Raw genomic sequence first — 115,343 nt, 5'->3', positions numbered from 1 at the left:
AGGAGTGGGCGCAAGTTTGCTTAAGGGATGCCCATACGCGCTGATTGCCTGTGCCGCATGATCATCGGTCATAATGAAGACGATATTTGGCCTTTTTGGCACCTCTTGTTTTTCGTCCTTTTTGCCTTCATTACAAGACATTAAAATGGCTGCGAAACACAGCGAGAAGATTAAATTTAAGCAACACTTCATGTATGTTTTCTTTTCTTTAAACGGTATTCTACTCTATACAATAACTCTCTTAATATTCCACTTTTGGAGCCAGACATGTGCGGGGCTCCAACATTAAATAAGAAAAAGTGCTACTAATATAAAATAGCGGTTGTTCAACGTATTTCAATTTTATATGGAGGCTTAGAAATTACTCTAATAAAGTAAAACTACCCTGCATCTCACAATCTGAAGTGCCGCCAACGAAGAATTCAAATTCTCCCGGCTCGGCAACATACTCGAGTTGGCTGTTATAGAATTTTAAATCTTCAGCAGTCACGGGAAAAACAATTGTCTCGGACTCTCCCGGCTGCAGCTCGATCTTTTCAAAAGCGATAAGTTGCTTTTTTGGAGGAGTGATACTTCTCACCTTGTCATGAATATACAATTGCACCACTTCCTGCCCGGCTCTGTCCCCAACATTGGTAACTGTAACACTAATATTTAAAGTTCCGCCGGGAGTTAAAGTTTCACTATTCGCTTTAATTTTTGAATACTGAAAAAGCGTATAGCTAAGACCATGGCCAAATGGCAATAACGGGGAATTTAGCACATCGAGATAATTTGTTTTAAATTTCTGAAACTCTTCTGTGGGCGCAGGTCTCCCTGTAATTCTTTCCCCGTAGTAAACAGGAATTTGCCCAACATTTCTGGGCCAGCTCATGGTAAGTTTTCCTGAAGGGTTCACATCTCCAAAGACCACATCGGCCACAGCATTGCCCGCTTCAACTCCCGGGTGCCATGCCTGTAGTATGCTAACCGGCATATCCATTTCTTCTGAAATATCCAACGGGCGTCCACTCATCAACAAGAGTACCACAGGCTTTCCGGTTCCCACCAGCTCTCTTATAAGTCGCTTCTGGCTCTCCGGAATTTGAATATTTGTACGGCTTGCGGCCTCCCCGCTCATTTCACTGGCTTCTCCAACAACAGCTACAACAACATCTGAAGCATTAGCGACCTCCAGGGCCTCTTCCAGTAATTGCTCAGGCGACTCTTCAGAAATTATGATCCTCGGCCCAAACACATTCACCTTTTTCGCAAACTCGGGATCATTACTGATATTTGCTCCCTTGGCGTAGGTGATTTCAGCATTAGGGGCGACATTCTTAAAACCTTCCAGCACCGGGATTGAAAGTTGCTGGTCTCCGGTGGGAGCCCAGGTACCGAGCATATTATTCTTATCGTTCGCCAGTGGACCAATAAGGGCAATTTTAGCATCCTTTGAGATCGGAAGATTATTGTCGTGCTTCTTTAGCAAAACGAAAGATTGAGTAGCTGCGTATCGGGCAAAATCCCTGTTTTCTTTTGTTAAAATATCTTTTTCGGGACGGCTGGGATCGGAATATTTGTAAGGGTCATCCAATAATCCCAGTTTATGTTTTGCCTCCAGGATACGACGGGCCGCAGTAGTGATCTCCTCTTCGGTTACCAGACCTTCTTCTACAGATTTTTTAAGAGTGGTGAGAAATCCTTCCCCAACCATATCCATATCAAGACCGGCTTTTAATGCCATGGCAGATACCTGCTGAAGGTCTCCCATTCCGTGCGCGATCATTTCATTAACTGAAGTATAATCTGATACCACAAATCCGTCGAATCCCCAACGCTCTCTTAGAAGATCTGTAAGAAGCCATTTATTTCCGGTTGCCGGTATTCCATCGATATCGTTGAAGGAGGTCATAACACTTCCTACTCCTGCATCTACAGCTGCCTTGTATGGAGGCAGGTACTCATTAAACATTTTGGTACGACTCATATCTACCCGGTTGTAATCCCTTCCTCCTTCGGGGGCACCGTACAGCGCAAGGTGCTTAACAGTAGCGATCATCGTATGCGGTTTAGAAAGATCATCCTGCTGGTATCCATTCACCATTGCTTTAGCGACCTGAGAGCCCAGGTATGCGTCTTCACCTGCTCCTTCGGCCACTCTTCCCCAGCGAGGATCACGGGAGATATCAACCATTGGTGAAAAATTCCAGTTTATTCCATCGGCCGTAGCTTCCTTGGCTGCAATCTGAGCAGTTTTTTCTATCAACTCCATATCCCAGCTGGAAGAAAGTCCAAGAGGAATAGGAAAAGTTGATTTATACCCATGGATCACATCAGAACCGATTAACAAAGGAATTCCTAATCTAGAATTTTTAACTGCTATTTCCTGTGCCTGTCTCACTCTCTCGGGACTGGAAACACCAAACACACCTCCCACATTCCCTGCTTTTATCTTGGCTTCCACATCTTCACTTACCACAGAACCGGTAGCAACTCCCCCGCCAGGGGTCAAAAGGTTAAGCTGCCCTATCTTTTCCTCTAGGGTCATTTCTTCAAGCAACTCTTCCACCTGCGGAATCCTTTCCTGTGCCTGAAGACATGAGAGTCCCATGAAAAGTAAGATCGTGACTGACAGATTGAATTTTTTCATCTTCTTATACTTTAAAATTGATAACTTCTTTCTCTATTTCACTTCCTGGATCTTAGTTCTTTCTGAGATCCCATTTTCATTAAATGCTTCAATACTGAAGTAGTAGGTCGTACCACGATCAAGATTGCGCATAAAATGCTCATTCTTATCATAAATCAACCAGGATTGATATAACTTATCTGGTGCGATTCCCCAGCGAATGTTGTAGCCCTGGGCTCCCTTTACCGGTTCCCATTCAAACGCCGCATCTCTGCGGTCTTCCTGTCGCTCTATAGTAAAGCCTTTAATCTTAGCAGGCTTCTTTCCTAATCCTTTACCGAACACCCTGATCTCTGATAATGCCAGGTTGTTTCCAGGTACTTCGATATTATTATAGCGCACATATTTTGCTTTCACCGGTTGATTGAGAGTAATATATGCATTTGGAGAATCTTCATAACTGTTGCTTCTATCTTCCACCGTTTTCCAGTTCTTCCCATCTTCAGAAATCTCCAGAGTGAATCTATGTCGTAAACCTTCAGTCCGGGTATATATTCCCGCATCCTGATCATGAAAATTCAGCTGAAAAGCATAAATATTTCCGGGAGCCAGCATCTCGATCTCCACCCATTGATTATCATCATTGACTTCGGCAACCCAAAATGATTTAGGACTTTCGTCGGTTAAAACTTCAGATATGATCTCACCTTTACCGTTCGTCTTTAAAGGCATTTCGGTAATGTCATAATCCCCGTCTGTAGATGTACTTTTCCTCACCTGCATCATGGACGAGGAAACAGTTGCCTTTCCTTTGAAAGACAGCAACATCCAGCCGGTATGCTGGCCTGCTTTTGTTGGATGCTCGGGGCCAAAAAGCGGATAATCTCCGTAGCTTGTATTGGTATACATCAATCCTTCCTCATCAAAATAGGTGGGAAACATGCAGAGTCGACGTTCCCAGTGAGAGTTGGAAGCCAGGGCCATGGTAGCGAAATGCCAGTATTGGCCATTGGTCTGTTTTACTGTAATGCCATGTCCTGCACCATTGGCAAATCCGCCCGGTTTAAAACTGTAGGGATTATTTTTCATGTACTTAAAAGGACCTAGCGGGGTTTCCCCAATGTAAGCAGCATCGGCATAAACATTGAACTGGGTTCCCGGTGCGGCATATTGCAAGTAGTATTTCCCGTCATGTTTGGTCATAGAAGCGCCTTCCATGTACCCTTCCTTTAAAGTGGGATGGTAATTATTCTCCCCAAAACGTTCCCACCCGTGCTCTTCTTCGACTAGGTTTATAAGTTCTTTTTCCACCCCGGTTTCAAGAAAACGATCGTCTTTATCCAGCATTTTCACCCTAAGCGGATGAACGTTCGAGGAACCCCAATACAAATAGGCTTTTCCTTCATCATCGATAAATAGTTCTGAATCCTGGATATTACTTGTAATGGAAGCAGTGGGTGACCATTTTCCGCTTTTTGGATCATCTGTGTAAAGTATACTCCCATAACCGGCTGGATCACCTGCAAAATAAACGAGTGAATCCTTATAGTTAAAAGCAGTTGGGGCATTAGAACCCTCGAAGAACCACTGTTTTGGCTTGATGAACTCCCAGTTTACAAGATCACGGGAATGCCAGTAACCAAAGGAACGGGTGACGAACATGTAGTATTCCCCGCGGAATTCGATCACGGCAGGATCTGCTCCCGAGCGATAGGAAATATTTTTACTTGAGTTATAGACCATGTAAGTGTAATCTATATCCAACGGGTTACAATAGGTTTCCGGCACCACTTCCTGGGAATGAAGAATGGCACTGAATATCAAAGCTGCTCCTGTAAGTATATTTTTTAAACTTTTCATTTTATTGCTTTGTTCAATTTTTCATGAGAAAACAACCATGGCAAGAGATAAGGTTCCGCAAGTGCCGAATCCCAGCTGTTGTGATTGTCTTCCGGATAAAGTGATAACTTGGCATTACCGCCATGGGTATTGATCTCTCTCGCCATGACCTTTGAGAATTCAGGAGGTACTATGTCGTCCTGTTCGCCGTGAAAGATCCAGATGGGAAATCCTACGGGATATTTTTCAACTATTGCGGGATCTGCACCACCGCAAATAGCAAAGGCTGCGGCGAACATTTCCGGTCGACGGTATATTAGCTCATAGGTGCCCATACCGCCCATAGATAAGCCCCCCACATAGATCCTGTCTTTGTCCACGAAATCTTCTCTAGAAATTGAATTCAGAAGGGCCATGACCAACTGTAGGGATGTTCTAGGCCCTTCCTCCTTCTTAAAACTAAATTCAAACGGTTTCTTTTCTCTGTCTACTTCCACCCGCGCCCAATAATCTTCTTTTGGAGCCTGCGGAAAAATGACAATTGCCGGAAACTTTTTTCTAATCTCTTCCTTCAGAAATAGTTCTCCTCCATGGGTCAATTGTGCAGAATTGTCATCACCTCTTTCCCCGGCGCCATGGAGGAACAGGACGAGAGAGTACTTTGTGCTTTGATCAAAATTTTTCGGATAGAGAATTCTGTAATTTAAAGTATCATTTTCCTCAATAAAAATTTCCCGCTTATATTCCTCCATGGATTGCGCGTCTACTGAAAAAGGAATGAGCAGCAGGGAATAAAGTAGCGCCAGAATAAGATAAACAAGCCTCATTTTCACCAGAACCATATTAATATTTAAACCCAAGTTTGTCCAATCCCGCTTTTACCTCGGGAGCTTGCATGAAAAGATCCCAGATAAGACCTGTTCGGTGATTTTCTATCATCACTATCATGGGCCCCTGGTCGATAGCCAGATATTGCTTCGCTACCCAGGGTTCTCCCTCCAGGCTATAAGCATCATAAAATCCTGCCGGGCCCCATAATAGTTCATTTTGGTCTTCGTAGAAATACCGGATAGCACGCATAGATTCTTCTGAAGTATAAGGCAATGAACTCACTGCAGCGGTAGGAGACACTACTCCCCTGTCATTATCGGGAGAATGCGCAGTATAGCCAATACCTCCATCTTCTCTGCGAGTATAACTGGCGGTGAGACCCCAGGATGCTTCACTATAGGTCTTATAATTCTTTGGATTTTCCTGGCAGTACTTATAATTAATAAGCGAATGATTTCGATTTACATCCCAATAATTTCCATACCTGTCCTCCAGATCTCTTGGATCAAGACCTAAATAGGAATAATGGGCCCAGAACAGCGGTCCGCCTTTGTCTCCCCTCGTGTTGTGCTTGAGGATCAATGGAAGGCCGTAGGATTCGCCATATGACCTAATGTTTCCGTCTCTTGCCCAACCTTCATGATAGACTTCCGGCTCTATGGAATGATCTGGCGAGGCTGCCGCCATTACATAGGTGATCAAACATTCGTTGTAACCCTGGATCATGAAATTCTTTTCCCATTGATAATCGGGAGACCAGTGCCAAAAAAGGCCGTTTTTGTTATTTGTATAGAAGTTCCACTCAATGCCTTTCCAGAGCCGGTCATATTTTTGAGCTACCGCTTGTTCTTCAGCTGTTCCTTCTTCAAGATATTCCCGAACTACAAGGAATCCCTGTGCCAAAAAAGAGGTTTCCACCAGGTCTCCACCATTATCCTTGGGACTAAATGCCTGAGTCTCTCCTGTTTCTCCATTAATCCAGTGAGGCCAGACTCCATGAAATCTGGTGGTGCTAGCAAGAAAATCTGCAATCTTTTCCAATCTTGCCACAGCTGAATCCCTCGGAATAAAATTTCTCTCCATTCCCACAACCAGACCCATTAGTCCGAAGCCGGTGCCCCCCGTAGTTACTACATGAGCATCATTTCTGGGATAATTACCATCTGGATGAAAACGTTCCCTTGCCATGCCGGAATTGGGTTCGGCGTAATCCCAAAAATATTTGAGGGTCTGCTTCTGTACGATATCCAACAATTTCTCATCGTTGAGATCTTGAGTTAATTCATAATTTGGTCCGAAATTTTCTGCAGTCTCTTCCGCATTTTTGCAACCACTGAAAGTGACAATGAAAAACAGCAAAAAAGGTCCGGTCAGATTTTTCATAAAAGGCAATTGATTTCTTTAATTAATAAGTAAACCCTAGTTTGTCCAGTCCTTCCAGCACTTCATTATTACTCATAAAAAGATCCCACAGCAGTCCTGTTCGATAATTTTCGATCATGCCAATTATTGGCCCCTGATCAATGGCAAGATAACCATCAGCAAACCAGTCTCTTTCTTCTGAAAAAGCATCATAGAAACCATAAGGTCCCCAAAGTTCATCCCCGAGTTCTTCATAGTAGTAGCGCAGGGCCTGCATGGATTCTTCGGGAGTATATGGAAAGGAAGAAAGAGCGGCGGTAGGAGCGATAACACCCAGATCATTTGTAGGACTGTGAGCTGCATATCCATCATAACTATCACTGGCGGTTAATCCCCATGCGCTAGCGCCATAACCTTCATAGTTCTTAGGGTTTGCAATTGCATAATTATAATGGATAAGAGCATGAGCCTCATTCTGCTCCCAGTAGTTGGCGTACTGATCCTCAAGTCCGTTAGGGTCAAGCCCTAAAAATGAATAATGTGCAAAGAACAAAGGTCCTCCATAAGAAGGTCCCAATGGCATTTGTATGTTGTAGTGGTTACGGTTGGTAACTATATTCCCATTGGAAGCCCAACCGGCATCATAAACCTCTTTTTCAATAGGGTACGTAGGTGACGAAGCGGCCAGCACGTAAACAATGAGAGCCTCGTTCCAGCCCGTGACGGGCAAGTTCATTTGAAAATTGTATGTAGGCGACCAATGCCAGTAAAGTACATCCTGTCCATTGGTATACCACGACCATTGTACGTCTTCCCATAAAGCAGTGATCCTGTCCCGGATAATCGTCTCTTCCTCCCCGTTTCCGGAAAAATATTGTCTGTTGATCAAAAGCCCCTGCATGAGTAGGGCCGTCTCCACAAGGTCCCCACCATCATCCATGGTACTAAAAGCTATAGTTTGAGCGGTCTCCCCATTATACCAGTGGGAAAACACCCCGTGATAAGTAGGCACTTTTTCTAAAAAACTTATAATCTTATCCAACCTTTCAATGGCCTGAGATCGGGTGATCCAACCCCGCTCTACTGCAGCGGGAAAAGAAGCAATGCCTAATCCTGAACCACCGGTAGTGACCAATCGCGGGCTCATTCCTCCATAAGCATCGTCCTGGGAACGCTCTCTAGCCAAACCGGAATTAGCTTCTGCAAAATCCCAGAAATATTTAAAGGTCTGTTCCTGTACCAGGTCCAGCAATTCATTATTTGTCAATTGAGGTGCCGGTTCCTCTCCGTTGCCGGGATCGGGAATGTAGGGCTCCTGGTATCCGGGACCTGAATCGTCTGAACAGGCCAGGACAAGAACAAGAAAGTTCACCACAGAAAAATTTTTCAATAGCCTCTTCATAGGGTAAAGATTTGTGAATTAGGGAAAAGAACAGTCCTCAAAAATGTCATTTTAGAGGACTGTTTTTAGTCTCTTTTTAGTCGGCCATATCGGCTTCTATTTCTTCTTCAGAAAGGGCGACTCCATAGAGACGCAGATCATCAATATGGCTCTGATCTGAAAGATGACCCCATTCTGTAAAACGTGGAGCACCGGACATAATAGACAAAAGATCAATACCTGTCCAACTAATACCGGAAATTGCAGATTCCTTTACAGGCTCACCATTAATATACACGATGGCTGTTGTTGGAGAAATTGTGAAGGCTAAATGTATCCATCCTGCATCATTAGGTACATCTGCAGCTGTTCCGCCATCAACCCAGACATCTGCGGTACCGGTACCTACATTTAATTTGAACCGCTGGGTTCCTGCAGCACCATTTTCCCTGAAAAATCTAAATCCTGACGTTCTATCATTTTGTATGTCAGGATATTCGGCTCTTTCCGTATCCGCTGGTCCCATAACCAGAATACCTGCTCTATCTGGAGTGGCATTTAATTTATACCACATAGTAGCACTAAAAGAATCGCCGGTTAAGCCGGTGGCAGGCGCAGTAAGATAAGCACCCTCAGCCCCTGCGTAAGCATTACTTCCTACTTTACCTTCTCCTGCAAAACCGGGAGAACCAACTACTGTTATATTTCGCCCGGATACCTGTTCTACGTAATTTCCCTCAAAAGGTAAATAAAGGGAAAGATCTTCGGAGGGTGGATTAACCATCATATTCACCTCCTCTGCGGTTAAGGCAGCATCAAAAATTCTTAATTCATCAATTAGACTTGTATCTGAGTGATGTCCCCAGCCATTAAAGTTCAATCCTGATCCAATGATGAGATCGTCAACTCCCGTCCAATCAATGGGCATATTACTTACTGGAGTTTCATTCACCAAACTACCATTAAAATAAATCGCTGTTCCGGTTGGAGAAACAGTGACGGTGATATGGGTCCATTCAGGATCTATACTTGAAATGTTACCTCCATTATTCCAGGCAGAGCCATTCCCAGTTCCTACGTTTAATTTAATGACCTGGGCTTCTGCACCAGCAGCTTCCCTGAACAACCTGAAGCCCTGATTGAGGTCATCATCATCGGTTGCAGTTAATATACCTGCTCTACCTACGCCTGGATCCAATTTATACCAAAAGGCCAGGGTGAATTCATTACCCAAATCTGCCAATGGAATGCTGAGGTAAGAATCTGTAGCTCCCATATAAGAACCTGTTCCCTCTTGAGCATCATCTGAGAATCCGGGATTACCAATTTGGGAAGGAGTTTGGAGTTCAATAAGCTCCATAAAATCCATATTGAACGGCATATAAAAGATTTCATTCTCAAAAATAGGTGAGTATGGAGGTTCTTTGCTGAAGTTTATTGTTTCTACCGTTTCATTTCCCTCTATATCTGTCGCCCGCACTGTAATAGTATGCTCCCCAATGGGAAGACCTTCATAAATCACCTCTTTTAGTGCGATTCGGTAATCGGGGAATTCCGTAAAAGAGGCAACTTCTTCTCCATTTACCAGAACAACAATTTCCTGAAGTTCTATGTCATCTTCCACCTCAAGATCTATAACAATTGTAGAGAATTCTACAGCTTCGCTAATAACTGTTCCTTCCTGAGGATATTTAATGTCCACTTCTGGCGCTCCCTGGTCTGGTCCCGGGTCGACTTCGGTTATAGGATCAATTCCTTCCCGCTCACAACCTGCCAGAAAAAAGAGACAGGTAAATATTCCTATGTAAATTCTGTTTAGCTTTTTCATGTTCTTAATCATTTAATAGTAGCAATGCATCATTCATTGCAGTGTTTCTATCAACTGCAGTTGCCTCAAGTGGCAACGCATCCACCTGAGCCTGAGGGTATGGTAAATATTCATCATCAGCAGTAAACGTTCTGCCGCCGTAGCTCAATTCAGAATAATCATCCACTCGAATCATGTCATAATACCGAATTCCCCATTCGAGAGCGAGTTCAGCGAACTTTTCCTCAAGCACCTGGTCAGTAGTAACTCCGCTTAAAGGCGGCATATTACCTCTTTCCCTTACAAGGTTTACAGCCTCGTCTGCACTCATTGCTGTACCACTTGCACCCCGGGTAAGAGCCTCGGCATAGATAAGAAGGATTTCAGCATATCTTATGGCAATTAGGTTTTTACCGGCACCGTAGTTGTTCCTTCCATCAGTTAATTGGATGGAGGGCAAATAATGTTTCCCGCTGGCAAAAAGGGCACGGGCATAGTCGTTAATTACATCCCCGGATGGAGTGACATTAGAAACAAAATCCGGTAGATCTGTATATCCGTCTGCCTCAAGTTCATCTATACCTCTGTCGGTAAAAAGCACGCTGGTTTCAAGTCTTACGGTTTCATCTCTGTCAAGCATAAATTCTATGAATTTTAAACTTGGTTCATAGAATCCCCATCCACCTGAAGCATTTTCTCTGGCCGGATCCCAATTCTGTGGCCCAAACGGAGCATATAGATGGTAAAATGCATCCCCGGCTTCCAATCCGTAATCGGAATATTGCATTTCCAACAGATTCTCATCACTTAGCTCTCCCGGCTTTTTAAATAGTTGGTAGAAGTTGGGGAAAAGAGAGAATTTTCCGGAGCTTATTATTGCCCCGGCAGCATCTGCAACTCCCTGGTAATTTTGCAGTTCCTGTTGAGCCAAAGCCTTTAGAGCATATGCTGTATATGCAGTCACACCTCCAGGTATATCTGTCCTTTGATTTGGTCGAAGGTCTGGCAGTAAAGGAATGGCCTCATCCATTTGATTTGAAATGAATTGCATCACCTCTTCTTTGGAAGAAACCCCCTGTGCGACTTCCTCTTCGGGTTGATTGGAGGTGATAATAAAGACATCCTCCCAGGTACGGGCAAGATTTAGATGAAACCAGGCTCTTAGAACCTTAATTTCAGCTATGTATTGTTCTCCTCTTGCAATGTCATCTCCCGTCGCAAATTCGAGATAATTCTCGATCTGCAGGATTGCGGTATTCATATTAATAATATCGTTGTAATGTACGTTCCACAAAGAGTTGTACATCCAGTAATCTTTGTCATAGTCAAAACGATCTGTGTCTGCAAAAGGCTGCTGGTCTCCCAGTCCTCCTGCGTTCACATCATCACCACGAACTCCAAGCAGGAGAGGTTCTTCCCAACCCCGTGTCGCGAATTCATAATACGCTCCTATAAGAGGAGTTATCATTTCTTCGGAATTGGTATAATCTATGTCACCCGTGTTGAGTTGACCTTCCCGAACATCAAGTTTATCATGACATGAGCTCAGGGTGAAGATCAAAGTAAGCACCAGGAGCTTTGATATAAGAAAAATTAATTTTTTCATCTGTTCTGTAATTAAAATTTGACATTTACACCTACAGTATATATAGCAGGAACCGGATAGGTCTGTCTATCTACACCGTCTGGAACTTCAGCAGTAAAACCGTTGTAATCAAAGAATTCAAAAGGTCTCTCTGCTGTCAGATAAATTCTTGTTGAAGAATAATCCCCCTGTTCTATAGTATAACCCAGCTGAATGTTCTGAATTCTGAAGAAATCTCCGTCTTCAACCCAAAAATCACTCAAACGTTGGTTCCACGCCTTACGTAAACCTGCAGAAGAAGGATATACATTACTGGTGCCTTCTCCATGCCATCTGTTTACGGCCAGGTCTGCATCAAAATTAGTATCCTGAGTAAAAATGATTTCTCCTCTTCTCCTATTCAGGATCTTGTTTCCTCCCTGACCATAAAAGCTAAGTGAGAAGTCAAATCCTTTATAGTTCATTGCAAGGTTACCTCCGTAAGTGTATTTTGGAAGGAAAGAACCTAGTACCACCCTGTCTTCCCCGGTGATCATATTATCTCCGTTTTGATCGCGGTAAATAATATCCCCCGGCTCCAGATTATTGGCCACTGCTATAGGATCGGCTTCTATTTGAGCCTGATTCTGGTAAATTCCTACTCTTTCGTAGCCGTAGAATGCAAACAGGGGACCTCCCTCCATAGTTCTCAATCTAAATTCTGCTGAACCGGCATCCAGGTATCCACTTTCACCGGGAATTTCAATGGCCTCATTTTCAAGAGTGGTAAAGTTTGCTCCAATAGAAAAGTTAAAATCTTCTCCTATGCGACCGGAATAATTGGAATTAAATTCGAATCCTTTGTTCCGGATTGTGCCAGAGTTTCTGTCTACACTGCGGTTAATAATCGGAATATAAACCGGCAAAATAGCATTCTCAGTATCTCTTATATAATAATCTGCCGTTACTGAAAGTCGGTTGTCCAGAACTTCGAAATCAATACCAAAGTTCATTTCTTCAATAACCTCCCAGGTGTTATTTGAAAAAACACTACTGGAGGTTATACCACTTCTTGGAACATCCCCAATAGCTGTGGTGATCACAGTTATAGTATTTGAACCTGTACTTGCTGCAACATTGTCATTACCCAATTTACCCCAGCTTGACCTGAACTTGAGGTAATCGACAACATCATTATCTCCAAAGAAGGATTCTTCCGATACTACCCAACCTAATCCAACCGAAGGGAAATAGCCCCATGGATCCAGTGTAAATTTAGAAGAACCATCTGCTCTTAAGGTACCGTATAGAAGGTAACGATCCTTATAATTATAAGATAACCTACCAAAATAGGATATTCCATAATATCTTCTTCCAATTTCATCTACATTATTATTGAAGGATTCTCTATCTGCAAATCGAAGGTAACGACTGGATTCCAGTTGTATTCCTGCAATATCCTGTCCTGTAGCTCTAAAATTATTAGACGCTTCATCTCTGTAAGATGTACCGGCCATTAAGGTAACATCGTGATCCCCGAAGGTATCACTATAGGTAAGAATGTTATCCCAGTATTGATTTGAAAAAGTATTATTAGCCCTTGTAATGGCAGATCTAACGTCAAAATTATTTCCAAGATTATAAGGAAGATTAACATATCGCTCCTCTAAAGCAGTGAAGTTGTGGCTGTAGGTGGTCTTAAGATCCAGTTTGTCTTCAATAATGTCATACTGAAAAAAGACTGTAGACAGTAATTTCCTTAATTTAATACGGTTCTCATTGAAGTCCATTACAGGAAATGGATTTTGAGGAGAGCGATAGCCAAGCAGCTGTGCATTAGCGTATGGAATTGGAGATGCCTCTGTATTTTGAGGGTCGAGAACAGGCAAAATTGGAACTGCAAAGTAAGCAGTAAACCAGGCAGCATTTTCAGGAGCGTACTTTGTTGCATTACTAAAGACAAAATTAGTTCCTGCCGTAAGCCTGTCTGTAATATCAATATCTACTTTAGATCTAACGTTAAATCGTTCATACTCATTTTTCATATCCAGGATTCCTTCCTGCTCAAAATAGTTCACTCCTACGGAATAAGCTGTATTCTCACCTCCCCCGGAAACACCTAAACTATGGCTTTGCATAAAACCATCTCTTAAGATCTCTTCGTACCAATCTGTGTTAACATCGGGAATATTAGGATTTATCCTGCTTCGTCCAAATCGTTGCATAGCATTTAATATAAACTGCACATCTGGAGTTGATCCCGATTCATACGCCAGAGTAGTGAATTGTTCGGCATTTGCCATCTTGACCACATTCTGTGCGCGCTGGATTCCTGTATAGCCGTCATATTCAAATTGAGGTTTTTGATCCTGTCTACCGGATTTTGTCTCAATAATTATAACCCCGTTGGCAGCTCTAACACCATAGATAGCAGATGAAGAAGCATCTTTTAAGATATTAATACTCTTAATATCTTTCGTGTTTAAAAAGTCGATGTTGTTATATAAGGTACCATCAACTACATAGAGCACATTGGTCGCATCGGTATACGTCCCAAGGCCCCGCACTCTAACATTAGGCGAATCTCCAGGAGAACCAACTGCAGTCACCTGTACACCGGGCACCTTACCTTGTAAGGATTGCATTACATTGGAGGTAGGTGTTTTCTCAATTTCCTCCGACTGAATGCTAACTATAGAACCGGTAAGATCTGATTTTTTCTGAGTACCATAACCAATTACCACAACCTCCTCAAGAGTTGCGGCATCCTGATCGAGAGTTATCAGGTAATTATCAGTATCGACTACGGGCAATTCCTTAGGAAGGAAACCTAAGAATGTAACGCGAAAGGTATCTCCTTCCACGACCCCTTCAAGGGTGAAATTTCCATCAAAATCGGTTACATCAAAAATGTTTTTACCGATTACCTTTACCTCTGCCCCGGGTAAAGGCAAATTCTCGGAATCAACAACAGTACCCGTAATTGTTTTAGGTTGCTGTGCATATCCCATTCCGAAGAACAGAAGTGACAGAGCTGTTAGTAGTAACTTGTGTTTCATAAGGTAAACCGTTTACAAAATTTATAATGAAAGTACTTCAGTCTTCAGAATTGACGAAAACGTTATAGTACATATTTACTACATCAGGAGAATATACCGACTTAAGGTACTGTTTTTAAATATATTGGCCCAAAAATGAAGTATAATTTATTCTGTTAAATTACACTATGATGTAGTAATGTTGTAGTGGTATTTTACACCCTAGGAAGAAAAATATGCCTTAGAAATTTGAAATAAGCCAGTTTGTAAGATTTTCAGCAGTGTCCACATCAAGCTTTTTCCTCAAGCGATATCGGTGCACTTCAACTCCTCTTACACTTATTCCCATTAAGGGGGCAATTTCCTTGGAAGAAAGGTTCATTTTAAGATAGGCACACAACTTTAGATCCTTATTTGTGAGTTGTGGATATTTCGCTAACAGATCCTTAAAGAAATCTTCATGGAGCTCATTAAAGTTTGTTTCAAAGATCTTCCATTCATCATCGTTCTTTACAGCACTATTGATCTTATTCATAATGTGCTTCATGCGGTATTGATTAGAAAATTTCTCCTTGTCCTTATTTAGCTCTCCCTGTATTTGCATGAGCACCTCATTTTTCTTTGCTGCCATTACGGTAGAATTAGCCAGTTCTTTCCTCTTGAGATTGATCTCACTTAAAAGTTGCTCTTTCTCAAGCTTGTTCATCTTTTCTTCATGCTCCCTTTCATACTGAAGTTGCAGTTGTTGCCGGTGCTTTTGGAGTTTCATCTTGTTGACAAAATATATAAGGACTACCAAAAGGACCAGCAAAAGGAGGTACAGCAGTTTCATTCTATCTTGCAAATACCAGGGAGGATCCACTACAAATTGGAAAGCATTTAACACTGAAGCGTTCTTTTGAGAACCTACAGCCGTTAATTTGAGTTCATATTCATCATACGGCAAATTTTGAAAATGTATCCTTCCATCGACCACTTTCCCTTTTACAGGTGAACTGTTATTACCTGAAAGTTCATAATTCAATTCCACAGCATCTGATACCGGAAGACCTGCCAATACAGTAACTTCCCTGGCCTCCTTACTGGATATATGAGGAACAGTATTAAGGTTATGATCTTCACTCGCATCATAAAATTTTTGCACTACAGGTTTACTCAGTTGTTCCTCATCGATGTGGTCCTTTAGTTTTTCCAAATTTATACTCGCAAAGCCGTCATGTAAGCTTATAAAATAGATCGAATCATTCACCTTAACCAACCGTTCATGATTCTTTACCAATCTGTTATTCAACATGCCGCCGGAGATAAAGATCTTCCTATCCTCAAAATCGGTAATCTCCAGCAAATCTTCTTCAGAATTGAGGAACCAGAAATATCCCTCCTCCCCGGTAAGGAGACGGCTGTTGTCATAGGCCTGCCATTCATTTAGCCTTTCAAGCTTTTCCTTAAATGGATTATACCTATACCATTTACCATTGCTCAAAACAGTTATTTGATTTCTAAACTTGAAGACCTCTGCGTTATAATCTCCTACAGGATTCCCTGAAGTTATCTTATTCACAAAAGTGGTGCTGTCACCTTCAGGCGAAAGACCTATTCTATAAATCCCTTCATAAGCATCTGTTGCCCACAATGTTTCAGAATTTTCGACCAGCATTTTCTTCACCGGAAAATTAACATTGTTAAGCCGTTCAACCTCGCCATTGGCCTCACTGTAAAGATCTATACCTGTATAATTTCCAATAAAGTAGTTCCCCCGATCGCGCTCTAATACCTGAAAACTACCAGTGCGTTCACTAATTGGAATAAAAGCATTATTTCTTACCTGGAAGGTACCGTTATTGTGATTCGCATACATTACCCCGTCGTATACCTGAAGATTCCAACAGTGTCCTTCTGCTCCTTCCAATAATTCCAACTTATTCCCATCCAGTTTAAACACGCCGGTGTTACTCGCGAGATATAATTTGTTGTCGTGGTATACCAGATCGTAAACGGAACCGAGCTCCCCACTTTCATCTGTAAAAAATTCCACCGGAGAATTTATATCCACAGCATCGATCCCGTTGTCTAATCCCAGCCAGATCTTTCCGTTCCTGTTCGCCATGGACAATACTGTATTGTTCTGCAAACCATCTCTACGGTTGTACGTTTGAACCTCCTCATCCTCTTGTTCATAGTAGATGATACCATTTTTAAGAGTACCTATTACAAGACCCTTAGAGCCAAGAGAAAGAACATGATTGAGTTCATATTGTTGTAGCTCTTTTTGAAGGTCAAGATTCTTTAATTCTTTTAGCCTCTCGCCGTCGTGAAGAAAGACTCCATCCTTTACACCAATTAGCAATTGACCCTCATGCATGATCAACTCCCTTACAACTTTTCCTTCCAGTAAGCTCTGGCCTGGCAGCGGAACAAGATCTCCCGATTCCTCTAAATAGAACAAACCTGAATTGCCAACACTTACCACCAGCCTGCCATTGAAGACCTCCATTTGATTTACATTGATTCTCTTTACCGGAGTAAGGCTATTCCCCTTGTATCGATAAATAGCCCCAAATGACCTGAAATAAACAGTATCGTTAAGAGCAATAATTTCCCAGAATTCTTCACTCTGCAGTTCATACTTTCCCAGTAATGGAATAAGTGATGTATAACACATATCCCCTTTATGGTCCTTTTGCCAGTATCCAAATTCCCTGTAAGAACCGATATATATCCTATCTCCATGAGGATAAACAGAGCGAATAATGGAACCGCTTTCAAGGGGAAACAACTCCCAACGTTGTCCATCAAAAGATAAAAGCCCCTGAGTGTTGGCGGCATAAATAATTCCTTCTTCATTAAGATCAATATCCCAGTTTTGGCTACCGCCCTTGTATTGAATGGAAGAAAAGTTCTGTATAGGCGGTGAAAGCTTCTGTGCTGTAGCGGAAAATATTGGTAATATTATGGCTATCAACATTTTGAGCTTAGAAATATTCATGTCTGGAAATGGTTTGAGCAGGTATTGAGCAAGTGATTTCTTCAGATAAAAGTAATATTTTTTGCTATTTTAAAGATACTTTTCAGCAAAAAGGAATCCTTCTTCACGAGAAGGTTGACCAAGAAGGTAGAATAGGAAAGCTTTAGGATTCTAAGTAGTGTAAATTAAACCTACTTTTTACGCTCAATCACGTAGTTCACCATGAGAACAAGAGAATCCTTATAAGGAGAATCAGGATATTCTTCAAGTAAGGAAAGAGCCTGCTGTTGAAAATCTTTCATTCTGCCAACGGCGTAATCAAGACCTCCGTTCGCTTTGACAAAATTGATCACTTCTTTTACGCGCTTAGTGTCCTTGTTGTGATTCTTCACAGAGTTAATGAGCCACGCTTTTTCTTTAGGCTCAATTTTATTCAGCACGTGGATGAGAGGAAGCGTCATTTTTTGCTCCTTGATATCTATTCCGGTAGGTTTGCCTATGCGCTCGTTGCCGTAATCGAAAAGATCGTCCTTAATTTGAAAAGCCATCCCAATCAATTCTCCGAAATGTCTCATTTTCTCAACTTCCGGAGATTCGGGAAGTACAGATGCTGCGCCCAGGCTACAACAGGCAGCTATAAGAGTAGCTGTCTTTTGCCGAATGATCTCGTAATAGATATCTTCGGTAATATCCAGACGACGCGCTTTTTCGATCTGGAGAAGTTCTCCTTCACTCATTTCTCTTACAGCAACCGAAATGATCTTTAGAAGATCAAAGTCATTATTATCTATGGAAAGTAAAAGTCCTTTAGAAAGCAGATAATCTCCCACCAAAACAGCGATCTTGTTCTTCCAGAGCGCATTGATGGAAAAGAAGCCTCTGCGCCGGTTAGAGTCATCTACCACGTCATCATGAACAAGAGTAGCGGTATGTATCAACTCTATTACCGAGGCGCCACGATAAGTACGTTCATTCACTTTCCCATCAGAGACCATCTTGGCCACCAGGAAAACGAACATGGGGCGCATTTGTTTCCCTTTGCGATTGACAATAAAGTGGGTAATACGGTTGAGAAGGGCCACTTTGGAAGACATGGATTCGGTGAACTTTTTTTCAAAAAGTTCCATCTCACTTTCGACCGGCAATTTAATTTTAGAGATCACCTTCATAAGGGCTGCTAAGATAGTTAAAAGATTATTTCTTAACTCCCTGAAATTTTGCCCTTTTTGAAGGGTCTAGACCGTAACTTCTTTAGATTTATTAGCGAGTTGCCCGCAGGCTGCATCTATGTCCTTACCACGGGAGCGGCGAACAGTACAGGTGATACCATTTCGCTCCAGTTCCCTAACATACATATTGGTCGTCTCCTCGGGCGCCTGCATGAAATGATCGTCGCCGATTGGATTGTATTCGATAAGATTCACTTTACAGGGCACATACTTGCTAAATCTCACCAGGGCATCCACATCTTTCTTAGAGTCATTGATCCCCTTCCAGACCACATATTCATAGGTGATCCGGCTTTTTGTCTTTGCATACCAATACTCCAGTGCATCTCTTAGATCATTAAGCGGAAAGGTTGCGTTAAAAGGCATAATTGATGTCCTCACCTCATCTATAGCTGAGTGTAGTGAAACCGCCAACTTGAATTTCACCTCCTCATCGGCCAGTCTTTTTATCATTTTTGGCACCCCAGAAGTTGAAACGGTAATTCGCTTTGGGGACATCCCAAGCCCTTCGGGAGAAGTGATCTTCTCAATAGCCTTTAGGACATTGTTGTAGTTCATGAGCGGTTCTCCCATCCCCATAAAGACAATGTTGGAAAGCGGCTTATCGAAATACAGTCTGCTCTCGTTATCTATCGCCACCACCTGATCATAGATCTCATCTGGGTTCAGGTTTCTCATTCGCTTTAGCTTTGCTGTAGCACAGAATTTACAATCCAGGCTGCAGCCTACCTGTGAAGAGACACATGCCGTGGTCCGACTGGCTGTAGGAATTAACACCGATTCCACGGTAAGATCATCATGCAGCTTAACTGCATTTTTGATGGTGCCATCGCTACTGCGCTGCATTTGGTCCACCCGTATGTGATTGATCACAAAATTTTCACTCAGCATTTGACGTGTCTCCTTTGAAATATTGGTCATATCTTCAAAAGAATGAGCTCCTTTTCCCCACAACCACTCATAAACCTGAGTTCCACGGAAGGATTTATCCCCCTGAGAAACAAAGAATTGCTGAAGCTGCTCCTTGGTCAAAGCCCGTATGTCTTTCTTATCATTTTTCACGCTGCAAAAGTACTAAAGTAAATGCGATTTTAAACACCTCTTAAAAATGTCATTTTTGAGGATCAATAAGTTAGCCAGTTTTAATTGAGGTTTATAAAATTAAAATTCAGGATCTTTTGACTTTTAAATCATACTGTGGTGATAAATAAAAGCAAAAAAGGATGCTGAAACAAGTTCAGCATGACGTAAAATATAAAAACCTCACCGTTCCGATAGCTATCGGGTTGTGAGGTTTTTAATTTAATTACTGCCTACTAATGACTGCGCACTGCCTCCTTAAAGTATAAGCATCGCGTCGCCGTAAGTGTAGAACTTATATTTCTCTTTTACTGCTTCAGCATAAGCTTTCTTCATGAAATCATGTCCTGCAAATGCCGACACCATCATTAATAAAGTTGACTTTGGAGTGTGGAAATTAGTGATCATACAATTAGCAATGCTAAAATCGTATGGAGGGAAAATGAACTTATTGGTCCATCCCTGGAATTCATTCAAAGTTTTATTTGAAGAAACCGAACTCTCCAATGAACGCATAACAGTTGTTCCCACAGCACAAACTCTGCGTTTCTCCTGAATTGCTTTGTTAATGGTCTCTACTGCCGGCTTTTCAATATAAGCTTCTTCACTGTCCATTTTATGCTTGGAAAGATCTTCCACCTCAACCGGGCTAAAAGTTCCTAACCCAACATGCAATGTCACTTCAGCAAAGTTCACTCCTTTTATCTCCAGCCTTTTTAGCAGGTGCTTAGAAAAGTGAAGACCTGCAGTGGGCGCAGCTACGGCACCTTCAGATTTTGCGTATATTGTTTGATAACGTTCCTTATCTTCAGGCTGCACCTCTCTCTTTATGTACTTTGGCAGCGGAGTTTCTCCGAGCTCTGTCAATTTATTACGAAATTCCTCGTAAGAACCATCGTAAAGAAAACGAAGGGTCCTTCCGCGGGAAGTGGTATTGTCAATTACTTCAGCTACAAGGCTTTCGTCTTCCCCGAAGTAAAGTTTATTTCCAATTCTAATTTTTCTGGCGGGATCTACCAGCACATCCCATAAACGGGTTTCAGCATTAAGTTCTCTCAACAAAAACACCTCAATTCGGGCACCTGTCTTTTCTTTATTTCCAAAAAGACGTGCAGGAAATACCTTAGTGTTGTTCAACACCATCACGTCTTCCGGTTCAAAATAATCGATAAGATCTTTAAAGTGCTTGTGCTCAATTGTTTGATCCTTCCTGTTCAAGACCATCAAACGGGCTTCATCCCTGTTCTCGGCAGGATATTCGGCCAAAAGTTCCGGCGGAAGGTCAAAATTGAAGTGCGATAATTTCATTCCCATATAAGATAGATTTTAAGAAGCTGCAAATATACAACCTCAGGATAGGGGTTGTCAAGTAAATACGCCTTTATTTAAGAAATGTCTTAATTCATGCGGTCACACGTCCATATCTATTGAAGATATTTTATTTATCCTCAACTTCTTCTGAAGAAATTTCGAGCTTGCTCAGGTCTTCCCAAAAACCCGGAAAGGATTTACTAACCACTCCCGCATCTCTTATCTTTATAGGTACTTTTAAAGCCAGCGGAGCGAATGCCAGTGCCATCCGGTGATCATGATATGTGTCTATGCTCACATTTGGTTTCATCTCTCTTGAAGCTGAAAGTTCCAAAGAATCCTTAGTGATCTCCACCTGTCCCCCGAGTTTCTCCAGCTCATTCTTCAATGCCTGAAGCCTGTCGGTTTCTTTGATCCTCAAGGTGTGCAGGCCGGTAAATTCTGCTGCTATTCCCAATCCAAAGCAGGTGACTGCAATGGTTTGAGCGAGATCGGGACTGTTAGAAAGGTCCAGTTGCAGTTTTTCCGGAAGTAATGTCTGCACTTTTTCCAGTTTTATCTCAGCATCCAAAAATGTGGTTTTCACGCCTAATTTTTTGTAGATGTCTACCACACTTCTATCGCCCTGCAGACTTTGGTCGCGATATGAACTCAGATAAATTTCTGCCGACTCACTCAGAGCCGCAAGGCTGTAGAAATAAGAAGCCGAACTCCAGTCAGATTCCACAGTTATTTCTTTTGCAGGCACAGAAGCTACAGGAGCAATTGAAATTTTGTTATTATTAAAGCTACCGCTTATCCCACACTCCTGAAGTAACTGAAGTGTCATTTCGATGTATGGCACTGATGTTACTTTTCCCTCGAGATGTATGTTCAAACCTTCAGGAAGGGAAGCCGCAATGAGCATCAAAGCCGATATATACTGGCTGCTGATGTTGGCCTTGACAGTGACTTCATTCTTCAAAAGCTTCTTTCCTTTTATTCTCAAGGGAGGAAAACCTTCATTTTTTTCATAAGAGATTTCTGCCCCTAATTCCCTGAGCGCATCTACAAGTATCGCTATAGGACGCTCCTGCATACGCTCACTTCCGGTTAGAACCACTTCCCGGCCTTCCTTGGATGCAAAATAAGCCGTTAAAAAACGCATGGCAGTACCTGCGTGGTGAATATCTATCACCTCTTCATTTGAGGCCAGGGCTTTTTGTAGCACCCCGGTATCATCACTGTTAGAAAGATTTTTAATCTTAATTTCGGGAAACTGTGCCTGCAGAATAAGCAGCCTGTTAGATTCACTTTTTGAACCCGTAACAGAGATCTTTCCGGAGAGTTTCCGGCTATTGGAAGTGAGTTGCAGGTGCATGGGCTATTCTCTTTTGAAGTTCTTACGCCTGCTGGTCATATACATGGCATACACCAAACTTATCGCCGCTTTGACCAGGAAGTATTCCACCCACTTTCCATTGGCAAATTCATCCTGATAAATGACTGCAAAATCTCCCGAAATGATCTGCCTGAAATGCGAAATGATCAAAGAAAGTCCAACGAATATCACAAAGAAAATTGTACCCAGTTGCAATACCTTGACCCAATAATCTGAATTTTTAAGATCTTCTAAAATGCGCATTTATTGTAATTTTTCATTGTTCTTATGACGATCCTTGTCGCGCTGAGTTTTTAGGTTCAGTTTCTTGTCAAAAGACTCCTGTAGATCTATTCCGGTTTGGTTTGCAAGACAAAGCACTACAAAGACTACATCGGCCAATTCTTCCCCAAGATCTTTAGCTTTATCGCTCTCTTTTTCACTCTGCTCGCCGTATCGGCGGGCAATGATCCTGGCTACTTCGCCCACCTCCTCGGTTAGCTGAGCCATATTGGTAAGTTCGTTAAAATACCTCACCCCGTGCTCCTTTATCCAGTCATCAACAGCTTTTTGAGAATCCTTTATGTTCATAGTTTAAAAAAATTAAACCCTTTCAGGGTTTGTAACCCTGAAAGGGTTATTCTATTCCTTATTTTTCGAGTCCAAAAGTATCGTTACAGGCCCATCATTCAATAACTCAACCTTCATGTCTGCACCAAATTCTCCCGTACCAACAGGTTTACCTATTTCTGCTTCCAGCTGCTTTACAAATTTTTCGTAAAGTGGAATTGCAACTTCAGGCTTTGCAGCCTTTATATAGCTAGGTCTGTTCCCTTTTTTGGTGCTGGCATGAAGTGTAAACTGACTTACAACTATAGCGTCTCCGTCAACATCCAGCAGGGAATCATTCATAATTCCATTACTGTCATTGAAGATCCGCATGTTTGCTATTTTTCGGCACAGCCAGATAATGTCTTCCTCATTATCGGCATCCTCGATGCCCAATAGAATCAACAATCCCCATCCAATTTCTGCCTTTTTAACACCTTCTATAGTCACTGAAGCTTTAGAAACCCTCTGTACTACTGCTCTCATTCCTGTTCGTAATTATCTATACGATATTGTTGATCGTCCTCTCCTTTGAGGATCTGCACATAACTTTTATAGCGGGACCAGGGAATTTCTCCGGCGTCGAGGGCCTCCTTCACGGCACATTTAGGTTCTTCCAGGTGCAGGCAGTTATAGAATTTACAATCTTGTTTCCTCGCAAAGAATTCAGGAAAATAATCTCCCAATTCCTCTTTTTCAATGTCTACAACCCCAAAACCTTTAATACCGGGCGTGTCGATGATCCTTGCTCCAAAGCTTAGGTCATACATTTCAGCAAATGTTGTGGTATGTTGGCCCTGCTTGTAGAGATCTGAGATTTCACGTGTCTTCAATTCCAGTCCCGGTTCTATGGCATTTATCAAAGTTGATTTTCCTGTACCGCTATGTCCGGAGATCATACTGGTCTTGTCATGCATAAGCTCCTTCACCTGCTCCACATTCTTCCCGTTCTTTGCTGAGATCCCTATACATTGATAACCGATTTGCCGGTACATAGCAGCCAGATATTTCACCTCGGCCAGCTCATCTTCATTATAAGTATCGATCTTGTTGAATAGCAGGATCACCTTGATATCATAAGCCTCTGCAGTTACCAGGAACCGATCTATAAAAACAGTGAAAGTTGGTGGATTGTTCAGCGTGACCAGTAAAAAGGCCTGATCTATATTCGCAGCAATTATGTGGGTTTGTTTCGACAGGTTGACCGACTTCCGGATAATGTAATTCTCCCGATCCTTTATTTCGGTAATTACTCCGTTCATCTCCTCGTCACTGCCTTCTTCCGCCTTAAATTCTACCCTATCCCCAACAGCCACAGGATTTGTACTCTTTATACCCTTGATCCTGAATTTTCCTTTGATACGGCATTGATAGAACCGCCCGTCATCGGCTTTTACGTGATACCAGCTTCCGGTAGATTTATAAACGGTTCCTGTCATGCTGCAAAAATGCGAAATTATTCGCTAATAACCTTTTTCTGATGGTTTATCGACTCCTGGTGAATGGCTTTGAAAATTCGCATAATGAATTCTTCGCTAAGACCGTTCTCCTGCCCTTCTGAGGTCATCTTGTCCAGGATCTCGCTCCAACGCTGATTTTGCAGAATAGCAACATTCTGTTCTTTTTTAGCCTTACCTATTTCATCTGAAATTTTCATTCTCCTTGAAAGCACGTCCAACAATTGAGTGTCGGCAATATCTATCATTGCTCTGAGATTTTTGAGTTTTGCCTGAAATTCCTCGCTTTCAGAAACCTCTTTCCTTATTCTAAGATCCTGCATGTACTGCACCAGGGTGGCCGGAGTGATCTGCTGGGCCGCGTCGCTCCAGGCATTGTCCGGGTCATAATGAGTTTCAACCATGAGTCCGTCATAATTGAGGTCCAGCGCTGTTTGACAAAGATCAAAGATCGAAGTGCGGTTACCTGCGATATGTGAAGGATCCAGGATCAATGGCAGATCAGGAAATTTGGTCTGTAGATCGATGGGGATCTGCCATTCAGGATTATTTCTGTACCTGGTTTTTTCATAGGTCGAAAAACCACGATGGATCACTCCCAAATTCTTAATATCATTGGTGTACAAACGCTCTACTGCCCCCAGCCATAAAGAAAGATCGGGATTTACGGGGTTTTTGACCAGCACAACTTTATCAGTACCCTTAAGAGCATCGGCGATCTCCTGGATAATAAATGGTGAAACTGTGGTACGGGCTCCAATCCAGAGGATATCGATGTCATGCTTCATCGCCAATTCCACATGATTGGGATTGGCAACCTCGGTGGTGGTCAACATTCCTGTTTCCTCTTTTGCTTTCTGAAGCCATTTCAAACCTAAAGCCCCTACTCCTTCAAAATTTCCGGGGCGGGTTCTGGGTTTCCATATTCCTGCCCGCAATACATTCACATCTGTATCCTTAAGTTGATGTGCGATCTTGAGAACCTGTTCTTCGGTTTCTGCACTACACGGTCCTGCGATCACAAGTGGATGTTCCAATCCAAAATTATCTAACCAGGTTCTTAGCTCTTTTTTATTTTCCATATTTTTAAATTATAATATTGCGGTGCTAAACCTTCAGGGAGACCGCCAATTACTTATTATTTTTTCGCTACCGAGGCAGAAGCAGGAACTGAGGCCAAAGCTTCTAAACCGTTTTGATAAGTTCCAAGGATCTTCAGCTCCTCGGTCATTACCTCCAGAATTTCCATCGCCCGGACAAATCTCTCAGGCTCATCAAAAATGACATCTATGAAAAAAGCGTATTTCCATGGCATTTCTATGACCGGAACGCTCTGTATCTTTGTCATATCAAGGTTAAAATCCCGAAGAATATTTAATGCACTCACCAGACTGCCATGGCGGCTTTCCATAACAAATTTAATGGAAGCTTTGTTGGGGGAGATCTGCCGGGTTCGATTTTCTTCAGTAGCCGAAAGTACAAGGAAGCGGGTAGTATTACTTTTTATAGTGTGAATGCCATTTGCCAGGATCTCCAGTCCAAAAAGCTCGGCTGCCGTTTGACTCGCTACAGCTGCGGAATGTTGAGAATTATTTTCTGAGATCCTTTTCGCTACCGAAGCTGTATCTGCATCTTCAACCAGCCTTATATGCGGATAATTGCTGAAGAATTCCTTACACTGCAGCAGGGCCATGGGATGAGAAAATACTTTTTTTATGTCCTCGATCTTTCTTCCCGGCACTGCCATAAGGTTCATCTGAATTGGGATATAATGCTCTCCAATGATCTTCAGGTTGTTCTCATCTATTAAGGCATAATTGGGAAGGATAGAGCCTGCAATTGAATTCTCAATGGCCATTACCGCCTTCTGTGACTGGCCTGTTGTGAGGCTCTTTACTACCTCTCCAAATGACATACATTCCTCTACAAGCACATCCAGGCCAAAATACTCCCTCGCTACCTGATGGTGAAATGATCCCTCGATTCCCTGAATTGCAATTTTTTCTTCCATATATATATATCAAAAAAAAATCCCGATGCTTACATCGGGATTTCAGTTATTATATAATTTTAATTATACGGCACTCCCGATCCTATCTCTGTTATAGAAATAAAAGTAATACCAGGCGTTCCAGATAAATAAAATTTTCATTGTCATTTCTGTGAATGGCTAATGTAGTACATATTTTCAGAAAACGATATTTTTTCCTGAAAAAATCACGAGAACGATTTCGCTAATTTGCCAAAGCAGAAGTTCGCCTTTTGAAAAAGTTGATTTACTTTTGGGAAAAAGCTGCTATGTCCATTCAGGTTAACAAGATCACCAAATTTTACGGGGAGCAAAAAGCGCTCGATGAAGTTTCCTTTACCATCCAAAAAGGGGAAATTGTAGGCTTCCTTGGGCCCAATGGAGCAGGTAAATCGACCCTAATGAAGATCCTCACGGGCTATTTACAGCCATCCTCGGGAGAAGCCAGCGTGAATGGTTTTCCTCTTTCTGAAGACATGCTTGAAGCTCAAAAAAGTACTGGTTATTTGCCCGAACACAACGCGCTTTATACAGATATGTATGTGAGGGAATATCTGGAATTCAATGCGCTCATTTATAAGGTGCCAAAAAAGCGAATTGAAGAGGTAATTCTTCAAACCGGACTTTCACCGGAAGCCAATAAGAAGATCGACCAGCTTTCCAAAGGCTACCGCCAAAGAGTGGGCATTGCAAATGCCCTTTTACACGATCCTGAAGTGCTTATCCTCGATGAACCTACCACCGGACTCGATCCTAATCAGTTGGTGGAAATAAGAGAGCTCATCAAAAACATTGGAAAAGAAAAGACCATATTGTTCTCTACGCACATCATGCGGGAGGTCGAAGCCCTGTGCGAGCGGGTGATCATCATCAACAAGGGACACATCGTGGCCGATAAGCGCCTGGAAGATCTGCGAGATGAGCAGGTACAGATCATTGAGGTGGAATTTGACTACCGGATCGAAGAAATCGCTTTGCAGCGCCTGCCAAATTTACTGAACATCAAAAACACCGGTGGCTTTGTTTACGAACTCAGCTTTGAGACCGAAAAGGACATGCGGCCCACGGTTTTCGACTTTGCCCATGACAACGGATTAAAAACCCTGCAGCTGAATAGAAAAAATAAGAATCTCGAAAGTTTATTTTCAGAATTGACGCTGAAGAAGTAGCCTTTTCAACCCTTTCAGGGTTCCAAACCCTGAAAGGGTTACTTGCAGAGTTAGCGCCGGAGGTGCGGAATATTTACAGATAATATTATTCCGGGGAATAAAGAGCGCCGGAGGTGCGAAATATTTAAAAGCAACCTTATTATAGCGGATTGTAAATAGGCGCCATCTAGGGAGTATAAAGTTGGGCTAAAGCCCTGCAGGAAAATTTTTATTAGCCTCCGGCTAAAGCCGGAGACTATTCATTCTTATTTTATCTATTTGCTGACGCAAATCTGTGATTTTCTTCATTATGAAACCTCGTTATTCTTCCTGTTGGCGCGGATCTGATTTTCTTCACGGTTTATAAACCCTCGTAATCCTTTCTGTTAGCGCGGCTGTGATCCGTGCCGATACATATCACATTTTACTCGAAGATCAACCTCCCCGAATAAAACACCTCCACCTCAACTACCGGCGGGCGGTTCACAGAGATCACATCTCCCGTACTTCGTATCTCGCCCTTCAAAACCTGCTGCGGATTCACGATGAGCTTATTTGTTCCGCGGTGTTGGATCTCTACTGTCCCGGCTTTTAGCTCCCTTGCTTCTACTCTGCCATCTCCATTTGCCATGAACAGGTTCAGATGATCTGTCTCTCCCTTCAAAAAAAAATTTGAGAAATCGTCTCCCGTCACCCGCACATGATCTGAAACCAAATGCAGATCAAAATCTCCTACCGTATAAACACCCTTAGCTCTTTCCTGGTTAAGACTTCGGAGCCAGATGTTCTTAAAATGCAATTCTCCCACACTTTTTATAACCCGGTTCCCGGCATTTTGAAGCCAGGTAAGATTGGGGGCGGTGACGTAGATGCTGGTAACATCATAATCCCTCACAAAGTTGCAGCCGTTGTCATTCCGCAGAATGAGTCTGCCATCAACTACTTCAGCAGAGATCTCGTTCATGAGGTTTTCTCCGGTTTTTACCACTACACGGTGCTCTGCACCCTGTTCAATAAAAAGCTCGATGTCTTCATAAACAATGAGTTCATCAAAGGCTTCAACTACAAATTCCTTTTCTATGATCCTTCCGGCGGTTTGGAAACAGTCGGGGGCATCTTCGGTGTTACAACCCATAAATATGAGCAGTCCCAAAAAGGGGGAAATCAGCAGGTATTTTTTCAGTAGCTGTTTCATAGGCGATAACCGATTGAAAATTCCACTGCTTCGGCATTGGCACCATGGGAGCGGACGGTTACCGACCCAAAAAGGTCATTCCAGATCTCTCTTTGCAGCCCCACCCGGTTGTAAATTCTATCAACATATTTATCGTAAGGATAATAAACATAATATCCCAGGTGCGTAATTAGCGAAAGTTTCCTGAACGTCAATTGATGCCCTGCAAAGATGCCCACCCTTTTCGAATCTTCATCTCCCGCCGACCCGTCTAGCGGAAAAGCGACCGAGTGAAAATAAATATACTCTTCCATCGCTCTGGAAAGGAACAATTCTGCTCCCGCCTGTAAGGTGCTTTTGTGGTTCAAAGACTTATCGGCGTAAGCTGAAAGTGTCAGGAAAGGATAAGATTCAGATCCTATGACGCCTGTGGTATTGACTCCGCTGCGCAAAACAAAGTTGTACCTAAGGGGTGCCGAAAATGGCATTTTTGGATCCTTAGGAATGAATTCTCTTTGAGATTCGTGATTGAAGTCGTAATTCAATCCGGCGCTCAAGGCGAGGGTGTTGGTGGAGCTGTTTGGAGATTTAAAATCGGCGTTAGAATAATGTATAAGGGAAAGCCCGGTCTGGAAGCCGAGGCCGCCAATGATATTCTCGAACTGCAGGTTTCCGGTGAAGATCGTGGAGCTTAAGATCCGGGAGCCGTAGGCGTTGTTACGGTAGTTATCATCCGGGTGATATGGTTTTGTCGTTACCGCAAGCCCCTGCCCTACTTTCAGCAAAAGGTGTCGCTTCAGAAAATAAAATCCGAGATGTGCATAGGCTCCAAAATTCTTTCCTAAATGCTCATTTTTGAGATCCTGGTAAGAGAGCGAAAATCCGACGTTTGGATAGTTATAACGCCGCTCCCAGGCTTGATCACCATAGGTCTTCCGGTTGAAATGCAGCAGCACTCCATAAGGATGCTCCGTGATCAAATGCGAGATGTTCGGGTTGTGCTCCCAAATGCTGCCGTAGAAATAATTCGCCTCAACAGAATAATGTTTCTCCTGCGAGAAAGCAATTTGGCTAAGGCAAATTAAAACGAGAAGCAGCAGTTTTCGCATGGGGGACCGGCGCCGGAATTATTTCTTTACCGGCGAACCGTTCAGGATAACTTCTGTGGTGATCTCGGCAGTTTTTTCCAGCATTTTTGCAACCGAACAATATTTCTCTAAAGAAAGATCTACTGCTCTTTTAGCTTTGTTTTCCGGAATTTCCCCGTCAATAGTGATCTTTAGGTGAATCCTGGTAAAAACATTGGGAACGGCACCATCAACTCTAAAACCTTCCACATCCATCTCCAGATTAGTCATCTCGAGTTGCTGTTTTTTTAGGATCATAACGATGTCAATTCCGCTACAGCCGGCGATTCCCATGAGCAGCAATTCCATTGGGCTGGCGCCCTGCGGATTCGGTTCACTCTTGTTATCGAGCTGCACCACATCGCCGCGCTCATTAGTAGTTTCAAAATGGTAATTATCGTTGAGCCTTTTTAGATGGATCTTCATGAGGGTAATTTTTCCGCTAATTTAATTAAATCTGTAAGAACTCCGCGCGCCGTCACTGCAGCTCCTGCCCCTGCTCCTTTGATCACCAGCGGCTGCTCGCCATAAGATTCGGTAAAGATCTCAAAGGAAGAGTCGGCGTTTTGCAGACTTCCCAGAGCTGAAGTTCTCTTTTCGGTCACCAGCTTTACGTCCAAAACTCCGGTTTGCAGGTCCAGCTCCCCCACATGCCGTATCACCTCGTCCTGCTTTAACTCTTTCTTGAATTTTAAAAAGAGTGGATCCAGATCAACTTTATTCTTCTGAAAGTTCTCTAAAGTCGACTGCCCGTTGAGATGCGGCGGCACCAGATCTTGGATCGTAATCTCTTCAAATTCCTTCTCTAAGCCCAGCTCCCGTCCCAGGATCAATAGTTTTCTCGCCACATCCTTTCCGGAAAGATCCACGCGCGGATCGGGTTCTGTGAAACCTTTATCCCCCGCTTCGGCAAGTACTTCAGAAAACTTCTTTTCTTCAGCACAATAGGTGTTGAAAATGTAGCTGAGGGAGCCAGAAAATACTCCTCTTACTTTTGTCACCCGTTCGTTGGAACGATGGAAATTCCGCAGCGTCTCCACTATCGGCAGTCCGGCGCCCACATTGGTTTCATAGAAGAAATATTTGCCATGCTCCAGCAGTTTTTTCCGTAGTTCAGTATAAAATTGAGAGGAACGGGTGTTCGCCACCTTATTGGCAGCAACAATGTGAAATCCGGACTCAATGAGGCTGAAATAATTATCCACGAATTCCTCGCTGGCCGTAGCATCTACAGCGATCAAATTCTCATAATCCTGCTGCTGCACATACTCAATAATATCCCCGAGCTTATATGGAAAGCCGAACTTTTCGAGATCTGCCTCCCATGAAGGCTGCTGATTCTCCTTCTGAAAAAAGGCGGTAGTAGAATTAGCAATCACAGGAAGGTTCAGCTCCACTCCTTCTCTTTGCCGCAGCTGTTCGCGTGCCTCCAGCAGTTGGTTTGTGAGCTTACTTCCAACGTTACCTGTTCCAAAGAGTACTATGTTTATCTTTTTCATTATTGTCTTTTTTGGAATTAAAAATGGGCGCTAAAATCTGAGCCAGCTGCTCATATTCGATGAGAAAAGCGTCATGTCCATGGATGGATTTGATCTCATAGTAGCTTACATTCTCTTTTACTTCGGAAAGCTCCCGGTATGTTTTTCTTATCTCCTCCGGAAGGAAAAACAAATCGGAATCAATTCCCACCAAGTGAATATTCCCGCTGATTTCCTTTGCTACAGCTGAAGTCTCTCCATTCCCTCCTGAAATATCAATGGTGGTGAGTAGGTGGTTCATCAACTTATAGGCAGCAAGTTCAAAGCGACCTTCCAGCTTCCGGCCGTGATAGGTCAACCAATTCGCCACCTCGAACTGAAAATTCAGCTCATTCCTTTTCCTGCGGAATTTAGCCGAAAAGGATGTCGGAGTACGGTAAAAAGTCATGGCATGCATTCGCGCATCATGAACGGGATCTGAAGAATTATTCAGGATCTGGTCTTGTACCTTGCACTGCCCCAGCACCCAATCGGTCGCCTTGAGATCGGCAGCGATGGGGATCAGGTTTTGGATCAGGTTTGGTTTTAGGACCGCAAGATGCCAGGCCAGGGCGCCGCCAATGGAGCCTCCAATAGCAGCAAACAGGCTGTCGATCTTTATTTCTTCCAGAACCTGCACAAAGATCTTTGCAACATCATCCAGGCTGAATTCTGTATAATTGTGCAACAGATGCTCCTGTTTACCACCGGCGCCATTGCCTGGAATATTTATAGCCAGAATTGTAAAACTGTTGGTGTCGATGCATTTTCCAGGTCCTATTAATTCCTTCCACCAGCCATCTTCTCCCGTAACATTGGCATTTCCGGTAAGGGCGTGATTTACGAGCACCACAGGTGCAGTGCCTGCTTCCCTTCCAAAAAAGCGATAAAACACATGGATTTTCTGAAGGCTTCCTGCAGAATTTTCAAAGTCGGGTAGTATAATTTCTTTTAACATAGATCGGGTTTTAGCCGGAACAGCAGAATAACTTCCCGCTGTTCCGGATCCAAATTAAGCTGATTTAATTGCATTTTTGACAGGTATTTTCGCCAGCGCCTGCTCGAGGTCAGATTTTAGGTCTTCCAAATCTTCCAGCCCTACAGAAAGCCTCACCAGATCTTTGGTCACGCCTGTTGACTCCTGCTGTTCATCACTTAGTTGCTGATGTGTGGTACTGGCCGGATGAATAATTAAAGACTTGGTATCTCCAATGTTGGCAAGCAGAGAAAAGAGTTTGGTCTCATCGACCAGGACCTTCGCTGCTTCATAACCACCTTTTACTCCAAAAGTCACTACGCCACTCTGACCTTTTGGAAGGTATTTCTGAGCCAGCTTGTAATAAGCGCTGCTTTCCAGCCCCGGATAATTCACCCAGCTCACCTCTTCCTTTTGCTGCAACCATTTGGCCAGCGCCAAAGCGTTTTCACTGTGTTTTTTGATCCTTATTTCCAGCGTCTCTAGCCCCTGCAGGATCTGGAAAGCATTAAAAGGGCTCAGGGCCGCACCAAGGTCGCGTAGACCTTCTATCCTCACTTTGGCGATAAAGGCAGCTTCTTTTAAAACGTCGTGATAAACGAGTCCGTGGTAACCGGGAGAAGGTTCGGTGAATTCCGGGAATTTGCCGTTGCTCCAGTCGAATTTTCCGGCGTCGATGATGACTCCGCCGAGGGAAGTTCCGTTGCCCCCGATGTATTTAGTAAGCGAGTGGATCACCAGGTCGGCCCCGTATTCGATCGGCTTGACCAGCGCCGGAGTAGCGACGGTATTATCAACTATGAAAGGAACTTTATGTTCTTTAGCCACTGCAGAGATCGCCTCCAGGTCCAGCACGTCAAGCTTTGGATTCCCGAGAGATTCAACAAAAACAGCCCGGGTATTTTCCTTTACAGCTTTAGAGAAGTTCTCAGCATCCTGCGGATCCACAAAAGTGGTGGTGATGCCCAGGCGCGGTAAGGTAACGCTGAGGAGATTGTAAGTTCCGCCGTAGAGGCTGCTGGAAGCGACAATGTGATCTCCGGATTTAAGCAGCGTAAGCAGCGTGGTGCTGATCGCCGCCGTTCCCGATGCTGTCACCACAGCGGCAATTCCGCCTTCCAGAGCTGCCAGTCGCTGCTCTAAAATGTCATTGGTGGGGTTGTTTAGCCTTGTGTAGATAAATCCGGGTTCTGCCAGCGAAAAAAGATTTGCTGCATGATCTGAATCTTTGAAGACGTAAGAAGTGGTTTGATAAATAGGAACTGCTCTTGTTCCTCCGTTTGCTGCTACGTCATGCCCTGCGTGGAGAGCCTTTGTCGAAAAATTGTTTGTTGTACTCATTTTTTAAAGGATTAAGGTTTAAGGAATAATGGTTAATGGTTATTGTTAATAGTTAATTGTTTTCGGTTGTCGGTTGTCGGTTCTCAGTTGTCGGGTTTTATTGTCATCTCGACAGAGCATTTTCTTTCGGAGAAAGGAGATGCGATGAGAGATCTCATGCGGTTTTGTACTTGTGCTTTTTCGTCGTTGTTTAGAGTTATTTTATTCGTTGTTCATGACCTCTCGACTCCGCTCGAGGTGACAAAAAAGCTGATTAATTGAATTGGTTCTAAAAGAAAAAATCCCTTTGACTCGCTTGCCAAAGGGATTTTTAGTAACTGAATATATAACTAACTTAGATCCTCATTTTTTGGCAATAGCGGGTTGGTGCGCACATCATGCACATCATACAACACATCATCATCATTGCTACTGCTCTGTAATTTTTCATTTCTACTTTTTGCCTTTCCGGCCTCTTGTTTTTATTAGGTGTCAAAAATGCTTTTTTTAACACCTCTCTTTTATCGGTTTTTCTGAAACAAAAAAGCCGCTGCGGTGGCAGCGGCTTTTTGCTATTTTATCTTTTCAGATTCATGCAATAGGACGCGCTGCGGAAAGTCTCCACATCATACACATCATATTACAAATTACCTGGTTCATTTCTCGATTTTGTATGAAGCAAAGTTAACGACAGAAAATTTTAAGGAACAAATAAAATTCAGATTAATTTCATTTTTTGAGTATTGGTAGGGTTTTACAACTAATCTTTGCGGATCAGCAAATTTGCTCGTCACGGATTGTAAATCCGCGCCATCGGTTGCTAATTGTTTATTGATCATTGTTAATTGCTAATTGAAGCTGCGCTAAGGATTGAGCGGTTGTTGGAGCTCTCCCGCAGCCGGCAGGATGAGGGAAGCGACCCGCGAAAGCCTGACGGGACGACCGGGAGGTCGTGCCGGAGCGCCCAAATTATTCTTAAAACTAAGATAAAGCAGCTCATTTAAAACTATTTTTATACATTTGCTGCTCATATAATTCAGGGAAAAATTTGACTGATTGCAACCCTTAAAAATGCTAAAGCAGTGACAACTTCTCTAGCGCTTCACGTCAAATATTTTCTGAAAATAACTTTTAAAAAAGACGAAGCATGCCATATTTATTTACTTCAGAAAGTGTTTCTGAAGGCCACCCCGACAAAGTTGCCGACCAAATTAGCGATACGCTGCTTGACAATTTCCTTGCCTTTGATCCCGAATCTAAAGTTGCCTGCGAAACGCTCGTGACCACAGGACAGGTCGTTCTTGCCGGCGAGGTGAAGAGCGATACTTATCTCGATGTGCAGACCATTGCGCGGGATGTGATCAATGATATTGGATATACTAAAGGTGCGTATAAGTTCAGCGGGGATTCCTGCGGCGTGATCTCTTTGATCCACGAACAATCCCAGGACATCAACCAGGGAGTTGACCGCGGAAACAAGGAAGAACAGGGTGCCGGCGACCAGGGAATGATGTTTGGCTATGCGACCAGGGAAACTGAGAACTACATGCCGCTGGCGCTGGACATTTCCCACAAAATTCTCATCGAGCTGGCGAAGCTGCGTCGGGAAAATAACGAGATCACTTACCTGCGACCAGATTCCAAGAGCCAGGTAACCATTGAATACAGCGATGACAACGTGCCGCAACGCATCGTTTCTATTGTTGTTTCTACGCAGCATGACGAATTTGATGAGGATGATCAAAAAATGCTCGACAAGATCAAAAAGGACATTATTGAGATCCTTATGCCACGGGTGATCGAACAACTTCCCGAATACGTCCAAAAACTGTTCAACGACAAAATCACCTACCACATCAACCCAACCGGAAAATTTGTTATTGGCGGACCTCACGGGGATACCGGACTTACGGGAAGAAAGATCATCGTAGATACTTACGGCGGAAAAGGTGCTCACGGCGGGGGTGCATTTTCAGGAAAAGATCCGAGTAAGGTGGATAGATCGGCTGCTTATGCGGCGCGGCATATCGCCAAAAACCTTGTAGCTGCCGGCGTGGCTGACGAGGTTCTGGTTCAGGTTTCTTACGCCATCGGAGTTGTGGAACCAACTTCTATCCTTGTGGAAACCTATGGTTCTAAAAAGGTTGATCTTTCTCACGGGGAGATTGCACAAAAGGTGCTTGAGATCTTTGACATGCGACCTTCGGCTATTGAATCACGATTAGGTCTTAGAAATCCTATCTACCGCGAGACTTCGGCTTACGGTCACTTCGGAAAAGAACCACGTACAGAACGAAAAGTTTTTAAAAGTCCCTACAATGGCGAAAAAACTGTGGAAGTAGAGCTGTTCACCTGGGAAAAACTGAACTACGTAAATGAGGTGAAAAAAGCCTTTGGGTTGAATTAGTAGTGACTATTAAATTATTCGAATAGAAATAAGAAAACCCGGAGCAAACGCTTCGGGTTTCGTTTTTAAGAGGTTTCAAAAATAACATTTTTGAAACCTTATTTTTTTGATCATCAGGAAGATTTTGTCCTCCGGATGTTATAATTAGGATTTCTACTTAAGCACATGATGAGCTAAAAGCTTCTGAACCTCATACACATTAACAGATTTATTGAACTTTCTACTCACACTGGGTTGCTGTTCTGAAGAGATCCATATCTTCAGTTCGGCATCCAGATCAAAAGTACCTGCGGTCTCCACACTAAATCGCGAAATACTCTTGTAGCCAATGGAAAGGTATTGAGTCTTGCTACCGGTTAAGCCTTGCTTATCCACCAGGATCAGTCTCTTATTGGTGAAGATAAAGGTGTCTCTAAAGATCTTAAAGCCGGCTTCAATAGTTTCAGATTCGAATAGCAACTGCCCGTAATCGCTCTGCAATTTTTGATTATCAACTGCCCCGGCATTGCCCATTAATGATGAAAATATTCCCATAAAATAAATTTTATCCGGTAATTTAATACATTTAACTGAAATCCTCTGCTGCTCAACAGCAGGTTGCTTTGAGAAAGCTTTAACAGGCTGCCGTTTCTTTAATCCCTATTTTTAGAAAAACCTGAAATTATGGCCTTCTTCGGAAAAGTTAGAAACACCATCAATCTCCTCAAGAACATCGATCTCGATCAATTGGCAAAGATCAATAAGCAAATCAACCTCTCTGAAGCCATGCAAACCCTGGGACAGCTGGATGAAAATCAGCTTAAGGGGCTCATGAAAATGCTGAAGACAAAACGCCGGAAAGGGCAGGCCGATCTTCCGCCTATTGATGGAGATTTTTACAACCTCGATTTGAAACTTACCGAAGAGCAGCGCGAATTACAGCTGAAGGTGCGGAATTTCATGGAAGATGAAATACGGCCACTGGTGAATGATCACTGGAACAGGGCGAAATTTCCGTTCGAGATCATAGAAAAATTCAAGAAGCTAAATATTACCGGAGTGCCGTATGAAGGCTACGGCTGCCCTAATTTACCCTTTTTAATGGAAGGCATCATTGCCCAGGAAATTGCCCGGGTTGACGTTTCCATCTCCACCTTTTTTGGGGTTCACAGCGGGCTTGCCATGGGTTCTATCTATCTCTGCGGAAGCGAGGAGCAAAAGCAGGAATGGTTGCCAAAAATGCAAAAACTGGAAGTCATTGGTGCCTTTGGTCTAACCGAACCCAATGTAGGAAGCGGTGTGGCCGGCGGACTAGAAACTACCTGCAAGTTTGATGGTGAAAACTGGATACTCAACGGACAAAAAAAATGGATTGGAAATGCCACTTTTGCCGATGTCATCGTAATCTGGGCCCGGGATGAAGATTCCAATCAGGTGAAGGGATTCCTGGTAAGAAAAGATAACCCCGGATTCACCGCCGAAAAGATGGAGGATAAAATGGCACTGCGAATCGTGCAGAATGCACTTATCACCCTTACCGACTGCAGAATTCCCGAGAGCGACCGACTTCAAAAAGCAGAATCGTTTAAGGACACTGCAAAAGTACTGAGAATGACCCGTGCCGGAGTAGCCTGGCAAGCGGTGGGCTGTGCAAGAGGGGCCTATGAGAGCGCGCTAAAATACACTAAGAAGAGAGAGCAGTTTGGGAGGCCAATCGCCTCTTATCAATTGATTCAGAATCACCTGGTGGAAATGATCGCCAACCTGACCTCCATGCAAACGCTGTGTTTTAGACTTTCAGAATTACAGGACCAGGACCTGCTAAAAGATGAGCACGCCTCCCTGGCGAAAGTTTATACAAGCATGAGAATGCGGGATGTGGTAAGCCGCGCCCGTGAGGTCATGGGTGGAAATGGAATTCTGCTGGAATACGACGTGGCCCGCTTTGTCGCCGATGCCGAGGCGATTTACAGCTATGAAGGAACCAAAGAGATCAACTCTCTCATCGTGGGAAGAGCGATCACGGGATACAGTGCATTTGTGAGTTAGTTCGGAGTCGAGAGTTCGGAGTCGAGAGAGTTCAGAGTTCGGAGTTGAGAGTTCGGAGTGTAAAATTTGGATTTTGGAATTTGGAATTTGGAATATAAATAGAATGAAAATATCTTCTACTAACTATCAACTACAGACTAAAGACTAAAAAATGTCCTTTCTAATCGTAAGTTCCCAAAGAGATCCCAAAGATTGGGTAGAGGCCTTAAAAGCTGAAGCGCCCGATCTTGACCTGGAAGTGTATCCCGAAGTTAAAGATCCGGCAAAAGTGGAATTCGTACTCTCGTGGAAACATCCGCATGGGATCTATAAAGACTACCCAAACCTGAAGGTTATTGCTTCCATGGGTGCAGGAATAGATCATATCATCGAGGATCCCGATATTCCGGAGCATATAAAGATCACCCGAGTTATCGACGAGCAGCTCACCAAAGACATGAGTGTGTTTGTGCTCTCCCTCATTCTGGACCACCTTAGAAATCTTTCTTTTCATTACTGCAGTAAGGAATGGAATCCTAAGAAGTACCTGAGACCTGAAGATGTTCAGGTAGGGATCATGGGCATGGGCATTCTCGGCGTTGGAGTAGCCGAAACTCTCATCAGGAACCACTTTAACGTCACCGGCTGGTCCCGCACTAAAAAGGAAATTCTGGGAGTCACCACTTTTCATGGGAATGAACAGCTTCAGGAATTCCTGGAGGATAGTCGGGTGCTGGTGAATTTACTACCACTGACCTCCGAAACAAAAAACATCCTGAATAAAGACCTTTTTCAGAAGTTACCTGAAGGAGCCTATGTGATCAACGTTGCCCGCGGACCTCATCTCGTAGAGGAGGGTTTGGTGGAGATGATCGAAAAAGGGCATTTATCGGGTGCGGCTCTCGATGTGTTCAGGAAAGAACCATTACCTGAGGATCATCCTTTTTGGAGCAACGACAAAATAAAAATCACACCGCATATCGCCAGTGTAACACTTCCGAAAACCGTAGTTCCACAGATCCTGGACAACTACCACAGAATGAAAGAGGGGAAAGAGTTGGAGAACGTGGTTTCGAGAGAGAAGGAGTATTAATAGTAGACAGTGGTCGGTGGGCAGTGTTCAGAATTTTAGAAATTGAACTTTAAGAAGTACGAAGTTGACACAACTAATAACCCTGAACTGAAGTCATCTCGAGGATCCGCCCATCGGGCGGCAGGAAGTGTAGAGGTGACATGGAACCTGGAACCCGCAACAGATATGTGACAAAGGAAAACCACGAACTATAAACGATAAACTAAAACCATGACCGATCTAAAAAACATAGTAGTAGCCGTAGATTTTAACGATGCCGTTGGGGATCTTTTAGGATACGCCGAGGGGCTGGCAGAAAAATTTGGGGCTAAAGTCTGGGTGCTGCACGTAGCAGAACCCGATCCCGATTTTGTAGGTTATGAAGCCGGACCGCAGTACATAAGAGACTTCAAGGCCGAAGAATTTCGTGAAGAACATCGCAACCTGCAAATGTATTGTGACACCTTCTTAAGTGATAGCATTGAAAAGGAAGCTCTGTTGATACAGGGTTCAACTGTAGAAGCTGTACTAAAAGAAGCTCAAAAGCTCGAATCGGATCTGTTGATAGTGGGAACCCATAAGCACAGTTTCTTACATAACCTCCTGCAGGAAAGCGTTTCTCTGGAATTGCTGAAAAAAGCAGATATTCCAATGCTTACTATTCCTATAGATGAATAGACTTTTATCTGACCACTTTTAATTAAGATTTATAGAGGTATAAAAAAACCCCGAAGAACTCCGATGATTTTTGATCTTGTTGCAAGCCAATCCCCGGAGAAGCCTCAAATTTGAACATTAAAAGATGATCCCGCAGGCTCAAAAAATCAAAAAACCCCGTGCTTTACGGGGTTTTGGAATAACTAAGAATTAAACGATTATCGGCTAGGCATCTACATCAAGAGCACGGTCTATTCTTGCAATAAGATCGTTCCAGTGATAGACGGTAAGTTTATCATTCGTGCGGGATCTTCGCGATCTCAGATCTTTTTTAAGCTGTTCGATCTCACCACGCATCAGAGCAATAATATCACTTTGTGTTATATCATTGTTGCCTTCGCCCGCCAACTGCTGTACATATCCTGTCGCAGCATCGACATATGCACGCTGAATATTTCTTCTATAAGCATCCACTTCAGTACCTCGATAAAGTTCACTGAAAATTCCTCTTCGCAGGTCGTTCATCATTTCTACAGGAGCGTAAGCTTCATTGCCGTTCAGCTGTTCATTGGTGAACATACGTTGTAAACGATCCTCGTTCAGCAAATTGTCAAGCGATCTTCCCTGCAAACTCTGAATTCTCTCTAGAGTTCCCGAAGATTCTATTCTTCCAAGTAGATCTTCGTTCAGCAGCCAGTGCGGCGTGGTGAAAGCATGTTCATTTAAAAAGGCAATTGCAGCTTCTTGTTTTTCTTTAGGCACGTGCGTATACACAGTTCCTTCCTGGTCTGCTGTTTTACGGGTTTCATAGATCCCGCCAACATTTGCCACCACGTGGTTAATGTAGCCTCTCCACATGCCGTTAAGTTCACGGTAAACCTCCTCGAGGTCATCATAATCCTGATTGTCTTTTTGAGTCCACTTCACAAGATTTGGCACTACCCTTTTCAGGTTTGCGAGTCCATATTCGCTGGCCTTGATCTGGTCTGCCCCAAGGCTCTCTCTTTGAGACTGCGGATCAATTCCGCCGTAACCGCTTCCGAATTCATAAACAGGATCACCGGCTTTTTCAAGGATCCAATCGCTAAGGATCTGCTTTTCTTCCTGGGTGGTAGCTTCGGGAATATATCGGTATCCCCAGTTGATCGCGTAAAGGTCGTAAGGTCCCATCATCCTGATGTAACGCACTCCTTCATCTCCCGGCTGTGCCACATAATTTACCCGGGCGTAATCCATAATAGATGGTGTCAAACCATATTTCTGGGTGAATTCCTTGGAACGTAACGAATCTGTAGGATAGGCTGAACTTGCCTTCATATTGTGCGGCAATCCAAGTGCATGCCCTACCTCGTGAGCAATTACCATTCGCATCATTTCCCCAATCTCTTCTTCGGGAGTATTTAATGTGCGGGCAGATTCCAGCTGGGCGCCCGCCTCGATCATGTAGCGATTTCTATACGAACGCAGGTGGTTGTGATACCATACAATGTCACTTTCAATGATCTCCCCTGTACGCGGATCGGTCACAGAAGGCCCCATGGCATTACGGGTGGTGCTGGCTACATAACGAACGACAGAGTAGCGCACATCCTCGGGACTAAATTCGGGATCTTCCTCTTTTGTTGGAGGATCTTTGGCAATAACTGCATTTTTAAAACCTGCAGCTTCAAAAGCTACATTCCAGTCTTCAATACCCTGCTTGAAATAAGGTCTCCATTTTTCTGGAGTAGCCGGGTCAAGATACCATACGATTGGTTTCACCGGCTCCACCAGTTCACCTCTTTTATATGCCTCAATATCTTTTGGTACCAGCTTCCAGCGATTGATAATTGAATAATCATCTGCCTTTAGCTCTGCCGAGTTATAATCATATTTACGGGTAGTGAACCAGCCCACACGATGATCGGCCAGGCGTGGCTGCATTTTATCTTCCGGAAGCAGGATCATAGACTGGTTCATAAGCATAGAAATAGTTCCTGCCTGCTCTCTTTCGGGTGGTTCTTCAGCTTCATAGGTCATCACATGCTTCACCTCAATATTTTTTGGATATGCATGAGCTGATTCAATGTAAGAACGACTTTTGTCCAGTCGCTTCACCTTGTATCGTTTTCTGAGCGAAGCCGAAACTCCGTTGATCGCATCCACCTCTTCCTCAAAAAGATCTCCGGCTTCAATTACTGCGGAAGTCTTATCGTCGTTGAAAGCAACGATCTTTGAACTGAAGAGGATAGGAAAGAAATTATTTGCCCGTACCGACTGGTAAATAGGAGAACCTTCTTCACTTTCGTTCTCAAAGCTTATCACCTTCATGTCGATGTAATTGCCACGGCGGGTCCAGCGCACTACCTGTTCATTCACTTTTGAACCGGCATTGACATAGCCGCCGCCATAGCTGGCAGGCACACCTGCAATACGACTTACCAGCAGCATGTCTTTCTCCAACAGCTCAAGCGGAATTTCAAAGTAAAGCTTATCCCCAACAAAGTGGGTGTTGAAAAGGCCTTCATCGCTCTTGGCTTCAGCGGTAATGACTTCGGAATATGGTTTAATGTCGCCCTTTGTTTTTTGCGCCGGGGCCTTGGCGGAATCTTTCTTTGCATCGGACGCTGCCTTGGGGGTTTGACAACCAAACCCTACGGCCAGCAACAGCCCGTACATCGGTAACTTTTTTATCATGGGTAAATGGAATTTTTAAGTTTCCCAAGATAACTAATGAAGTTAGAAGTACGAAATTAGAATTTAGGACTATTCTGAACCCAGATTGTAATTTTTGAATTTTCTCATAGGTGTCAATAATATACCCGGATAATTATTAATCGATAATTGATCATTGATTATTGATCATTGATCATTGATCTAATAAAGTCTATAGAAGAATTTGAGTCCGGCGGAAGGTTGGAGAAATCCTGAACCAATTATATCCAGGTCACCCGACACAGCCTCTGTCCTTTCCTTTTTTGCAGTATTCTTATCCATGAGCATGAGCATAACCCCTGCCTCGAGTGCAACGCCAAATTGAGGAGTAAGATTAAAATCCCTCCCAAGCCGTGGAACCAGCAACAGGTTCATCCTTTTTTCCCACTCTCCTTCGCTGCTCATATAGGTAAGGCCCGATTTGACATACCAGGGACGTAGATCTGTTTGCCCGGAGCTTCCGCCGAAATGATAGTAATAATCTCCTGATACAGTAAAATTTTGATTCTTGTAACCCGGACTGGTTCCAAGCGCAATTCCATACTGGTTTTGATCTATCTGCATTCTCAGCCCGATATTTACCATTTCGGGGGTGCCGAATCCACCGGTGATATTAAGCTCTGCCTGCGCCAGCAGGGGATTAACAGAGAGAAAGAAGATCAGGCAAAAAGCAAGGAGTCCAAAAATGTTGTTTTTCATAATTAAAATAGTTGCCGGAACAATTGGATTTATCCATTCCCATCAGGTTATAAATGTCGTATCGCACAACAGCAAAACCTCTACAATTTATATTAAAATTATTAAACCTCGTTATTGGTAAATTGATCAAAAGCTCACAGGAGGAGCAATTAAGTGGCCAGGGAGTGGTAAAGATTCTTTAGAAAAAAGCTGAATTCTTGCTGACAATTTTTCTCAGTCACGGAGTTACGAGGTTCAGCCTTTATACTTTTATAGAGTGATCCTTTTATTCCTTTGATCTCAAAACCAGAGATTTTAAGAGGTGCCAAAAATGTCATTTTTGAATAGCTTTTCCTTTATGTCTTCTGAAGCTTTCATACCACCAAAACACCCCGAAATCCCCTGGCTGCATAATAGGATTCTGCTCCATTATGGTAGATAAAGACTCGCCCAAAGCGATGATCTCCAAAAATAGCACCTCCCAGCTCTCTTACTTCCACGGGTGTTTTTAACCAACTGGAGGTTTTAGCATCAAAGGTGCCGAGCTGCTGTAATTTCCTGTACTGCTCTTCGGTGAGCAATTCAATTCCCATATTAGCAGCAAGCTCCCCAGCGCTGTGCTTGGGAGGGAATTTCTTCCTGGAGGCGAGGGCTTCAGCATCATAACAGACACTGCACCGTCCTTTCGGACTTTCAGCAGAACAATCATAGAAAATTATGGCTCCCGTCTTTTCTTCCACTCCCACCACATCTGGCTCTCCGCCTGTCCTTTCCATCTCGTGAAGCGACCACATCCCAGCAGGATTGGATCTTAATCTGGATTCCACTATATCCCATTTTAGTCGCTCATGCCGACTTACATTTTGATTAAAACGGGACTTTAAAACTGTAAGCAGTTCCTCCTGCTGTGCGGCTGAAAGCTTCTTATTTTCTGCCATTTCACAAGTCTTTTTTATTATGGGTTATATTAAAGGTAGTTAAAAATGGCATTTTAGAAAATTAGTTTTTCTACCTCCTGTCCCACAATTCCTTACCCAGGTAGAGTCGGTTAGTAAGCAGCTCTTCATGGATCTTGTCAACATTCTCGCCATTCAAAAAGATCAAATAGCCATTTTTAGATTTAGGGAACATGACCGCCAGGGTACGCACCCCGGGATCGCCACCAGTGTGAAGCAGGGCGTATTCATCTCCGGAAAAGCCGGTAAGGATCTCCCAACCTAATCCAAAATAGTCGTTCTCCTTTAGCTTCACCTGCCGGCTCTGCATTTCCTGAAATAGATCATCTGATAGTTCAGCACCGTTGATGACGAAGCTCAAAAATCTTCCGTAGTCTTCAACAGTGGTCAGCAGGTTTGCGGCTGCACTGGCCCGGTAATATTTTTTGATTGGGATCAAATTCCCCTCTTCGTCAAAATTCTGTGCATACCTGCTTTCATCCATAGCTTCATCCCACCAAAATCGGGTGTCGGTCATTCCTGCAGGAGAAAACACATGTTCATCAGCCAGTTGTTCGATGCTTTTGTCAAACTTACTTTCCATGGCCTTTTTGAGGTATTCAAAGCCTTCACCCGAATATTGATATTTACTTCCGGGGTCGAATTCGAATGCCAGCTTTTCATTTTCAATTAAATATCTCCAGTTAGGAAACCCGGTTTGGTGGGTTAGTACAAGTCTCGGCGTCAAAAGTTTATGCCGCTCATCCTTTCGTACATCGGGATCTGTCCAGTATAAATGCAGGGGTTCATCCAGGTCCATCAAACCTTTATCGATCAACCTAAGAGCAGTAACGGCCACAACAGGTTTGGTGAGTGATGCCACTTTAAAGATTGTGTTATAAGGCGCCGACTTTGTTTTATCCAAAGTTCCGTAGACCTCAACTTTAGTGAGTTCCCCGTTTTCAATGATCCCAAGGCCCAATGCAGGAACCTTGTTTTCCTTTAAAAGCTGCTCAATTTGCATTCTTGCACCTGTAGAAGCGGGTTCTCCATGGTCGTAGCTCAGGACCTCGGCAAGCCTCCAGATTCCGTCCTTTAGCCTCCATACGTGTGTAAATTTTGCAGTCCCTGTCTGCACCTCCGCTTTCCCTCTTTCCCGCAGGTAAAAGTGATGTACGCCCTTCTGAATTGCAGCATATAACTTTCCGTTCTCGTACATCGGAAAAACTTCCAGGCTGTTCGCATCTACTTTTCGTATAGGTTTTACCGCTGCACCTGAACATAAATTTTTCCTCGTGTTCTGCAAAAATGTTTTCCTGTCCTGGTAACCTCCCTGATCGTGATAAAATTCGAGGTCATCTGTAATATTATTTTCCAGATATTCCAAATCACAGAGATTGAAAGTCCGCTCAAAAAAGATACTATCCCGCTCTTTTAAGGTGCGGAATAATTCTGAAGCTTCATCCACTTGTGAGTAGCTGTTAAAGATTCCGGCTGCAACAAATAGCAGGCTGAAAAGAAATCGGTATTTCATAAGAATTGATTTTTAGCAAAGGTGAAAAGTTTCAGCCTTTAAAGCTGAAGATCCTCCCGCCAATTACCCGCCAATCTGCCGCCAGCAAGGGTTTAGCTTAAATGATATTGAAGTTGATCTTAATACGCAGCCTTTGCTTTTTATCGATTTCTGCTGCGTTGATAAGAATAATGAAGACGTTTGAAAGCACCAGTACGATCATCATGATCAGGGTAGAATCGTTACTCCATCCAAAGGAGCTCTTCATGAAATTGAACAGCATAAAAATGATGAAGGCAGAGATACTCCAGAAGATCTGCAGGGAAACAATCTGTCTTGTCAACGGATTAAATTCCTTTGCGAAGAACATAATGATCAGCGGCAAGATGATGTTAGCCGGTGGGAATATCGTAACCGGCAAAGAAGAAAAGTTAATGATCTTAACCATCCCGAAGTTAAGCTGCCCTGGAGCTTCAGTTCTTTCGATCAACTCCTCCTCTTTCACCTGCAGCGAGGCAGACAGCATTTTGAGAGTCTGGCCCTTTGGATCTGTACCCGATTCTATCCGCTGAATTGTCCTTACTGAAACTCCCGATCTTTCTGAAAGCTCCTGCTGGGTAAGGTGCTGTTGTTCTCTAATGGATTTAAGCCTGGACATTATTATATGGGCACAAATATTCTGAAGGACAAGATATATATTTTTTCGAGGACGTGGGGATGGCAGCTTAGACCCAAGGCGCTAAAAGTTCTGTCTCCAAAATTTTCGGATACAAATTCACTGAACTTTTGCCCTACCCTTCCCGCTTCACAGCACGTCCATCCTGTCTTTTAGCTTTTTTGAAAGATCCTTTTCATTTTGAAAGGTCATTGCGGGATCTTCACAGATGCTCAATGCCTGCCGCCCCAGCCATTGTTCGTAAGGCTCAGTCTTAATTGTTGCAAAAGGCATCCACTCCTCTTTTTGTTGCTCCATAAATTCCCCGCATAGCACATACTGAAAATTCTTACCGGAAGTGATCTGATAACCTGCTCTCACCTTCCGGAATTCTAGTGGTTTGCTCAGCTGGCTTGCGTGAAAGTCGGTGGCTGCAAAATCGAGCAACAAGGTTGTTATGGAATCGGGTATGGAATTTCGCACCTCGGTAGAAATTTCTGTTTCTAAATTTTCAGCGACTTTCTCCGGTTTATTCGCTTTAGATTCACAGCTCATAAAAGCTATTGTACAAGCTATCACCGCAAAAATTTGCAGCAGCTTCACCCGATTACAAGATCCCCTGGTTTTCATATTTCTTTCAGCTGCATGTTTAGAATGAGCTGCTTCTAAAGGTAGTTTAAATGGAAATACGAATTATAAAGATGAATTCATAAGTACGAGGTTAGAAGTTTTCTAATTTCGGAATCTGAATTATTAAAAGATGATCCAAAAAAGCGATTTTTAGCAGGTCCTGTTTTAGAGAAAATTCTGTTCAGGAAAGAATTTGTCCTCTTTCCAATGCATGGGATTTGTCTGTATGTAATTTGATATTCTTTCGTATGATTTCTGATTCCTGATAATATGGTCGTAAAAAAGAGGTTGCCAGGCGAATTTAATATCGAGTCGATTCACATGTTTTGTTACGGCCGATTTGTATGAACCAACAATGGATGAAATGGTATTTTTCCCCTGATTTTGGAAACGCTTTTGACCTGTTGTTTTTTCAGTTATCGGTAGATGTAGGTCCAAGGCATGCCTTGGACCTACATCATCAACATTTATTTTATCTGTTGTCCACGGCGGTTTATTATCCAACAGAATAATGATCCCATGGATATGATTAGGCATTACCACAAATTCCCCCAGTTCCACATTTTTCGCATGATTCGGTATTTCGTGCCACAACACATCCGCAACAAGACCCGTTCCTGATAAATTCATCTTAGCATCCTGAATTTTCCCAAAAAAATTTTCCCTGTTCTTGGAACATATAGTAATAAAATATGCAGCATCCCAGCCGTAATCCCAATGCTGCAGACGTATTGATCCATTCCTGAATTTATTCTGAAATTTTGCTGACATTCCTTAAATTTTCTATTTACAAGCCACAGGTGTTTCTAAATTTAGTCAAAAATGCTGTTGTGAATCTGAATTTACAACTACGTTTCAGTACAGAGGTTTTAAAATTTGCTTTTTGAAAATTTTAAAAAGAGGATTTATTAATTCAATACCTCTCCAGGATTTCAGCGATCTTCCTCCGGTACTTTTCAGTATTCAAAAGGTTGTTGTGTCCTAAACCTTTTAAGGTGATCAAAGTATCTTCGGGTTTGAAATGTTTCTTTAGTTTGAGGGAAGAACCGTAATACACGATTTCATCCTCATCCCCGTGCAAAATGATTACGGGAACATCGGCTGCAGCTATGTATTTTCCGGTTTCAAATTTGTACCTAATGAGAAACTGAGGAAAAAGACTGAACGGAAACAGCTTTTTTGCCAGGTCGGGCAGGGAATATGGCGGTGCCTGCAGGATAAGGAGTTTCGGGTGGTTCTCTACAGCCAATCTGGCTGCCATTCCCGAACCTATCGAATGCCCCAGCACAATGATGTCATCTTCGGGATATTCTTCCTTTAGTTTATCATAGAGCGTCTGCATATCTTCATGCAGCTGCGCTTCACTTTCTATAGCTCCCCCACTTTTTCCGTAGCCGCGGTAATCGGGAATAAAGACATCGTAATTATTAGCTGTAAAAGTTTCGGCTACAGAACCCCAGCCTTCCAGAGAACCCGCGTTTCCGTGCAGGTAAAATATGAGGCCTTTAGGATCTTCAGTTGTAAATAACAGGGCATGCAGCTTTGTTCCGTCCTGCATTTCCACATATCGCTCTTCATAATCTTCGTAATGTTCAAAGATAAAATCCTCTGCCAGCCTCTGCGGAAAAAAGATCATTTTCTCCTGAAAGAAGTACAGCAAAGCGCTGATAAGTAAATAAAGAACCAGAAGAACTGCGAAAAAAGTGAACAATTTTGATTTCATTTTGAGCAAAAGCCTGAATCAAAAGATACAGAATTTTACGGGAGAAATCTTTCCCACGGCTAAGCCAAATAACTATTGTTAATTGATCAATGAGTATTGCTAACAGTAGAATGCAGCATCTGAAGTTTCCAGCCGTCTCCCGTTTGAATTGCAGTTGCACTTTCTATCCAGTTGATCTCCCTTACAATCTCCTCCCCTTCCCTGAATACGGCTTTATTATGGTAGGCCATCCATGCCATTCTACCTTCGATTTTGATCTCGATAAAGTCGAAATAATTTAGACGTTTTACGGCCGAATTCCTTTCTCCGGATCTTTTAACATAATTCCTCATCATGTTCATATCCCACACCTCGCCGGTTTCCAAAAGCAGAAAATCATTGGTTAGGTAAGTATCCAGCGCCTGCGGCTCAAAATCTGAAAATATCTCCTGAAAGGTATTTTCAATAAGTTGCTTGAGCTGGTCGTAATCTGACTCAGCTGAAGTCTGTGCGGAGGCAACGGTGGTTATCAGGATGACTGCGAACAGGAATAGGTTTTTCATTGTAAGTGGAGTTTAAAGGTGTCAAAAATGACATTTTGAAGTCAGTCTTTAATAGTACTATATCAGAAATTGCGACCTAAGGATTAAAGAGAATCTGAATAATAATACTTAAGAAAATAATAATTTCTATAATAACCAATCGGAATCTTAGTCCAACAGCAATAGCTCCCAGAAATCGTTTTACACTGGGATGAAAACAAGAAGTCAGCTCCACATTCACTTTATGTCGCGGTCCCAGCTCCAATCCCGAAGAGAAAGGAATGTGCATGAAAACTCCGCTCTCATTGATAGCCTTATTGGATGCAAATACTTAAAGGATCCACTTGAACCTCCTAATCCTAATTTCCGCATATGGTGTCACATAATCATTTGGAATTTTAGAACGGCCTTTCCCGCCAGAGAGAAAAGGCATTGGCAGTTAATCTATCTCCGGTTCCTTAGCTCCTGATAAGCCTCTATCCATATTTGAGAGAATATATGCGGCATTAATGCTTTTCATCCTGGATCTTCCCTTCCTCTTCGGCAGTTCCCGGTTTAAGAAACCGCAGTGCATTATTATAGAAGATGTCCTGTTTTTGTGCTAAACTTAAAAATGGAGCCTGCTGTATAGCTTCCACGGCTGCACCAATTTTTTCGGGCCATACCATTTGATCTGAACCAAACATTATCCTCTTTTCAAGTCCGGCCTTGACCAATGCCTCCAAATGTTCATAAAAAGCTGCACGGGGAATAACCCAGGTAATTGTCGAGACATCTACATAGAGCTGTGGATACTGGTACATCATGGCGATCATTTCTTCAGTATAGGGATATCCTGCATTTTCTACGAACATTCTTAGATCGGGATATTTCTTCAGCACATCTTCCAGCAACAAAGGATTCCCGGCAGCCGATCTAAAATGATCTGTGTATGGTCCAATCCCGGCTGTATGAATAAGTACAGGGATGTCATAATCTACTGCCATTTTAAAGAAAGGATCCAATGCGGCGTCATTTGGTGCAACCCCTGTTAATTGAACCCCGATCTCCCCCATTCCTTTAAAAAGACCCCGTTCGTATTTTTTCTCAAGTTCGACGAGCAGGGAGTCTTTGGGCTGCAGGATAAAAGGAGAAGCAATAAAACGTTCTGAGGCGGATCTTTTCCATTCCTGCACAGCCTGCCAGTCTATACCACTTAAAAATGCCCGGGTAATATTATATTGATCCATTGCCGCTAAGGTTCTTTCCATAAGCTCCTTAGGATCCACTACTGCCCCACCATCACCTTGACAAGGCTCCGGCCGACATAACGAGGGGCTTCCCTCGGGAATTTCGTGGGGCAACCCGGTGTGCATATGCATATCGATAATAGGTCCAGTATATCTTGTAGAATCCTGAGGTGTAGAGTTCTGAGCAAAAATCCATTCCCCACCTATAAGATAGATCAATAGACCTATAAGGAGGTAAACCTTGCTTTTCATAGCCTGAAATTTACGTAGACAACGAACTACAAAGTTATTGAAATTCAGTCAATTACAAAAACACATCAGTTAAGACTGACTGGGAAAAAAAGCTTTAAAAGAAGGTGAGAAATACCTTTTTTGGAAGTAAAGATTTCAGAGATCAAAAGTGATGTATCCGACTTTAGCGATGTTGATCAACAAGGATTATATTTCCATCGGGATCGGTGAGCATAAGACTACCGGGACCCGAAGAATTCTCATCTGCTTCCGAGAGCAGGGGTATGTTATTAATCTTTAAATGCTTTTGAATTTCCCGCACATCATCAAAATCTGGCAGATTTTGGGCATTTTCATCCCATCCCGGATTGAAAGTAAGGATGTTACCCTGAAACATTCCCTGAAAAAGGCCAACCAGTCCATTTCCATTTTTCATGATGAGATAGTTCTTTTCTGTGCTTCCGGCAAAAACCTCAAAGCCAAGAGACTCGTAAAATTCCCTGGAAACCTGGAGGTCTTTCACGTTTAGGCTGATGGAAAATGCTCCTAATTTCATAATTGACCGGGTTTTAAAACATAATAGTTTGAAAGGTAGTCAAAAAAGTCATTTTTGGGCAATTATATTTTCGCCTGTTCCTATGGCTCGGGGCGATTTAAAATCAATGCAATCCCGGCAACTGAACACTTCTGAAGAGAATACCAAATTAAATTGATTTCCACCAAAGTGGCATCTAAGCTAGTACAGCTAATAATAACTTACCGGGATCCTTAGTCCAACAGCAATGGCTCCCAGAAATTGTTTTACACTGGGATGAAAATAAGAAGTCAGCTCCACATTTACTTTATGTCGCGGCCCCAGCTCCAATCCCAAAGAGAAAGGAATGTGCATGAAAACTCCGCTCTCATTAATGTTGGTATTGGATGTAAATACTTCAAAGGATCCAATTGAACCGTCTAATCCTATTTCTGCATATGGTGCCACATAATCATTTGGAATTCTAAAACGGCCTTTTCCACCAAAAAGGAAGGCATTGGCAGTTGATTTGTCTCCCGGTTCCTGTGATCCCGACAAGTCTCCCTCCATTTTTGCGAGAATATATCCGGCATAAGGCTTTACATCGATCCACTCATTTATATTGCGAACATATTCTCCCTGCGCATAAAGTCCAAGCCCGAAATAACCTAGCTCATCATAAGGCACACTCATTCCTAAACCTATGGAGATGTCAATCTCCTCGGTATAATATTGCGCCTGAGCTTGGGTCAATGTAAAAAAAGCAAGTATAATTAAAAGTGTTCTCTTCACGATGTTGAAACTGTCCTTGTTCAGCAACTCGACCACTTTTTGGATGCAGAAGGGGGTAGCGGAGTTATAGTTCGAAAATATGAATTTTTCTTTTAACTATTAGATTGATTTAAAAGGTTTGGGGATAAAGGTTTTCGTACCCGCGTAAAGAATAATCTTGGGGTGCATTCTAATAAGATTTTGAGACATTCAGAAAAATCGGGTTCCTTCAGCAGCAATGGTAAAAGCCTCAAAAAATCCCTATATTTAGCGCTCTTAAAGTTTTAACATCAAGTGAAATTTATGATCTATAGAAAACTATTGGCATTAGTACTTCTAATGTCCACTTCTGTCTTGTTTGCGCAGGAAAAAGAAGAAAAAGACAAAAAATGGGATGTGAATGATCCCTATACCGATGACTGGAACATCAAGGAGGTCACCCTCAACACCGATGAAGGCACCTGGATGAACCTGGACGTGAGCCCCGATGGAAAGCAGATCGTTTTTGACCTTTTAGGGGATATATACCTCATGCCTATCAGCGGCGGGAAAGCTACCGCGCTTACTAGTGGTATGGCCTATGACGTGCAGCCGCGTTTTAGTCCCGACGGAAAAAGGATCTCCTTCACCAGCGACGCCGGAGGCGGAGATAACATCTGGATCATGGATGTTGACGGCAGTGATGCAGAACAGCTTACAAAAGAGAACTTCAGGCTGCTCAACAATGCGGTTTGGATGCCCGATGGTAACGCACTTGTTGCCCGTAAGCACTTCACCTCCGGCCGTTCCCTTGGTGCCGGCGAAATGTGGATGTACCACATAGGTGCAGGCGATGCGGGAATTCAGCTGGTGGAAAAGAAGAACGAGCAACAGGATATCAACGAGCCAACAATTTCGCCCGATGGTCGTTACCTGTACTACAGCCAGGATGTGTATCCGGGAGGGGCATTTCAGTATAACAAGGATCCTAACAGCCAAATCTACGTGATCAATCGTTACGATTTTGAGACCGGCGAGATCGATCGCGTCACCGGCGGACCCGGTGGTGCAGCCAGACCACAGGTATCACCTGATGGAAAGAAGCTGGCTTTCGTGAAGCGGGTGCGCACGAGTTCTGTTCTTTATATCCATGACCTGGAAACAGGGGAAGAATGGCCCGTAAATGATGAGCTGAGCAAGGATCAACAGGAAGCCTGGGCGATCTTTGGAGTCTATCCCGGCTTTGGCTGGATGCCTCATAGCCAGGAGCTTGTTTTCTGGAGCCAGGGAAAGATCAAGAGAGCTAACATTGAGAATGCGAAGGTTTCTGAAATTCCGTTCGAGGTGAATAATACTATCAAGATCGCCGAAACGCATCAGGTGAAGCACAAGGTGTTTTCAGAGGAATTTAATCCGAAGGTGATTCGTCACGCGGTAACTTCGCCTGACGGAAAAACCCTGGTCTTCAATGCCGTAGGTTACCTGTGGAAGAAAAGCCTGCCAAATGGAACTCCGGAAAGGATCACCAATGCTGAAGAATTTGAATTCGAACCCAGCTTCTCGCCCGATGGGAAGAGCATAGTATATGTAACCTGGAGCGACGACAATATGGGCGCTGTGAGAACTATTGGCCTTAACGGAAGGAATTCCAAAAAATTAACTGCCGAAAAAGGCATTTTCAGGAACCCTTCTTTTTCCAGCGATGGCCGCATGATCGTCTTCAACAAGGAAGGCGGAAACTCTGACCTGGGAAGGACCTTTACCAAGAATCCAGGGATCTACCTGATGAGCGCTTCCGGAGAGAATGTAAGGCAGATCAATGATGAAGGAGAATTTGCGATGTTCAATGCCAATGATGACCGTATTCTGTTCCAAACGGGAGGATATTTGTTCGGAAATCTTACAAAGAGCCTGAAGAGTGTCGACCTCAACGGTAAGGATGAGCGCATCCACATGGAATCCAAGTACGGTGGTCGTCTCGTGCCAAGCCCCGACAATAAATGGGTAGCTTTCAGTAATCTGCATAAAGCCTATGTAGCTCCGCTAGTAATGACCGGCAAGGCTGTGGAAATTGCGCCCGGTAGTAAGACCGTTCCTGTGAGTCAGCTGGCGAAAGACGCGGGGATCAACCTGCACTGGTCTAACGACAGCAAGAATGTGCACTGGACCTTAGGAGACGAATATTTCACCAATAAAATCACCGAGCGTTTTACCTTTTTAGAGAACTCAGTAGATTCCATTCCGCCAATCACCGAGCAGGGAACGAAGATTGGCTTAAAACTGAAGACCGATGTGCCTTCAGGACAAATCGCTTTCACCAACGCCCGTATCATCACCATGAACGGGGACGAAGTGATCGAAAACGGTAGTATCGTAGTTGAAGGTAACAAGATCGTGCAGATAGGGAATGCTTCCGAAGTAAATGTGCCGAAAAATGCAAAGATTTACAACGTTCAGGGTAAGACCATCATGCCGGGAATGGTAGATGCGCACGCTCATATTGGAGCTTTTCGATATGGATTAACGCCGCAGCAGCACTGGCCAGCCTTTGCGAACCTCGCCTACGGAGTTACCACTGCACATGATCCTTCTGCGCTAAGTGAGACCGTCTTTGGAATGGCCGAACTCATTAAGAGTGGAGAAATGGTGGGACCACGCCTCTACTCCACCGGGATCATCCTTTATGGAGCTGAAGGAGATTTTAAGGCGGAGATCAACAGCCTTGAAGACGCAAAATCTGCACTTAGAAGAACAAAGGCTTTTGGAGCGACTTCAGTAAAAAGTTATAATCAGCCGCGCCGCGAGCAACGTCAGCAGGTGATGCAGGCTGCCAAGGAACTCGACATGAACGTGGTTCCTGAAGGGGGAAGTACTTTCTTCCACAACATGAACATGATCATAGACGGGCATACCGGAATCGAGCATAACATTCCAATTGCACCTGTTTACAAGGATGTCAAGACGCTTTGGGGCAATAGTAATACCGGCTACACGCCAACCCTTATCGTAAACTACGGCGGGATCAATGGGGAATATTATTTCTACGACAAACACAATGTATGGGAGAATGAAAAACTTTTGGAATTCACTCCGCGGTCAGTTGTTGATTCCCGATCAAGACACCGTACAAAACTGCCTGATGAAGAATACGAGCATGGGCCAATCTTAGTTTCAGAAACCGCGAAGGAACTATCGGATGTCGGAGTAAAAGTGAACATGGGAGCCCACGGACAATTACAAGGACTGGGAGCTCACTGGGAGCTATGGCTGATCCAGATGGGAGGCATGAGCAACATGGAAGCCCTAAAAACAGCAACCATCAACGCTGCCGAATATATTGGTCTAGGTGACGAAATAGGTTCTCTGGAAGAAGGAAAACTGGCCGATCTTATAGTTCTTGAGGAGAATCCGCTGGAGGACATTCAAAATACAGACTCCGTTATCTACACCATGGTGAACGGAAGACTTTATGATGCTAATACAATGAACGAAATTGGAAACGAGCCGAAAGAGAGGCTTGATTTCTACTGGGAAAACAACCGCTATAATCCTTCTTTTGGATGGCATGAGGAAGGACATGCGCATGGATGTATGGCGCATTAGTCGGTAGTCGATAGTCCGTAGTTGATAGACGGCAGAAATTGAAAGCCGGGATCCTTAGGGTTCCGGCTTTTTATTTGGGCTAAAGCCCCATAAAATATATAATATTTCAGTCCCCTGAAGGTAGGGGCAATTCATTTTTGAAACATGAATTACCTCCGAAGGCAGGGAAATTCATTTCTAAAACATGAATTGCCTCCGGCTTCAGCCGGAGATTTAAAAAAAAATCAACAAAAAGGGCTTTAGCCCAAACTTTCCCATTCCCTAACCTGACCTATAAAGATGTAACTTTGGACCCAATTTTGAAACCGGCATTTTACATAGACCGGATCTTGAACATTAAACTTTAAACCTTGAACAATTGTTGCAAACAATTACTCATTACTTCCTCCACTTCCTTTTCATAGGTGCTATTGCTTACTGGTATGACAGGAACAACTGGAAGAAATACTGGTTGATCCTGCTGGCGACAATGTTTGTGGACCTGGATCATTTGCTGGCGACTCCAATTTTTAGCCCGGGGCGCTGCAGCATTGGATTTCATGTGCTGCATTCGGAATATGTGATTCCGCTGTACTTTTTGGGTGCTGTTTTTATAAAGCACAAGATCATCCGCCTCATCATGATCGGTCTGGCTTTTCACATGATAACAGATTTTATCGATTGTTTGTGGATGTATAGCGATTGTGACGGCTGCAGTTCGAAAGAAATTTTCAGCGGAATTTAAAACCGTCAAAGCGCCGGGAGAAGTGTCAGTTAATTAGTTCCAAAAATGGCATTGTAGCGGCTGCTTATTTTGAAGAGAATAACAAAGTATCAAAATAACAGCTTTCTTCAGTGGACCGGTAATACGACGGTAAAAACTGTACCCTTGGGTGTGGAACTGAGCTTTAGCTTTCCGTCATGGGCTTTGATTATATCATAGCTCAGGCTTAAGCCTAATCCCGTTCCCTGTCCAGCAGGCTTGGTAGTGAAAAACGGCTGAAAAATCTGATCTTTGATTGAATCAGGAATGCCCGGGCCGTTGTCGGTAACTTTTATTTCAACAGAATTCTCTCGGTGTTTTGTCGTAACCATAACCCTCGGATTTTCAACTCCGTGAACAGCCTGGAAGGCGTTATTTATAAGGTTAAGGAACACCCTCCCAATATCCTGCGGCACGACTTTTATTGTGGGTAAATTAGGGTCCAGGTCCATGGAAAAATCTGCAGTAAAGGATTTATCTTTAGCTCTTAATCCATGGTAGCTAAGGCGCAAGTATTCATCGGCTAAAGCATTAACATCTGTAGCGACTTTTTCTCCGGAACTATTGCGGCTGTGTTCAAGCATTCCTTTTACAATAGCATCTGCCCTTTTCCCGTGATGGGCAATTTTAGTTTCATTAGCCTTTAAATCTCTAAGGATTTCGAGTACTACAGCCTCGTCTCTGGCATCGCTGCTCTTTTGTAATTCAGCTGAAATTTCCCCTATTAATTCAGAATTAAGATCGGAAAAGTTATTAACGAAGTTCAACGGATTCTGTATTTCATGGGCTATCCCGGCCGTAAGTTGCCCCAGGGAGGCGAGCTTTTCCTGCTGCACGACTTGTTCCTGTGCGGCTTTTAAATTTTCATGGGCTTTCCCCAGGTTTTTATAAGCAAGCTCAATTTCCTTAGCATGTTCCAGCTCTTTCCCCCGGGCAGCTTCTCGTTCTCTTCGCATAAGTCGTTTTCTCTGGAATCGATTAAAGGCAACAATTCCTAAAATGAACAACATCAAATAAAAGGAATACGCCCACCATGTTTTCCACCAGGGTGGCAGGATTGTGATTCCCATTGTGGCGCCTTCCATGTTCCAGACTCCAAAACTGTTGGCTCCCCGCACCTTGAAAGTGTAATCTCCTGGTGGAACATTGATGTAGGGAGATGTTTCCCCATCACGAATGTCATTACGCCATGCCCTGTCATAGCCTTCGAGCATAAACTGTAATTGAATGGATGAAGGATCATAGAAATCAAATAAGGTAACCGATAGCGCAAATAGATTCTGGTCGTGTGGCAATTCTATCGCTGCTGTTTGCCAGACCGGTTTCTCAAATAATTCATAAGCTGCAGATGGATTCTGATTGCCGAGCATCTGGAAGTCGGTTATCCGAATATCCGGAAGCCTGACATTCCTTTCTTGCAAAATCTGATTGGGGTAAAAAGCATGATACCCCCCTTTCCGGCTGAAAAACAGTTCCCCGTCGTCAGTAACAAATCCGCTGTTGAAATGATCAAAAGCATTTCGTACACCGCTGTTTGCATTATAAACTGACATTGTTTCGGAAACCGGATCAAACTTAATAATGGTATGCTGGTCACTTAACCAGAGTTTTCCATCGCCTGATTTTTTCAGAGATAAAAGATTGTTTGAAGGTAATAGACTATTATAGGAAGTAAAGGATTTTATTGTTCCGGTGGCAGGATCTAATTTTTGAAAACCGTTCAACCAATCAGTAAACCAAATGTTGCCATCATTGTTGTCAGTCAGATTCATTACCAGACCACGTTGTTTGCTGCCGGTGAAAAACCGCTCTATCTGTCCTGTCTTTGGGCTAATTCGATCTAAATATAATGGTTGGAGGAGGTCCCCATTTGGAGAACCTCCTCCAACCCAAATATTGCCCTTTTTATCTTCGTAAATGGATCCCACGTTGTTTCCACTTAGGCTATTTGGATCGTTGGGATCGTGGATGTAGTTCACGACTTCATCTGTGCTCGGATCATATTGAAAAAGACCATATTCCCAACTCCCAAACCAGAAATGGCCGGAGATGGAATGTAAAAAGGGTGCCCAAAGAGTTTGTAAAATATCATCTGGAATTCCCGGGGGTTTAAACACCTGGAAAACGGAAGTTTGCGGATTTCCCCGAAATTGGCCAAAGTCAGTTCCAGCCCAAATATATCCCTCCCTATCCAAGGTTAAGCCCAGTATTCGTGTAACCGGTTGTTGAGCATTGATGATGGTAATTATTGTTCTCGCCCCGGTATTGCGATCAATGCGTTCGATAAAAGCTCCCCGGGCTATCCAAATATGGCCCTCTTTATCTTTTAATATCCCACTGGAAGGTAATCTCAATTCATTCTCATCCATAGGAATTTCGGAAAAGGGAAAAAGGTTGTCAGACTTCTTGATTTTAAAAACTGTCCTACCCTCTCCACCGGTTGTGATCCAAAGTGTGCCGTCATTTGTTTGATATGTACTCCAAAGGAAGTCGGTGTCAAGTTCCCCTGTGCTGCTGTTTGTTGTAAAGTGCCCCACAGTTCCCGAAACCGGATCAAATAAATTTAGTCCGCCGGGAAAAGCGGTTATCCAGATCCTGCCTTCATCGTCCTCAAAAATTGAGGATATGTGAGTCCAGGTATCAGAGTCAACCGGAGTGGTTCCCGGTTGCCAGGGACCTGATAACTTAGCGGGGTTTGAAGGATCATGAGTTAGCCTTTTAAAGGAACCCTTGTCCCTGTTCATTAAGTGTAAGCCGTCACCAACAGTGCCAACCCAGAAGTTGCCCCGGCTGTCTTCCAGAATTGATCTGACTTTGTTATTTATAAGGCTAGTCGAATCTTTAGGGTCATGCAGGTACCGTGTAAAAGTTCCGTCTTCAGGATTAAATTTGTTTAATCCGCCTTCCCTGGATTCGGTATCCCAGGGAAAGCCTGTGCCAACCCAGAGGGTACCCGATTTATCGACATAAAGTGTCCTTACCCTATTGTGAGAGAGTGAATTTGGATCTTCGGGATCATGCCGCAAATGTTTGAACGTCCCGGTTTTAGGGTTATATCTTTCAAGCCCCGTTTCTCCTCCAATCCAGATAAACCCCTCGCGGTCCTCTACAACCGTACTGAATATACTACCGCTCAAAGATTCCGGGTCTTTTGGATCATGCTGGAATCTTGTAAAGACTCCACTTTCAATATCAAAAGAAGTCAAAGTTCCGGCCTGCCAGTGTGTTAGCCATAGTAAGCCACTGGAATCAAGAAAGACAGACTCGACATAATCCGCTGAGAGCGAATTGGGATTATTAATGTCGCTTCTATACGTAACAAAATTCTGTCCATCGTAGCGTAAAAGCCCTCCCTGTGTGGCAAACCAGAGAAAACCTGTATTATCCTGCACCATTCCCTGTACGCTGTTCACAAAAGGGTCCCCCGGCAGTTTAAAAACTTCAAACCGGGGGTTGAAGTCCAGCGAATCTTCGGCATCTATTTGCTGTGCAAAAAGTTGCATTTGTATGCACATCAAAAATGTAAAAGTCCTTACTAGTATTTTCATAATTCGCCGTTTGAAAGTGGTAATAGAACCCTAAGTATTGATCCTGTTCCCTCTGTTGTTTGCACCTTCAACTCCTCATGTACCTTCATAATTTCACACGTCAGGCTGATTTCTAATTCTTTTTTCTGAGCTGTTGATTTCGTGATAAAGAAGCTCCGGAAGATGCTATCCTCTGGTAAATATGGTTGGAACTTCGTGTCTTCTTGGGACCCGATCCATCTCAATTTCCTTTTATCAATTTCTGAATGCGCTGGATTAACAGTGACCAAAGGTCCTGACTTCTCCTTAACAGGTTTGGTTGGCTGAAGGGAATTGGACAGATCTCCCCAAATTGTAAATGGCGGTGGAGGAGTTCGAATCTCGGGAGGTAACTCGCTTTTACCCGACAAATCCTTGCCTCTTCTGCTAAATGATGCATAAGGAAGCAACGAAAATCCTATTTCAAAGACTGAAATTTTCATTGGCAGCAATTAATGAGAAAGACTAAAGGCCGGAGGAACTTCCTTAAAGATAATTCAATAAGTTGTAAATCAATAATTTAAGTTGCGCATGAACTTTTTTACTAATAGAAGAGCCAAATAGGATTTAGCCAATTGTCATGAGAGGACCGGGCACCAACGACAGGCTCGTATTCCTGAATTCGGCGCAGGAGAATAGCCGGTATAACTAATTACTAACTAACTACCAGAAAATCCATTTTAACTTCAACTGTTTTTCATTTCAAAAATGAATTCTCTTATATTTACCACGCGGGGAAATTTCCCCATTCCAAATTAACAGCCAAAATATTCACGGAACATGCATGTAGCCATTGCGGGAAACATAGGGGCGGGAAAAACGACCCTTACCAAATTACTAGCGAAACATTTTAACTGGGAACCACAATTTGAAGATGTACTCGAAAATCCATACCTCGAGGATTTCTACAACAAAATGGAACGCTGGTCATTTAACCTGCAGATCTATTTTTTAAACAGCCGCTTCCGTCAGATCCTGGACATCCGTGAAAGCGGAAAAGCTATTATCCAGGATCGCACTATTTACGAAGATGCTCACATTTTTGCACCTAACCTGCACGCGATGGGTCTTATGACAAACCGTGATTACGAAAACTACAAATCTCTTTTTGACCTGATGGAAAGCGTCGTGAAAGGTCCGGATCTCTTGATCTACCTGCGCAGCAGCATTCCAAACCTGGTCTCACAGATCCACAAACGCGGAAGGGACTACGAGAATTCTATTTCCATAGATTACCTTAGTCGACTTAACGAACGCTATGAAGCCTGGGTGCACAACTACAACAAAGGAAACCTGCTCATCATTGATGTGGACAACATCAACTTCGTTGATAATCCAGAGGATCTTGGGAACATTATCACCAGGGTGGATGGGGAGTTGAATGGACTTTTTAAATAAGTCTTTAGACGGTATACGGTAGTTTTGTTTGTAGTTGAGAGTTCGGAGTTCGGAGAAAGTTTTAAGATTCTTTGAATTAAGTGACAAAACCCTTTTTTATTGCAGGTTTCAGGTTGCACGTTTATCCTCTATTTTAAAAGGTCTTTGCGAAGGAGGGTTTTTAACCCGAATGAAGCAATCTCCTTCTCGGGAGCTATATTCTTACTTTTACTTCGAATTCAAATTCTGCTCCACCATAGTGAGATTGCTTTGCTCCTAAAAGTCGCTCGCAAAAACGGGTGCGACAACTTGCTCCCAAAAAGACATCTCCAGAGAGAGAAATAAAAAACTCCGGAGGGCCGAAACATCAATAGCCAGGGGTTTTAGCCCCGGGATTTATAAAGCAGGAACAAGAGCTCTGTAGGGCGACACAACGAGGACAAGGAAAAGCATAAACAACGAGATTGCCTGGACCGGTCTGCTCCCCTGCCTGCGGGCAGACAGGATAGGAATGACCGCTGTGAACTTCCCACAACACCTCTGCTAATTGAACATGGATCATTCATGAAAAACATGCTTGACTTTTGCAGTCAAGTGGTTTAACTTAGTAAGAAAAACTGAGCTATTCCTCTAAAGGTCAATGCTATGGAATCCCAAAAACTCAAAAGACCGAACCACAGAGGTTCTCCTCCACTATTCAAAAACCCCATTTTAGAGCGGCTTACACATACCCATATCTCTCTGCCACTGATCATCTTCTTCTCTATTGCTGCAGTACTCATCTACTACGGGATCTTTGAAAAAGGTTTTGAGGTTCCCGAAATGATCCTGTTGTTCCTTGGCGGACTCTTCTTTTTTACCCTCGTAGAATACCTGATGCATCGCTACCTCTACCACATCCCTGCCACTACCGAAAGGCGTAAGAAGATATCCTATACCATGCACGGGGTACATCACGATCACCCCAAGGACAAAACCCGGCTGGCCATGCCCCCGGTGCTGAGTTTGCTTATTGCGACTATTTTATTTATTCTTTATCGAGCTGTTCTGGGGGATCTTGTCTTCGGATTTCTCGCAGGATTTCTTGTTGGCTATGCGGGATATCTGGCTATTCATTACTCAGTACATGTCTTTAGAGTGCCAAACAACATCCTGAAGGTGCTTTGGCATCATCACGCCATTCATCACTACCGCGAGGATGATCGTGCCTTTGGGGTCTCTTCTCCTTTTTGGGACCATGTCTTTGGAACAATGCCGAGGAAGGCACCGGCTGAAAAGAAGGACGGCAGTCTTTAGACGGGAAACGGTAGATTTGTTCTAAGTTGAGAGTACAGGGTCAGGAGAATATTTTTTTGATTGAAGAGCCAAGAATCAAGAAACAAGACTTTTTTGAGGTGCAGATTCGAGCCTTTATTGTACCGTCTTTGCAAAGGAGCTTTTTAGCGACTGATACCTTCCGGCAGGCAGGCAATCTCCTGCTTCAGGAATTCTGTTCTGGCTTTGAGGTAGATGAATGATTATGCTTTTCAATGACGAGATTGCTGTGGTCGTCTCCCGGCTCCCTCGCAAAGATGTGCAACCCCCATCTGAAACTTCAAATTATAAATAGCAACACCTGGCAACCTGCAACAACCTTAAACCTTAATCCTTAAACCTTACCACTTAAATAAATCCATTCTCCCTTGCATGCTCTTCAGCTTGTTGGGAGGTTTCAACAAGGAGGACGGGAACGGTCTTAAAATTGTCGACTATGCTCCTCACTCTTTGCATTTGTCGGCGATGTTTTACGCTGCGTAGATAGATGGCAATGATGCGATCTGGATACTGGGCAGCGATCTCGGTGTAGATCGCGGGATCATGCTCTCCGCTATCGCCAATCAGGATGAAATTGAGGTGGGGATAAGTTTTTAGGATATTAATGATCTCTTTCTGCTTATGTGGCTTTTCAGGCTTTAGAGTTTTGTCAAAAGGGGTTCTAAAATGCCGTAGCAAAATTGGTCCTTTTGGAAAGTCATTGACCTGCAGGAACAGCTTAAGGTATTCATATAGATTCCACGGACTATTGCTCAAATAAATGATCGGGTTTTGTTCATTTCCTTTTTTTCCGGCGTGGAGATCACGGTAAAATTGTGGTGAACCTTCCAGGGAAATACGATTATGAGCGTTCTTAAAAAGGGAATTTTTGATGAGCCTCCATTTCAGAAAAGAAGTTACCCCGGTATGTAAGATCGTGTCGTCAATATCTGATATCACTCCGTAGCTGGCTTTAAGAGGCGGAATAAGCAATTCGGCTTCAAATTCATTCCCGTTTGAAATAATGCTGTTAGGCACTTCGTTTACAAAAGAGACTTTCAGCTTCACCCAGCCTCCATCATCAGCAAAATCTTTCAGGTTTAATGAAATTGTTTTGTCAAACAGGAAGTAGCCGTTCCTGTTCGTTTTCTCAGTTAGAACAGTACCATTTGGCAGTTCCAGCGCGATCACTGCATGGGCGATCTCATAACTATCAAACTGCTTATACGTGTTGGCAAGAGTTCTGAAAAATGACTGGTCCTCATGCATCTTCAGCTTATCATCATCAATAGCACGACCCAGCAGGTAAAGGTGACTGCCAGTGCCATAACTGCGGTAGGTTGCAAGTTTTACTTCAGGCTTGGCAGTAAGATGAGTCTTCAGCCGGGAAAAGAGCTTCATAAAAAGGGGTTTAAAAATGACATTTTTGACACCTCTTTCAAGTTACATCTAAAAATAAAAATCCCCTGCTGCTGCAGAGGATTTTAAAAAACTTTTAGGAAATTTCTTTCAGAATTACTCCTTTTGAGATACTGCTTCAGAAGTTTTCTTTGCATCGACAGCCTCCAATTCAGAAACTGTTTCAGCTATTTTTTCAGCAGCAACTAAAGCCTCGGTTTTATCAGCTGAAAGCTCAACCTCTGCTTCTGCCTTAGTTTCTTCCTGAAGAATAGTCACCTCATCAACCTCGGGAGTGTTGGCAACAGCCATATCCTGCCCAAGGATCGGAGCGATAACAAGTCCGATCAAACAGGTAAGCTTGATAAGAATATTCATCGAAGGCCCTGAAGTATCTTTAAATGGATCTCCAACAGTATCCCCGGTCACGGCAGCCTTATGGGCATCAGAACCTTTATAGGTCATCTCGCCGTTGATCATCACCCCGGCTTCAAAAGATTTTTTGGCATTATCCCAGGCACCACCGGCATTGTTCTGGAAGATCGCCCAAAGCACACCACTCACGGTCACCCCGGCCATATAACCTCCAAGCATCTCGGCTATAAGGCGGTTCTCATAACCAATAGCCATTGGCAGAAGCACGATAAGGATAGGGAAACCAATAGTAAGTAATCCCGGTAGAAGCATTTCGCGAAGGGCAGCTTTAGTCGAGATCTCCACACATTTGTCGTACTGCGGCTTTCCGGTTCCTTCCATGATTCCCGGAATTTCGCGGAACTGTCTACGCACCTCGTTCACCATTTCCATAGCTGCTTTTCCTACAGATTGCATTGCAAGGGCCGAGAAGACCACAGGGATCATTCCCCCAATGAAAAGCATCGCCAGTACAGGAGCTTTAAAGATGTTGATCCCGTCAATTCCTGTAAAGGTCACATAGGCTGCAAAAAGTGCCAGAGAAGTAAGCGCCGCAGATGCGATCGCAAAACCTTTACCTGTAGCGGCAGTAGTGTTTCCTACTGAATCAAGGATATCTGTTCTTTCCCTTACTTCGGAAGGCAGTTCGCTCATCTCAGCGATTCCACCTGCGTTATCGGCAATTGGACCAAATGCATCAATAGCCAGCTGCATTGCAGTGGTTGCCATCATAGCCGAAGCCGCGATCGCAACTCCGTAAAAACCTGCAAAAGCATAGGAAGCCCAGATCGCGAATGCGAAAAGAAGCACAGAATAGAAAGTAGAAAGCATTCCGGTAGCAAGACCGGCGATGATGTTTGTTCCGGCACCGGTGCTGGAATTTTGAACGATAGAAAGTACCGGCTTTTTACCAAGACCGGTATAGTATTCTGTAACAGCAGAGATCACTCCTCCCACTACAAGACCAACCAAGGTCGCGTAGAATACACGAAGGGAAGAAACAACCTGCACTCCTTCTCCAAAGAAGACCATTTTCATGCTGGAAGGTAACATCCAGGTCACAAGAAAATAGGAAGAGATCGCCACAAGAATAATTGAAACCCAGTTTCCTTTATTCAAAGCTGACTGAACTTCTGCTTCCTTAGCAGAATTACTGCTAATCTTCACCAACATAGTACCAATAATAGAGAAGATAATTCCGAAGCCGGCGATCGCCATTGGCAGAAGGATAGGGCCAATTCCGCTAAAGCCTTCTCCGATTATGTTTCCGCCCATGTCATTGATCACATAGTTCCCAAGGACCATGGCCGCAAGCACAGTAGCGACATAACTTCCAAAGAGGTCGGCACCCATCCCGGCAACGTCCCCTACGTTATCACCTACGTTATCGGCAATAGTAGCCGGGTTACGCGGATCATCTTCAGGAATACCGGCTTCCACTTTTCCAACAAGGTCGGCACCAACATCGGCAGCTTTAGTATAGATACCACCACCCACACGGGCGAAAAGCGCAATAGATTCAGCCCCAAGAGAGAAGCCTGCGAGAGTCTCCAGCACAATGGTCATTTGATGAACATTGGTCCATTCCCCGCCCATAAAAACGTGGAAGAATATGATAAAGAAAGTAGTCAAACCAAGTACGGCAAGACCTGCAACTCCAAGCCCCATTACAGTTCCACCTCCAAAAGACACTTTTAGTGCCTGCGGCAGACTTGTTCTGGCTGCCTGCGTTGTACGAACATTGGATTGGGTTGCAATACGCATCCCGATGTTGCCCGCAAAAGCCGAGAAGATAGCTCCGAATATAAAAGCTACAACGATAAGTATATGTGTGGTGGGAACGATAAAGGAGATCCCCGCCAGTAATATGCTGGCCACAATGACAAAAATGGTAAGGATCTTATACTCGGCATTGAGAAAGGCCAGAGCTCCTTCATAAATATGAGAGGAAATATCTTTCATTTTTCCATCTCCTGCATCCTGCTTTAAAACCCAGGAACGTTTTACCCACATAAAGATGAGTCCGATGATCGCCAAAACTACCGGCAACCAGATCATGTATTCTTCCATAATTTTTTGTTAAAATTAATTAGCGGCGCTAAAGTTAGCAAAAGAGGGGAAATTATAGCTTACCAAAAATGATGTTTATCAGTATCTACCTATAATTATTCTGGAATCCTCAGTCATAGCGCTACATGAACCGTCAAAAATGCATTTTTCGGAAGGAATTAATCCGAAAACCTTTTTTCTAATACCTTTTTGAGAGCTTACAAAGTTTACCGGGCTAACCAATTCTCTGCCAAACAGAAAGGGCAGCTGTTTTCCAACAGCTGCCCTTTTTCTTAAAAATTATCTGGATCTTACAGGATCGAGAAATTCCCTTTTTCACCATTACTGTCCTTATATCTTTGGATACAATCTTCAATAATAGTATTCGCTTCCTGCAGGTCGCCCCAACCTTCTACATCTACCTTCTTTTGTTCGAGGTCTTTATAAACCTGGAAGAAGTGCTCGATCTCCTTGATTAGGTGACCATTCACATCGCTCAGGTCATTAAGCCTGTTCCAGATAGGATCGGAAACCGGTACACAGATCACCTTTTCATCAGGTCCTTTCTCATCGGCCATGTGGAATACACCAATAGGCTTCACTTCCATCACACAACCGGGAAATGTTGGCTCGGTCACCAGCACCAGCACATCAAGGGGATCTCCGTCAAGAGCAAGGGTTTCAGGAATGAATCCGTAATCGGCAGGATACATCATGGAAGAAAAGATCATCCTGTCATAGCGGACTTTCTTAAGATCAAAGTCGTACTCATACTTATTACGGCTCCCTTTCGGGATCTCGATAAGAACGTCAAATGTTTTACTCATTATAATATTATGTTTTAATACTCTTTTTTGCTTAGGGGCGGCAAATATACTACTTCATTCGGTTTTAGGAAGAAACATTATTTTAAGAAGTTGCTCCGCTCAAAAAGTTTAGGTTTTTATTTAGAAAAATGAATTAGAAATTCTAAAAGGTCCTTTTAGTTCGCCACGAATACAATGTAATTTTCGCCCTCTCCCGGCACTCCTAAAAAAGTCCCGGCTCCTGGTTCTTGAGCGAAGCGGTCTTGTCAAAAGATACGCATGAACAATCGTTAAGTTGCTCTATCATCTAATTAAAAAAGCCTCCCAGAAAGGAGGCTCAAAAATGTCATTTTTGGAAGGTCTTATTTAGTCCTTATACATTACTTTCTTCACTGCTTTGATCACGTCATTGTGATTTGGCAACCACTCTTCCAGAAGTACCGGAGAGTACGGCGCCGGGGTATCGGCAGTGTTGATCTTTACAATAGGTGCATCGAGATAATCGAAAGCCTGGGACTGCACCTGGTAAGTGATCTCTGTTGCGACATTCCCAAATGGCCATGCTTCTTCAACAATAACCAACCTGTTGGTCTTCTTCACAGATTCAAGGATCGCCTCGTGGTCCATAGGACGAATAGTGCGAAGGTCGATGATCTCACAGGAAATTCCTTCTTTCTCTAATTCTTCAGCAGCCTTATAACAGATCTTGATGATCTTTCCGAAGGAAACAATAGTTACATCGCTACCTTCTCTCTTGATATCAGCTTTTCCAATAGGAAGTACATATTCTTCTTCAGGCACTTCTCCTTTATCCCCGTACATCTGCTCAGATTCCATGAAGATCACAGGATCGTCATCACGAATGGCGGCTTTTAAAAGACCTTTTGCGTCGTAAGGATTTGAAGGCACTATAACTTTTAGTCCGGGAGTGTTCGCGTACCAGCTTTCAAAAGCCTGCGAGTGGGTTGCGCCCAACTGACCTGCTGAAGCTGTTGGCCCGCGGAATACGATAGGAACGTTGAACTGCCCACCGCTCATTTGGCGCATTTTGGCAGCATTGTTTATGATCTGATCAATTCCCACCAGGGAAAAGTTGAAGGTCATGAATTCTATAATAGGGCGATTTCCGTTCATCGCGCTTCCAACGCCTATTCCGGAAAAACCTAATTCGGAGATCGGGGTGTCGATCACGCGATCTGGACCAAATTCGTCCAGCATCCCTTTTGATGCTTTATAAGCTCCATTATATTCAGCAACTTCTTCTCCCATGAGGTACACAGACTCATCTCTGCGCATCTCTTCACTCATGGCCTCTGCAATTGCTTCCCTGAACTGGATTGTCTTCATTACACGTATTTGATTAAAATTTTTCGAAACACAAAAATAGTAATTCAAATAAGGATTACCGACTACTTCAGGACAAAAATTTCTTATGCACGCACAGTATTTTTCCTCACTTTTTCCTTATCTTCGTAAACCATTTATAAACTTATTTTAAAAATTTCTGAGATATATGAAAATATTAGTGTGTATTAGTCACGTACCTGATACAACCTCCAAGATCAATTTTTCTGAAGGCGATACCAAATTCGACACCGCCGGGGTGCAGTTCGTGATCAATCCAAATGACGAATTTGGTCTTACCAGGGCCATGTGGTTCAAGGAAAAACAGGGCGCAACAGTAGATATCATAAATGTAGGCGGCGCCGAGACCGAACCTACTCTGAGAAAAGCACTGGCCATAGGCGCAGATACTGCAATTAGAGTAGATGCAAAACCTACAGACGGAATATATGTTGCGAAACAGATCGCAAAAGTTGCACAGGATGGCGGTTATGATCTTATCATCGCCGGCCGTGAATCTATTGACTACAATGGTGGAATGGTGCCTGGAATGGTTGCCGGACTAATAGGAGCTAATTTCATCAATACCTGCATAGGATTAGAAGTAGAAGGTGATAAGGCTACCGCAGTTCGCGAGATAGACGGAGGTAAGGAAACTTTAAAAGCCAGTCTTCCTCTAGTGGTTGGAGCTCAAAAAGGAATTGTACAGGAAAGTGACCTTCGTATTCCCAATATGCGCGGGATCATGCAGGCACGTAAAAAGCCGCTAAATGTAGTAGAACCTGTTGAAGCCGGAGCACATTCTGAAGCCGTGAAGTTCGAAAAGCCTCAACCTAAAGGAGATATCAAACTTATAGATCCCGATAATCTGGACGAGCTGGTGAATTTACTTCACAACGAAGCGAAGGTAATCTAGTTCAAGGTTTAAAGTTTAAGGTTCAAGGTTCCACTTTGGAAATTGGAAGTTGGAATTTGAAATTTAACCGAAGGTTTAATATTCAATAGTCAATATAAAATATTCAATAGATAAGATATGTCAGTTTTAGTATATACAGAATCAGAAGATGGAAAATTTAAGAAGACGGCCCTCGAGGTGGCTTCTTATGCAAAAGGAGTGGCCGACATGCTGGGGACAGATGTCACTGCCGTTTCTTTTAACGCACAAGGCGCCGGCGATCTCGGAACCTACGGGGTGAGCAAGTTGCTAAAGGTGAATGACAGTAAGCTCGAAAAGTTCAACGCAAAGGCCTACGCCGATGCCATCAAGCAGGCTGCTGAAAAAGAAGGTTCAAAAGTGATCATCCTTAGCCAAAGCGCCAACTCAAAATATTTAGCACCCTTACTTGCCGTGCAACTGGAAGCAGGTTATGCTTCAAACGTGGTGGCTCTTCCTGAAGGAACAGAGCCGCTTGAAGTAAAAAGGACTGCCTTTACCAATAAAGCATTCAGCTTCACAAAACTTTCTACAGATGTTAAGATCATTGGTCTTTCTAAGAACGCATTCGGATTAAAGGAAAGTTCTGCAGAAACAAGTGAAGAAGATTTCTCTCCTACTCTTTCTGAAGGAGATTTTTCTGTTGATGTAGTTTCAGTAGATAAAGCAGCCGATAAGGTGACCATTGCCGATGCTGAGATCGTAGTAAGTGGTGGCCGCGGAATGAAGGGACCCGAGAACTGGGGAATGCTTGAAGATCTTGCAGAAACCCTGGGAGCAGCAACAGCCTGTTCAAAGCCGGTTAGCGACATGGGATGGAGACCGCACAGCGAACACGTGGGACAAACCGGTAAACCGGTTGCTGCCAATCTTTATATCGCAGTAGGTATTTCGGGAGCTATTCAGCATCTTGCAGGAGTAAGCGCATCAAAAACAAAGGTGGTGATCAATAATGATCCCGAAGCTCCTTTCTTTAAGGCAGCCGACTACGGAGTGGTAGGAGATGCCTTTGAAATAGTACCAAAGCTCACCGAAAAATTAAAGGAATTTAAGGCTAATAACTCATAATTTTTTTAACTTGCGTGCCGTTAAAAGGGCTGTCTGAATTTGGTATTTTGCCCATTTAGACAGCTTTTTTTGTATTTTTGAAGTATGAGTTTAGTGCGCCTTAACATCAAGGGAATTTCTTACAGCCAAACACAGAACGGGGCATATGCTTTAATCCTGAGCGAGGTAGAAGGAGAACGCAAACTCCCTATTGTCATTGGAGCCTTTGAAGCCCAGTCTATTGCCATAGCTCTTGAAAAAGAGATAAAACCTCCCAGACCTCTCACCCACGACCTCTTTAAGAATTTTGCCGATCGCTTTGAGATCGTTGTAAAGCAGGTGATCATCCATAAATTGGTGGACGGGGTTTTCTATTCCAGTCTTATATGTGAGCGGGATAAGATCGAGGAGATCATAGACGCCAGGACCAGCGATGCCATTGCGCTCGCTTTAAGATTCCAGGCACCAATTTTTACTTATAAGAATATCCTGGACAAAGCCGGTATTTATCTCAAAGGTGATGCTGCCAAAGAAGCTGAAGAAGAGAAAGAAAAAGAAGACATTATTGTCGATGAATTGTTCTCCAAAGAAGTAGAAATTAAATCTGACCAACCCGACTATAAAAAGCTTTCCTTAAACGAACTTAATAACATGTTAGATCAGGCCGTAAAAAATGAAGATTACGAAAAAGCGGCCCGCCTGCGAGATGAGATCTCAAAGCGAAAATAATTCCCCCCTGGTATGAATAAAATCTGGTGCTGCCTGTTCCTGATCTTCTTCGGAATATCCCCCCTTTTTGCCCAATCCATTTCTAAAACCTGGGATTTTGAAGCCGTAGAAGGCAACTCTCAAAATACCCTTTTTGAGATCTCTCCCGGAAATGATTACCTCAAACTAGACAACGGCGACTTTGAACTCGCCCTCACCAATGAGGAAATACCTGGCGCTTCCGGGAATTACGTATATCAAAACGAGGTGCTGGTGTTGTTTTTCGATACACCCGGAGACAGTATTCAGAACTTTAGGGTCAACACCCTTACAGATTCGACTCTTGTACTAAGTGCAAGAGACGTCACTTACTCCTTACGGGAAGTGCCTCAAACCATAGAAGAAGTACTGCCGGTAGAAACAGCCAAGACCGTCGTCCCCAATCAAGGCTTCACTTTTACAAGTTTCTGGAGAGGAGCACTGGGAATGACCTCTCTAATTATGCTCGCTTTTGTTTTTAGCAGCAATCGCAGGGCGATCAACTGGAAAACGATAATAGTAGGACTATCAGCACAACTGTTGCTGGCTATAGGGGTCCTAAAAGTGGAAATAATTCAGGATATTTTTGAATTCGTAGGTGGTATCTTCGTCCTCATCCTCGACTTTACAGCGGCCGGTAGTGAGTTCCTGCTTGGAGGCCTAATGAACGTGGAGAGCTATGGGTTCATCTTCCTCTTTCAGGTTTTACCTACGATTATCTTCTTCTCGGCACTTACCTCTGTACTGTTCTATCTGGGAGTGATCTAGGTAATTGTAAAGGGAATGGCTTGGGTACTCACAAAACTAATGGGCATTTCGGGACCTGAGAGTTTAAGTGTGGCCGGAAACATCTTTTTAGGTCAGACAGAAGCGCCGCTTATGATCAAGGCATACCTTGAGAGAATGACCAGATCGGAGATCCTGCTGGTGATGATTGGCGGGATGGCGACCGTGGCAGGAGGAGTTCTCGCTGCCTACATTGGCTTTTTAGGTGGAGACGATCCTGCCTTGAGACTGGAATTCGCAAAGCACCTTTTAGCCGCCTCTGTAATGGCAGCGCCCGGAGCAATTGTAGTTTCGAAGATCCTTTATCCGCAGCAACAGGAGTTTGACAAGAACGTCGAAGTTTCTTCGGAAAAGATAGGGTCCAATCTACTTGATGCCATTGCCAATGGTACTACAGAAGGTCTTAAACTTGCAGCCAATGTTGCTGCCATGCTACTGGTGTTCATCGCTTTTATTGCCCTTATCAATTACGTGTTGGGTTGGTTTGGGGATCTGACCACCCTTAATGCTGTGATGGCTGAAAATACTCCATACGCAAGACTTTCTCTGGAATCGTTACTCGGGCTGATTTTTGCTCCATTAATGTGGCTGATAGGAGTAGCTACCGAAGATATGATGCTTATGGGGCAGCTGCTTGGGATCAAACTTGCAGCCAGCGAATTTGTAGGGTACATTCAGTTAGCCGAACTTAAGAATCCGGTGAACGCGCTAAGTCTTACCTATGAAAAATCGATCATTATGGCTACCTATATGCTTTGTGGATTTGCAAATTTTGCTTCCATAGGAATCCAGATCGGCGGCATTGGTTCCCTTGCTCCGGGACAGCGTAAGAACCTGTCGGAATTTGGAATGAAAGCCCTTATAGGTGGTACTATAGCTTCCCTGCTTTCGGCTACAATTGCCGGGATGATCATTGGTTAATAAGTACTTTAAAACTCCTTTTCTCAATTAACTTTTTAATTCCGGGTAGTTTCCTATTTTAGCTGAAATTGATCCGGAATTTGTCATTTTTGACCTGACCTGCAAGGGTTTAAAAACCTTGTAGGTCTGAAGCAGTTATTTCTAGACCTACTATTTTTAAAAAAATCCTTGTAGGTCTGAAGGAACATCTAGTCGGAAAGATTATATTATAAGACCTACCAGGTTAAAAATAAACCTTGCAGGTCTTTTTAAACTAATACTATGAAGCAGTACCACGACCTTATAAAACATGTTCTGGAGAACGGAAACGAAAAAGGAGATCGCACGGGAACAGGCACCAAAAGTGTCTTTGGATATCAAATGAGGTTCGACCTAAGCGAAGGCTTCCCAATGGTCACCACGAAAAAGCTCCACCTCAAATCAATAGTTTACGAACTGTTGTGGTTCCTCAATGGGGACACCAATGTTAAGTATCTTCAAGAGAATGGGGTGCGCATCTGGAACGAGTGGGCAGATGAGAACGGAGATCTGGGTCCGGTTTACGGTCATCAATGGCGCAACTGGAACAGCGAAGATATTGACCAGATCAAAGAAGTGGTGGATACCTTAAAGAAAAATCCCAACAGTCGCCGAATGCTGGTGACTGCGTGGAATCCTTCTGTACTACCAGATACTTCAAGATCTTTTTCAGAAAATGTGGCTAATGGCAAAGCAGCGCTTCCGCCCTGCCACGCATTCTTTCAGTTCTATGTAGCCGACGGAAAACTGTCCTGTCAACTTTACCAGCGCAGCGCCGACATCTTCCTTGGAGTACCCTTCAATATTGCCTCCTATGCCCTTCTCACTATGATGATCGCACAGGTATGTGGTTATGAAGCAGGTGACTTTATTCACACTTTTGGAGATGCACATATATACAACAACCATTTAGAGCAGGTAAACCTGCAACTGTCGCGGGACTTTAGACCATTACCAACCATGAAGCTAAACCCCGAAGTGAAAAATATTTTTGATTTTAAGTTTGAAGATTTTAAATTGGAAAATTATGATCCGCATCCTGCCATAAAAGGCCAGGTAGCGGTTTAATTTTTAAATTTTTTAGCAGTATGAAAAAGTTCTTAGTTATTACATGTTTTTTCTTTGGAGGAATAGCAGTTTCCCAGGCACAGCAAACCTCTCCGGTTTGGCCCGGTTGTGAAGACGCCGAAGATAAATCTGAATGTTTTAACGAAAAACTGAATGCCCACGTTAGGGAACATTATGAGTACCCTATGAAAGACAACGAGTACATTCGCGGACAGGTGAAGGTATCTTTTGATGTCAACGAAAAGGGTGAAGTTGTGGTGAAATCGGTTGAAGGATCAGAGCCACTGGTGAATGAAGCAGCACGCGAAATGCTGGAAAAGATCCCTGATATGAAGCCGGGAACCCTCAACGGAGAACCGGACTCCAGAAACTTTACGACCACCTACCGTTTTTAATTTTTAAAAACCCCAGATCATGAAAAAACTACTGTTAGTGCTTTTCCTTTTTTCCGCAGGTACAATCTTTGCGCAGGAGGGAGTGAAAGTTTCCAAAAATACACTTACAACCAAAGAGACGCCGCCAATATGGCCCGGTTGTGAATCTGCTCAAAACTCTAAAGCCTGTTTTAAGGAGAAGCTTACCGGGCATCTCAAGGCGAATTACAAATTCCCTAAGGATGCAAGTGGAAACTACATTAGAGGAAAAGCAGTAGTTTCTTTTGTGATAAACAAAGAAGGAAAGCCGGTGGTAACTGATGTTGAGGGACCAAAAAAGGAATTAAATGAGGAGGCTAAAAGAATAATTCTTGCCATTCCCCAGATGACTCCGGGTCAATTGGCGGGCAAACCTACAGAGGTGAGCTATAAAGTGCCTTTCACCTTTTAGATCATTGATGTTGAAAAATTACATCTGTTTCCTGTTCCTGATTCTTTTTACTTCGGAAGCTTTTCCTCAGCAGGAAGAGGAATCTGCAGCTTTTGTTCCTTTAATACAGGCTGAGGAGCCTCCCTATAATTCCGGTTGTTCCGAAAGATCTGCTGCTTGTACTGCAGCTATTATCGAAAAATATTTGCTGCAGCACATACCAGGAGTTGGTCCTTTGGCAGCCGCCGGAATTGAGAAGATTGAAATGCCGGTGAGGGTTATTATTGATACTTCAGGCAAAGTAAGCTGGACCTCTGTAAAGGGAATTCCCGAAGAAGCTGCAAAACTATTATCCGATCGTTTAAGGGACATGCCTCCATTTTTTCCGGGCGAACACGAGGGCAAAAAAGCAAATATAATTGTTGATCTTAAAATGCCACTTTACCTGTCCAATTCTCAAAAATCATTTTCCGAGGTGATCTTATCTGAAAATGCAGAGCAGAAACCCGTCTGGAAAACTTGCCGAAAGACTAAAGAAAGGGACATTTGCAGCACTACTTCCATAAATGACTGGATGAATAGGAATGTAAGAACTTCAGCTCGTAAAGAACCGGGAAGCTATTCCCTTACTGCGGCCTTTGTGGTGGGAGTAGATGGAAAGGTAGGACAAATAGTAGTGTACGGGGGCGGAGATCAATTCGCCGGGGAAGTAATAAAGCAACTTCAAAAAATGCCGGCCTTTGAACCGGGTGCAGAAGATGGGGAGCCTGTTGCAGTAAGTTTTTTACTCCCAATGTCCTTCAGCCGTTTCTAAGGGATTGTTAGTATTCCTTTAACTAAAAGAAGGCTTTTAAATTTTAAATTTGAAGGAAACCTGCGGGTTTCCTTTTTTTATGGTTTCAAAAAAGGGAAATGAGCAGCTAATTTTTCCTTATGAACAACACCAAACCTCCGGAATTCAAAACACAGTTCGCCGAAGATGTATTCAAGGGCCTTACCTCCTACCCCAAGAAGATAAGCTCAAAATATTTTTACGACGATAAGGGAGATGAACTCTTTCAGCAAATAATGAATTTGCCGGAATATTATCTTACCGGGAAGGAATATCATATCCTAATGCGAAACAGGGAGGAAATTGGTGATGCCTTTGCTTCTTTTGAAGGTTTTGACCTTATAGAACTGGGCGCCGGTGATGGGAAAAAGACAAAAGTGCTGCTAAGGCATTTTGAGCAAAAGAATTACGACTACAAATACCTGCCTGTTGATATTAGTAAAAATGTGCTGGACCAGCTTAGTGACAGCCTGGAACAGGAAATTCCTGCAGTTGACGTCGAACCGCAACAGGGAACATATGCTGAAGTTCTTGCGCGACTCTCGGACTATCGTGACCGAAAAAAAGTGATTCTGTTCCTGGGATCCAACATTGGCAATCTCTCCCAGGAGGAAGCCGTGATCTTCCTTAAAAAGATCTCTTCAGCAATGCACGAAAGCGATCTCTTCTTTATGGGAGTTGATCAAAAAAAGGAACCCCGGGTAATCCTAAATGCATATAATGACAGGGAAGGAGTTACCGAGGCATTTAATAAGAACCTACTAATTCGCATGAATCGTGAACTTAGTGCCAATTTTGATCCTGAAAGTTTTCTCCACTGGCCTCTCTACAATCCTGAAACCGGCATAGCAAAAAGCTATCTGGTTAGTACTAAAGAACAAACAGTACAGATCAATGCGCTCGACCTTGAGGTACATTTTCAAAAGTGGGAGACAATACATACCGAAGTATCCCAAAAATATGATGACACTTCAATAGCGTGGCTGGCAAAAGAAGCAGGCCTGGAGATCGCCGGCAGCTGGGCAGATAAGGAAAACTGCTTCAAAAATTACCTTTTTAAAAGAATAACATCATGAAAGCGATCTGGAACAACACCATCATAGCCGAAAGCGACCAGACAGTAGAGGTCGAGAACAATCAATACTTTCCTCCCGACTCTATTAGATCTGAATTCTTTCAGCTAAGCGATAAGCACACCGTTTGCCCGTGGAAAGGAAAAGCTTCCTATTTTCACCTGCAGGTGGGAGAGGAAAGAAATCCTGATGCAGCCTGGTTCTACCCACATCCAAAACCCGAAGCCTCAAAGATTAAAAATTATGTCGCCTTTTGGAACGGAGTCAAAGTAGAAAAATAAATTTGTGGGTTCAGAAAAAAGAACTAAGTTTACACATATCAAAAGGATAAACAGGTGATTTTCAACAACAACAATAATAATTTCAATACCAATCTGAACCAACTCAGGTTGCGGAAAGCTATTATTGTGTAAAGAGATCCCTTAAACAATATTTAAAGCCTTTCCGTTCCCGGAAAGGCTTTTTTTTTAGCACCTATGAAAAAACTACAAGTAAATAATATCAATAATAATAGTCCACCACCGGGAGGAGAGGATCTCTGTGCCTATTGGCCTGCTCCTTTCCGGGGCAGGCTTTTTTATTTAAAAAATAATCTAAAACAAGAAATATGAAAACTACAGTACAACAATTATCGCATAAACTTCAAACAGAAGAAGCCGTTCATTTTGTAAAAACGGAATTTGAAAAACACCTGAAAGAACAACTTTCCCTGGTAAAAGTCTCGGCCCCGAGTGTGGTGCTCCACGGCACAGGCATCAACGACGACCTCAACGGCATAGAAAGACCGGTAGGATTCCCCATAAAGTACATGCAGGAGCAAAGAGCCGAAGTGGTGCAATCCCTTGCCAAATGGAAACGTCTAAGACTGAAGGAATACGAATTGGAACCCGGCACCGGCATTGTGACCGACATGAAAGCTCTTCGTCCCGATGAAGACCTGGGGCCCCTACATTCTATCTCGGTGGACCAGTGGGACTGGGAAAAGGTAATGACTCCTCAGGATCGGCATCTTGATTTTCTCAAGGAACAGGTAACCCGCATCTACAGCTCCCTTCTAGCTACCGAAGCCGCTGTGGCCGTGCAATATCCTCTTCTCACCCAAAGCTTGCCGGCAGAGATCACCTTTATTCATGCCGAAGATCTCCAGAAACAATATCCCGACCTGAGCTCCAAACAAAGAGAAGACAAAGCAGTAAAAGAATTTGGTGCTGTTTTTTTGATGGGAATTGGAGGTGCAATGGAAGGCGGAGAGCTTCACGATGGCCGTGCCCCCGATTATGATGACTGGAGCACTCCTACCTCGGCTACGACCAAAGGTCTCAACGGTGATATTCTTGTTTGGCACCCCGTGTTGGAACAGGCATTTGAATTGTCATCTATGGGAATAAGAGTGGATAAGGAGACCCTCGAACTTCAGCTACAGATCCGAAAAGCAGAGGACCGACGAAAACTGTTTTACCACAGTCAGCTGCTGCAGGGAAGTCTGCCACAAACCATTGGCGGCGGAATTGGGCAATCCAGGATGTGCATGTTCCTACTGAAGAAGCGGCATATTGGAGAAGTACAGGTGAGCGTGTGGCCGGAAGAGATGAGGCTGGAATTAAAAACTGAAGGTGTGCTTTTGCTCTAGAGACTTGAAGAACTCACAGGTTTTGAAAACCTGTGAGTTCTAATTTATCGTCGATTTGTAAAAATTAATAGACAAAAAGACCTTTCAAAAAATGACATTTTTGGCACCTTTTATTTTAGGTGTTTAAGTAGTTGATCCAGGTCTTCTTCGGTGTTAAAGTAGTGAAAACTGACTCTTATCCCCTCTCCCCTCATGGAGCAAATGATCTTGTTGCTACGCAATTTATTGAACAGCTTTTCATCGCCCTCGATATTAAAGATGGAAGAATGCAGCTTCCGGTTTACTACTGCAGGCTCTAAAAGGCCTTTTTCGGCAAGCTTTTCTTTAGCAACAGCCGCTAGTTCTGCAATACGTTTTTCGATCCCTTCCATTCCGATCTGGTTAATAAGGTCTATGGCGTATTTCAGACTTCCGAAGTTAAGGGTATCAAGGTGCCCGGGTTCAAACTTGCCGATAAAACTGCCTTTATGCGGCTTGTTCTTTCCCTGAAGTTCCTTCAGCTCCAGGTCGGCCGGGGCGATCTTCTCTCTCATGTGCTCTTTAAAAAGGAAGAAGCCATTTCCATAGCCGGCATTGAGCCATTTATAAGTACTTACTCCCAACACATCTAAAGCTGAATTTTCAAAGCTGAATTTTTCAGTCCCGCAATACTGCGTTCCATCGGCAAACAGGAGCAGGTTTGGATTTTCCTTTTTTAGGGACTTCAGGAAGTGAGGATCTATTTTAATGCCGTTGATGTATTGCACCAGGCTGAAGGCAAATATATCGGGCTTTTCGCGTGCAACGGCTTCAGCTATATTCTGTTCCAGGTTTTCATCTATTTCAGCATAGCAGACCTTGAAATTTCGGGATTCCACAGCCCAATTTAAGGAGGGGTAATCCTTCCGCAGTAAAAGAACTTTTTGGTCCTTTTCAATACCTTCCATGAGCAGATTGATTCCGTAGGAAAAATTTGGAGTCAGCGCCACCAGATTGGGAGCACAGTCAAAGAGCTGTCCCACAGCTTGTCTTACCTTCAGAAACAACTTATCCCCTTTTTCCCGGAACATACTCGCACCTATCAAAAAATCCAGGTCGTGGTCCTGCCGGAATTCAAGAACAGATTCGGGCAAGAGACCCGATGCAGCAGTGTCAAGATAGGTGTATTGCTCTAAAAGGGGAAACTGCTTCTTAAAATTCTTCATAGACCTGGTGAATTCCGTAGTAAAATCAATAAATTTGGATATATCTCTAAATTACATTTAAAAATGGGCGTGGAAAAACAAAGTTCTTCAAAAATTGACCCCGAGCAGCGCATGCTCATCGAAAGAGCTCAAATGCGGGCGAGGCAAAAAAGAAGATTATATCAGCATTTCATCGTTTTCCTGCTGGGATCGGTGGTTTTGATCCTGTTGAACGTCATTTTCGAAATTGGCCACGACATCAATCCTTTCGGGATCGACTGGTTTGTATGGGCTATCATCTTCTGGGCTTTACTCTTGCTCATCCATGTCTTCAACGTCTATGTGACGAACAAGTTTTTTGGAAAAGACTGGGAAAATGAACAAATAGACCGTTTGGTAGCCAAGCAGCAGAAAAAAATAGCAGAACTACAGAAAAAAGTGGACAAAGAATATCCCCTGCCAGAAAAAGGAGAGCCGTATATTCCGCCCACTACCCATAAACCTATAGATCCAGATGCTCCAATAAATTCTTAGTCATGGGAAAAGTCACTTTGATCGCTGCTGCCGGAGAGAATAATGAATTGGGAAAAGACAAAGACCTGGTTTGGCATTTGCCCGATGATTTCAAGAGATTTAAAAAACTCACTACGGGTCATTACATCATCATGGGTCGCAAGACCTTTGAAACATTTCCTCAACTCCTTCCCAACCGCACCCACGTTGTCATTACCAGAAAGGAAGATTATCACCCTGAAGGCACAATAGTGGTAAACTCTCTGGATAAAGCCCTGGAAGCTGCAAAGGAAGACCCTCAACCTTTTGTCATTGGTGGTGGCGAGATCTACAAGCTTGCTCTTGAAAAAGCCGATGCCATTGAATTGACCCGTGTTCACGGCACTTTTGACGCCGACACTTATTTCCCCCATTTTGAGGAGAAGAACTGGAAACTGGTGGAAAAAGAAGAGCATCCCGCAGATGAGCGGCATAAATACTCCTTTACGTACCTCACCTACGAACGTGCCGAGTGATCAACAGGTCATACAGGAACTGGCCGGCAGCCACGGCTTTGAAGTAGACAAGATCACTTCGCTGGCAGGAGGCAGTATTAACCAGGTTTATCTTTTTGATACTGCTGAAGGAAAGAAGGTGGTGAAGATCAATTCCGCGGAAAGATTTCCCGGGATGTTCGCTGCCGAAAAGCAGGGACTCGAAACCCTGAAGCAAGCCAAAGCATTTGATGTACCTCAAGTTCTTGGAATAGGGGAAATTGGGGAAAAGGCTTACCTGCTCCTGGAGCATAAAAAAGAAGGGGCTCAAAAAAGCCATTTTTGGAAGGTCTTTGGGGAGCAACTTTCCCGGCTTCACAAAACAGCAGCAAACAAGTTCGGATTTTCGGATCCCAACTATATTGGGAGCCTGCCACAATACAACGGTCGCTGCACAGAGGCTGCGGAATTTTATGTGAGTCAGCGGTTGGAGCCGCAGGTGAAGATGGCTTCAGACAGAGGTTTTTTGCTGGGAGAACTTTCAGGATTTTATAAAAATATTTCAGAAGAAATCCCACAGGAAGCTCCTGCCCTGCTCCACGGAGATCTTTGGAGCGGCAATTACATGACCAATGAAGTAGGGCTGCCCTGTCTCATCGATCCTGCGGTTTGCTATGGCCCTAGAGAAATGGATCTGGCAATGATGAAACTTTTTGGCGGCTTTCCTTCAGAAGTATTTGAGGTCTATGATGAGAATTTTCCGCTTCAGGAAGGTTGGGAACAAAGGATCCCTTTTTGGCAGCTGTACTACCTCCTGGTTCACCTCAACATTTTTGGCAGCAGTTATCTTCCGCAGGTAAAAGGGATAATCCGTCGCTTTTCATAATCTTAACAGGCTAAAAGCTTCTTTTAGCAGTTCTTTAGAGCACATGCTGTGCTAATTCCTTTATATTTAGTTGAATAACAAAAAAAGATATATGAGCACAGAGAATTTAAATAAAGAGGAATCCTGGGAAAAGCTAAGGGAACTGGTAGACGATATAAAAGTAGCCATGATGGTCACGGGGCTGGAGAAAAAGCCGATCAACGCCATTCCTATGAGCACGAAAAAGGTCGATGATAATGGAGATGTCTGGTTCCTGAGCATGGGAAACAGTGAACACAATCAAAATCTCGCTGCAAATCCCGATGTTCATTTGCTTTACAGTGATCCCGATGATATGGAGTTCATGAGCCTCTATGGGAGAGCAGAGATCACAAAGAACAGGTCTGTACTTGAAGATCTGTACAATCCCCGAACCGATAACTGGTTTGACGGGCCCGATGATCCAAACTTAACTGCTATAAAAGTCACTCCTGCAGAAGCTTATTACTGGGATACCAAGGCTAATAAATACGTCACCCTCCTTAAAATGGGAGTTGGCGCCGTTACAGGAGAGAATCAGGATATTGGTGAAAAAGGAAAATTAAACCTTTAGACCCAACAGCATATTTTGAATCCCTGTAGCCCGGGCTACAGGGATTTTTTAATTTTATTAATTTTGCAGACTAATAACCATTATTATGAAGGCATATATATTTCCGGGACAGGGAGCCCAGTTCAAAGGAATGGGACAGGATCTCTATGACAGATCCCCTCTTGCAAAAGAACTTTTTGAAAAAGCCAATGACATCCTCGGTTTTTCCATTACAAAAATAATGTTTGAAGGCACCGATGAGGACCTTAAACGTACAAAGGTCACACAGCCTGCAGTTTTTCTACATTCTGTGATCCTTTCCAAGGTTTTAGGAGATTCCTTTAAGCCTGATATGGTGGCGGGACATTCTTTGGGAGAATTCTCGGCCCTTGTTGCCAACGGAGTTCTAAACTTTGAGGATGCCCTGAAGCTGGTTTCCAAAAGAGCCATGGCAATGCAGCACGCCTGCGAACTAGAGGAATCTACAATGGCGGCAGTTTTAGGAATGGAAGATCATTTGGTAGAAGCTGTTTGTGCCGATATTAAAGGAACTGTAGTTGCAGCCAATTACAACTGCCCGGGGCAGCTGGTAATTTCGGGAGATGTCCTGGCGGTAGAAAAAGCCTGTGAAGAGCTGAAGGAAAGAGGTGCCAAGAGAGCTATGGTACTTCCTGTAGGCGGAGCATTTCACTCTCCTCTCATGGAGCCGGCAAGGGAAGAACTTGCAGCTGCTATAAAAGAAACAGAATTCCACCAACCAACCTGTCCTATCTACCAGAACGTTTCAACCTTTGCAGTAACTGATCCCGATGAGATAAGAAAAAATCTTATTTTTCAATTGACAGCACCGGTAAAATGGACGCAGAGTGTACAGAACATGATCAAAGACGGTGCGACCGAATTCGTAGAAGTTGGCCCGGGAAAAGTTTTACAGGGACTGGTCAAGAAGATAGATCGAAGTGCGCAGGTGAGTTCGGCGGAGATATAAAATTCAAAGTTCAAGGTTTAAGGTTTAAGGTTTAAGGTTCAAAATTTCAGCCTTGCATTTTGCATGTGGCCAGTTGCGGGGTGCGGGTAATGTGATAAAAAAGATCCATATACTATCCACTATTCCTTCCTTTGGGAAATATTGAAAAAGATAAAATAAAAGACCCGGGGGCGATCCCGGGTCTTTTATTTACTTCTTGTAAGACATTCTCATGATCAGGTAAAAAATGACTTCATACATTCTTACTGCTTACTGACCACTGAATACTGCTTACTAATCCTTATAGACTTTCCCTTCTTTCATTACAAACTGCACATCCTCCAGGGTCTTAACGTTCCTGGTGGGATCTTCTTTAACTGCAATAATATCGGCGAAGAAACCTGGAGCGACCTGCCCCATCTCTTTCTCCATTTTAAAGATTTGTGCAGGTACGATGGTAGCTGATTGTATGGCTTCTAAAGCCGGCATCCCTGCTTCAACCATGTAACCAAATTCTTTGGCATTCTTACCGTGTTCAAATACCCCGGCATCTGTTCCAAAGGCGATCTTAACTCCTTTTTTATAAGCTCTTCCGAAGGTATTTTGTATCTGCGGACCAATTTGTTTGGCTTTTGGAACTACCAGTTCCGGGTAATAGTTCTCGATCTCAGCTTTTTCAGCAACCTCTTTTCCGGCAGTGATAGTAGGAACGAGATAGGTGCCGTATTGCTTCATAAGCTCCATAGTCTCTTCACTCATAAGGGTCCCGTGCTCAATAGTGGTCACTCCTCCCTTTACCGCCCGCTGCATACCTTCATCTCCATGCGCATGGGCTGCAACATGGAAGTCGTAATCTTTGGCAATATCAACTATAGCTTTTATCTCCTCTACAGTGAACTGCGGATTAGAACTGCTTTTAGCTACACTTAAAACTCCGCCCGTAGCAGTGATCTTGATAAGGTCGGCTCCATTCTTGTATCGTTGTCTTACAGCCTTTCGTGCATCTTCAACACTGTTCACAACGCCTTCTGCGGGTCCCGGATCTCCTGCCAGTGCCCTGTTCATTCCATTTGAAGGATCGGCGTGACCTCCTGTAGTGGCAAGGGATTTACCCGAGGTAAAGATCCTTGGCCCTTTGACTTTTCCTTTGTTAATGGCATTCCGCAGGGAAATATTCACTCCCGTACCTCCCAGGTCTCTAACGCTGGTGAATCCTGCCATCAAAGTAGTTTCAGCAAACCCTACAGAATTGAAAGCATCATCTGCCGGATCATTGGTAAAACGCTCAAGATATTTAGAAGGATTCGTTTCACTCTCCAGGTGTACATGCATATCTGTCAGGCCCGGAAGCAGGAACATATGCTTCAGGTCAATTAAACTGTCGGAGGGATTAGCGGGTTGCACAAATCCATCTCTAATCTCTTTAATCTTGTCTCCGGAAACAATTATGGTCTTCTCATTGAGGATCTTTCCGGTTTTAGTATCCAGAAGCTTTCCGCTGTGGATGTAGGTGTCCTGTGCAGCAGCTACAAAGGTGAACAGTAGGCTACAGGCAAAAATGAAATATTTCATAAGGTGCTATTGATTAAAAAATTCTTTAATAGAACCGGTAATATAGGAAATTTGCTCTTCATCCAATTCCGTATGCATAGGAAGGGAAATGACCTCCTTTACCAATTCATTGGTGACAGGGAAATCTGCTTCCTTATAGCGCTCATCTTTATATGCTTTTTGACTGTGGAGGGGAATTGGATAATAGATCCCGAACGGAATACCTTTTTCTGAAAGGTATTTTGCCAAAGCATCGCGCTTTCCATCGCCAATTTTAATGGTGTACTGGTGATAAACATGAGTATCATCTTTACTTTCGGTATAAGGAACAGTAACTCCTTCCACATCCTTGAGTGCTTCAGAATATTTCCTGGCCGCATCCTGCCTCGCTTCATTATAAGTATCCAGGTGTGGAAGTTTGGCCCGAAGTACCGCTGCCTGTAAACTATCCAATCTTGAATTCACGCCCACTACATCATGATGATAGCGTTCATACATCCCGTGATTCACAATTCCTCTTATAGTATGTGCAAGATCATCATCATTAGTAAAAATTGCACCGCCATCCCCATAGCAACCTAAATTCTTAGAAGGGAAAAAAGATGTGGATGCCGCATGACCTATTGCCCCTGCTTTCTTTGTAGTACCGTCCTTAAAATGATAATTTGAACCTATGGCCTGGGCATTATCTTCTATAACATAGAGATCATGCTCTTCGGCGATCTCCATTATGGCATCCATGTTTGCAGTTTGCCCAAACAGGTGTACAGGAACAATAGCTTTTGTCTTTGGAGTTATAGCTCTCTTGATAGCCTCGGGATCAATGTTGAAGGTATCGGGTTCGACGTCTACCAGGACGGGCGTAAGCTGCAACAGAGCGATCACTTCTACGGTGGCCGCAAAAGTAAAGTCGGCCGTGATTACTTCGTCTCCCGGTTTTAGCCCCAGCCCCATCATGGCAATTTGAAGGGCATCTGTACCGTTGGCACAAGGGATTACATGTTTTACGTCAAGATAACTTTCCAGCTCTTTCTGGAACTGCTGCACTTCGGGTCCATTAATAAAGGCAGTGGTACTAAGTACTTCTGAAAAAGAGGAATTTACAGTATCTTTTATTTTTTCGTATTGACCCTTAAGGTCAACCATTTGGATTTTTTTCATCATATAACGTTAGGGTTACGAAAATACGAAGAAAGCCAATTTTGCCAATGGGTTTTTATTAATTTAGCACCCAAATTACCAGCCTTGCATTTTCTCTATAACCTTGCCATAAGAACTGCTGAAAACTTACTTCCTCTCGCGGGCAGGTACAGTGAAAAGCTCCGGGTCTTTAACCAGGGCAGAAATGGTCTTTTTGAGCAGCTTGCTTCTAAAATTGCAGTGACAGACAAGACCATCTGGTTTCATGCAGCCTCTCTTGGAGAATATGAGCAGGCGGTACCGGTAATTAGGGAAGTAAGGAAAATTTTTCCTGCCCATAAGATCGTGCTCAGCTTTTTCTCGCCCTCGGGGTACGAAGTAAAAAAGAACTCTTCCCTGGCCGATGTGGTGACTTACCTGCCACTGGACACGGCAGAGAACGCGGCTAAATTTCTCGACCTGGTACATCCTGAATGGACGCTGTTCGTAAAGTATGAATTCTGGCCTAATTTCCTGAATGAATTAAAAAAGAGAAAAATGCGCAGCCTCCTTATTTCGGGGGCGTTTAGAGAAGATCAGGTCTTCTTTAAGCCTTACGGGAAATGGATGAGAAAGTATCTGCAAGCTTTTGAATTCTTTTTTCTTCAGAACGGGAAATCCAAAGAACTGCTACATCAAATCGGTTTTGAGAACTCTGCTGTCAGTGGAGATACCAGGTTTGACAGAGTAAGCGCCCAGCTGGAGCATGATAATAAACTGGATTTTATAGAGGAATTTCTCGAAGACAAACTCTGCATTGTAGCGGGAAGTACCTGGCCCGAAGATGAAGCGCTCCTGGTTGATTTCATAAATAATATTGAGGCAGAGGTGCGTTTCATTATAGCCCCTCACGCCATAAAAACAGAAAAGATCCAGCACTTGCAGGAGAAACTGGAGGTAGACAATGTGCTATATTCTGAAAAAGATAAAACCGGGAAAAATGATCCTAAAGTATTCATTATTGACACAGTTGGACTGCTTACCAGGATCTATAGCTATGCAGACATTGCTTATGTAGGTGGGGCCGCCGGGGATACGGGCCTTCATAATATATTGGAACCGGCAGCTTTTGGGGTTCCCATCATTATTGGTAAAAACTATTCCAGGTTCCCGGAGGCAGAAGAACTAAAAAATGCCGGAGGATTGGTTTCGGTGCAGAACAAAGCGGAGGCCGGAGACATACTTTCCCGGCTGGTAGCTAATGAACATGAACGAAAAAATATGGGATTGACCTCGGCAACTTACATTCAGAAAAACAAAGGGGCAACCCAAATGATTTCAGAATATCTCTTAAAAAACCGATAAAATAAAAGCTACATCACAGGGCGGAGCAGGACTTTATTGAAACACTGCTTTGCATATATAAAAAATAGTTTAAATTTGTTTCAACTAATTAAACATACTAACATGAAAAGATTATTTTTAGGATTACTTGTTGCTGCATTTACTCTATCTATCTACTCTTGTAGAGAAACTACCGAGGAAAATGTAGAAGCTGAAATGGAAGAAGTAGAAACTGATTTTGAAGAGGCTGGAGAAGACATTGAGTCTGGTCTTGAAGAAACTGGAGATGAAATAGAGCAGGCTGGAGAACAGACTGAAGAGGAAATTGAAGAAGAAATGAACGAAACTGACGATATGCAGTAGTTCTTTCTTTTTTAAAAGAATCTAAAGCCATAAGTTCTCACTTATGGCTTTTTAACTTTAAAATAGGATGTTATGAAAAAAGTAATTTTAAGTTTATTCGTTATTGGTATCACTTTCACCACCTATTCCTGCAGGGAAAGTACTGAGGAAAAAACAGAGGAAGCTGTGGAGGCCATAGGTGAAGATATTGAAGACAATACCCGCCGCGCCGCCGATAAGGCAAAAAAAGGCGCTGAGAACCTGGAACGCGAGATCGATGAGGAAATTCACGAGACCGACGATCAAATACATCATGAAGAAATGGAGCATCAATAGACCTTTTGTTCCTGCGATCTTTCAAAGCCGTTCCTTTTCGAACGGCTTTTTTACTAAATTAAAATAGAATATATTAGAGTTAATAGAATCAAACCAGGTAATGCGACTTACTCTGTTTCTCTTCTTAGCTCTAATTATGATGTCTTCCTGTATGGGTTCCAAAAAAGCAATTCCTGGTTCCGCCTTTGAAGTGATAGGACATAGAGGATATGTATCCCACTATCCCGAAAACAGTCTTGAAGGTTTCATAAATGCTGTTTCTCTTGGAGTAAATGCTTTGGAAATGGACCTGGTAATCTCTGCCGACAAAAAGGTGGTGGTTTCCCATGAACCTTATATGGCAGCTGCTACGGTGTTGACACCGGAGAGGAAAAAGATCAGCAAGTCTGCAGAGAAAAGTTACAACATTTATAACATGCCATATGACAGCATTAAGCAATACAAGATCGGACTACTAAAGGCTCAAAGATTTAGGGATCAAAAGAAGATAGAGACCTTCAAGCCACTTCTAAGTGAGGTTTTGGAACAGGTAGAGGCCCACCGTTTGGATCAAAACCTTCCCCCAATAGAATATTTTCTGGAAATAAAGTCCAGGCCGCGGGATTACGGTATTTTCCAACCTTCCCCCCGGGAATTTGCAGAACTTGTAATGGAAATTATAGAGAAATATGAAATGCAGGAAAAGGTGGTGGTGCAATCTTTTGATGCAGATTTCCTGAACGCTTTTCATAAACAGTATCCGGGAATAAGAACTTCGCTGCTCATTTATCGTACTCCCTGGAAGGAAAAACTTGAGCAACTCCAATTCCGGCCAGATCTTATAGGTCCATATTATAAACAGTTGAAAAGAATTGAGCAGGTGGAAGAACTACATGCACAGGGATTTAAAGTTATTCCCTGGACTGTCAACAGCAAGAGAAAGATTAGGAAAATGATGAAATTGGGAGTGGATGGAATAATTTCAGATTATCCCGCAAGGCTATTAAAGCTGAGCCAACCAGAGACCAACTAATGCTCTGCGGTCTTCTCCAGAATCTCTTCAATTTTTGCCACCAGATCTTCCATTTCAAATGGCTTGGCAATAAAATCATTTGCCCCTGCTTCCCTGCACTTTTTTCCAGCATCGTGTAAAGCCGACATCATGAGAACAGGAGTTTCTTTAGTTTCCGGATTCTTCCTAAGATCGGCACAAACATCTGTTCCATTGACTCCGGAAATAAGCATATCGAGCATTACCAGATCAATATCTTTTTCTACGATCAGCTTTTGGGTCTCCTCGGGCTTAGGAGTAACCGTCACCTCGTATTCATAAAATTCAAGAAGGGTCTTGAGCATTTCTCCGATTCCGGAGTCGTCGTCAACTACTAGGATTTTCTTTTTACTCATTCTGTTGTAGGTATGTTATTTCTGACTTATGGCAGCCTTACTTGATTCGGGGTCACCCATTAAATGACCTGTTCTTTTTTGTCACATAAATAATGTTAATGCAGAAGGGCTAAAATAAACTATTCAAAAAGCTATTTTCTAAAAGAAATCTCAAAATTCCGGCACTGCCTTAAGAAAAATGAAGTACTAAAAGTTAGGAGGTATATTTTAAGACTATGTAGACAGCCAGCACAACACTAAACAGGAGCAATAGCGTACGCCAGATCTTGTAAGACTGATTTAACATGTGAAGAATTTTTTCTAAGAGTAAAATAAGCGATAATGTGCAGAAGAGCTATAGGGGAAATCCCCCATTTCATACCTCCCCAAAAAATCTTGTAGAAGTTTAAAAGTTAAAACCCTCTAGTTCCATAAGATAAAGAGGGCTTCTGTACGCGGAGCTGGACTTTTGTATTTACAGCTGGTAGAGAGATAATGAAATGTTAGAGCAAAAGAAAGAAGGTAGTTTTAACCATTATAGGTCACAGCCTACGGAAATATCATTTGCTATCGCTATCACGTTTTTCCTACCAGGAAAATTGCGTCCCGAAATTGACTTAGAAAAGCTTTTTTCAACTGAGTTTCATAATACACTTTAGTAGTTGATAAGTAAGCAGCTTAAAAGAATCCGTTGAAAATGATATATTTGTCGATAAAGAGCGCAAAAGTTTGAAGTTCTCCTCCCACATTTGGACTACAAAAATTCAGGGGAGGCATAGAAACTTTCGTCAAATAGAGGGGGCAAAGCAATTTTATCCTGCTATATGGAATCGTACAGAAAAATTAATTTATACGTTTCCAAAGATGTAAGAATATATGAAAAAGAAAAAAATAAATTTAGAAAGTGAGCAGCTTTTTAAAACACTTGTTCAAGAAGGTTCAGACCTTATAGCAGTATTAGATGAGGAAGGGACTTATCTATACGTCGCCCCAACAAGTACGAAAGTTTTAGGAATAAGTCCGGAAAAATTTATTGGAAAAAATGCCTTTGATTTTATTCATCCAGAGGATGCTGATAGAGTTAGAACCGCCATGCAGAACCTTGGCGATTTCTCCAGTTTGAAAATAGAACCTTTTCGCTTTCAAAATCATAAAAATGAATATCGGTGGATTGAAACCGTTTTTACCAATATGCTCAATAATCCTGCTGTAAATGGAATTGTAGCCAATTCACGGGACATTACCAGTACAGTTGAAAAGGATCAGAAAAGTAAGCTACTGCAAAGTGTGGTAACCAATACCAACGATGCCGTTATTATTACAGAGGCCGATCCTATGGATGAACCCGGCCCAAAAATTATTTATGTAAACCAGGCTTTTTCCACATTGACCGGCTATACAGCCGACGAAGTGATTGGAAAATCACCCCGAATCTTACAAGGACCTAATTCTGATCATAGAGCTTTGGCCGAATTGGGTAATAAACTTCGAAATGGAGAAAGTGCTGAGATCACAACGATTAATTACAAAAAGAGTGGTGAGGAGTTCTGGATTAATTTTAGTGTGACACCGGTTTTTGACGATAAAAATTTGTGTACTCATTTTATTGCCATAGAACGGGATGTAACTGAACAAAAAAACAGAGAATTAGAAACCAAACTTTTGACAGAGCTCAGCGCCGATTTTAATCTGGAAAATGATTATGAAAAAGCCGTAAGAGAAATGTGCAAATCCATAGGTCTGTACGGAAAATTTGATTGGGTAGAGCTTTGGACTAAAAATTTGGAAGAAACTAAAATGCAACTCACGAGTTATTATATATCAGATGGTAACATCAAGAGTTTGTACAAAGAGAATAACATAAAATTTTTTCAGAAAGGGATAGGATTAATTGGCCAGGTTTGGCAAAAAGAGAAACAACTACATTTGAAAAATGTCCTGGAATCTTCAGTCTTCATTAGAAAGGACATGGTTAGTAGTATAAATTTAAATTCGGTCTATGGCATACCATTGATATTCAATCAAAAAGTTTTAGGCGTTTTAGCCATTGGCACTAAAAAGGAAGCAAAATATTTAAAGAAATATCATCAACTATTTAAACGATTGGAAGAATTTCTTGGCTCAGAGATCCAACGCAAATTGGTGGAAAGTGATCTTAGTCATTTGTTGAATTCCATACCAGATATAGTAGGTATAGGTGATTTTCAAGGAAATATCCTAGAGATAAATTCGACCGCCTGCGAGCTTCTGGGTTATACCGAAGAGGAAATAGTTCACCACAATTTTAAGAAATTCTGTCATCCTGGAGACCTGGATAAGGTTTCTCGAAAGTTTAAGCTGTTAAAAACAGGTCATACCACTTTAGCTTTTGAAATACGGGTTGTTACTAAAGGCGGTGAAATTATATGGTTAAGCTGGTACTGTCAAGCAAATCTTAATGATGGTCTCATCTATTCCACAGCAAAGAACATAACCGAAGAAAAGAAACTAAGAGAATTAAACCGTCAAGCGAGACAACTTGCCAAAATTGGAAGTTGGGAAGTAGATATGCTCAAGCAAACTGTGTACTGGTCGGAAGAGGTTCATAAAATGCACGAAACTGATCCTAAAACCTTTTCACCCAGTTTGGAGACGGGTATTAACTTTTATAGAGAAGATTTCCGGGAAATGGTTTGGGAGGGTATAGAACGATTAATACAGACCGGCGAACCTTCAGATTTTGAGGCGGTAATAGTTACTGCTAAAAAGAAAGAAGTTTGGGTTAGGGGAATTGGGAATGCTGAATTTGTGGATGGTAAATGTGTGCGTTTGTATGGAAGTTTTCAAGATATTCAGGATCACAAGGAATTTGAACTCAGACTCCAATCAATAGGCAATGATCTACCAGGGGTCATTTTTCAGTACTGTATTAATCCAAATGGCACAGCCAATTTCAAATCGGTCTCAAAAGGAGCAAAACAAATACTAGGTTTTACTGCTAATGAAATTGAAAGAAATAGTCATTTAATTTGGGATCAGATACGAGCGGGGGGCGATCTTAAAATCTTACACAATAGTATAGAGGAATCAATTAAAACTAATTCCAAATGGTCAGCTCAATGGAGATATCTAATGCCTAATGGCGAAATGAAAATTCACTTAGGTTATGGTTCACCAACTTGTTTTACAGATGGCACGGTAATATTTAATTCAGTTTTACTGGACATTACTGAAAAGGTGAAAAACGAAGAACTTTTGGAGCAAGTCTCAAAAATGGCAAAATTTGGTAGTTGGGAAGTAAATTTTACTGAAAATTCTGTACACTTATCATCAATAACAAGAAGTATTTTAGAAGCTCAATCCACTTCAGTCATTCCTGATCTTGAAAGTTTTATAAATCTTTTTCGGGCAGATTTCAGAGAGATGGTTGGCTCCAGATTACAGAAGTGTATCCAAACAGGGAAATCTGCAGATTTCGAAGCGGCTATAGTTTCTCTTGAAAATAATGAGAAATGGGTTCATGTGACAGCTAATTCCGATATGCTCGATGACCACAGCTCAAGAATTTATGGAAGTATTCAGGATATCACCGTCCAAAAAAAGTATGAAATACAATTAGAAGAACTTAATCGCAAACTTCGGAAACATGCTGTTGAATTAGAGCGATCTAACCAGGAATTGGAACAATTTGCTTTTGTAGCTTCACATGATTTGCAGGAGCCTTTAAGAATGATTTCCGGTTTTATGAATCAACTAAAGCGTAAATACGAAAAACAGCTTGACGAGAAAGCCCATCAGTATATTTATTTTGCCACCGATGGGGCTACAAGAATGAAGCAAATTATAATGGACTTATTAGAGTACTCAAGAGCAGGAAGACCAACTGAAGCCATAGAGCAAGTAGATTTGAACGAGTTAGTTTCCGAGTATAAGCTGCTGAGAAGAAAAATAATATCCAAAAAAGCTGCTGTAATCTCTGCAAAAGATTTGCCGACCATTCCAACTTATAAAGCCGTTATAACCCAGGTGCTTCATTCTCTCTTAGATAATGCTTTAAAATATTCAAAGGAAGGGATTGCTCCAAATATTGAAATAAAAGTAAAGGAAAATCCAAGTAATTGGGAGTTTTCAATAAAAGACAATGGAATAGGAATTGATCCGGAATTCTTTAATAAAATATTTATTATTTTCCAAAGGCTGCATACCAGAGATAAATATGAAGGTACGGGAATCGGACTTTCTGTTGCAAAAAGACATGTAGAATCTCTAGGAGGTGAAATTTGGGTTGAGTCAGCAGTAGGTGTGGGTACAACCTTTTTCTTTACTATTACCAAACAACTTAGTACTTTATGATATGAATTCAAAACCTGTTCACATCCTCCTAGTAGAAGACAATGACGGAGATATATTACTAACACTTGACGCTTTTGAAGAAAGTAAAATAAAGACTAAAATAAGCGTAGCAAAAGATGGTAAGGAGGCTCTCGATTTTTTGTTGAAGGGAGAGGCTTCTTCTAATGCTAAAAGACCCGATCTTATCTTATTAGACATTAATATACCCATATATAACGGTCACGAAGTGCTCAAAAGAGTGAAAACTCATCCGGAATTGAAAAAAATTCCTGTGATCATGTTGACTACCTCATCAAATGAGAAGGATATTGATATGGCTTATGCCAATCATGTTAACAGCTATGTGAAAAAGCCGCTCAATATGGATGATTTTATAGAAGCTATTTTAAAGATTGAAGCATTTTGGCTTCAGTTAACAATTTTGGGTTAAAAGTTATGGTCAAAGAATCCAGGGTGCAAGATGAAATGTCAATTTTAGTTGTTGAAGATAATTTGGGGGACTTTATTTTAATTGAAGATTACCTGATTGAGATTTATAATACAGTATCTATTACCCAATATAGTGAATTCCAGTTGGTCTGTGATTATTTTAATCGTGAAGATTGTAATTGTGATATAATTTTACTCGACTTGCATTTGCCCGATATGAGCGGGTTGGAATTGGTAAAAAGTATAATCAATAAATGTCCAAAAACTCCAATTATAATTCTAACTGGATACACAGATCTCCCCCTTGCAAAACAGAGCTTAGAAATGGGTATTTACGACTTCCTGGTCAAGGATGAAATTAATTCAACACTTTTGTATAAAAGTATTGAGTTTGCCATAAGTCGAAGCAATTATGTTAGTCACATTGAAAGGCAGAACGAAAATCTTAAGAGTATTGCCTGGAAACAATCTCATTTAGTAAGGGCGCCATTAGCAAACATCCTTGGTATTATAAATATGATCGAGAATGAGGAGAAAGAATGCCAGAATTTATCATTTTGGTTAGAGCATTTAAAAATTGCTTCCAATGAAATGGATGAGATTATCCATAATATTGTTAAAGAAGCTGAAGATTTAATATCCGAAAAATAGAGATGATTTCACAGGTACTCATTATTGATGATGACAAAATTTCCCGATTGATTACGAGAAAACTAATTCATAGTATTGACGCTGACTTAAATATTCATGAATGCCCGGGAGGCCTGGATGGAGTAAATATGCTTGAAAAATTACGCCATACCCCTAAAAATATTATTGTTCTTCTGGATATTAATATGCCAGATTTAAATGGGTGGGAATTTTTAGAACAAATGCTAATTAAAGATTTAAATTTTAAAAACTTAAAGCTTTTTATTGTCACATCCTCTATCTATGAAAGTGATAGATTAAAGGCAGAGCAAAATTTATTGGTAGAAAAGCTTTACCATAAACCATTATCAAGAAATGATTTAAGGGAAATTTTAAATGTGGAGAAATAATATCTCCATTATTTGAACCACCAGCAAAATAATATTGACTTCATTGCAGGAATATAGTCCCATTTTCCTATTTCTACTTTTCCGTTTATTGAAATTATGAGTTCGTTTTCTTTCTGACGAAAAATGAAAACGCAGCGCTCGTTTTCATGCTCGGTTCTTGTTATCCAGGGTTGATCACTGAGTATAGCATAATTATCCAGCTTTTTGCTAGGCTGTTTCAGTTTTTCGACGAGGTGTTTTAACTGCTTATGAATAAATATTTCTTCTAATTTCTAATCTCAGTAATCCCTCTAAGCTTAAAATTTTCATCCCATTGAGTGAGCAACTTGAGATCATAAACTGTATAATCATCTGTTATCTTTTCTTTGGACCTGTAGATCATTTCATATGTAACAGTGTAACCTCCGGCTTCTGCAGGAATGACCCTAAAAGAATCCCAATCAATGTCTGAAGAAGAATAAGGATATTTTCCCCTATGCGCTCTGGCATTCCTATAGATCCATTCCCGGGAGGGATTTTGTTCGCCATACCAGCTGGTGACCTGCGGACTCAAAAACTCAGGCAGCTTTTCAATTTGATTGCTATTCATGGCCTGGTAATAATCTGTAATAATTGCTTGTAGCTGGTCTGCAGGTGTTTTCTCTGAAGTCTTGTTTGAAAAAGCAAAGCCATAGAAAAGTGTAAAAATTGTCAGTACACCTACAGCAGCAAGTGCGAGAACTTTCGAATTGTATTGCTTTAATCCCTTTTTTACTGCAGTTCTTTTCTCTTCATGTGAACATGTCTGATTTTTCTTTTGCCCACTCTCTGCCTCTGTTGTTTTTTCCTTTTTAGTAAATCGACTGGGAGGATAATGAGCCTTCTCAATATTAAAGGAATGAACTTCACGAGGTGACAATTTGGAAGTTCTAACTTGTTCCAAAGGAATAAGGCTCACATAATCTGGATTTGATGCCTGCCCGCCATAGCCAAAGGCAATATAAATGGGCCGCTTAGAAGAATGAAGTTTTGGAAATGTCTCAAATTGCTTTTCGCTCAATACCTGGTAAAGATCCTTGTAAGGTTTCGCTCTCCACTTGGCTTCTACGTAAAATTCCTTACCAGTAACTCTACATTTGAAATGAAAATCGGGTTCTAAAGATTTTTTTACAAAACGTCTCCTATTTTGTTCACTATCGCTGGTTTTGTGAATAACTTCATAGTGAGCGTCAGGGAAAATATTTTCCTCGACATATTTTTCAAATTGTTCTCCCTTTTTAAAAGATTCTTCGTTGTAGTCTTGTTGCATGAAATATTCTTTATTTATTCTCCATTTCCTGTTTCACAAGGTTATAACATCTTTCGGGAATACCCTTTATTTGCGCTGAGCCGAGGAAGTCAATACTTCAACATCTACAACCTCATTTTTAAAGTGCCAAATTGGAGCATTTCTTAGGTGTTTATGCCTTTGGGAACTGTCTTGGTACCAAAATTCCCTAAAGTCAAATCCAGGTTTCAGTCTTCTGCCTGTGGCATAAAAAGTCATATCAACTAGATAGGAAACAAAAATCTCCTTTTTGATTTTATCGGAACTTGTACTATCATTAATAATGTGCAAGTATCTGAGATTGACCAAGTTTTTTAATAAGGAATTGTGCTCTTTCGCTAGTTGCGCAGGATATAAAATCACATTAGTTTTAAGACCTTTGACTATTTCGTTTTCAATAATTTCCAAAGCCTCTCTAAGTTTTTCTGGAGGAATGTCAGATTCTATCTCAATATTTTGTTCCTTATCTTGCTTAAGATCACTAATGGCTGAGTACAAATGTTCTTTTTTAATTTTATGTGCATTTTCACTTCTTGCAATTTTGATCAATTCGGATAGTATTACGAGAAAATCTCTTGGTACACCGCCGGTCGCAACTGTTGTAAAATTAAGTACGTCATCATTACTAAAAATTCCTAAAATGTCATTACTATTTAAACCTAATGCAGGACTTAGATTCGCCGTAATTTTGAGTAGATAATCCTTCAAATTTGCAAAATCATACAATTCTTTATCAAGTCTAATTGGTGAAAAATCATCTTTAAAAGAAAAGTCGGCTTTATTTTCTTTGTTAATCCGAGTTCTATTGGGAATGGAACAGAGCTTAAAGCAAAATGAATTTAATTTAGCATTCTTATAAATATCATGTAAATACTGTACTATTCTCGGCTGTTTAGATAATTCTACAAGATAGAAATCGTCTAAAAATAAAACTGTTTTATTTCCAGTGAGTTCTGAGAAATAACCTAAACTATCGGAAATTGATAAAATTAAATCATCTAATTTTTCTCTCTTGTCTATTGTTTGGATAAATGCCAGATCTTGTGAGTTTTCTTCTTCATTTTTTTCTGTTCGGCTTGAGTTCCGCTGATATCCTGCTAGCAATTCAATTTCTCCTTGCAATTTGGTAAAATGTATCGGTACATTGCCACTGGCATTAAACTTGGAAATTGCCTTTAATTCTGATGAAGAGTTAATCTCAAGTTTTGTAAACTTCTTTTTTGTTTGTTTAATATTTATGGCAATAGGTTCATTCGGTAATTCCTTTAATTTGTCTAAGTAGAAATATAAATTTTTTAAGTTCGAAATCAACCATAGAAATTTTTCGTAATCAGAAATTTTCTTATCGTTTCCTAAGTTTTTGAACCAGTTGAATATTCCCTTATTTTCTTCTTTATAAACTTCTTCGGCTTTTTTAAATGCCTCCGACTCTAATATGAAGATCTTTAATTTGTCTAAAAATTTCTGAAGAACTTCAATTATAATTTTTTCTGAATTCCATTCCCGATAAACCTGACAATCCAGAGGCAGTATGAAGTCAGAATTATTTTCCTTGATAGTGGTGAGTAATAATGTTGTCTTACCACAGCCTCTTCGACCCAATATCAAATGATTATTTGAGATTTTGATCTTACCTAAATTATCAAATGGATCTAAATATTGAATCTCATTGGGATTGTTAAAGTCAATCACCTTTCTTCTTCTAACTTTTTCAATTTCTTGAATAAGTTGAGTGAATTTTTCATCTGTTACCTGCAGTGACATAATTTATTTTTTTCAAGGTCTAAACCTAATTGTGATTATCAGTTCTTATTAACTAGAAAAACAGTTTTGTCTGTTTAATTCATATTCCTTTTTCAATTTAATTTCTCGTGCATTTTTAGTTCCTCTTGTTGTCCCCCAATCTTTCTCCCATCTCTTCAGTTAATGGAGCTTTCAACAACCTCAATCTCCTCCTCCGTCAACCCATAAAGCTCATAAATCATTGCATCTATCTCCTTATCCGTCTTCTCTATCTCCCTTTGCAGTTTCAGGGTTTTTTGCTTGTTTTCCTCAAACAGCTCCATCCATTCAAATTCATCCTTTTTGGTGAGCGTCGGCACCTCCACTACAGAAGTTGCGTCACCACCTTCTCCGGAATGTACGGCTGCTTCTTTGGCGCGGACTTTATTACTTGCTTTGATCGCCTTGTTCAGCTCTTTGATAAACTCACCGAATTCGAGCTCGTGCCAAGATTGGAGCTTTGAACTAGCTTTTACCAATTTTATCTGTGACTTTATAAAAATCAAGAACTTATCAACTTTAGAGGTAAGTGCTTCTTGTTTTGTAAGGAGAAGATCTGCATTTTTTTCAATCAATTGTCTCTGATGAGCGTTGCTTTTAGGCACAGGAATTTCACCCAACTGATTTATTTTAATGTGCAATCCTTCTGGAAAAGTAGAACTAAACCAGCTATTAACTGCTTTAGAGTTTAATAATCCTAAAATAAAAAGTAAAGAATAACTTTCATTTGAATCATAGATGACATTAATTGTATCATTTACTAAAGCATTGGAATCATCATAAGTAGCATTTATGGATTTCGAAATATCTTGAATTAATAACTTAGGCCTTAAAAAATTTTCTAGAACTCTAGGTCTCCCCCCTGATTTTTGCTTTATAAGTTCAGGTTTATACCACAAATATTCCCCACTGATATTCTTGAAATATCTTCCTATATTTTTACCTCTGAGCATTGGAAATGAGCTTTCATCTTTTTTATAACTGAAAATGAATCTTTTGTCATCACTGGTTTTTATCCCTAAGGAAAAGGAAACCAATTCTGCCAACTTCGCTTCTTCATTTCCTAACTGAACAATGGGTTCAAAAGAATAGGTGAAAAATGTTGAGGAAAGAATTTTGTCTAAACTTATAGAATGCCTTTTATACTTAAAAATTCTGTTCTCAGGAAAAAGGAGTGAAATAGAATGATTATCCTCGGATTCCTTCTTGGTTGTTGTCATTATGACGGTGGTGACTACGGCATCCTGAAAAACACCCGGAGGAAGTTCCACAAGGGTATTAATTTGAGTTTCCAGGGAAATGAACTGTCTAAATTTAATGAAGCTACTCGTTCCCATCCAGCTGTTTGGGAAAATAAAGCCCAACTCTCCCTCCTTCTTTGCCAATAAAATAGACTGTTCAATAAATAAACTATATAGATCACATTTATTCTTGAAAGTGGAAAATTTTTGTTGAAGAGCTTTCCTCAACTTCTTATCTTCAATGTTGACAATATTTACATAAGGAGGATTTCCAATGACCACATCAAAACCACCTTTTGCAAAGACTTCCGGAAATTCTGCCTCCCATTTAAAAGCTTTATTGCCGGCTACTTTTTTATCGCCTATAAGGGAGTTGCCGCATTTGATGCTGTTGCTAAGGTCGTTGAGCTTTCGGCGGGGCTGGGCGGTACGGAGCCAGAGGCTTAATTTAGCAATCTCAACACTTTCTTCGTTGATGTCAACGCCGTAGATATTCCTTTCTAAAATGGTACTTTCAATGTCGCTTAAAATGAGCTTGCCGCCAAGCAGCTTCGCCTTCATTTCATCAATGTACTCATGTTCTTTGATCAAAAAGTCCAGTGCCTGGTTGAGGAAAGCGCCACTCCCACAAGCGGGATCGCAAATGGTGAGTTGCAGCAGCCACTCGCGATAATCTTCCAGGATTTTTATCAGGGCCTCTAAAGTGTCTTTTTGCCGTCGCTTTCTCCCCCTAAAATATTCTTCTTCTCTAAAGCCCAGCTCACTTTTCTTTTCCTCGCAAAGTCTGCCTACTGTATTTTCTACTATATATTTAGTGATGTACTTGGGCGTGTAATATACTCCGTCTTTTTTACGCTTGCTCTTTTGCTTGTCAAAACTTCCACCTTCAATTTCTGCATTGACGCTTTCAATCTCGTTCAGGGAATTTTCGAAAATATGTCCCAGGATATTCACATCTACCTGGCTTTCAAAATCGTAAGTAGCGAGGCGGGAGGTGTGTTTGTAGAGGAGTTCATCGTCGATCTCCAGCATGTCGAGTACAGGATCTGGTTTAAAGAGTCCACCATTGTAGGCAAAGATCTCTGCTTTTTTATCCGTTCCTTTTCTTCCGCTGTCCAGGTAGCCAAAATAGAGCTTGAAACGGTCGTAGAGAGGCATTTCTGCATCGAGGTCCTTCAACTTATTCCAGTCAGACAGGATTTTATGAATGGAGTTCGGGGGGAGCAGCGCGCGGTCTTCAGCAAAAAAGATAAACAGAAAACGGTCAATGAGCTTCTGCGACTTCTTGAAAAGATTCTGCTTTACACTCTTTTCAGGACTGGCCATTTCAATTTGCGCTTCATCCTGAGCGTCGGATTCATAACCCGAAGGTCCTGAGTTTTTCAGCCGCTTCGCATTCCGCTTTACCAGGTCACGGTAGAGTTCCCGCTTAAAAATTGAATAATCTTTATAGAACTGTTTGGTGATGACTTCTTCTTCCACCAAAGAAGCTTCCTTACTCCTGAGCGGTTTCCCTGAAAGCAGGTTCTCCTTGTGCAGGCAAAACCAGAGCAGCGAAAAATCCTCCCGGTTGAGCTCGAACAGGTCGAATTCAACAAATTCTGTAGCATCGTTGATATAAAACCGTAGCTTCTCAAAATTAGACGTAATTACATAGACGCAGCCTTTGTGGTTAGCTTTGTAGTCAAATGCCTGCTGTCTTATTCCCTCCAGGTGTTTTGTGTTAGTGCCTTTGAGTTCTATCACTCCAACAGCCTGCCCGTCGCTGAGGATGGCCCCATCTGCCTTTCGGGCATTTTTCTGATTCTTAAATTCTGTCGTGAGGTTATACTCCGGCTGAGGATTCATTGTATAGCCCAGCACCTTTACGAACAGCTCATTCAAAAATGTGGCCTGGAACTGCTCTTCTTTGGAGCTTCTTATATTCTCCTGGATATTGGGATTATGAAAAAAGCCGGTAAAATTTTTATAAGCTTTGTTTAGTTGCTGCTCATCCTGCAGCCGCAGTTGATCTTTAAGAACAGAGGACTGAAATAGGGCCATTTAGCAAGTTTATCATTGCTGTCAGAAAGGGAAAAACTTTATTGTGAGGCTTGAGAGTATAAAAACCCATGAAAGCCTGTTCCCTCTGCATACAGAAAATTATTAAGTTGGTCTGGCAAAGGAGTGTAGGGAGCTGCTTTTACCGGTGGTTTGTTAACACGGTCTTAAAATTAGAAAATAATAAGAGAATAAGAGAGATTTTAGGATCAAAAAACCCTTTATAAAGCAATAAAAATTTTGATTGCGGGGAAAATGCGGGGAAGCCTAGAAGTAATAAAACAAAAAACCCTTGAAAATCAGGTGATTAACAAGGGTTTCAGTACTCGGAGCGGGATATAGAATATCATTTTTATTGTGATCCGTTACTCTACAATACCCCTACAATACTGTCTTTCAGAGAAATAAAATAATTTTCTATATCAAATAGCTTCATATAATGCCCCCAAATGTCGGGAAAGTGTCGGGAAAGATTTATTTTTATAATAAATTCTTTTGCCATGGCTACAGTGAAATATATCATTAGAGGAAAGGAAGACCCGGTGACAATTTACCTGCGTTTTATTCATGGTAGGAAACACGACTATACAAAGAGCACCGGCAAAATTGTAAATCTTTCCAACTGCATTTTATCCGGTAGTGGCAAGAAGAGTCCAATACTAGAAGGAGTGAAGAGGAATTCTCCCGAAATGAAAAACCTCAATAGAAGGTTGAGAGATCTCAAGAACCAAATTATTGATCGGTATGACGAAACTGATCCAGGTGAGATTAACGGTGAATGGCTTCAAAACCAAATTAATATTTTCAACGGGAAATCAATTCCAGGCGAAGAGACAAAAAGTGATTATTTAGTAGATGCTATTCAGTATGTAATAGATACTGCTGGGTTACGGGCAAATTCAAAAGGAGGGTTAGGTCTTTCTAAAAACCGTATTGATTCCTATAATAACCTTCTGAAGATCATTAGAACTTACCAGGGTAAAAAAAAGCTGAAAGTGCAGGACGTGAATATTAAATTCGGCAAGGATTTTCTTGAATGGATGCTTGATAAGAGAAACTATTCCGAAAGCTATGCAAAAAAGAAAATAGATGATCTAAAAACAGTTTGTGCTGATGCAGAAATCCATGGCCTCACAATTAGTCCTCAGCTCAAAAAAGTAAAGGGAGGCAAGACAAAAAACGAATATATTTTATACCTGAGTCCAGCAGAACTTAAACAAATTGAGCAGGCACCTCTTGAGAGCGAATCATTGAAAAACGCTCGAAAATGGCTTCTTTTAGGCTGCAATTTGGGGCAGAGAGGTCAGGATCTTCTTAATCTAACAGAGGACAACTTTGTCACTCGACATAAATTGGAAGTTATTGAGCTTAAGCAGCAAAAAACCGGAAAGCAGGTTACCATTCCCGTCCTACCTGTTACCAAAGAAATTTTAAGAGAAGGTCTTCCTTATAGTATTTCTCTCCAAAAGTTCAACGGGCTGCTAAAAAAACTCTGTAAGAAGGCTGGAATTAACGTAGTAATTGCAGGGACAAAAATTGAGATGGTAGACGAAGATGGAAAAGTTATACCTAAAGATAAAAATGGAAAACGAAAGGAAAAAGGTGAAAAACGAAAAGTCAAAGGATCTTATCCTAAGTGGCAATTAATGAGTTCACATGTTTGCAGGAGATCCTTTGCTACCAATACATACGGAAAACTGCCCACTCCTCTAATAATGCAGATCACAGCTCACAGCACAGAAAAAATGTTCCTTGGTTACATTGGAAAATCTTCAATGGATTATGCTCAACAAATTGCAGATTTTTATGCTAAGGAAGTTCAGAAAGACATTAGCTTCTCTTAAATACCTAATTAACCAAATGAACGGATCAATTCTGTATTCTTTTAAGGTTGAAATAAATCCTCTCAAGATTGGGATCTTCTTCTTTAAGTAAATATTTTTCAGTACTATCGAATATATATTCAGCCTTAACTATCTCCCGGTCAATTTCCTCAGGTCTTGAAAAATTCAACCATTCTGGTTCAAATTCCATTGGAGGATAATTTTTTAAATCAAATAGAAATTGATAGTATTTGTAAAAAATATTGTCACTTTCAATTAAGGAAAGATCAACCTTATTTTCGAAATACAGCACCAAAAAAAGATGGATATGGTGGTTAAAAAAAATGATGTTTTCACTCTTATTACTTAATTCTAGTTTTAAAATGGAATTAATTTCCTGTTTAAATTGGTTAATAAAATCCACATCTGAAATAACCTCATTCTCGATAGCATCATAGTATAAATAGTAGGTATTATTTTCCTTTTCAACCTCAGCCTTTAAATACTCTCTATATTCGACTTTTTGTCGATCGTCCAACATCGGATATAAATGCTTTGAACTAAAATTAGTCACATGAAAATTTATCCATTTTACATCTAAAAATTCCAATGTAGTAGCTGAACTACAACTTGTAAGCAGACTATAAAAGCAATTGTTTAACTTATAACGCTCATATATTACGATTAAAAGCTCTTTCTTCTCTTTTTGGGGAATTAAATGCCCCTTTCTGATTAAAAAGATATTTACAAATTTGAGACTACTAGAGACCTCTTTAAATTCCGCGTATCTAAGAAACTCGGTGAGTGGCTCAAAATATCTGAATAATGCTTTTTCATCTAATTCTAAAAAAGATAATAAAATGCAGATATTACTGAACTGACGATCAATAAATCTATAAAATGTCTCTTTCCCTTTAAAATGAGTTTTGAATATCAGAGATTCACTCTTGCCTCCGAAAAATTTGTTTTGTTCATATGCATTATTTAAGAATTGAGAAATGTGATTGTACAATTTATTAATTTCATCCTCGTGAAACTTTATGTTTTGCAGTTCTGATTTCCGCAAGATTTTATACAAATTCTCTGGATCAGCTCTTCTAATAAGAATATCGGATATCCAAAAATTAAAATATTTTATATGTGGTTTTCCAAAATTGAACGTTCTACTGTTTAAGGGAATATCTTTTATAAGATATCCGACAATAATGCTTTCAAAGGATTTCTGAAAAGAATGATTTACTTCATAAAAGTTATCTTCAATTATATAATTAAAGTTCAGGAAATTATCTAATTCCTTCATTCTATTCAACAATCCGGTGAAGCTGGCGCCTCCAGATCCACCTCCTTTTATTCTATCTAATGTTTCTAATGTCGTAACTTTTAAACTGTCAAGATCAATACAAAGCCGATGAACTATTTTTCCATTATTAAGGTCTTTATAAAACCTATACACATCCTTATCGTAAAAAAATTTTAATTTCTCTAATTCCCTATCGAGGTCATAGGAACTTCCAACTTGTTTGAGATTTTCATAATCCTCAAATCCTATTTCATCATTGTCCACATGGGAATAGACAAGAAACTTTGATAAGTTGAATAAGTTGAATTTGGCAAGAAAGCTTACGTCGAACCTCCCCTGTTTATTAGATTTTTGCAGAAGATCTTGAAAGGACTTAAAACTCTTTAGGTAATCTCCAATTTTGTATAGTAGGTACGAGTACTTCAAATCTTCTAAAATTTCAGTCGAACTGGAAATTCTATAAGCCTCTGATTTTTTTAAGATTTTTTGATATTCAAAACGGTCTAGAAGACATCCAAAACAATCACAAACTTTCCCCTTCTCTTTCCAATTAATTTCATATATGTCATTTTCATTTGGAATATATTGTCCAAGTCCTTTTGGTTTACCAGCATATGCAATTTCATTTATTCCAGATCCTAATAGAATTTTTTTAATGTAATAAGCTTGTTTACTTAGTTCATTTTGCGCGGAACTGGCACTAAATACTTCCACCAGAGCATCATAAATATTTCTACTAAAAAAAATTAATCTATCCTCATCAACATTTAAATTTGGTGGTTGCTTAGAGTCTTTATTAAAAGGATATAAAGAGGCAAGAAATGATTTTGGAAGAACACTGAGACATCCAAACCTTTTTAAGGATTCAAAAGACGTCTCAACCACATTTTTGAAGCTGGCCTCTTCCGTCAAAGAATAGTCATTGTCAAACAGTTTAATTTTAGATAAATAATTTAAAATGGAATATACTTTCTGTCCTTTGGTTGATAAAGAACCATTAGGAGGGTTTACTGCAAAGAGCTCAGGATTGTAATTAATAATATTGATACCAAAATTATTGAAATAAGACTTCTCTGAATTTGGAACTTCTATTTCAGGAGTTATTAAGTAAGCTTTTTGTTTATGCTTTTTCAATAAATGTTGCACCTCTCTGAGCAAAATCTTTAGGTTAATATCAGAGAAACTGTATCCCACAAACAAAATCACCTTATTACTAAATAAGGATTTCACAAAAGTTTCTTTGAGTATGTTTGTGTTTGAAAATTCCAGATAATCAGTTTCCTTTAAAACAATATTCTTATTATTGAAATCTCCATGGTACTTAATTAATAGATTTTTATGATCTGCATATGGTAGATCAGGATCTTTCGAAATTACCGAAAAGGGAAGACCTTCGTGATCAATAACTTCTTCAAAAAAATAATCATAATTTGTAGTTACAATATGCTGAGGATTTAATTCGAACAAAATTTTATGAATAGGATTTGCAGTGGTAGAAGATTCAAATATCAAATTCCTAAGAATTTCATTATATTCTTTTTCACCCTTCTCATTGTATAACAGTTGAGCCAATTTTAATGGGTCACTCTCATGAGTGTCAAAATCCAGCTTTTTCTTTATCTTATTGATCAGCTGACTCCACAAAAGTAGTCCAGAGTCAAACGAAACTCCAGCCCCGGCAAAAATGACTAACCGGTCTTGTGTAATAGCTTTTTTGATCTGGGCCAGATTATTTTGAAGATATTTTAATTCCAATTTGAATAAAGTTGAAGTTATTTTAAAAAGATATTTTTTTGATAATATGGTGATTTATTGACTTGATTAAACCGAGAATTTCTAATCAAAGTCAAAAGATCTCTGATTAAACCTGGATTTAAAAAAATCATTTTCCTTACAAAAATCATTATTCTTCATTTCGTCATATAGAATTATTCGCTGTCTAGCTGAAAAGTTTGGCTTCAATTCGAGCAAATTTTTCCAGTTGTTCATCAATTCTTCTTTCTTCGTCGCCAATCTTGACTTCTTCGGCTTCTTGTTTTCCGATCTTTCCTTGGAGGCGGTCAATATCACCCGATACTGCCTTGATACGTCGTGGAAGGTGCTCCAAAGGGTCTTCAACTCCAAAAACGTCTCGCTCTCTAGCTCGAATTGCTTGCTCCTCTGCTCTAAGCTCTTCTGCTTTTGAATTATATCGGTTTTCCAGGTCTTTATGTCTCTGTTCAATTTTTTTGTATTCTGTTCGTTCTCTTTTTTCAGCTTCTCTAAGGCTTCTCTCCTCTGGTTCAAATTCTGAATATAGGTCTGCTTCTTGTTCTGTTTCCATTTCTGCCAGTCTTGCTCTTGCTGCTTCTGAAAGTTTTCCAACTCGATTGACTTCAACTCTAAGATCTTCTTCAACTGTATGAAATTGATCAGTCTCCATACTTCGTTCAATTGCATATACAAGCTCTCTAATTCTGGCTCTTCTGCATGTGGAAGATTCTTGAAAAAAGCTTCTTTGCTGCTCATTAATTGATGGAAATTCTCTTCTATTCTCGCCGGTAATGGAAAAGTAGTCTGTATAGAATTCTTCATGGTTAAAAACCCATTTTGTATTTATTCCCGAATCTATAATTTCTTTCAATTCATCTTTGTCGCCATGAGGCAAATCAATTTGTATTGTGTCTATACCAAGGCTGATCAATTTTGCCTTCTTTTTGTCATCAACAGGATGAGTGATGACTATTTCAATAAATAAGAGTGGAGCCCCATTGCTATCGTAAAATGTCAGATCCGGACGTATATATTTGTTCTTGTTTCCGCTTTCATTTTCTTCGGCTGGATCGATCTGTAAATTCCTATCTATAAAAATTGTCTGCTGAGCCTTAACTTTTTCTGCAAACATTTCTTTTTCCTCCTGAAGTAAAAGTGGAGGATTAGAAGAACCAAGAGGAGGATATTTTACCACTTTCGGAAGGAGAATGGAACCTTTTTGAATGATTATTTTTTCAACAACTCTTTCCAGGTATTTTCTACTATCAAAAGAGCAGTGGAATGTATCTCGTGATTCTGGATCTACAATGTGTCTAAAAAAAGATCTATGTTTTGGATTTTTCTTTTGTATAACAGCCTCTAAAGGTCGTTTACAGCCGATACAGGTATAACCCCGCCTACCACTCTCAGCTCTCGATATATAAATATCATCTCCTTCAAAGCTTGCATATTGTGTATCAAAGATTTCCTTTTTCATTATTATTCCAATTCAACTTTATCTATCTCCTTCATGAGCCTATTCGTCTCATTTAAAGCTATTATGATCTTTTTGATAATAAAGTATGTCTTCAAAACTCAACTTTCTGGTCACATGAATTTCAGGGACTAAAGAGTGAATTAGGTTTTCAAGGTCTCCACGGTAGGAATGTTCTCTGGAAATTCCGGACCTGTATCGGTCATTCAGAAATTCAAGATACTGTGGTATAGTCATTTTTATAAGAATTAGATTTACTGGCTACAGTCTACCGGTAGGTAGAACCAGGTTCTGCGGCTTATATAGTAAATCTATAAAATAATCTTAAAATTAAGCTGTTATTCCCTTGGAGAGTATGGATATTTAATGAACTTTTTATTCATGTAGTACAGGTTAAAATTTAAGGATCAGAAAATGAAATCTTTGTTACAACTAGTTCTTACTTGCCGAGACTGGTAAATCCCTCTTTCAGTTTTTTTTACAGGAGGTCCTTTTCATAGTCATTTAGCTTTAATTAGAGGATAGCTTATTTTAGTTTTTGAGTAAAAATTGGAATAAGAGATGTTGTAATTTTAATTTTCACTTAATTTGTGGAATAAGTAGGATAGTAATTCCATTTTTCAATGAAAACATTTACGGCTGGAAAATCAGTTAACCAAGGATATTTCAAAAGCTTTCAACCCACCTTTATAAATAAAGATTGGGAAATTGACAATATGGAGATTTTCAATCTTTTAAGTAAAGCAGATCGCCATCTTGGAAGATTAGACATGTATTCCGAATATGTCAATATTGAATTGTTTATTAGCATGCATATTGCTAAAGAGGCCACACAATCTTCTAAAATTGAGGGTACTCAAACGAACATGGAAGAGGCTTTTTTAGATAAAGCTGATATTTCTCTGGATAAAAGAGATGACTGGGAGGAAGTGCAAAATTACATCGCTGCCATGAATGAAGCAGTTAAAATGTTACACACGCTTCCATTCTCATCACGGCTAATCAAACAAACCCATAAATTCTTTTGAGCGGAGTAAGAGGTGAGCATAAATTACCTGGAGAATATCGTACAAGTCAAAATTGGATTGGTGGTGCAAATCTTAATGATGCAGTTTTCATTCCCCCAGTCCACACTTCTGTGGGGGATCTTATGTCAGACATTGAAAAGTTTGCAAATAATGATCTCAATCCCTTGCCTGATTTATTAAAGATTGCACTTATTCATTATCAATTTGAGACCATCCATCCATTTCTGGACGGGAATGGAAGAGTTGGAAGGCTTCTGATAACATTATACCTTGTGAACAAAGGGATTTTGAAGCAGCCAATTCTTTATTTATCGGATTTTTTCGAAAGGAATAGAGTCTTGTATTATGACAACCTCATGCGGGTTAGAACACATAATGATCTAACACAATGGTTCAAGTTTTTCCTTACTGGAGTTATTGAAACTGCAAAATCTGGCGTAAATACATTTAATGGTATTATGCAATTGCAGAAGGAAGTAGAGTCAAAAATTCAAGGCTTAGGATCTCGAAGTGGGGACGGTAAAAAAGTTTTGGAATATCTCTATACTAAACCTATTGTTGATGCGTCTAAAGTGGCAATGATTATTGATAAGACGCCTACTTCTGCTTATAAACTGATTTCTCTACTTGAAGAAAAAGAAATTCTTAAAGAAATTACCGGAGGGCAAAGAGGAAGGTTATACGTATTTGAAAATTATTTAAATTTATTTGATTCAGCTAAACATAATTAGGAGGGATTAGGCCTAATTAGTGTCTTAGGGAATATCATGATTTTGTAGCCATTGATCAAATATCTCTTTCTGCTCAGGATACCCTTCAAAAAATATATCATATTCTCTGGATTGGTGATTTTCAAATTTTTCATCTTTAAATGTTATTAATTCAAAACTGAGATATCCAATCAAGCTGACGAGTAGGATCAGAAGACTTCCTAAGATCATGCCTAAATTTTTAGGGAGTATGTAGGCATTTTTTAATTTTATATTAATAGCAGTTAGTCTTTCAGCTGCTATTGCTTCCTTTTCCTGTTGCTGCTGAAAGAAAAATTTTAACTGTTTTTCCAACACCTCAGTAGTAATAGGAATGCTCCGGGTGTTGAGATCATCAGTCATTTTTTTCATCTGCAAGAGACCATTTTGAAAGTCTTGCATTTCATCAGCCATAAGTTCCATGATTTCATCCAGCTTCTTCATCTTGTTTTATTTTAAAATCCTATGCCTGGATCCAGCGCCCTTTTTATGGTTTGCTTCACCAAATCCTTCACCATTTTATTTATAAATCCGGTGCTAAGTTGAATTGTATTACTGGCCAACTTGAAAGACTTTGGTGCTTCTTTTAATTTTGTGAAACTATTATTCTGGCTAATTCCAAGGACAATTTTACTGCCACTCATAGATCGGTGTATCTCACTTCCCTTTAGGTTTATGCCTTTAAATTCGAACCGGAAACCCTGTAGCTGATTCGATTTGTTGATTGATGGGATCACCGTCACCCGGTGCTCCTGCATTCTTTTTATGTACTCATCTAGAGATTTCGGTTTAGAGAGGGAAACCTTTTCATGAATATTCTGAACTTCCTTGCGATGTTGATTTAGCTCCTGAAGCTTATCCTGTTGCACTTCCCTGACCCTTGTAAGTCCCATCTCCCTGGCCACGTTATCTGCAGCAATTTGACTTCTTTTTCCAATAAAGTTGTCCTTGTACGTCTCTCCTGTCATACTTATGCGATTCACATAAATATGAATATGGGTGTGTTCCTTATCTCTATGAACAAAGGAAATTGCCTGGTGGTTTTTTAGGTTCATCTCTCTCAAGAATCGCTTGGCTATTTCTCCCAGATCTTTCCGGGTTATATTTTTTCCGTCTTCTATGGTGGGACTCACCACAAAGCTTAAGGTGTTATTGATGCATCTGTTATTTTGTGACTGTATGATCTTAAATTCTTCGGCAATCTCCTGCGGTGTATCTCCTGCCAAAAATTCTTTAAGAACCACTTCGGCATCTTTCTCCTGGTTCCAGCCATATGCTATAGATTCTTTTGTCCGCGATATGGAGTGTCCCTTCCCAATCATTTTCTAAAGTTTTTTAAGTGGGTTCTTATTTCTTCAGCCAGATTTTTCACAGTCGCAGCTAGCTGAGGATCTCGATTTTTAAACATGCTGCTTATTCTGGAAAAGTTAGTTTTGTATTGTACGAGTAAGCGGTAGAATTCCAGTTGTTCTGGTGTAATTCTTTCAACAATATTTCTTTCAAAAGCAGTGGACCGGAGGTATTCTGAAAGAGAAATTCCTGCCCTGGCCGCTCTTTTTTTGAGTAGCTTCTTCTCGTAAATCGAGCAGCGAATTTGAATGAATTCTCGTTTCATTTTTTGTTTTCAGTCTTTGCAACCTCCGGGCGCAAAGCAAGATTGTCATGACAATGACACATCTTGCTTTGCTACTCAAAAAAGTAGAAGTAAGTCATTAGCCTGATTTTGTTTTTAATGGTTTATACTTCCTGTCATGGGTGCTATGAATAAGTTTATCATTCAAATCTTTATGGCCTTTAAACAACTGGCTCCCATCCTTACAATGAGAGCAGCTTCTCAGAACATTTTCAGTTGCTCCGATTCCAGCAGAGTCGCGGTCCAGGTATAATGTCACAGTTAAATAGAGGGTGAAAATCTCAAGGACCTCAGGTAAAAAAGACAGAGAATTCAGAATCAATAGATCAGCCTTTTCAATTTCTTCGGGATTGATAACTGCTAAAGACAGAAGATCAAACATTCCTTCCAGTACAATGATCTGGTTATTTCCCCGATTCAGATAGGAATAGCTTTTAGGAGGTGTGGAGGTTTTGAAGTAAAGGTTGCGAAGCTCCCAGCCTCCTAAATGGTTCTGCAGGCCCAAGGCAAAGAATCTTTTACCATTCGATATATACCAGATTTCCTTGCAGTAGATTTGTGCTACTTCAACAGGGATATTGCGAGTTTGAAGATATTTCTTGAGCATTTTATGTTCTATAGGTAAGATCTTCCAAACCTTATTTGCACGTTCTATTTCCTTACACCTAATTTGGATATTCAGAGAAGAATTAGCAACGGGTATCCCATCTGACAAATAAGCCAGTGCTTCGGCTACGGAACAACTTAAGATTAGGCATACCAGGTCGATCACGTTTCCTCCTTTCCCAATACCGAAGTCATACCACCTGTTCAATCTAAAGGAGATTTTAAAAGAGGCTTCTTTTTCAATTCTCAGGGGACTTAGGAACCAGGCTTCTTTTTCTGATTTGCGAGTGGGGATGTGACCCATCTTTATCAGCGTTTCAAAGATGCCTATGCTTCGTGCTTCCTCACAGTTCATCTTTTTTGTTCTCATCAGCATATTATTTACATCAAATTGTAGCTTTTTATAAAGAAACTTGTCGTCTCGTTTTTTGTCATCATTTTATTTTTGATGACAGTTTGATGACAAAATGATGACAGCTGGAACCCTTGCTATTACTAGTCTTATCTTACTTTGTCATCAATTCATCAAAAAATAGAATAGTTTCAAAAGTTTTTCTTTCAAAAGCAGTCTTCATTTTGATGAAACGATGACAGCAGCTGAAACCTCCCGCAAACACTGGAGTTTCCCTGTCATCGTTTTGTCATCATTTCATCATTTTTTCCCCCAGAAGCAGGAATTCAGGTATTTTTGACATCCTCAAAATTCTCCAGGAGGAAATTTTTGTTTATAGTGAAATAGCGTCCTTTAGCTTCTCTGAAGGTAGTAGAGCCATCTCCCCAGAGCAGGAACTTTTGATAGCGGTTCGAGTTGCTTTGGTTCTCCAGTTTCCACTCCTTCTTCAGAATATTGCGGATTTGGGTAAGATCGAAGCGGAGCCTTGATTTATTTATAGCGTTATAAGCATCCATCGGGCAAAGATCAAGTGTTTCCAGATCATGGTCTTCCATGATCATTAGAAGAATACCGGCCAATTCCCTTTCCACCCGGTTCCGGTTATTCTGCACCAGTCTTTTCAAGGCAGGAGTTTCTATTTGATCAGCTGTAAACCACATCCTTGTCTGGTGTTTGGAATAGAGCTTCCTATTTTTCAAGTAAAACAGAAAAGCCGGTATTTCTTTGGACAGGGCTTCCAAAAACCCCGTTTGCTCTTTTTTTATAACCGGTACCTGCAGAACCCAGAAGCGAGTTTCGTGGTGATCTATTTTGATAAAGTTTTCTTCATTGTTACTACAGAGGATAAACTTACCGAAGAATTCCACTTCCCGCTTGTCTTTCCCCTTGGCCTCAAGTTTATTGATGTTGGTAGTACTGAGGTATTTGATCCTTTCTGTAAGTTCCTCTTTGTTGAACAGTACTTCATCTATACAGATTAAGAGTTTGTTTGCCCAATCTGAGTTGAACTGGCTAGTGAAACTGTCGTTAGTGAGATAAGTGAGATTGTTCTCAAAGATGAGCTTAAGCCATTTTAGAAAAGTACTCTTCCCCGTTGAACGTTCCCGGGACACCAGGCAGAGAATAGGCAGGATTTGAGTGGGCCTGGTAAATAATAGCTGCAGGTAATCCAGACCAAGCTCATAATAAGTTCCAAAGATGTGCCTGACAAATTTGAAAGATACCCCACAATGTCCCTCTTTTAGCATGTGACTTAACGGCGCATAGGTATTGTAGAAATCATGGAAGGAGGATTTAAAATTCAGATGGTCCGGGATACAGGTGAAGCCATCATATTTCGGAATGGCTGCAAGAAAAGTCTTTCCGTGGTCCTGTCGGATCGTTTCAATATTCCATGGCACCAGGGCTTCATTTTCCACGCCGGAGATACTTGGAGCATTTACCAGTTTGTAGTACTGGGTGCCGACCCTAATGTATGACTTTTTTTTCTCCACAATCAAAATTGTTGGAATCGTTTTGTAGTGACAATTATTCACTTAAAGATAATTACAACCTCTTGTTTTTGAACTATTAATACAAAAAATAAGTTTTGGATACGAATCATTTAAAATGATATTATTCAAAAATAATTTCATTTATAAAATGGCCAGATGAGGGCAGATAAAGCTTCTGGAATAAAGGGCGGAATTTTTAGTTTTTGAGATTACAGGAAGAAAAAAGCAGGAAGAGCAAAAAATGCCATTAAATCCAATTCTTGAATTTCATCTTTTTCATGATTTACTTTTTGTATCTCGAGCGTTTTCCATTTTCTCAAAAACTAATTTTTGCATCTGAACAAGTTCTCTTTTTACTTTTGATTTACTTCCCGTAGAGCCGTCGCTGTTACCATTTTCCGTTGCTCCTTTAGGGAATTTAGGATTAGGATAGGCCGTATCGATATTTTGGTGGAAAGACCTTGAGTTTCATTCAGGCCGGCTAACTTCTAAATTCCGTTGTTTTGCAATAGTATAAATGGTAACAGCGATGGGAGTAGGTGAAAAATTAGGTGAAGAGGCATCTATCATTACTGGAAATTAATTGCTTAAAGGATTTGGCGGACTCTTGACTAACGGATAGTACAAAATTCTATTTTTTAGAACATCCTCACTAATCCGTTAGTCATGTGTCCAAGACCTCCCCCCAAAGCTCTTTTCCTGAAACGCAGTGGAAGGGAATGTGCTTTGGGGATCATAGATTTAAAGTTTTATCTATGAAGGAAATTAAAGATTTTCATTTCTGAGAGAAGAAGGTTTGAGGCTGTAGGTTATCACTTGTGGAGAATCTGTAAATTGGTATTTTTATTTTAAAATGACCCTATAGTCTTTTTCACTATTGAGTTGATCAGAAGGAGAATCTAGTGATAGGGCTTTCCAGTAGAGAAAACCTAAGTTTTTCATTTAATGCGTTGTCTGAGGAGGCGTGTGGACAAAATAAACCTTAAAACTAATGGTACTGCTAATTATTCAGGGTCTTTGGCGCACCTGTGAAAAGAAGGGTGAATGTGCCCGTTAAACCCTTGGAAAATCACCTCAATTATTTCACCTTTTATCAAAAATGTTCAACTTTGGATTCTTTTACAGAGGTCACCCACTCACTTGAATAGGCTCTTTGAACCTTTTATGTGCAGTTTTTATGAACTAGTATAAATGTGGCTTGAGACGAGCTGTTAAATCACCTTCACCGTACCCCGTCCATTTGTCCACAATTTCTCCTTTCGGACTTATGAGAACAAATGTTGGGAAGCCGGTAACTCCGTAACTTATGGATGTTTCGCTAAATCTTCCTTTTCCATCCCAGATGCTGTTCCATTTCACTCCATCTCTTTCTACTCCTTCTAACCAAGCCTCTTTTTGTGGATCTCCAGAGAAACTTATAATGGTCAAAGAATCGCTGTAATTCTTGTAAACCAGGGAGAGTTCCTCAACTGCTTGCATAGAAGCCCCGCAATGAGTTGAAGTAAAGTCAATTAAAGTAAATTTTTCATTATCCCTAATGTTGGAAAGCTTAACCTTCTCCTTTTCTTGATTTAATCCTTCGAAATCATAGAAGGTATCACCGATTTCCAAAACATCTCTTTTTAGATAAGTCCTAACGACATTGCCATACTTGCTATTCCTGATTTCCTCGGGATATTTCTTAAATATTGATTTTACAGTATCTTTTGGAAGCTGATTTTTCAAGTAGCCCAAGTCGATGATACTAATAAATGTTTTATTATTTTTAATATACTGGATTCTTTTTGCCAGAGTAATGCTATCGATCTTACCAATTCTTGTCCAAATTTCCTTACCGCGTTTTTGCTGCTCTTCTGGAGACAAGGCAACAAAAAAATTAATTAATGAA

At 41.6% G+C, this 115,343-nt stretch carries 95 protein-coding genes and 1 pseudogene (1 of these 96 only partly in view); 36 read left to right on the top strand and 60 right to left on the bottom strand.

Translation table 11 applies throughout. The annotated features are described in order from the left end of the window. From ACXYMT_RS05565 to ACXYMT_RS05470, 20 genes are all read right to left on the bottom strand, one after another. Positions 1-192 carry the 5' end (the start) of a sulfatase family protein gene (locus tag ACXYMT_RS05565; protein ID WP_459058094.1) on the bottom strand. Its footprint begins 1,509 nt before the window's first position, so the window shows 192 of its 1,701 coding nt (coding positions 1-192); the start codon lies at positions 190-192; its stop codon lies off the left edge, out of view. A gap of 169 nt (positions 193-361) precedes the next feature. Further along, entirely contained in the window at positions 362-2,632 is a 2,271-nt protein-coding gene (gene bglX, locus ACXYMT_RS05560) for a beta-glucosidase BglX (RefSeq protein WP_459058093.1), read from the bottom strand. Between the two features lie 33 nt (positions 2,633-2,665). Further along, on the bottom strand, positions 2,666-4,471 hold the full coding sequence (locus ACXYMT_RS05555) for a family 43 glycosylhydrolase (RefSeq protein ID WP_459058092.1): 1,806 nt from the start codon (positions 4,469-4,471) through the stop codon (positions 2,666-2,668). Further along, on the bottom strand, positions 4,468-5,277 hold the full coding sequence (locus ACXYMT_RS05550; RefSeq protein ID WP_459058091.1) for a carboxylesterase family protein: 810 nt from the start codon (positions 5,275-5,277) through the stop codon (positions 4,468-4,470). The genes ACXYMT_RS05555 and ACXYMT_RS05550 overlap by 4 nt, the downstream gene beginning before the upstream one ends. Before the next feature lie 16 nt (positions 5,278-5,293). Further along, entirely contained in the window at positions 5,294-6,664 is a 1,371-nt protein-coding gene (locus tag ACXYMT_RS05545) for a glucoamylase family protein (protein ID WP_459058090.1), read from the bottom strand. Positions 6,665-6,686: 22 nt separating this feature from the next. Continuing rightward, positions 6,687-8,045, bottom strand: coding sequence for a glucoamylase family protein (locus tag ACXYMT_RS05540; RefSeq protein ID WP_459058089.1), 1,359 nt, complete (start codon positions 8,043-8,045; stop codon positions 6,687-6,689). Positions 8,046-8,121: 76 nt separating this feature from the next. Beyond that, positions 8,122-9,852 (bottom strand): LamG-like jellyroll fold domain-containing protein, encoded by a 1,731-nt coding sequence (locus ACXYMT_RS05535; RefSeq protein ID WP_459058088.1) that lies wholly within the window; start codon positions 9,850-9,852, stop codon positions 8,122-8,124. Between the two features lie 4 nt (positions 9,853-9,856). Next, the gene (locus ACXYMT_RS05530) at positions 9,857-11,437 is read right to left on the bottom strand and encodes a RagB/SusD family nutrient uptake outer membrane protein (RefSeq protein ID WP_459058087.1); all 1,581 of its coding nucleotides are present in this window, start codon (positions 11,435-11,437) and stop codon (positions 9,857-9,859) included. 11 nt (positions 11,438-11,448) lie between these two features. Beyond that, positions 11,449-14,454 (bottom strand): SusC/RagA family TonB-linked outer membrane protein, encoded by a 3,006-nt coding sequence (locus ACXYMT_RS05525; protein WP_459058086.1) that lies wholly within the window; start codon positions 14,452-14,454, stop codon positions 11,449-11,451. 220 nt (positions 14,455-14,674) lie between these two features. Beyond that, positions 14,675-17,419 (bottom strand): helix-turn-helix and ligand-binding sensor domain-containing protein, encoded by a 2,745-nt coding sequence (locus ACXYMT_RS05520; protein ID WP_459058085.1) that lies wholly within the window; start codon positions 17,417-17,419, stop codon positions 14,675-14,677. A gap of 170 nt (positions 17,420-17,589) precedes the next feature. After that, the gene (locus ACXYMT_RS05515; RefSeq protein ID WP_459058084.1) at positions 17,590-18,567 is read right to left on the bottom strand and encodes a polyprenyl synthetase family protein; all 978 of its coding nucleotides are present in this window, start codon (positions 18,565-18,567) and stop codon (positions 17,590-17,592) included. Between the two features lie 66 nt (positions 18,568-18,633). Beyond that, positions 18,634-19,689 carry a 23S rRNA (adenine(2503)-C(2))-methyltransferase RlmN gene (rlmN, locus tag ACXYMT_RS05510; protein WP_459058083.1) on the bottom strand — a complete coding sequence of 352 codons (1,056 nt, stop codon included), beginning with the start codon at positions 19,687-19,689 and terminating at the stop codon, positions 18,634-18,636. A 276-nt stretch (positions 19,690-19,965) separates the two neighbouring features. After that, on the bottom strand, positions 19,966-21,015 hold the full coding sequence (gene queA, locus ACXYMT_RS05505; protein WP_459059150.1) for a tRNA preQ1(34) S-adenosylmethionine ribosyltransferase-isomerase QueA: 1,050 nt from the start codon (positions 21,013-21,015) through the stop codon (positions 19,966-19,968). Between the two features lie 130 nt (positions 21,016-21,145). Next, positions 21,146-22,378 (bottom strand): 3-phosphoshikimate 1-carboxyvinyltransferase, encoded by a 1,233-nt coding sequence (gene aroA, locus ACXYMT_RS05500; protein ID WP_459058082.1) that lies wholly within the window; start codon positions 22,376-22,378, stop codon positions 21,146-21,148. A gap of 3 nt (positions 22,379-22,381) precedes the next feature. After that, the gene (locus tag ACXYMT_RS05495) at positions 22,382-22,642 is read right to left on the bottom strand and encodes a hypothetical protein (RefSeq protein ID WP_459058081.1); all 261 of its coding nucleotides are present in this window, start codon (positions 22,640-22,642) and stop codon (positions 22,382-22,384) included. Further along, a complete protein-coding gene (locus tag ACXYMT_RS05490) occupies positions 22,643-22,969 on the bottom strand; it encodes a nucleotide pyrophosphohydrolase (RefSeq protein ID WP_459058080.1) in 327 nt (108 codons plus the stop codon). It abuts the gene before it with no gap. A gap of 51 nt (positions 22,970-23,020) precedes the next feature. Next, the gene (gene dtd, locus ACXYMT_RS05485) at positions 23,021-23,473 is read right to left on the bottom strand and encodes a D-aminoacyl-tRNA deacylase (protein WP_459058079.1); all 453 of its coding nucleotides are present in this window, start codon (positions 23,471-23,473) and stop codon (positions 23,021-23,023) included. Then, positions 23,470-24,426 (bottom strand): ribosome small subunit-dependent GTPase A, encoded by a 957-nt coding sequence (gene rsgA / locus ACXYMT_RS05480; RefSeq protein WP_459058078.1) that lies wholly within the window; start codon positions 24,424-24,426, stop codon positions 23,470-23,472. Before rsgA ends, dtd begins: the two co-directional genes overlap by 4 nt. Before the next feature lie 17 nt (positions 24,427-24,443). Then, positions 24,444-25,526, bottom strand: coding sequence for a chorismate mutase (locus ACXYMT_RS05475; RefSeq protein ID WP_459058077.1), 1,083 nt, complete (start codon positions 25,524-25,526; stop codon positions 24,444-24,446). 56 nt (positions 25,527-25,582) lie between these two features. Next, positions 25,583-26,455, bottom strand: coding sequence for a prephenate dehydratase (locus ACXYMT_RS05470; RefSeq protein WP_459058076.1), 873 nt, complete (start codon positions 26,453-26,455; stop codon positions 25,583-25,585). Between the two features lie 287 nt (positions 26,456-26,742). Here ACXYMT_RS05470 and gldA point away from each other — a divergent pair, with 287 nt between their 5' ends. Beyond that, on the top strand, positions 26,743-27,642 hold the full coding sequence (gene gldA, locus ACXYMT_RS05465) for a gliding motility-associated ABC transporter ATP-binding subunit GldA (protein WP_459058075.1): 900 nt from the start codon (positions 26,743-26,745) through the stop codon (positions 27,640-27,642). 403 nt (positions 27,643-28,045) lie between these two features. Here the strand turns inward: gldA and ACXYMT_RS05460 are convergent, their stop codons facing one another. The 6 genes from ACXYMT_RS05460 to ACXYMT_RS05435 are packed head-to-tail and all read right to left on the bottom strand — an operon-like array spanning position 28,046 to position 33,756. Further along, complete coding sequence (locus ACXYMT_RS05460; RefSeq protein WP_459058074.1) at positions 28,046-28,816, bottom strand: head GIN domain-containing protein; 771 nt, start codon at positions 28,814-28,816, stop codon at positions 28,046-28,048. Next, on the bottom strand, positions 28,813-29,904 hold the full coding sequence (locus tag ACXYMT_RS05455; protein ID WP_459058073.1) for an acyloxyacyl hydrolase: 1,092 nt from the start codon (positions 29,902-29,904) through the stop codon (positions 28,813-28,815). Before ACXYMT_RS05455 ends, ACXYMT_RS05460 begins: the two co-directional genes overlap by 4 nt. An 18-nt stretch (positions 29,905-29,922) precedes the next feature. Continuing rightward, positions 29,923-30,348 (bottom strand): OsmC family protein, encoded by a 426-nt coding sequence (locus ACXYMT_RS05450; RefSeq protein ID WP_459058072.1) that lies wholly within the window; start codon positions 30,346-30,348, stop codon positions 29,923-29,925. After that, positions 30,345-31,421, bottom strand: a complete 1,077-nt coding sequence (locus ACXYMT_RS05445; RefSeq protein ID WP_459058071.1) for a homoserine dehydrogenase family protein — start codon at positions 31,419-31,421, stop codon at positions 30,345-30,347. The genes ACXYMT_RS05450 and ACXYMT_RS05445 overlap by 4 nt, the downstream gene beginning before the upstream one ends. Continuing rightward, entirely contained in the window at positions 31,384-32,397 is a 1,014-nt protein-coding gene (locus ACXYMT_RS05440; RefSeq protein ID WP_459058070.1) for an alpha/beta fold hydrolase, read from the bottom strand. The genes ACXYMT_RS05445 and ACXYMT_RS05440 overlap by 38 nt, the downstream gene beginning before the upstream one ends. A 54-nt stretch (positions 32,398-32,451) precedes the next feature. After that, a complete protein-coding gene (locus ACXYMT_RS05435) occupies positions 32,452-33,756 on the bottom strand; it encodes an O-acetylhomoserine aminocarboxypropyltransferase/cysteine synthase family protein (RefSeq protein WP_459058069.1) in 1,305 nt (434 codons plus the stop codon). A 1,126-nt stretch (positions 33,757-34,882) separates the two neighbouring features. Between ACXYMT_RS05435 and metK the strand changes: the two genes are divergently transcribed. Then, entirely contained in the window at positions 34,883-36,142 is a 1,260-nt protein-coding gene (gene metK, locus ACXYMT_RS05430) for a methionine adenosyltransferase (protein ID WP_459058068.1), read from the top strand. A gap of 153 nt (positions 36,143-36,295) precedes the next feature. Here metK and ACXYMT_RS05425 read toward each other — a convergent pair whose 3' ends face one another. After that, positions 36,296-36,676 carry a PH domain-containing protein gene (locus ACXYMT_RS05425; RefSeq protein WP_459058067.1) on the bottom strand — a complete coding sequence of 127 codons (381 nt, stop codon included), beginning with the start codon at positions 36,674-36,676 and terminating at the stop codon, positions 36,296-36,298. Between the two features lie 129 nt (positions 36,677-36,805). Here ACXYMT_RS05425 and ACXYMT_RS05420 point away from each other — a divergent pair, with 129 nt between their 5' ends. The 3 genes from ACXYMT_RS05420 (at position 36,806) to ACXYMT_RS05410 (ending at position 39,899) form a co-directional block, all read left to right on the top strand. Further along, positions 36,806-38,170, top strand: a complete 1,365-nt coding sequence (locus tag ACXYMT_RS05420; protein WP_459058066.1) for an acyl-CoA dehydrogenase family protein — start codon at positions 36,806-36,808, stop codon at positions 38,168-38,170. Positions 38,171-38,321: 151 nt separating this feature from the next. After that, positions 38,322-39,242 carry a 2-hydroxyacid dehydrogenase gene (locus tag ACXYMT_RS05415; RefSeq protein WP_459058065.1) on the top strand — a complete coding sequence of 307 codons (921 nt, stop codon included), beginning with the start codon at positions 38,322-38,324 and terminating at the stop codon, positions 39,240-39,242. Between the two features lie 210 nt (positions 39,243-39,452). Continuing rightward, positions 39,453-39,899 (top strand): universal stress protein, encoded by a 447-nt coding sequence (locus ACXYMT_RS05410; RefSeq protein WP_459058064.1) that lies wholly within the window; start codon positions 39,453-39,455, stop codon positions 39,897-39,899. A gap of 204 nt (positions 39,900-40,103) precedes the next feature. Here ACXYMT_RS05410 and ACXYMT_RS05405 read toward each other — a convergent pair whose 3' ends face one another. The 12 genes from ACXYMT_RS05405 to ACXYMT_RS05350 form a co-directional block, all read right to left on the bottom strand. Continuing rightward, complete coding sequence (locus ACXYMT_RS05405) at positions 40,104-42,554, bottom strand: zinc-dependent metalloprotease (protein WP_459058063.1); 2,451 nt, start codon at positions 42,552-42,554, stop codon at positions 40,104-40,106. A gap of 180 nt (positions 42,555-42,734) precedes the next feature. Beyond that, on the bottom strand, positions 42,735-43,271 hold the full coding sequence (locus ACXYMT_RS05400) for a hypothetical protein (RefSeq protein ID WP_459058062.1): 537 nt from the start codon (positions 43,269-43,271) through the stop codon (positions 42,735-42,737). 353 nt (positions 43,272-43,624) lie between these two features. Next, positions 43,625-44,188: a DUF4256 domain-containing protein gene (locus ACXYMT_RS05395; RefSeq protein ID WP_459058061.1), complete on the bottom strand. Its 564-nt coding sequence runs from the start codon at positions 44,186-44,188 to the stop codon at positions 43,625-43,627. 70 nt (positions 44,189-44,258) lie between these two features. Then, positions 44,259-45,719: a serine hydrolase gene (locus ACXYMT_RS05390; protein WP_459058060.1), complete on the bottom strand. Its 1,461-nt coding sequence runs from the start codon at positions 45,717-45,719 to the stop codon at positions 44,259-44,261. 97 nt (positions 45,720-45,816) lie between these two features. Next, positions 45,817-46,356, bottom strand: a complete 540-nt coding sequence (locus tag ACXYMT_RS05385) for a helix-turn-helix domain-containing protein (RefSeq protein ID WP_459058059.1) — start codon at positions 46,354-46,356, stop codon at positions 45,817-45,819. A 147-nt stretch (positions 46,357-46,503) separates the two neighbouring features. After that, the gene (locus tag ACXYMT_RS05380) at positions 46,504-46,983 is read right to left on the bottom strand and encodes a hypothetical protein (protein ID WP_459058058.1); all 480 of its coding nucleotides are present in this window, start codon (positions 46,981-46,983) and stop codon (positions 46,504-46,506) included. A gap of 165 nt (positions 46,984-47,148) precedes the next feature. Next, on the bottom strand, positions 47,149-47,754 hold the full coding sequence (locus tag ACXYMT_RS05375) for a transposase (RefSeq protein ID WP_459058057.1): 606 nt from the start codon (positions 47,752-47,754) through the stop codon (positions 47,149-47,151). 142 nt (positions 47,755-47,896) lie between these two features. Beyond that, complete coding sequence (locus tag ACXYMT_RS05370) at positions 47,897-48,706, bottom strand: alpha/beta hydrolase (protein ID WP_459058056.1); 810 nt, start codon at positions 48,704-48,706, stop codon at positions 47,897-47,899. An 86-nt stretch (positions 48,707-48,792) separates the two neighbouring features. Next, the gene (locus ACXYMT_RS05365) at positions 48,793-49,248 is read right to left on the bottom strand and encodes a nuclear transport factor 2 family protein (protein WP_459058055.1); all 456 of its coding nucleotides are present in this window, start codon (positions 49,246-49,248) and stop codon (positions 48,793-48,795) included. A 485-nt stretch (positions 49,249-49,733) separates the two neighbouring features. Further along, positions 49,734-50,708, bottom strand: coding sequence for an amidohydrolase family protein (locus ACXYMT_RS05360; protein WP_459058054.1), 975 nt, complete (start codon positions 50,706-50,708; stop codon positions 49,734-49,736). A 163-nt stretch (positions 50,709-50,871) separates the two neighbouring features. After that, positions 50,872-51,243, bottom strand: a complete 372-nt coding sequence (locus ACXYMT_RS05355; RefSeq protein WP_459058053.1) for a VOC family protein — start codon at positions 51,241-51,243, stop codon at positions 50,872-50,874. Between the two features lie 189 nt (positions 51,244-51,432). After that, positions 51,433-52,029 (bottom strand): hypothetical protein, encoded by a 597-nt coding sequence (locus ACXYMT_RS05350; protein ID WP_459058052.1) that lies wholly within the window; start codon positions 52,027-52,029, stop codon positions 51,433-51,435. A gap of 246 nt (positions 52,030-52,275) precedes the next feature. Between ACXYMT_RS05350 and ACXYMT_RS05345 the strand changes: the two genes are divergently transcribed. Together ACXYMT_RS05345 and ACXYMT_RS05340 are read left to right on the top strand one after the other, a co-directional pair. Then, positions 52,276-55,554 carry an amidohydrolase family protein gene (locus ACXYMT_RS05345; RefSeq protein ID WP_459058051.1) on the top strand — a complete coding sequence of 1,093 codons (3,279 nt, stop codon included), beginning with the start codon at positions 52,276-52,278 and terminating at the stop codon, positions 55,552-55,554. Positions 55,555-55,912: 358 nt separating this feature from the next. Continuing rightward, positions 55,913-56,278 (top strand): DUF6122 family protein, encoded by a 366-nt coding sequence (locus ACXYMT_RS05340; protein WP_459058050.1) that lies wholly within the window; start codon positions 55,913-55,915, stop codon positions 56,276-56,278. A 107-nt stretch (positions 56,279-56,385) separates the two neighbouring features. Here the strand turns inward: ACXYMT_RS05340 and ACXYMT_RS05335 are convergent, their stop codons facing one another. Both ACXYMT_RS05335 and ACXYMT_RS05330 read right to left on the bottom strand, forming a co-directional pair. Further along, positions 56,386-59,844: a two-component regulator propeller domain-containing protein gene (locus tag ACXYMT_RS05335; RefSeq protein ID WP_459058049.1), complete on the bottom strand. Its 3,459-nt coding sequence runs from the start codon at positions 59,842-59,844 to the stop codon at positions 56,386-56,388. Beyond that, entirely contained in the window at positions 59,841-60,305 is a 465-nt protein-coding gene (locus tag ACXYMT_RS05330; protein ID WP_459058048.1) for an ATP-binding protein, read from the bottom strand. Before ACXYMT_RS05330 ends, ACXYMT_RS05335 begins: the two co-directional genes overlap by 4 nt. Positions 60,306-60,642: 337 nt before the next feature. Between ACXYMT_RS05330 and ACXYMT_RS05325 the strand changes: the two genes are divergently transcribed. Next, positions 60,643-61,260, top strand: coding sequence for a deoxynucleoside kinase (locus ACXYMT_RS05325; protein WP_459058047.1), 618 nt, complete (start codon positions 60,643-60,645; stop codon positions 61,258-61,260). Between the two features lie 624 nt (positions 61,261-61,884). Then, positions 61,885-62,535 (top strand): sterol desaturase family protein, encoded by a 651-nt coding sequence (locus tag ACXYMT_RS05320; protein ID WP_459058046.1) that lies wholly within the window; start codon positions 61,885-61,887, stop codon positions 62,533-62,535. Positions 62,536-62,901: 366 nt separating this feature from the next. On the opposite strand, the gene ACXYMT_RS05315 is transcribed toward ACXYMT_RS05320, so the two are convergent. The 4 genes from ACXYMT_RS05315 to ACXYMT_RS05300 form a co-directional block, all read right to left on the bottom strand. Further along, a complete protein-coding gene (locus tag ACXYMT_RS05315) occupies positions 62,902-63,933 on the bottom strand; it encodes an App1 family protein (RefSeq protein ID WP_459058045.1) in 1,032 nt (343 codons plus the stop codon). Positions 63,934-64,047: 114 nt separating this feature from the next. Further along, complete coding sequence (locus tag ACXYMT_RS05310; protein WP_459058044.1) at positions 64,048-66,414, bottom strand: sodium-translocating pyrophosphatase; 2,367 nt, start codon at positions 66,412-66,414, stop codon at positions 64,048-64,050. A 290-nt stretch (positions 66,415-66,704) separates the two neighbouring features. Continuing rightward, complete coding sequence (locus ACXYMT_RS05305) at positions 66,705-67,220, bottom strand: inorganic diphosphatase (RefSeq protein ID WP_459058043.1); 516 nt, start codon at positions 67,218-67,220, stop codon at positions 66,705-66,707. Positions 67,221-67,565: 345 nt separating this feature from the next. After that, a complete protein-coding gene (locus ACXYMT_RS05300; RefSeq protein WP_459059149.1) occupies positions 67,566-68,555 on the bottom strand; it encodes a pyruvate dehydrogenase complex E1 component subunit beta in 990 nt (329 codons plus the stop codon). Between the two features lie 157 nt (positions 68,556-68,712). Between ACXYMT_RS05300 and ACXYMT_RS05295 the strand changes: the two genes are divergently transcribed. The 11 genes and pseudogenes from ACXYMT_RS05295 to asnA all read left to right on the top strand — a co-directional run bounded on the left by ACXYMT_RS05295 (position 68,713) and on the right by asnA (position 78,403). After that, positions 68,713-69,459, top strand: coding sequence for an electron transfer flavoprotein subunit beta/FixA family protein (locus tag ACXYMT_RS05295; protein WP_459058042.1), 747 nt, complete (start codon positions 68,713-68,715; stop codon positions 69,457-69,459). A gap of 117 nt (positions 69,460-69,576) precedes the next feature. Then, positions 69,577-70,545, top strand: a complete 969-nt coding sequence (locus ACXYMT_RS05290; RefSeq protein ID WP_459058041.1) for an electron transfer flavoprotein subunit alpha/FixB family protein — start codon at positions 69,577-69,579, stop codon at positions 70,543-70,545. Between the two features lie 84 nt (positions 70,546-70,629). Beyond that, entirely contained in the window at positions 70,630-71,253 is a 624-nt protein-coding gene (locus tag ACXYMT_RS05285) for a bifunctional nuclease family protein (protein ID WP_324721616.1), read from the top strand. 12 nt (positions 71,254-71,265) lie between these two features. Further along, a pseudogene (locus ACXYMT_RS05280) lies at positions 71,266-72,978 on the top strand (nucleoside transporter C-terminal domain-containing protein). 261 nt (positions 72,979-73,239) lie between these two features. Next, a complete protein-coding gene (locus tag ACXYMT_RS05275; protein ID WP_459058040.1) occupies positions 73,240-74,064 on the top strand; it encodes a thymidylate synthase in 825 nt (274 codons plus the stop codon). 20 nt (positions 74,065-74,084) lie between these two features. Next, positions 74,085-74,459, top strand: coding sequence for an energy transducer TonB (locus ACXYMT_RS05270; RefSeq protein WP_459058039.1), 375 nt, complete (start codon positions 74,085-74,087; stop codon positions 74,457-74,459). 19 nt (positions 74,460-74,478) lie between these two features. Next, positions 74,479-74,889: an energy transducer TonB gene (locus ACXYMT_RS05265; RefSeq protein WP_459058038.1), complete on the top strand. Its 411-nt coding sequence runs from the start codon at positions 74,479-74,481 to the stop codon at positions 74,887-74,889. Between the two features lie 7 nt (positions 74,890-74,896). Continuing rightward, a complete protein-coding gene (locus tag ACXYMT_RS05260) occupies positions 74,897-75,682 on the top strand; it encodes an energy transducer TonB (RefSeq protein WP_459058037.1) in 786 nt (261 codons plus the stop codon). Between the two features lie 119 nt (positions 75,683-75,801). Continuing rightward, the gene (gene egtD, locus ACXYMT_RS05255) at positions 75,802-76,776 is read left to right on the top strand and encodes an L-histidine N(alpha)-methyltransferase (RefSeq protein ID WP_459058036.1); all 975 of its coding nucleotides are present in this window, start codon (positions 75,802-75,804) and stop codon (positions 76,774-76,776) included. After that, positions 76,773-77,054 (top strand): DUF427 domain-containing protein, encoded by a 282-nt coding sequence (locus ACXYMT_RS05250; RefSeq protein WP_459058035.1) that lies wholly within the window; start codon positions 76,773-76,775, stop codon positions 77,052-77,054. The genes egtD and ACXYMT_RS05250 overlap by 4 nt, the downstream gene beginning before the upstream one ends. A gap of 326 nt (positions 77,055-77,380) precedes the next feature. Next, positions 77,381-78,403 (top strand): aspartate--ammonia ligase, encoded by a 1,023-nt coding sequence (asnA, locus tag ACXYMT_RS05245; protein WP_459058034.1) that lies wholly within the window; start codon positions 77,381-77,383, stop codon positions 78,401-78,403. A gap of 110 nt (positions 78,404-78,513) precedes the next feature. Here asnA and ACXYMT_RS05240 read toward each other — a convergent pair whose 3' ends face one another. Continuing rightward, positions 78,514-79,587 (bottom strand): aminotransferase class V-fold PLP-dependent enzyme, encoded by a 1,074-nt coding sequence (locus ACXYMT_RS05240; RefSeq protein ID WP_459058033.1) that lies wholly within the window; start codon positions 79,585-79,587, stop codon positions 78,514-78,516. A gap of 63 nt (positions 79,588-79,650) precedes the next feature. Here ACXYMT_RS05240 and ACXYMT_RS05235 point away from each other — a divergent pair, with 63 nt between their 5' ends. The 5 genes from ACXYMT_RS05235 to fabD all read left to right on the top strand — a co-directional run bounded on the left by ACXYMT_RS05235 (position 79,651) and on the right by fabD (position 82,997). Next, positions 79,651-80,100 carry a 2TM domain-containing protein gene (locus ACXYMT_RS05235; RefSeq protein WP_459058032.1) on the top strand — a complete coding sequence of 150 codons (450 nt, stop codon included), beginning with the start codon at positions 79,651-79,653 and terminating at the stop codon, positions 80,098-80,100. A 2-nt stretch (positions 80,101-80,102) separates the two neighbouring features. Then, positions 80,103-80,594, top strand: coding sequence for a dihydrofolate reductase (locus ACXYMT_RS05230; RefSeq protein ID WP_459058031.1), 492 nt, complete (start codon positions 80,103-80,105; stop codon positions 80,592-80,594). Continuing rightward, positions 80,542-81,438 (top strand): fructosamine kinase family protein, encoded by an 897-nt coding sequence (locus ACXYMT_RS05225; RefSeq protein ID WP_459058030.1) that lies wholly within the window; start codon positions 80,542-80,544, stop codon positions 81,436-81,438. The genes ACXYMT_RS05230 and ACXYMT_RS05225 overlap by 53 nt, the downstream gene beginning before the upstream one ends. A gap of 91 nt (positions 81,439-81,529) precedes the next feature. Then, entirely contained in the window at positions 81,530-82,030 is a 501-nt protein-coding gene (locus ACXYMT_RS05220) for a pyridoxamine 5'-phosphate oxidase family protein (protein WP_459058029.1), read from the top strand. An 85-nt stretch (positions 82,031-82,115) separates the two neighbouring features. Next, a complete protein-coding gene (gene fabD / locus ACXYMT_RS05215) occupies positions 82,116-82,997 on the top strand; it encodes an ACP S-malonyltransferase (RefSeq protein ID WP_459058028.1) in 882 nt (293 codons plus the stop codon). 273 nt (positions 82,998-83,270) lie between these two features. On the opposite strand, the gene ACXYMT_RS05210 is transcribed toward fabD, so the two are convergent. Continuing rightward, positions 83,271-84,548, bottom strand: a complete 1,278-nt coding sequence (locus ACXYMT_RS05210) for a metal-dependent hydrolase family protein (protein ID WP_459058027.1) — start codon at positions 84,546-84,548, stop codon at positions 83,271-83,273. A gap of 6 nt (positions 84,549-84,554) precedes the next feature. Continuing rightward, positions 84,555-85,688 carry a DegT/DnrJ/EryC1/StrS family aminotransferase gene (locus ACXYMT_RS05205; RefSeq protein WP_459059148.1) on the bottom strand — a complete coding sequence of 378 codons (1,134 nt, stop codon included), beginning with the start codon at positions 85,686-85,688 and terminating at the stop codon, positions 84,555-84,557. 84 nt (positions 85,689-85,772) lie between these two features. Between ACXYMT_RS05205 and ACXYMT_RS05200 the strand changes: the two genes are divergently transcribed. From ACXYMT_RS05200 to ACXYMT_RS05185, 4 genes are all read left to right on the top strand, one after another. Beyond that, positions 85,773-87,011, top strand: coding sequence for a 3-deoxy-D-manno-octulosonic acid transferase (locus ACXYMT_RS05200; RefSeq protein ID WP_459058026.1), 1,239 nt, complete (start codon positions 85,773-85,775; stop codon positions 87,009-87,011). Positions 87,012-87,113: 102 nt separating this feature from the next. After that, positions 87,114-87,353, top strand: a complete 240-nt coding sequence (locus ACXYMT_RS05195; protein ID WP_459058025.1) for a hypothetical protein — start codon at positions 87,114-87,116, stop codon at positions 87,351-87,353. Between the two features lie 72 nt (positions 87,354-87,425). Continuing rightward, positions 87,426-87,668 (top strand): hypothetical protein, encoded by a 243-nt coding sequence (locus ACXYMT_RS05190; RefSeq protein ID WP_459058024.1) that lies wholly within the window; start codon positions 87,426-87,428, stop codon positions 87,666-87,668. A gap of 100 nt (positions 87,669-87,768) precedes the next feature. Next, on the top strand, positions 87,769-88,680 hold the full coding sequence (locus ACXYMT_RS05185) for a glycerophosphodiester phosphodiesterase family protein (protein WP_459058023.1): 912 nt from the start codon (positions 87,769-87,771) through the stop codon (positions 88,678-88,680). On the opposite strand, the gene ACXYMT_RS05180 is transcribed toward ACXYMT_RS05185, so the two are convergent. Beyond that, positions 88,677-89,054, bottom strand: coding sequence for a response regulator (locus tag ACXYMT_RS05180; RefSeq protein WP_459058022.1), 378 nt, complete (start codon positions 89,052-89,054; stop codon positions 88,677-88,679). The two genes, ACXYMT_RS05185 and ACXYMT_RS05180, sit on opposite strands and share 4 nt — an antisense overlap. Positions 89,055-89,909: 855 nt before the next feature. Here ACXYMT_RS05180 and ACXYMT_RS05175 point away from each other — a divergent pair. From ACXYMT_RS05175 to ACXYMT_RS05160, 4 genes are read left to right on the top strand one after another with little or no spacing between them, the layout of a single operon-like run. Continuing rightward, positions 89,910-93,365: a PAS domain S-box protein gene (locus ACXYMT_RS05175; RefSeq protein WP_459058021.1), complete on the top strand. Its 3,456-nt coding sequence runs from the start codon at positions 89,910-89,912 to the stop codon at positions 93,363-93,365. A 1-nt stretch (position 93,366) separates the two neighbouring features. Further along, positions 93,367-93,795, top strand: coding sequence for a response regulator (locus ACXYMT_RS05170; protein ID WP_459058020.1), 429 nt, complete (start codon positions 93,367-93,369; stop codon positions 93,793-93,795). A 5-nt stretch (positions 93,796-93,800) separates the two neighbouring features. Next, entirely contained in the window at positions 93,801-94,445 is a 645-nt protein-coding gene (locus tag ACXYMT_RS05165; protein WP_459058019.1) for a response regulator, read from the top strand. A 2-nt stretch (positions 94,446-94,447) separates the two neighbouring features. Continuing rightward, positions 94,448-94,834: a response regulator gene (locus tag ACXYMT_RS05160; RefSeq protein WP_459058018.1), complete on the top strand. Its 387-nt coding sequence runs from the start codon at positions 94,448-94,450 to the stop codon at positions 94,832-94,834. Positions 94,835-95,099: 265 nt separating this feature from the next. Here ACXYMT_RS05160 and ACXYMT_RS05155 read toward each other — a convergent pair whose 3' ends face one another. The 3 genes from ACXYMT_RS05155 to ACXYMT_RS05145 form a co-directional block, all read right to left on the bottom strand. Next, positions 95,100-96,122: a hypothetical protein gene (locus tag ACXYMT_RS05155; RefSeq protein WP_459058017.1), complete on the bottom strand. Its 1,023-nt coding sequence runs from the start codon at positions 96,120-96,122 to the stop codon at positions 95,100-95,102. 66 nt (positions 96,123-96,188) lie between these two features. After that, complete coding sequence (locus tag ACXYMT_RS05150) at positions 96,189-97,904, bottom strand: hypothetical protein (RefSeq protein ID WP_459058016.1); 1,716 nt, start codon at positions 97,902-97,904, stop codon at positions 96,189-96,191. A gap of 155 nt (positions 97,905-98,059) precedes the next feature. After that, the gene (locus tag ACXYMT_RS05145) at positions 98,060-101,206 is read right to left on the bottom strand and encodes an Eco57I restriction-modification methylase domain-containing protein (protein ID WP_459058015.1); all 3,147 of its coding nucleotides are present in this window, start codon (positions 101,204-101,206) and stop codon (positions 98,060-98,062) included. Positions 101,207-101,703: 497 nt separating this feature from the next. Between ACXYMT_RS05145 and ACXYMT_RS05140 the strand changes: the two genes are divergently transcribed. Then, positions 101,704-103,047, top strand: coding sequence for a tyrosine-type recombinase/integrase (locus ACXYMT_RS05140; protein ID WP_459058014.1), 1,344 nt, complete (start codon positions 101,704-101,706; stop codon positions 103,045-103,047). 25 nt (positions 103,048-103,072) lie between these two features. Here ACXYMT_RS05140 and ACXYMT_RS05135 read toward each other — a convergent pair whose 3' ends face one another. Together ACXYMT_RS05135 and ACXYMT_RS05130 are read right to left on the bottom strand one after the other, a co-directional pair. Continuing rightward, positions 103,073-106,081: an SIR2 family protein gene (locus tag ACXYMT_RS05135; RefSeq protein WP_459058013.1), complete on the bottom strand. Its 3,009-nt coding sequence runs from the start codon at positions 106,079-106,081 to the stop codon at positions 103,073-103,075. A 184-nt stretch (positions 106,082-106,265) separates the two neighbouring features. Next, a complete protein-coding gene (locus ACXYMT_RS05130; protein WP_459058012.1) occupies positions 106,266-107,555 on the bottom strand; it encodes a hypothetical protein in 1,290 nt (429 codons plus the stop codon). Positions 107,556-108,175: 620 nt separating this feature from the next. Between ACXYMT_RS05130 and ACXYMT_RS05125 the strand changes: the two genes are divergently transcribed. Then, positions 108,176-108,580, top strand: a complete 405-nt coding sequence (locus ACXYMT_RS05125; RefSeq protein ID WP_459058011.1) for a Fic/DOC family N-terminal domain-containing protein — start codon at positions 108,176-108,178, stop codon at positions 108,578-108,580. Further along, positions 108,577-109,311, top strand: coding sequence for a Fic family protein (locus tag ACXYMT_RS05120; protein ID WP_459058010.1), 735 nt, complete (start codon positions 108,577-108,579; stop codon positions 109,309-109,311). Before ACXYMT_RS05125 ends, ACXYMT_RS05120 begins: the two co-directional genes overlap by 4 nt. Positions 109,312-109,335: 24 nt before the next feature. On the opposite strand, the gene ACXYMT_RS05115 is transcribed toward ACXYMT_RS05120, so the two are convergent. From ACXYMT_RS05115 to ACXYMT_RS05090, 6 genes are all read right to left on the bottom strand, one after another. Then, a complete protein-coding gene (locus ACXYMT_RS05115; RefSeq protein ID WP_459058009.1) occupies positions 109,336-109,773 on the bottom strand; it encodes a DUF6730 family protein in 438 nt (145 codons plus the stop codon). A gap of 11 nt (positions 109,774-109,784) precedes the next feature. Then, positions 109,785-110,651: a relaxase/mobilization nuclease domain-containing protein gene (locus tag ACXYMT_RS05110; protein WP_459058008.1), complete on the bottom strand. Its 867-nt coding sequence runs from the start codon at positions 110,649-110,651 to the stop codon at positions 109,785-109,787. After that, a complete protein-coding gene (gene mbpA / locus ACXYMT_RS05105) occupies positions 110,648-110,944 on the bottom strand; it encodes a mobilization protein MbpA (protein WP_459058007.1) in 297 nt (98 codons plus the stop codon). Before mbpA ends, ACXYMT_RS05110 begins: the two co-directional genes overlap by 4 nt. Before the next feature lie 97 nt (positions 110,945-111,041). Continuing rightward, positions 111,042-111,938, bottom strand: coding sequence for a toprim domain-containing protein (locus ACXYMT_RS05100; RefSeq protein ID WP_459058006.1), 897 nt, complete (start codon positions 111,936-111,938; stop codon positions 111,042-111,044). Between the two features lie 308 nt (positions 111,939-112,246). Next, complete coding sequence (locus ACXYMT_RS05095) at positions 112,247-113,455, bottom strand: primase-helicase family protein (protein WP_459058005.1); 1,209 nt, start codon at positions 113,453-113,455, stop codon at positions 112,247-112,249. 1,182 nt (positions 113,456-114,637) lie between these two features. Continuing rightward, positions 114,638-115,343: TlpA family protein disulfide reductase (locus ACXYMT_RS05090; protein ID WP_459058004.1), on the bottom strand; the 706-nt coding region annotated here is incomplete at its 5' end.

It is taken from the genome of Salinimicrobium sp. CAU 1759 (assembly GCF_054482715.1).
The sequence above is the reverse complement of the archived record's forward strand: the minus strand, read 5'-3'. Positions and strand labels throughout refer to the sequence as shown.

Bases quoted from the DNA above. Each gene is read 5' to 3' on its own strand.
- mbpA (WP_459058007.1), bottom strand. From the start codon at position 110,944: ATGAAACGAGAATTCATTCAAATTCGCTGCTCGATTTACGAGAAGAAG.
- ACXYMT_RS05310 (WP_459058044.1), bottom strand. From the start codon at position 66,414: ATGGAAGAATACATGATCTGGTTGCCGGTAGTTTTGGCGATCATCGGA.
- ACXYMT_RS05330 (WP_459058048.1), bottom strand. From the start codon at position 60,305: ATGAAAATTTCAGTCTTTGAAATAGGATTTTCGTTGCTTCCTTATGCA.
- ACXYMT_RS05240 (WP_459058033.1), bottom strand. From the start codon at position 79,587: ATGAAGAATTTTAAGAAGCAGTTTCCCCTTTTAGAGCAATACACCTAT.
- ACXYMT_RS05360 (WP_459058054.1), bottom strand. From the start codon at position 50,708: ATGAAAAGCAAGGTTTACCTCCTTATAGGTCTATTGATCTATCTTATA.
- ACXYMT_RS05125 (WP_459058011.1), top strand. From the start codon at position 108,176: ATGAAAACATTTACGGCTGGAAAATCAGTTAACCAAGGATATTTCAAA.
- queA (WP_459059150.1), bottom strand. From the start codon at position 21,015: ATGAAATTATCGCACTTCAATTTTGACCTTCCGCCGGAACTTTTGGCC.
- ACXYMT_RS05155 (WP_459058017.1), bottom strand. From the start codon at position 96,122: ATGCAACAAGACTACAACGAAGAATCTTTTAAAAAGGGAGAACAATTT.
- ACXYMT_RS05130 (WP_459058012.1), bottom strand. From the start codon at position 107,555: ATGAAAAAGGAAATCTTTGATACACAATATGCAAGCTTTGAAGGAGAT.
- ACXYMT_RS05170 (WP_459058020.1), top strand. From the start codon at position 93,367: ATGAATTCAAAACCTGTTCACATCCTCCTAGTAGAAGACAATGACGGA.
- ACXYMT_RS05405 (WP_459058063.1), bottom strand. From the start codon at position 42,554: ATGATAAAAAAGTTACCGATGTACGGGCTGTTGCTGGCCGTAGGGTTT.
- egtD (WP_459058036.1), top strand. From the start codon at position 75,802: ATGAACAACACCAAACCTCCGGAATTCAAAACACAGTTCGCCGAAGAT.
- ACXYMT_RS05185 (WP_459058023.1), top strand. From the start codon at position 87,769: ATGCGACTTACTCTGTTTCTCTTCTTAGCTCTAATTATGATGTCTTCC.
- ACXYMT_RS05475 (WP_459058077.1), bottom strand. From the start codon at position 25,526: ATGGAAAATAAAAAAGAGCTAAGAACCTGGTTAGATAATTTTGGATTG.
- ACXYMT_RS05440 (WP_459058070.1), bottom strand. From the start codon at position 32,397: ATGTTAAAAGAAATTATACTACCCGACTTTGAAAATTCTGCAGGAAGC.
- ACXYMT_RS05345 (WP_459058051.1), top strand. From the start codon at position 52,276: ATGATCTATAGAAAACTATTGGCATTAGTACTTCTAATGTCCACTTCT.
- ACXYMT_RS05225 (WP_459058030.1), top strand. From the start codon at position 80,542: ATGAGCGGCATAAATACTCCTTTACGTACCTCACCTACGAACGTGCCG.
- ACXYMT_RS05395 (WP_459058061.1), bottom strand. From the start codon at position 44,188: ATGGCAGAAAATAAGAAGCTTTCAGCCGCACAGCAGGAGGAACTGCTT.
- ACXYMT_RS05270 (WP_459058039.1), top strand. From the start codon at position 74,085: ATGAAAAAGTTCTTAGTTATTACATGTTTTTTCTTTGGAGGAATAGCA.
- ACXYMT_RS05410 (WP_459058064.1), top strand. From the start codon at position 39,453: ATGACCGATCTAAAAAACATAGTAGTAGCCGTAGATTTTAACGATGCC.
- ACXYMT_RS05375 (WP_459058057.1), bottom strand. From the start codon at position 47,754: ATGTCAGCAAAATTTCAGAATAAATTCAGGAATGGATCAATACGTCTG.
- ACXYMT_RS05140 (WP_459058014.1), top strand. From the start codon at position 101,704: ATGGCTACAGTGAAATATATCATTAGAGGAAAGGAAGACCCGGTGACA.
- ACXYMT_RS05180 (WP_459058022.1), bottom strand. From the start codon at position 89,054: ATGAGTAAAAAGAAAATCCTAGTAGTTGACGACGACTCCGGAATCGGA.
- ACXYMT_RS05370 (WP_459058056.1), bottom strand. From the start codon at position 48,706: ATGAAATCAAAATTGTTCACTTTTTTCGCAGTTCTTCTGGTTCTTTAT.
- ACXYMT_RS05550 (WP_459058091.1), bottom strand. From the start codon at position 5,277: ATGAGGCTTGTTTATCTTATTCTGGCGCTACTTTATTCCCTGCTGCTC.
- ACXYMT_RS05425 (WP_459058067.1), bottom strand. From the start codon at position 36,676: ATGGGAATATTTTCATCATTAATGGGCAATGCCGGGGCAGTTGATAAT.
- ACXYMT_RS05385 (WP_459058059.1), bottom strand. From the start codon at position 46,356: ATGTCCAGGCTTAAATCCATTAGAGAACAACAGCACCTTACCCAGCAG.
- rsgA (WP_459058078.1), bottom strand. From the start codon at position 24,426: ATGACAGGAACCGTTTATAAATCTACCGGAAGCTGGTATCACGTAAAA.
- ACXYMT_RS05275 (WP_459058040.1), top strand. From the start codon at position 73,240: ATGAAGCAGTACCACGACCTTATAAAACATGTTCTGGAGAACGGAAAC.
- ACXYMT_RS05265 (WP_459058038.1), top strand. From the start codon at position 74,479: ATGAAAAAACTACTGTTAGTGCTTTTCCTTTTTTCCGCAGGTACAATC.
- ACXYMT_RS05455 (WP_459058073.1), bottom strand. From the start codon at position 29,904: ATGCGAAAACTGCTGCTTCTCGTTTTAATTTGCCTTAGCCAAATTGCT.
- metK (WP_459058068.1), top strand. From the start codon at position 34,883: ATGCCATATTTATTTACTTCAGAAAGTGTTTCTGAAGGCCACCCCGAC.
- ACXYMT_RS05110 (WP_459058008.1), bottom strand. From the start codon at position 110,651: ATGATTGGGAAGGGACACTCCATATCGCGGACAAAAGAATCTATAGCA.
- ACXYMT_RS05435 (WP_459058069.1), bottom strand. From the start codon at position 33,756: ATGAGTACAACAAACAATTTTTCGACAAAGGCTCTCCACGCAGGGCAT.
- ACXYMT_RS05420 (WP_459058066.1), top strand. From the start codon at position 36,806: ATGGCCTTCTTCGGAAAAGTTAGAAACACCATCAATCTCCTCAAGAAC.
- ACXYMT_RS05160 (WP_459058018.1), top strand. From the start codon at position 94,448: ATGATTTCACAGGTACTCATTATTGATGATGACAAAATTTCCCGATTG.
- ACXYMT_RS05165 (WP_459058019.1), top strand. From the start codon at position 93,801: ATGGTCAAAGAATCCAGGGTGCAAGATGAAATGTCAATTTTAGTTGTT.
- asnA (WP_459058034.1), top strand. From the start codon at position 77,381: ATGAAAACTACAGTACAACAATTATCGCATAAACTTCAAACAGAAGAA.
- ACXYMT_RS05555 (WP_459058092.1), bottom strand. From the start codon at position 4,471: ATGAAAAGTTTAAAAAATATACTTACAGGAGCAGCTTTGATATTCAGT.
- ACXYMT_RS05400 (WP_459058062.1), bottom strand. From the start codon at position 43,271: ATGAAAAACAACATTTTTGGACTCCTTGCTTTTTGCCTGATCTTCTTT.
- ACXYMT_RS05100 (WP_459058006.1), bottom strand. From the start codon at position 111,938: ATGAGAACAAAAAAGATGAACTGTGAGGAAGCACGAAGCATAGGCATC.
- ACXYMT_RS05290 (WP_459058041.1), top strand. From the start codon at position 69,577: ATGTCAGTTTTAGTATATACAGAATCAGAAGATGGAAAATTTAAGAAG.
- fabD (WP_459058028.1), top strand. From the start codon at position 82,116: ATGAAGGCATATATATTTCCGGGACAGGGAGCCCAGTTCAAAGGAATG.
- ACXYMT_RS05230 (WP_459058031.1), top strand. From the start codon at position 80,103: ATGGGAAAAGTCACTTTGATCGCTGCTGCCGGAGAGAATAATGAATTG.
- ACXYMT_RS05250 (WP_459058035.1), top strand. From the start codon at position 76,773: ATGAAAGCGATCTGGAACAACACCATCATAGCCGAAAGCGACCAGACA.
- aroA (WP_459058082.1), bottom strand. From the start codon at position 22,378: ATGCACCTGCAACTCACTTCCAATAGCCGGAAACTCTCCGGAAAGATC.
- ACXYMT_RS05235 (WP_459058032.1), top strand. From the start codon at position 79,651: ATGGGCGTGGAAAAACAAAGTTCTTCAAAAATTGACCCCGAGCAGCGC.
- gldA (WP_459058075.1), top strand. From the start codon at position 26,743: ATGTCCATTCAGGTTAACAAGATCACCAAATTTTACGGGGAGCAAAAA.
- ACXYMT_RS05515 (WP_459058084.1), bottom strand. From the start codon at position 18,567: ATGAAGGTGATCTCTAAAATTAAATTGCCGGTCGAAAGTGAGATGGAA.
- ACXYMT_RS05355 (WP_459058053.1), bottom strand. From the start codon at position 51,243: ATGAAATTAGGAGCATTTTCCATCAGCCTAAACGTGAAAGACCTCCAG.
- ACXYMT_RS05305 (WP_459058043.1), bottom strand. From the start codon at position 67,220: ATGAGTAAAACATTTGACGTTCTTATCGAGATCCCGAAAGGGAGCCGT.
- ACXYMT_RS05285 (WP_324721616.1), top strand. From the start codon at position 70,630: ATGAGTTTAGTGCGCCTTAACATCAAGGGAATTTCTTACAGCCAAACA.
- ACXYMT_RS05495 (WP_459058081.1), bottom strand. From the start codon at position 22,642: ATGCGCATTTTAGAAGATCTTAAAAATTCAGATTATTGGGTCAAGGTA.
- ACXYMT_RS05365 (WP_459058055.1), bottom strand. From the start codon at position 49,248: ATGAAAAACCTATTCCTGTTCGCAGTCATCCTGATAACCACCGTTGCC.
- ACXYMT_RS05460 (WP_459058074.1), bottom strand. From the start codon at position 28,816: ATGAAACAGCTACTGAAAAAATACCTGCTGATTTCCCCCTTTTTGGGA.
- ACXYMT_RS05210 (WP_459058027.1), bottom strand. From the start codon at position 84,548: ATGAAATATTTCATTTTTGCCTGTAGCCTACTGTTCACCTTTGTAGCT.
- ACXYMT_RS05325 (WP_459058047.1), top strand. From the start codon at position 60,643: ATGCATGTAGCCATTGCGGGAAACATAGGGGCGGGAAAAACGACCCTT.
- ACXYMT_RS05320 (WP_459058046.1), top strand. From the start codon at position 61,885: ATGGAATCCCAAAAACTCAAAAGACCGAACCACAGAGGTTCTCCTCCA.
- ACXYMT_RS05295 (WP_459058042.1), top strand. From the start codon at position 68,713: ATGAAAATATTAGTGTGTATTAGTCACGTACCTGATACAACCTCCAAG.
- dtd (WP_459058079.1), bottom strand. From the start codon at position 23,473: ATGAGAGCAGTAGTACAGAGGGTTTCTAAAGCTTCAGTGACTATAGAA.
- ACXYMT_RS05315 (WP_459058045.1), bottom strand. From the start codon at position 63,933: ATGAAGCTCTTTTCCCGGCTGAAGACTCATCTTACTGCCAAGCCTGAA.
- ACXYMT_RS05150 (WP_459058016.1), bottom strand. From the start codon at position 97,904: ATGTCACTGCAGGTAACAGATGAAAAATTCACTCAACTTATTCAAGAA.
- ACXYMT_RS05415 (WP_459058065.1), top strand. From the start codon at position 38,322: ATGTCCTTTCTAATCGTAAGTTCCCAAAGAGATCCCAAAGATTGGGTA.
- ACXYMT_RS05335 (WP_459058049.1), bottom strand. From the start codon at position 59,844: ATGAAAATACTAGTAAGGACTTTTACATTTTTGATGTGCATACAAATG.
- ACXYMT_RS05540 (WP_459058089.1), bottom strand. From the start codon at position 8,045: ATGAAGAGGCTATTGAAAAATTTTTCTGTGGTGAACTTTCTTGTTCTT.
- ACXYMT_RS05535 (WP_459058088.1), bottom strand. From the start codon at position 9,852: ATGAAAAAGCTAAACAGAATTTACATAGGAATATTTACCTGTCTCTTT.
- ACXYMT_RS05145 (WP_459058015.1), bottom strand. From the start codon at position 101,206: ATGGCCCTATTTCAGTCCTCTGTTCTTAAAGATCAACTGCGGCTGCAG.
- ACXYMT_RS05545 (WP_459058090.1), bottom strand. From the start codon at position 6,664: ATGAAAAATCTGACCGGACCTTTTTTGCTGTTTTTCATTGTCACTTTC.
- ACXYMT_RS05380 (WP_459058058.1), bottom strand. From the start codon at position 46,983: ATGAAAACCAGGGGATCTTGTAATCGGGTGAAGCTGCTGCAAATTTTT.
- ACXYMT_RS05490 (WP_459058080.1), bottom strand. From the start codon at position 22,969: ATGAACATAAAGGATTCTCAAAAAGCTGTTGATGACTGGATAAAGGAG.
- ACXYMT_RS05450 (WP_459058072.1), bottom strand. From the start codon at position 30,348: ATGAAGATCCATCTAAAAAGGCTCAACGATAATTACCATTTTGAAACT.
- ACXYMT_RS05220 (WP_459058029.1), top strand. From the start codon at position 81,530: ATGAGCACAGAGAATTTAAATAAAGAGGAATCCTGGGAAAAGCTAAGG.
- ACXYMT_RS05520 (WP_459058085.1), bottom strand. From the start codon at position 17,419: ATGAATATTTCTAAGCTCAAAATGTTGATAGCCATAATATTACCAATA.
- ACXYMT_RS05470 (WP_459058076.1), bottom strand. From the start codon at position 26,455: ATGGAAGAAAAAATTGCAATTCAGGGAATCGAGGGATCATTTCACCAT.
- ACXYMT_RS05445 (WP_459058071.1), bottom strand. From the start codon at position 31,421: ATGAAAAAGATAAACATAGTACTCTTTGGAACAGGTAACGTTGGAAGT.
- ACXYMT_RS05530 (WP_459058087.1), bottom strand. From the start codon at position 11,437: ATGAAAAAATTAATTTTTCTTATATCAAAGCTCCTGGTGCTTACTTTG.
- ACXYMT_RS05115 (WP_459058009.1), bottom strand. From the start codon at position 109,773: ATGAAGAAGCTGGATGAAATCATGGAACTTATGGCTGATGAAATGCAA.
- ACXYMT_RS05390 (WP_459058060.1), bottom strand. From the start codon at position 45,719: ATGAAATACCGATTTCTTTTCAGCCTGCTATTTGTTGCAGCCGGAATC.
- ACXYMT_RS05195 (WP_459058025.1), top strand. From the start codon at position 87,114: ATGAAAAGATTATTTTTAGGATTACTTGTTGCTGCATTTACTCTATCT.
- ACXYMT_RS05260 (WP_459058037.1), top strand. From the start codon at position 74,897: ATGTTGAAAAATTACATCTGTTTCCTGTTCCTGATTCTTTTTACTTCG.
- ACXYMT_RS05525 (WP_459058086.1), bottom strand. From the start codon at position 14,454: ATGAAACACAAGTTACTACTAACAGCTCTGTCACTTCTGTTCTTCGGA.
- ACXYMT_RS05190 (WP_459058024.1), top strand. From the start codon at position 87,426: ATGAAAAAAGTAATTTTAAGTTTATTCGTTATTGGTATCACTTTCACC.
- bglX (WP_459058093.1), bottom strand. From the start codon at position 2,632: ATGAAAAAATTCAATCTGTCAGTCACGATCTTACTTTTCATGGGACTC.
- ACXYMT_RS05175 (WP_459058021.1), top strand. From the start codon at position 89,910: ATGAAAAAGAAAAAAATAAATTTAGAAAGTGAGCAGCTTTTTAAAACA.
- ACXYMT_RS05205 (WP_459059148.1), bottom strand. From the start codon at position 85,688: ATGAAAAAAATCCAAATGGTTGACCTTAAGGGTCAATACGAAAAAATA.